The sequence below is a fragment of the Ruegeria sp. BHSA118 genome (assembly GCF_059613405.1).
Window position 1 is genome coordinate 1 of sequence record NZ_JBXWSM010000001.1, and the last position, 110,891, is coordinate 110,891.

Annotated in this window: 115 protein-coding genes, 1 tRNA gene and 1 pseudogene (1 of these 117 running past the window's edge); 64 read left to right on the forward strand and 53 right to left on the reverse strand. The window is 59.4% G+C overall.

The features are described 5' to 3' along the window. Positions 1–962 (forward strand): endolytic transglycosylase MltG (gene mltG, locus AC2FNN_RS00005; RefSeq protein ID WP_496755724.1); only part of this gene is annotated, 962 nt, incomplete at its 5' end. Between the two features lie 81 nt (positions 963–1,043). On the opposite strand, the gene AC2FNN_RS00010 is transcribed toward mltG, so the two are convergent. Together AC2FNN_RS00010 and AC2FNN_RS00015 are read right to left on the reverse strand one after the other, a co-directional pair. Next, positions 1,044–2,309: a DEAD/DEAH box helicase gene (locus AC2FNN_RS00010; protein WP_496755725.1), complete on the reverse strand. Its 1,266-nt coding sequence runs from the start codon at positions 2,307–2,309 to the stop codon at positions 1,044–1,046. A 327-nt stretch (positions 2,310–2,636) separates the two neighbouring features. After that, positions 2,637–3,074 carry a winged helix-turn-helix transcriptional regulator gene (locus AC2FNN_RS00015; RefSeq protein ID WP_496755726.1) on the reverse strand — a complete coding sequence of 146 codons (438 nt, stop codon included), beginning with the start codon at positions 3,072–3,074 and terminating at the stop codon, positions 2,637–2,639. Positions 3,075–3,212: 138 nt separating this feature from the next. Between AC2FNN_RS00015 and AC2FNN_RS00020 the strand changes: the two genes are divergently transcribed. The 19 genes from AC2FNN_RS00020 (at position 3,213) to AC2FNN_RS00110 (ending at position 19,162) form a co-directional block, all read left to right on the forward strand. Next, positions 3,213–3,590, forward strand: a complete 378-nt coding sequence (locus tag AC2FNN_RS00020; RefSeq protein ID WP_171204959.1) for a VOC family protein — start codon at positions 3,213–3,215, stop codon at positions 3,588–3,590. Between the two features lie 521 nt (positions 3,591–4,111). After that, the gene (locus AC2FNN_RS00025) at positions 4,112–5,413 is read left to right on the forward strand and encodes a DNA-packaging protein (protein ID WP_496755907.1); all 1,302 of its coding nucleotides are present in this window, start codon (positions 4,112–4,114) and stop codon (positions 5,411–5,413) included. 186 nt (positions 5,414–5,599) lie between these two features. After that, entirely contained in the window at positions 5,600–6,226 is a 627-nt protein-coding gene (locus tag AC2FNN_RS00030) for a C39 family peptidase (RefSeq protein WP_496755727.1), read from the forward strand. A gap of 261 nt (positions 6,227–6,487) precedes the next feature. Continuing rightward, entirely contained in the window at positions 6,488–7,648 is a 1,161-nt protein-coding gene (locus tag AC2FNN_RS00035) for a phage portal protein (RefSeq protein WP_496755728.1), read from the forward strand. Continuing rightward, positions 7,641–7,859: a GTA head formation protein, RCAP_rcc01685 family gene (locus tag AC2FNN_RS00040; protein ID WP_152458319.1), complete on the forward strand. Its 219-nt coding sequence runs from the start codon at positions 7,641–7,643 to the stop codon at positions 7,857–7,859. The genes AC2FNN_RS00035 and AC2FNN_RS00040 overlap by 8 nt, the downstream gene beginning before the upstream one ends. Positions 7,860–7,873: 14 nt before the next feature. Beyond that, entirely contained in the window at positions 7,874–8,431 is a 558-nt protein-coding gene (locus AC2FNN_RS00045; protein WP_496755909.1) for an HK97 family phage prohead protease, read from the forward strand. Positions 8,432–8,465: 34 nt separating this feature from the next. Next, positions 8,466–9,644 carry a phage major capsid protein gene (locus AC2FNN_RS00050; protein WP_496755729.1) on the forward strand — a complete coding sequence of 393 codons (1,179 nt, stop codon included), beginning with the start codon at positions 8,466–8,468 and terminating at the stop codon, positions 9,642–9,644. A 170-nt stretch (positions 9,645–9,814) separates the two neighbouring features. Next, complete coding sequence (locus AC2FNN_RS00055) at positions 9,815–10,414, forward strand: head-tail connector protein (protein ID WP_496755730.1); 600 nt, start codon at positions 9,815–9,817, stop codon at positions 10,412–10,414. After that, on the forward strand, positions 10,411–10,749 hold the full coding sequence (locus AC2FNN_RS00060; protein WP_496755731.1) for a phage head closure protein: 339 nt from the start codon (positions 10,411–10,413) through the stop codon (positions 10,747–10,749). Before AC2FNN_RS00055 ends, AC2FNN_RS00060 begins: the two co-directional genes overlap by 4 nt. Next, entirely contained in the window at positions 10,746–11,159 is a 414-nt protein-coding gene (locus AC2FNN_RS00065; RefSeq protein WP_496755732.1) for a DUF3168 domain-containing protein, read from the forward strand. Before AC2FNN_RS00060 ends, AC2FNN_RS00065 begins: the two co-directional genes overlap by 4 nt. Before the next feature lie 20 nt (positions 11,160–11,179). Beyond that, positions 11,180–11,593, forward strand: coding sequence for a phage major tail protein, TP901-1 family (locus AC2FNN_RS00070; protein ID WP_496755733.1), 414 nt, complete (start codon positions 11,180–11,182; stop codon positions 11,591–11,593). 4 nt (positions 11,594–11,597) lie between these two features. Further along, complete coding sequence (locus AC2FNN_RS00075; RefSeq protein WP_496755734.1) at positions 11,598–11,918, forward strand: gene transfer agent family protein; 321 nt, start codon at positions 11,598–11,600, stop codon at positions 11,916–11,918. Next, a complete protein-coding gene (locus tag AC2FNN_RS00080; RefSeq protein ID WP_496755735.1) occupies positions 11,915–12,124 on the forward strand; it encodes a rcc01693 family protein in 210 nt (69 codons plus the stop codon). The genes AC2FNN_RS00075 and AC2FNN_RS00080 overlap by 4 nt, the downstream gene beginning before the upstream one ends. Further along, on the forward strand, positions 12,111–12,773 hold the full coding sequence (locus AC2FNN_RS00085) for an RcGTA-type gene transfer agent tail tape measure protein (protein WP_171723063.1): 663 nt from the start codon (positions 12,111–12,113) through the stop codon (positions 12,771–12,773). Before AC2FNN_RS00080 ends, AC2FNN_RS00085 begins: the two co-directional genes overlap by 14 nt. 15 nt (positions 12,774–12,788) lie before the next feature. Then, positions 12,789–13,421 (forward strand): phage distal tail protein, Rcc01695 family, encoded by a 633-nt coding sequence (locus AC2FNN_RS00090; RefSeq protein ID WP_496755736.1) that lies wholly within the window; start codon positions 12,789–12,791, stop codon positions 13,419–13,421. Next, on the forward strand, positions 13,421–14,308 hold the full coding sequence (locus AC2FNN_RS00095) for a phage/gene transfer agent baseplate hub protein (protein ID WP_496755737.1): 888 nt from the start codon (positions 13,421–13,423) through the stop codon (positions 14,306–14,308). Before AC2FNN_RS00090 ends, AC2FNN_RS00095 begins: the two co-directional genes overlap by 1 nt. Further along, on the forward strand, positions 14,305–14,751 hold the full coding sequence (locus tag AC2FNN_RS00100) for an NlpC/P60 family protein (RefSeq protein WP_496755738.1): 447 nt from the start codon (positions 14,305–14,307) through the stop codon (positions 14,749–14,751). The genes AC2FNN_RS00095 and AC2FNN_RS00100 overlap by 4 nt, the downstream gene beginning before the upstream one ends. Further along, a complete protein-coding gene (locus AC2FNN_RS00105; RefSeq protein WP_496755739.1) occupies positions 14,751–18,866 on the forward strand; it encodes a baseplate multidomain protein megatron in 4,116 nt (1,371 codons plus the stop codon). Before AC2FNN_RS00100 ends, AC2FNN_RS00105 begins: the two co-directional genes overlap by 1 nt. Beyond that, positions 18,866–19,162 (forward strand): DUF7742 family protein, encoded by a 297-nt coding sequence (locus AC2FNN_RS00110; protein ID WP_496755740.1) that lies wholly within the window; start codon positions 18,866–18,868, stop codon positions 19,160–19,162. Before AC2FNN_RS00105 ends, AC2FNN_RS00110 begins: the two co-directional genes overlap by 1 nt. Here the strand turns inward: AC2FNN_RS00110 and AC2FNN_RS00115 are convergent. Further along, complete coding sequence (locus AC2FNN_RS00115; RefSeq protein ID WP_496755741.1) at positions 19,143–19,481, reverse strand: TraR/DksA family transcriptional regulator; 339 nt, start codon at positions 19,479–19,481, stop codon at positions 19,143–19,145. The two genes, AC2FNN_RS00110 and AC2FNN_RS00115, sit on opposite strands and share 20 nt — an antisense overlap. A gap of 83 nt (positions 19,482–19,564) precedes the next feature. Between AC2FNN_RS00115 and cysE the strand changes: the two genes are divergently transcribed. After that, positions 19,565–20,374, forward strand: a complete 810-nt coding sequence (cysE, locus tag AC2FNN_RS00120) for a serine O-acetyltransferase (protein WP_152458304.1) — start codon at positions 19,565–19,567, stop codon at positions 20,372–20,374. A gap of 4 nt (positions 20,375–20,378) precedes the next feature. On the opposite strand, the gene AC2FNN_RS00125 is transcribed toward cysE, so the two are convergent. The 6 genes from AC2FNN_RS00125 to AC2FNN_RS00150 form a co-directional block, all read right to left on the reverse strand. Next, on the reverse strand, positions 20,379–20,549 hold the full coding sequence (locus tag AC2FNN_RS00125; protein ID WP_496755742.1) for a hypothetical protein: 171 nt from the start codon (positions 20,547–20,549) through the stop codon (positions 20,379–20,381). Between the two features lie 227 nt (positions 20,550–20,776). Then, entirely contained in the window at positions 20,777–22,075 is a 1,299-nt protein-coding gene (locus tag AC2FNN_RS00130) for a pyruvate dehydrogenase complex dihydrolipoamide acetyltransferase (protein ID WP_496755743.1), read from the reverse strand. Between the two features lie 14 nt (positions 22,076–22,089). Next, complete coding sequence (locus AC2FNN_RS00135) at positions 22,090–23,463, reverse strand: pyruvate dehydrogenase complex E1 component subunit beta (RefSeq protein ID WP_496755744.1); 1,374 nt, start codon at positions 23,461–23,463, stop codon at positions 22,090–22,092. A 15-nt stretch (positions 23,464–23,478) separates the two neighbouring features. Beyond that, positions 23,479–24,468 (reverse strand): pyruvate dehydrogenase (acetyl-transferring) E1 component subunit alpha, encoded by a 990-nt coding sequence (pdhA, locus tag AC2FNN_RS00140; RefSeq protein WP_496755745.1) that lies wholly within the window; start codon positions 24,466–24,468, stop codon positions 23,479–23,481. A 170-nt stretch (positions 24,469–24,638) separates the two neighbouring features. Continuing rightward, positions 24,639–24,938, reverse strand: coding sequence for an FtsB family cell division protein (locus tag AC2FNN_RS00145; RefSeq protein ID WP_170343950.1), 300 nt, complete (start codon positions 24,936–24,938; stop codon positions 24,639–24,641). A gap of 140 nt (positions 24,939–25,078) precedes the next feature. Continuing rightward, positions 25,079–25,270, reverse strand: coding sequence for a lysozyme inhibitor LprI family protein (locus AC2FNN_RS00150; RefSeq protein ID WP_496755911.1), 192 nt, complete (start codon positions 25,268–25,270; stop codon positions 25,079–25,081). Here AC2FNN_RS00150 and AC2FNN_RS00155 point away from each other — a divergent pair. Then, positions 25,217–25,501, forward strand: coding sequence for a hypothetical protein (locus AC2FNN_RS00155; RefSeq protein ID WP_496755746.1), 285 nt, complete (start codon positions 25,217–25,219; stop codon positions 25,499–25,501). The genes AC2FNN_RS00150 and AC2FNN_RS00155 overlap by 54 nt on opposite strands. On the opposite strand, the gene AC2FNN_RS00160 is transcribed toward AC2FNN_RS00155, so the two are convergent. Next, positions 25,495–26,685 carry a phosphoglycerate kinase gene (locus AC2FNN_RS00160; protein ID WP_496755747.1) on the reverse strand — a complete coding sequence of 397 codons (1,191 nt, stop codon included), beginning with the start codon at positions 26,683–26,685 and terminating at the stop codon, positions 25,495–25,497. The genes AC2FNN_RS00155 and AC2FNN_RS00160 overlap by 7 nt on opposite strands. Positions 26,686–26,818: 133 nt before the next feature. Here AC2FNN_RS00160 and AC2FNN_RS00165 point away from each other — a divergent pair, with 133 nt between their 5' ends. Both AC2FNN_RS00165 and AC2FNN_RS00170 read left to right on the forward strand, forming a co-directional pair. After that, on the forward strand, positions 26,819–27,325 hold the full coding sequence (locus tag AC2FNN_RS00165; protein WP_209503601.1) for a peptidylprolyl isomerase: 507 nt from the start codon (positions 26,819–26,821) through the stop codon (positions 27,323–27,325). Then, on the forward strand, positions 27,318–27,875 hold the full coding sequence (locus AC2FNN_RS00170) for a peptidylprolyl isomerase (RefSeq protein ID WP_496755748.1): 558 nt from the start codon (positions 27,318–27,320) through the stop codon (positions 27,873–27,875). The genes AC2FNN_RS00165 and AC2FNN_RS00170 overlap by 8 nt, the downstream gene beginning before the upstream one ends. A 41-nt stretch (positions 27,876–27,916) precedes the next feature. On the opposite strand, the gene AC2FNN_RS00175 is transcribed toward AC2FNN_RS00170, so the two are convergent. The 7 genes from AC2FNN_RS00175 to AC2FNN_RS00205 form a co-directional block, all read right to left on the reverse strand. Beyond that, the gene (locus tag AC2FNN_RS00175; protein ID WP_496755749.1) at positions 27,917–28,759 is read right to left on the reverse strand and encodes an alpha/beta fold hydrolase; all 843 of its coding nucleotides are present in this window, start codon (positions 28,757–28,759) and stop codon (positions 27,917–27,919) included. A 98-nt stretch (positions 28,760–28,857) separates the two neighbouring features. Beyond that, positions 28,858–29,547, reverse strand: coding sequence for an aquaporin Z (gene aqpZ / locus AC2FNN_RS00180; protein WP_496755750.1), 690 nt, complete (start codon positions 29,545–29,547; stop codon positions 28,858–28,860). Positions 29,548–29,660: 113 nt separating this feature from the next. After that, on the reverse strand, positions 29,661–30,470 hold the full coding sequence (locus AC2FNN_RS00185) for a M90 family metallopeptidase (protein ID WP_496755751.1): 810 nt from the start codon (positions 30,468–30,470) through the stop codon (positions 29,661–29,663). 121 nt (positions 30,471–30,591) lie between these two features. Next, on the reverse strand, positions 30,592–31,092 hold the full coding sequence (locus AC2FNN_RS00190) for a bactofilin family protein (protein WP_224852932.1): 501 nt from the start codon (positions 31,090–31,092) through the stop codon (positions 30,592–30,594). Further along, positions 31,082–32,413, reverse strand: coding sequence for a DUF5930 domain-containing protein (locus AC2FNN_RS00195; RefSeq protein ID WP_496755752.1), 1,332 nt, complete (start codon positions 32,411–32,413; stop codon positions 31,082–31,084). The genes AC2FNN_RS00190 and AC2FNN_RS00195 overlap by 11 nt, the downstream gene beginning before the upstream one ends. Before the next feature lie 175 nt (positions 32,414–32,588). Continuing rightward, on the reverse strand, positions 32,589–33,407 hold the full coding sequence (locus AC2FNN_RS00200) for a ferritin-like domain-containing protein (RefSeq protein WP_496755913.1): 819 nt from the start codon (positions 33,405–33,407) through the stop codon (positions 32,589–32,591). 84 nt (positions 33,408–33,491) lie between these two features. Next, positions 33,492–33,953 (reverse strand): peroxiredoxin, encoded by a 462-nt coding sequence (locus AC2FNN_RS00205; RefSeq protein WP_496755753.1) that lies wholly within the window; start codon positions 33,951–33,953, stop codon positions 33,492–33,494. 80 nt (positions 33,954–34,033) lie between these two features. Here AC2FNN_RS00205 and AC2FNN_RS00210 point away from each other — a divergent pair, with 80 nt between their 5' ends. The 4 genes from AC2FNN_RS00210 to AC2FNN_RS00225 all read left to right on the forward strand — a co-directional run bounded on the left by AC2FNN_RS00210 (position 34,034) and on the right by AC2FNN_RS00225 (position 40,565). Beyond that, on the forward strand, positions 34,034–37,408 hold the full coding sequence (locus AC2FNN_RS00210; RefSeq protein WP_496755754.1) for a YhdP family protein: 3,375 nt from the start codon (positions 34,034–34,036) through the stop codon (positions 37,406–37,408). Between the two features lie 42 nt (positions 37,409–37,450). After that, on the forward strand, positions 37,451–38,497 hold the full coding sequence (queA, locus tag AC2FNN_RS00215) for a tRNA preQ1(34) S-adenosylmethionine ribosyltransferase-isomerase QueA (RefSeq protein ID WP_496755756.1): 1,047 nt from the start codon (positions 37,451–37,453) through the stop codon (positions 38,495–38,497). A gap of 111 nt (positions 38,498–38,608) precedes the next feature. Then, positions 38,609–39,880 carry an MFS transporter gene (locus AC2FNN_RS00220; protein ID WP_496755757.1) on the forward strand — a complete coding sequence of 424 codons (1,272 nt, stop codon included), beginning with the start codon at positions 38,609–38,611 and terminating at the stop codon, positions 39,878–39,880. Between the two features lie 109 nt (positions 39,881–39,989). After that, entirely contained in the window at positions 39,990–40,565 is a 576-nt protein-coding gene (locus AC2FNN_RS00225) for a DUF924 family protein (RefSeq protein WP_496755759.1), read from the forward strand. Between the two features lie 46 nt (positions 40,566–40,611). Here AC2FNN_RS00225 and AC2FNN_RS00230 read toward each other — a convergent pair whose 3' ends face one another. Further along, positions 40,612–41,046, reverse strand: coding sequence for a hypothetical protein (locus tag AC2FNN_RS00230; protein WP_496755760.1), 435 nt, complete (start codon positions 41,044–41,046; stop codon positions 40,612–40,614). A 213-nt stretch (positions 41,047–41,259) separates the two neighbouring features. On the opposite strand from AC2FNN_RS00230, the gene lpdA reads away from it, so the two are divergent. Continuing rightward, positions 41,260–42,654 carry a dihydrolipoyl dehydrogenase gene (gene lpdA / locus AC2FNN_RS00235; protein WP_496755761.1) on the forward strand — a complete coding sequence of 465 codons (1,395 nt, stop codon included), beginning with the start codon at positions 41,260–41,262 and terminating at the stop codon, positions 42,652–42,654. A 153-nt stretch (positions 42,655–42,807) separates the two neighbouring features. Here lpdA and AC2FNN_RS00240 read toward each other — a convergent pair whose 3' ends face one another. Continuing rightward, positions 42,808–44,193: a dipeptidase gene (locus tag AC2FNN_RS00240; RefSeq protein ID WP_496755763.1), complete on the reverse strand. Its 1,386-nt coding sequence runs from the start codon at positions 44,191–44,193 to the stop codon at positions 42,808–42,810. 325 nt (positions 44,194–44,518) lie between these two features. On the opposite strand from AC2FNN_RS00240, the gene hemA reads away from it, so the two are divergent. The 3 genes from hemA to ispG all read left to right on the forward strand — a co-directional run bounded on the left by hemA (position 44,519) and on the right by ispG (position 48,270). Next, positions 44,519–45,742, forward strand: coding sequence for a 5-aminolevulinate synthase (gene hemA / locus AC2FNN_RS00245; protein ID WP_496755764.1), 1,224 nt, complete (start codon positions 44,519–44,521; stop codon positions 45,740–45,742). A gap of 129 nt (positions 45,743–45,871) precedes the next feature. Further along, a complete protein-coding gene (locus AC2FNN_RS00250) occupies positions 45,872–47,077 on the forward strand; it encodes a helix-turn-helix domain-containing protein (protein ID WP_496755766.1) in 1,206 nt (401 codons plus the stop codon). Between the two features lie 71 nt (positions 47,078–47,148). Next, positions 47,149–48,270, forward strand: coding sequence for a flavodoxin-dependent (E)-4-hydroxy-3-methylbut-2-enyl-diphosphate synthase (gene ispG, locus AC2FNN_RS00255; RefSeq protein ID WP_496755767.1), 1,122 nt, complete (start codon positions 47,149–47,151; stop codon positions 48,268–48,270). An 18-nt stretch (positions 48,271–48,288) separates the two neighbouring features. Here the strand turns inward: ispG and AC2FNN_RS00260 are convergent, their stop codons facing one another. From AC2FNN_RS00260 to AC2FNN_RS00270, 3 genes are read right to left on the reverse strand one after another with little or no spacing between them, the layout of a single operon-like run. After that, entirely contained in the window at positions 48,289–49,359 is a 1,071-nt protein-coding gene (locus AC2FNN_RS00260) for an agmatine deiminase family protein (protein WP_496755769.1), read from the reverse strand. A 24-nt stretch (positions 49,360–49,383) separates the two neighbouring features. Continuing rightward, positions 49,384–50,142 carry a DsbA family protein gene (locus AC2FNN_RS00265; RefSeq protein WP_496755770.1) on the reverse strand — a complete coding sequence of 253 codons (759 nt, stop codon included), beginning with the start codon at positions 50,140–50,142 and terminating at the stop codon, positions 49,384–49,386. Next, positions 50,139–51,521, reverse strand: coding sequence for a M48 family metalloprotease (locus AC2FNN_RS00270; RefSeq protein WP_496755772.1), 1,383 nt, complete (start codon positions 51,519–51,521; stop codon positions 50,139–50,141). Before AC2FNN_RS00270 ends, AC2FNN_RS00265 begins: the two co-directional genes overlap by 4 nt. Between AC2FNN_RS00270 and AC2FNN_RS00275 the strand changes: the two genes are divergently transcribed. The 3 genes from AC2FNN_RS00275 to AC2FNN_RS00285 all read left to right on the forward strand — a co-directional run bounded on the left by AC2FNN_RS00275 (position 51,520) and on the right by AC2FNN_RS00285 (position 56,555). Beyond that, entirely contained in the window at positions 51,520–52,683 is a 1,164-nt protein-coding gene (locus AC2FNN_RS00275) for a pyridoxal phosphate-dependent aminotransferase (RefSeq protein WP_496755774.1), read from the forward strand. The genes AC2FNN_RS00270 and AC2FNN_RS00275 overlap by 2 nt on opposite strands. Before the next feature lie 66 nt (positions 52,684–52,749). Next, positions 52,750–53,970: an N-acetylmuramoyl-L-alanine amidase gene (locus AC2FNN_RS00280; protein WP_496755775.1), complete on the forward strand. Its 1,221-nt coding sequence runs from the start codon at positions 52,750–52,752 to the stop codon at positions 53,968–53,970. A 95-nt stretch (positions 53,971–54,065) separates the two neighbouring features. Beyond that, on the forward strand, positions 54,066–56,555 hold the full coding sequence (locus AC2FNN_RS00285; RefSeq protein ID WP_496755777.1) for a penicillin-binding protein 1A: 2,490 nt from the start codon (positions 54,066–54,068) through the stop codon (positions 56,553–56,555). Here AC2FNN_RS00285 and AC2FNN_RS00290 read toward each other — a convergent pair. Then, positions 56,549–57,379: an aminoglycoside phosphotransferase family protein gene (locus tag AC2FNN_RS00290; RefSeq protein WP_496755778.1), complete on the reverse strand. Its 831-nt coding sequence runs from the start codon at positions 57,377–57,379 to the stop codon at positions 56,549–56,551. The two genes, AC2FNN_RS00285 and AC2FNN_RS00290, sit on opposite strands and share 7 nt — an antisense overlap. Before the next feature lie 77 nt (positions 57,380–57,456). Here AC2FNN_RS00290 and prfB point away from each other — a divergent pair, with 77 nt between their 5' ends. The 4 genes from prfB (at position 57,457) to AC2FNN_RS00310 (ending at position 61,606) form a co-directional block, all read left to right on the forward strand. Then, the gene (prfB, locus tag AC2FNN_RS00295; RefSeq protein WP_496755780.1) at positions 57,457–58,584 is read left to right on the forward strand and encodes a peptide chain release factor 2; all 1,128 of its coding nucleotides are present in this window, start codon (positions 57,457–57,459) and stop codon (positions 58,582–58,584) included. A gap of 1 nt (position 58,585) precedes the next feature. Next, positions 58,586–59,290, forward strand: a complete 705-nt coding sequence (locus AC2FNN_RS00300; protein ID WP_496755781.1) for a M50 family metallopeptidase — start codon at positions 58,586–58,588, stop codon at positions 59,288–59,290. 103 nt (positions 59,291–59,393) lie between these two features. After that, positions 59,394–60,794, forward strand: a complete 1,401-nt coding sequence (locus AC2FNN_RS00305; RefSeq protein WP_496755782.1) for an amidase — start codon at positions 59,394–59,396, stop codon at positions 60,792–60,794. Between the two features lie 26 nt (positions 60,795–60,820). Continuing rightward, the gene (locus AC2FNN_RS00310) at positions 60,821–61,606 is read left to right on the forward strand and encodes a DUF2189 domain-containing protein (protein WP_496755784.1); all 786 of its coding nucleotides are present in this window, start codon (positions 60,821–60,823) and stop codon (positions 61,604–61,606) included. A gap of 9 nt (positions 61,607–61,615) precedes the next feature. Here AC2FNN_RS00310 and AC2FNN_RS00315 read toward each other — a convergent pair whose 3' ends face one another. From AC2FNN_RS00315 to AC2FNN_RS00325, 3 genes are all read right to left on the reverse strand, one after another. Beyond that, complete coding sequence (locus AC2FNN_RS00315; protein WP_496755785.1) at positions 61,616–62,335, reverse strand: helix-turn-helix domain-containing protein; 720 nt, start codon at positions 62,333–62,335, stop codon at positions 61,616–61,618. A gap of 314 nt (positions 62,336–62,649) precedes the next feature. After that, a complete protein-coding gene (gene ilvN / locus AC2FNN_RS00320; protein ID WP_496755786.1) occupies positions 62,650–63,210 on the reverse strand; it encodes an acetolactate synthase small subunit in 561 nt (186 codons plus the stop codon). Positions 63,211–63,279: 69 nt separating this feature from the next. Next, positions 63,280–65,031: an acetolactate synthase 3 large subunit gene (locus tag AC2FNN_RS00325; protein ID WP_496755788.1), complete on the reverse strand. Its 1,752-nt coding sequence runs from the start codon at positions 65,029–65,031 to the stop codon at positions 63,280–63,282. 422 nt (positions 65,032–65,453) lie between these two features. On the opposite strand from AC2FNN_RS00325, the gene AC2FNN_RS00330 reads away from it, so the two are divergent. Together AC2FNN_RS00330 and AC2FNN_RS00335 are read left to right on the forward strand one after the other, a co-directional pair. Continuing rightward, positions 65,454–66,299 carry a HalD/BesD family halogenase gene (locus AC2FNN_RS00330; protein ID WP_496755790.1) on the forward strand — a complete coding sequence of 282 codons (846 nt, stop codon included), beginning with the start codon at positions 65,454–65,456 and terminating at the stop codon, positions 66,297–66,299. A gap of 47 nt (positions 66,300–66,346) precedes the next feature. Further along, positions 66,347–66,730: a bleomycin resistance protein gene (locus tag AC2FNN_RS00335; RefSeq protein WP_496755792.1), complete on the forward strand. Its 384-nt coding sequence runs from the start codon at positions 66,347–66,349 to the stop codon at positions 66,728–66,730. 83 nt (positions 66,731–66,813) lie between these two features. Here the strand turns inward: AC2FNN_RS00335 and AC2FNN_RS00340 are convergent, their stop codons facing one another. Beyond that, on the reverse strand, positions 66,814–67,461 hold the full coding sequence (locus tag AC2FNN_RS00340) for a response regulator transcription factor (RefSeq protein WP_171631808.1): 648 nt from the start codon (positions 67,459–67,461) through the stop codon (positions 66,814–66,816). Then, complete coding sequence (locus AC2FNN_RS00345) at positions 67,458–68,891, reverse strand: cache domain-containing protein (protein ID WP_496755793.1); 1,434 nt, start codon at positions 68,889–68,891, stop codon at positions 67,458–67,460. Before AC2FNN_RS00345 ends, AC2FNN_RS00340 begins: the two co-directional genes overlap by 4 nt. On the opposite strand from AC2FNN_RS00345, the gene AC2FNN_RS00350 reads away from it, so the two are divergent. From AC2FNN_RS00350 to AC2FNN_RS00365, 4 genes are all read left to right on the forward strand, one after another. Beyond that, positions 68,890–69,114, forward strand: coding sequence for a hypothetical protein (locus AC2FNN_RS00350; protein WP_496755795.1), 225 nt, complete (start codon positions 68,890–68,892; stop codon positions 69,112–69,114). The two genes, AC2FNN_RS00345 and AC2FNN_RS00350, sit on opposite strands and share 2 nt — an antisense overlap. A gap of 23 nt (positions 69,115–69,137) precedes the next feature. Next, positions 69,138–70,220: a TRAP transporter substrate-binding protein gene (locus tag AC2FNN_RS00355; RefSeq protein WP_496755796.1), complete on the forward strand. Its 1,083-nt coding sequence runs from the start codon at positions 69,138–69,140 to the stop codon at positions 70,218–70,220. Positions 70,221–70,340: 120 nt separating this feature from the next. Beyond that, on the forward strand, positions 70,341–71,267 hold the full coding sequence (locus tag AC2FNN_RS00360; RefSeq protein WP_496755798.1) for a TRAP transporter small permease subunit: 927 nt from the start codon (positions 70,341–70,343) through the stop codon (positions 71,265–71,267). Positions 71,268–71,284: 17 nt separating this feature from the next. Beyond that, positions 71,285–73,639, forward strand: coding sequence for a TRAP transporter large permease (locus AC2FNN_RS00365; RefSeq protein WP_496755799.1), 2,355 nt, complete (start codon positions 71,285–71,287; stop codon positions 73,637–73,639). Positions 73,640–73,771: 132 nt separating this feature from the next. Here AC2FNN_RS00365 and AC2FNN_RS00370 read toward each other — a convergent pair. From AC2FNN_RS00370 to AC2FNN_RS00385, 4 genes and pseudogenes are all read right to left on the reverse strand, one after another. Further along, positions 73,772–74,160: pseudogene (locus AC2FNN_RS00370) on the reverse strand (VOC family protein). 7 nt (positions 74,161–74,167) lie between these two features. Continuing rightward, positions 74,168–74,992 carry an arginyltransferase gene (locus AC2FNN_RS00375; RefSeq protein WP_496755801.1) on the reverse strand — a complete coding sequence of 275 codons (825 nt, stop codon included), beginning with the start codon at positions 74,990–74,992 and terminating at the stop codon, positions 74,168–74,170. 75 nt (positions 74,993–75,067) lie between these two features. Continuing rightward, positions 75,068–75,499 (reverse strand): RDD family protein, encoded by a 432-nt coding sequence (locus AC2FNN_RS00380; protein ID WP_496755803.1) that lies wholly within the window; start codon positions 75,497–75,499, stop codon positions 75,068–75,070. A 65-nt stretch (positions 75,500–75,564) separates the two neighbouring features. Next, on the reverse strand, positions 75,565–75,987 hold the full coding sequence (locus AC2FNN_RS00385) for a DUF2852 domain-containing protein (protein WP_209832825.1): 423 nt from the start codon (positions 75,985–75,987) through the stop codon (positions 75,565–75,567). A gap of 148 nt (positions 75,988–76,135) precedes the next feature. On the opposite strand from AC2FNN_RS00385, the gene AC2FNN_RS00390 reads away from it, so the two are divergent. From AC2FNN_RS00390 to AC2FNN_RS00410, 5 genes are read left to right on the forward strand one after another with little or no spacing between them, the layout of a single operon-like run. Continuing rightward, positions 76,136–76,519: a DUF4440 domain-containing protein gene (locus AC2FNN_RS00390; protein WP_496755805.1), complete on the forward strand. Its 384-nt coding sequence runs from the start codon at positions 76,136–76,138 to the stop codon at positions 76,517–76,519. Positions 76,520–76,568: 49 nt separating this feature from the next. Further along, on the forward strand, positions 76,569–79,364 hold the full coding sequence (locus AC2FNN_RS00395; protein ID WP_496755807.1) for a bifunctional [glutamine synthetase] adenylyltransferase/[glutamine synthetase]-adenylyl-L-tyrosine phosphorylase: 2,796 nt from the start codon (positions 76,569–76,571) through the stop codon (positions 79,362–79,364). Continuing rightward, a complete protein-coding gene (locus AC2FNN_RS00400; protein ID WP_496755809.1) occupies positions 79,348–79,620 on the forward strand; it encodes a hypothetical protein in 273 nt (90 codons plus the stop codon). The genes AC2FNN_RS00395 and AC2FNN_RS00400 overlap by 17 nt, the downstream gene beginning before the upstream one ends. A gap of 38 nt (positions 79,621–79,658) precedes the next feature. Next, on the forward strand, positions 79,659–80,861 hold the full coding sequence (locus tag AC2FNN_RS00405) for an RSP_2647 family RNA methyltransferase (protein ID WP_496755811.1): 1,203 nt from the start codon (positions 79,659–79,661) through the stop codon (positions 80,859–80,861). Next, entirely contained in the window at positions 80,858–81,400 is a 543-nt protein-coding gene (locus AC2FNN_RS00410) for an RSP_2648 family PIN domain-containing protein (RefSeq protein ID WP_496755813.1), read from the forward strand. Before AC2FNN_RS00405 ends, AC2FNN_RS00410 begins: the two co-directional genes overlap by 4 nt. A 70-nt stretch (positions 81,401–81,470) precedes the next feature. Here the strand turns inward: AC2FNN_RS00410 and AC2FNN_RS00415 are convergent, their stop codons facing one another. Then, on the reverse strand, positions 81,471–82,157 hold the full coding sequence (locus AC2FNN_RS00415) for a M48 family metallopeptidase (RefSeq protein ID WP_152458255.1): 687 nt from the start codon (positions 82,155–82,157) through the stop codon (positions 81,471–81,473). A 210-nt stretch (positions 82,158–82,367) separates the two neighbouring features. Here AC2FNN_RS00415 and AC2FNN_RS00420 point away from each other — a divergent pair, with 210 nt between their 5' ends. Next, a complete protein-coding gene (locus AC2FNN_RS00420) occupies positions 82,368–83,852 on the forward strand; it encodes an inorganic phosphate transporter (RefSeq protein ID WP_496755815.1) in 1,485 nt (494 codons plus the stop codon). Positions 83,853–83,867: 15 nt separating this feature from the next. Here AC2FNN_RS00420 and AC2FNN_RS00425 read toward each other — a convergent pair whose 3' ends face one another. The 5 genes from AC2FNN_RS00425 to AC2FNN_RS00445 form a co-directional block, all read right to left on the reverse strand. Continuing rightward, a complete protein-coding gene (locus tag AC2FNN_RS00425; RefSeq protein ID WP_496755817.1) occupies positions 83,868–85,052 on the reverse strand; it encodes a vWA domain-containing protein in 1,185 nt (394 codons plus the stop codon). Positions 85,053–85,056: 4 nt separating this feature from the next. Next, positions 85,057–85,254 carry a hypothetical protein gene (locus tag AC2FNN_RS00430; protein ID WP_496755818.1) on the reverse strand — a complete coding sequence of 66 codons (198 nt, stop codon included), beginning with the start codon at positions 85,252–85,254 and terminating at the stop codon, positions 85,057–85,059. After that, positions 85,235–86,602, reverse strand: a complete 1,368-nt coding sequence (locus AC2FNN_RS00435; protein ID WP_496755819.1) for a DUF2927 domain-containing protein — start codon at positions 86,600–86,602, stop codon at positions 85,235–85,237. The genes AC2FNN_RS00430 and AC2FNN_RS00435 overlap by 20 nt, the downstream gene beginning before the upstream one ends. Beyond that, on the reverse strand, positions 86,599–87,057 hold the full coding sequence (locus AC2FNN_RS00440) for a GNAT family N-acetyltransferase (RefSeq protein WP_496755821.1): 459 nt from the start codon (positions 87,055–87,057) through the stop codon (positions 86,599–86,601). Before AC2FNN_RS00440 ends, AC2FNN_RS00435 begins: the two co-directional genes overlap by 4 nt. Before the next feature lie 101 nt (positions 87,058–87,158). Continuing rightward, positions 87,159–88,004: an AAA family ATPase gene (locus AC2FNN_RS00445; protein ID WP_152458249.1), complete on the reverse strand. Its 846-nt coding sequence runs from the start codon at positions 88,002–88,004 to the stop codon at positions 87,159–87,161. A gap of 382 nt (positions 88,005–88,386) precedes the next feature. Between AC2FNN_RS00445 and dksA the strand changes: the two genes are divergently transcribed. Both dksA and AC2FNN_RS00455 read left to right on the forward strand, forming a co-directional pair. Beyond that, the gene (dksA, locus tag AC2FNN_RS00450; RefSeq protein ID WP_171167736.1) at positions 88,387–88,809 is read left to right on the forward strand and encodes an RNA polymerase-binding protein DksA; all 423 of its coding nucleotides are present in this window, start codon (positions 88,387–88,389) and stop codon (positions 88,807–88,809) included. A gap of 72 nt (positions 88,810–88,881) precedes the next feature. Further along, positions 88,882–90,027, forward strand: a complete 1,146-nt coding sequence (locus AC2FNN_RS00455; protein ID WP_496755823.1) for an FAD-dependent monooxygenase — start codon at positions 88,882–88,884, stop codon at positions 90,025–90,027. Between the two features lie 4 nt (positions 90,028–90,031). Here the strand turns inward: AC2FNN_RS00455 and xth are convergent, their stop codons facing one another. Both xth and AC2FNN_RS00465 read right to left on the reverse strand, forming a co-directional pair. Then, positions 90,032–90,811 (reverse strand): exodeoxyribonuclease III, encoded by a 780-nt coding sequence (gene xth, locus AC2FNN_RS00460; protein ID WP_496755825.1) that lies wholly within the window; start codon positions 90,809–90,811, stop codon positions 90,032–90,034. 278 nt (positions 90,812–91,089) lie between these two features. After that, entirely contained in the window at positions 91,090–91,413 is a 324-nt protein-coding gene (locus tag AC2FNN_RS00465; RefSeq protein ID WP_496755827.1) for a HesB/IscA family protein, read from the reverse strand. Positions 91,414–91,489: 76 nt separating this feature from the next. Between AC2FNN_RS00465 and AC2FNN_RS00470 the strand changes: the two genes are divergently transcribed. Further along, complete coding sequence (locus AC2FNN_RS00470; RefSeq protein WP_496755829.1) at positions 91,490–92,629, forward strand: deoxyguanosinetriphosphate triphosphohydrolase; 1,140 nt, start codon at positions 91,490–91,492, stop codon at positions 92,627–92,629. On the opposite strand, the gene AC2FNN_RS00475 is transcribed toward AC2FNN_RS00470, so the two are convergent. After that, positions 92,630–93,181: a putative pterin-binding protein gene (locus tag AC2FNN_RS00475; RefSeq protein WP_496755831.1), complete on the reverse strand. Its 552-nt coding sequence runs from the start codon at positions 93,179–93,181 to the stop codon at positions 92,630–92,632. Between the two features lie 133 nt (positions 93,182–93,314). On the opposite strand from AC2FNN_RS00475, the gene argS reads away from it, so the two are divergent. The 6 genes from argS to AC2FNN_RS00505 all read left to right on the forward strand — a co-directional run bounded on the left by argS (position 93,315) and on the right by AC2FNN_RS00505 (position 98,925). Continuing rightward, positions 93,315–95,060 (forward strand): arginine--tRNA ligase, encoded by a 1,746-nt coding sequence (gene argS / locus AC2FNN_RS00480; protein ID WP_496755832.1) that lies wholly within the window; start codon positions 93,315–93,317, stop codon positions 95,058–95,060. 88 nt (positions 95,061–95,148) lie between these two features. Further along, the gene (locus AC2FNN_RS00485; RefSeq protein ID WP_496755833.1) at positions 95,149–96,213 is read left to right on the forward strand and encodes an SPOR domain-containing protein; all 1,065 of its coding nucleotides are present in this window, start codon (positions 95,149–95,151) and stop codon (positions 96,211–96,213) included. Beyond that, positions 96,210–97,217, forward strand: a complete 1,008-nt coding sequence (nagZ, locus tag AC2FNN_RS00490) for a beta-N-acetylhexosaminidase (RefSeq protein WP_496755835.1) — start codon at positions 96,210–96,212, stop codon at positions 97,215–97,217. Before AC2FNN_RS00485 ends, nagZ begins: the two co-directional genes overlap by 4 nt. Beyond that, a complete protein-coding gene (locus tag AC2FNN_RS00495) occupies positions 97,207–98,001 on the forward strand; it encodes a segregation and condensation protein A (protein WP_171204907.1) in 795 nt (264 codons plus the stop codon). The genes nagZ and AC2FNN_RS00495 overlap by 11 nt, the downstream gene beginning before the upstream one ends. Next, positions 97,994–98,644: an SMC-Scp complex subunit ScpB gene (scpB, locus tag AC2FNN_RS00500; RefSeq protein WP_152458238.1), complete on the forward strand. Its 651-nt coding sequence runs from the start codon at positions 97,994–97,996 to the stop codon at positions 98,642–98,644. The genes AC2FNN_RS00495 and scpB overlap by 8 nt, the downstream gene beginning before the upstream one ends. A 65-nt stretch (positions 98,645–98,709) precedes the next feature. Then, positions 98,710–98,925 (forward strand): hypothetical protein, encoded by a 216-nt coding sequence (locus AC2FNN_RS00505; RefSeq protein ID WP_496755838.1) that lies wholly within the window; start codon positions 98,710–98,712, stop codon positions 98,923–98,925. A 3-nt stretch (positions 98,926–98,928) separates the two neighbouring features. Here AC2FNN_RS00505 and AC2FNN_RS00510 read toward each other — a convergent pair whose 3' ends face one another. The 8 genes from AC2FNN_RS00510 to AC2FNN_RS00545 all read right to left on the reverse strand — a co-directional run bounded on the left by AC2FNN_RS00510 (position 98,929) and on the right by AC2FNN_RS00545 (position 104,285). Beyond that, on the reverse strand, positions 98,929–100,008 hold the full coding sequence (locus tag AC2FNN_RS00510; protein ID WP_496755839.1) for a 2'-deoxycytidine 5'-triphosphate deaminase: 1,080 nt from the start codon (positions 100,006–100,008) through the stop codon (positions 98,929–98,931). Positions 100,009–100,069: 61 nt separating this feature from the next. After that, positions 100,070–100,146: transfer RNA gene (locus AC2FNN_RS00515), tRNA-Pro, on the reverse strand. Between the two features lie 61 nt (positions 100,147–100,207). After that, positions 100,208–100,813 (reverse strand): MerR family transcriptional regulator, encoded by a 606-nt coding sequence (locus AC2FNN_RS00520; protein ID WP_496755841.1) that lies wholly within the window; start codon positions 100,811–100,813, stop codon positions 100,208–100,210. A gap of 18 nt (positions 100,814–100,831) precedes the next feature. Beyond that, positions 100,832–101,134 carry an integration host factor subunit alpha gene (ihfA, locus tag AC2FNN_RS00525; protein ID WP_152458234.1) on the reverse strand — a complete coding sequence of 101 codons (303 nt, stop codon included), beginning with the start codon at positions 101,132–101,134 and terminating at the stop codon, positions 100,832–100,834. A 96-nt stretch (positions 101,135–101,230) separates the two neighbouring features. After that, positions 101,231–102,202, reverse strand: a complete 972-nt coding sequence (locus AC2FNN_RS00530) for a beta-ketoacyl-ACP synthase III (RefSeq protein WP_496755843.1) — start codon at positions 102,200–102,202, stop codon at positions 101,231–101,233. Positions 102,203–102,223: 21 nt separating this feature from the next. Then, positions 102,224–103,312, reverse strand: a complete 1,089-nt coding sequence (plsX, locus tag AC2FNN_RS00535; protein WP_496755845.1) for a phosphate acyltransferase PlsX — start codon at positions 103,310–103,312, stop codon at positions 102,224–102,226. Between the two features lie 24 nt (positions 103,313–103,336). Next, positions 103,337–103,543: a 50S ribosomal protein L32 gene (rpmF, locus tag AC2FNN_RS00540; RefSeq protein WP_496755846.1), complete on the reverse strand. Its 207-nt coding sequence runs from the start codon at positions 103,541–103,543 to the stop codon at positions 103,337–103,339. Between the two features lie 205 nt (positions 103,544–103,748). Continuing rightward, the gene (locus tag AC2FNN_RS00545) at positions 103,749–104,285 is read right to left on the reverse strand and encodes a YceD family protein (protein WP_496755848.1); all 537 of its coding nucleotides are present in this window, start codon (positions 104,283–104,285) and stop codon (positions 103,749–103,751) included. An 85-nt stretch (positions 104,286–104,370) separates the two neighbouring features. On the opposite strand from AC2FNN_RS00545, the gene AC2FNN_RS00550 reads away from it, so the two are divergent. From AC2FNN_RS00550 to AC2FNN_RS00560, 3 genes are all read left to right on the forward strand, one after another. After that, positions 104,371–104,844, forward strand: a complete 474-nt coding sequence (locus AC2FNN_RS00550) for an outer membrane protein assembly factor BamE (RefSeq protein ID WP_171631898.1) — start codon at positions 104,371–104,373, stop codon at positions 104,842–104,844. Between the two features lie 99 nt (positions 104,845–104,943). After that, positions 104,944–105,684: a GNAT family N-acetyltransferase gene (locus tag AC2FNN_RS00555; RefSeq protein ID WP_496755850.1), complete on the forward strand. Its 741-nt coding sequence runs from the start codon at positions 104,944–104,946 to the stop codon at positions 105,682–105,684. Positions 105,685–105,752: 68 nt separating this feature from the next. After that, positions 105,753–107,561 carry an ABC-F family ATP-binding cassette domain-containing protein gene (locus tag AC2FNN_RS00560; RefSeq protein ID WP_496755851.1) on the forward strand — a complete coding sequence of 603 codons (1,809 nt, stop codon included), beginning with the start codon at positions 105,753–105,755 and terminating at the stop codon, positions 107,559–107,561. 151 nt (positions 107,562–107,712) lie between these two features. Here AC2FNN_RS00560 and AC2FNN_RS00565 read toward each other — a convergent pair whose 3' ends face one another. The 3 genes from AC2FNN_RS00565 to AC2FNN_RS00575 are packed head-to-tail and all read right to left on the reverse strand — an operon-like array spanning position 107,713 to position 109,319. Next, positions 107,713–108,036, reverse strand: a complete 324-nt coding sequence (locus AC2FNN_RS00565; RefSeq protein ID WP_496755853.1) for a hypothetical protein — start codon at positions 108,034–108,036, stop codon at positions 107,713–107,715. Next, complete coding sequence (locus AC2FNN_RS00570) at positions 107,999–108,553, reverse strand: sugar O-acetyltransferase (RefSeq protein WP_496755854.1); 555 nt, start codon at positions 108,551–108,553, stop codon at positions 107,999–108,001. The genes AC2FNN_RS00565 and AC2FNN_RS00570 overlap by 38 nt, the downstream gene beginning before the upstream one ends. A 10-nt stretch (positions 108,554–108,563) precedes the next feature. Then, complete coding sequence (locus AC2FNN_RS00575; protein WP_496755856.1) at positions 108,564–109,319, reverse strand: 3-hydroxyacyl-CoA dehydrogenase; 756 nt, start codon at positions 109,317–109,319, stop codon at positions 108,564–108,566. A 222-nt stretch (positions 109,320–109,541) separates the two neighbouring features. Here AC2FNN_RS00575 and AC2FNN_RS00580 point away from each other — a divergent pair, with 222 nt between their 5' ends. After that, entirely contained in the window at positions 109,542–110,378 is an 837-nt protein-coding gene (locus AC2FNN_RS00580; RefSeq protein WP_496755858.1) for a hypothetical protein, read from the forward strand. A 75-nt stretch (positions 110,379–110,453) separates the two neighbouring features. On the opposite strand, the gene tyrS is transcribed toward AC2FNN_RS00580, so the two are convergent. Beyond that, a protein-coding gene (tyrS, locus tag AC2FNN_RS00585; protein ID WP_496755860.1) for a tyrosine--tRNA ligase crosses the window boundary here: on the reverse strand, positions 110,454–110,891 show its final stretch. Its footprint extends 852 nt past the window's final position; only the last 438 of its 1,290 coding nucleotides appear in the window; the start codon falls outside the window, past its right edge — the gene reads right to left on this strand; its stop codon occupies positions 110,454–110,456.

Here is a 110,891-nt window from a genome sequence, read left to right on the forward strand (position 1 = left end):
GTGCCACGATCTTTCGGATGGCCGCCGATTACACGGATCGGGCGCAGCAGTTGAAAGCCGGCAGCTTCCTGGTGCGGGAAGGCGCGTCGATGGAGCAGATCATCGACGAGATTACCAGCAGCGGTGCCAGCACCTGTGGATCCGAGATTGAGTATCGTATCGGTGTGACGCGTGCTCAGACCCGTGTGCGCGAGTTGAACCCCGCGACCCTGGATTTCGTCGAAGTCGCGTCGTTTGATCCGTCGGAAGAAGAGGTGCCTGAGGCCTATACCGAGAAACGCAACGAGGCGGACACCCGTTACCGCGTGTCGCTGGCCGAAGGTGTGACCTCGTGGCAGGTGGTCCAGGCGTTGAAGGCGTTCGACGCATTGACAGGTGAGGTGACCGAGATCCCGGCCGAAGGGATGCTGGCGCCTGACAGCTACGATGTTGTGGCGGGTCAGGATCGTAACGACATTTTGCAGGCGATGCAGGACAAGCAACAATTGCGGATCAACGCCGTTTGGGAGAGCCGCCAGGACGGGTTGCCGCTGCAAAGCCCCGAAGAGATGCTGATCCTTGCGTCTATCATCGAAAAGGAAACCGGTGTTCCGGAAGAGCGCGGGCAAGTGGCCAGTGTTTTTGTGAACCGGCTGAAACAGGGGATGCGGTTGCAGACGGACCCGACCGTCATCTATGGCGTTACCAAAGGGCAAGGCACGTTGGGGCGCGGGCTGCGCCGCAGCGAGCTGAACCGACCAACGCCGTGGAACACCTATCAGATAGACGGTTTGCCGCCGACGCCGATCGCCAATCCGGGCTTGGCCAGCCTGAAAGCTGCTGTTGCGCCGGATGACACGGACTTCGTGTTCTTCGTTGCCGATGGTACGGGGGGCCATGCATTTGCCGAAACTTTGCAGGAGCACAATCGAAACGTCGCCAAATGGCGCGAGATTGAGGCTGAGCAGAACTCGGGAAATTGACCTGAACGAAAAGCGATCTGGTTCTTAGTGCAAAGCCAACGCCGGTCATTGAACCGGCGTTGGCTTTTTTATGTTCCGACCTTAGGCCGCCGGACGTTTGCTGCGTGGGCGACGCCGTTTGTTTGCTGCGGGTTTTCCTTCCCCGTTGGCGGGTTTGGGTTTGAACCCCCGGCGACGGTTGTTCGGTCGGCGCGCCGGTTTTTCAGGTTGTACAGCTTCGGGCATCGTGCCACTGGCAACTGGAATCTCGATCTTCATCAGCTTTTGAATCTGGCGCAGCAGATCAACTTCTTCCGGAGAACAGAAGGCGATGGCTTCGCCCTCGCGCCCTGCGCGGGCGGTGCGCCCGATACGGTGGACGTAGTTGTCAGGCACCTCGGGCAGGTCGAAGTTGATCACGTAGGCGACACCCGGGATGTCGATGCCCCGGGCGGCAACGTCGGTGGCCACCAGAATGTTGATTTCGCCCGCGCGAAACGCCTTGATGGCACGATCGCGCTGACCCTGGCTTTTGTTGCCGTGGATGGATGCGGCGTTGTAGCCATCGGCCACAAGCCCTTTCATCAGCCGTTCCGCGCCATGTTTGGTGCGGGTAAAGACCAGTGTCAGAGCGTCCACATCTTTCGACAGGATTTCACGCAGCTTGGCTGGTTTCCCGGGCTTGGAAACGAAGTGCAAAGACTGCGTAATCTTGTCGGCGGCTTTGCCCGGAGGCGAGACCTGCACCCGCTGCGGGTTGGTCAGGTAAGTGCGGCTGAGCTCCTCCATCTGCTTCGGCATGGTCGCCGAAAACAGCATGGTTTGGCGTGGGGTGCCCAGTGCCGGTGCGATTTTTCGCAGCGCATGGATAAAGCCCAGGTCAAGCATCTGGTCTGCTTCGTCCAGCACCAGATGACGTACCGCTCCGAGGTTTACCGCGCCACGCTCCATCAGATCTATCAGGCGGCCCGGTGTGGCGACCAGAATGTCGGTGCCACGGGAAAGGAACATTATCTGCTTGTTGATCGATTGGCCGCCGACGACGGTGGCCACGCGCAGCTTGGTGCCTTTCGTCAAGGTGCGGAGGCTGTCGGCGATTTGATTCACAAGTTCCCGGGTGGGTGCCAGGATCAGCGCCTTGGCGGTTTTCGGGTCGGGTTTGCCGGGTTGGGCCAGAAGGTGATCGATCAGAGGCAGGCCAAATGCCAAGGTCTTTCCGGTGCCGGTTTGCGCCAGTCCCAGAATGTCGTGACCATTCAGAGCAAGCGGAATCGCCTGGTTCTGGATTGGGGTGGGTTGAGTGAAATTGGCGCGTTTGAGTGCCTCGTTCAGTGCCGGGGCAAGGCCCAGCATATCAAAGTCGAACAAATAACTATCCTTTTGCAGCCCGGAGCGTTTGCCCGCGGACAGGTCATGAAGGGTCGCGCGTTGGCGACCGGCAGGGGTTGTGCGAGACCTCGGGACGAGCAGGCGTATCCTGCGCCATCCGGCCGTCGCGTCAAGAACCCTGCGTGATGGGGAACTGGAGTGATGAGTTGGCGCTGTGGGGCGGACGAGGTCCGCTTGGGCTCACGCATCAGCGCTGTGATGTGGGGCACATGAGGGTTCCGCCATGGAATGTCAAGCGCCGGTAAGCCTTCTGGTGGTCTTCTGAGTCGAATAAGGCACTGTTCGCGGCACCAGACTGCCATTGAATTACAGCGTTAAACCAACAGCCCTGTTGATCGCCATTCCAGTATTCACGGCCTGATAGGTTGGAAATGGCATCCTCTCAGCGGTGTGAATGTCGCGTCGGATCCAGTTTTGTGCTTCCAGCTGGTGAAGGGATGAGGACAGCGCCCGATCTGTAATGATCGTAAGACCTGATTTGATGGCCGAGAAACGATGAGGGGAACCTGTCAACGCCAGAACTGGCACAGTCCAGGATTTTCGCAGAAGTCTGATTTCATCCTCAGAGCGGACGGTGGTAATTATCTTGCTGGCGATCGTGGCAGCCTCGATTCCGAATGGCGTAAGTCGAAATTCTGGACGCAGAGGGTGCCCATGGCCGGGATTTCTTTCGATCATTCCAAGTTCAATAAGATGAGCAAGGCTGGCTGCAAAGGCGGTTCGGCTTGCGTCGGTCGCTGCCAAAAGCGGGGCTTGCCGGCCCGGAACTTTGGCGTGCAGCAGCGCAAGAATTTTCAGGGACCAAGCCCGCGACGTCAGCTTGACAAGTGTATTTATGTCCATAAAGTATAGTAAATATATTTTTGGAAAAGGAAAAGCCTTATGTCGCTCGTTTCATTGAAGAACACCATCACGCTTGCGATGTCCGTTCGGGATCGACATGCCAGTGCGGAATGGTATGCCGCCAAGCTGGGATTCGAGCTTATCCACCACATTGATGAAGCGGGATGGAGCGAATTGCGAACCAATGTCGACCGAGTCACTTTGGGACTGGGCGAACAGGCCGAAGCCTCTCCGGGGAATTGCGTGCCTGTCTTCGAAGTCGCGGATATCGCGGAAGCGCGCGGAAAGCTGGAGCTTGCAGGTGTGGAATTTGACGGTGAAACGGACACGATTGAGGGGATGGTCAGCACGGCAACGTTTTATGATCCGGATAGGAATGCGCTGATGCTGGCGCAGGATTTGACAGGCCAGAGTTGAGCGTAAAAGGTAAAGAAAAACTCAAAACAGCGACCGCTGCGTGTTGCGTCGGAGTTGCGTAACGCATTGACTTTGCGGACTTAATCCTATATATCTTGTGACATGCTAGAAGAAGTGGGCAGCGGCCCCGGGGCGACCCGGTGGCCGTTTTTTGCTTCTCTCGTGCGGAGAAAACTCACGCATGAGGTCACAGGCAAACATGACTTTGATTACCCCGGAAGAGCGGATTTCCCAAACGGCTGAATTGTTGCAGTCGCTTGAGAGGTCCATTCGCGATCTGCGGCAAGCGGCGGAAGACCTGCGCAAACAGATCGGAGCCGGGGAGGATGCAGATCTTGCTGGTTCAGCCAAGCAACTCGGTCAGCTGGAGGGGCTGATCCGAAGTTGCCAGAAAGTGGAGACAAGCTTTGTCGAACAACATCACAGACAAGCCGGAATTGCCCAAGGAGGGTACGCGCTCGATCTTGACCGAGCTCGGTTTGAAGTCGGGTGCAGGCTGGCTCGCCTCCGCGCCTGTTGCGGTGCAGAACAGATTTCTGAGTGAGATCGGGGAGGGAGGGCTGTGTGCCCTCCCTTTCCTGTTCGAATTCTGGGCGCTGCCACATCAACTGCCGCCCGAGGGCGACTGGCGGTCCTGGGTGATCATGGGCGGTCGCGGCGCGGGCAAAACGCGGGCAGGGGCCGAGTGGGTAAGGTCGATGGTCGAGGGGCCGAAACCGCTGGACATGGGCGAGGCGTGTCGAGTGGCTTTGGTGGGTGAGACCTTTGATCAGGTGCGTGATGTGATGATCTTTGGTGATAGCGGGATAATGCAGTGTTCTCCACCGGATCGCCGACCGACCTGGAAGGCATCCGAGCGCAAGCTGATCTGGCCCAACGGGGCCGAGGCGCAGGCGTTTTCAGCGCATGATCCCGAAGGGTTGAGGGGCCCTCAGTTCGATGCGGCCTGGGTGGATGAGCTGGCCAAGTGGAAGAAGGCGGGCGAGACCTGGGATATGCTGCAATTTGCGCTGCGCTTGGGCGAGAAGCCTCGGGTCTGCGTGACCACGACGCCGCGTAATGTGAAGGTTTTGAAGGAGTTGCTGGCGTCTTCGTCCACCGTGCAGACCCATGCGCCGACCGAGGCGAACCGGGCTAATCTGGCGGGTTCCTTCTTGGAAGAGGTGCGCGCGCGATACGCGGGTACGCGACTGGGGCGACAGGAGCTGGACGGGGTGCTGTTGTCGGATGCTGAGGGGGCGCTGTGGACAGCGTCGATGCTGGAGGCGGCGCGTTGTGCGCAGGCGCCTGAGGTGGACCGCATCGTGGTGGCGCTGGACCCGGCGGTGACGTCTGGGTCAGGCGCGGATGCCTGCGGGATCGTGGTGGTCGGCGCGCAGGTGCAAGGCCCGCCCGAGGAGTGGCGCGCCTATGTGCTGGCCGACCGGACTGTGCAGGGCGTTGGTCCGGCGGGCTGGGCGCAGGCGTCGATTGACGCGATGGACGAGTTTGGGGCCGAGCGGCTGGTGGCCGAGGTCAATCAAGGCGGACAGCTCGTGGAAGAGGTCGTGCGGCAGGTGGACCCTCTGGTCCCTTATCGCGCAGTACGGGCGTCACGCGGCAAGGCGGCGCGGGCCGAGCCTGTGGCAGCGCTGTACGAACAGGGGCGGGTGGCGCATGTTGCCGGGCTGGACGCGCTGGAGGAGCAGATGTGCCAGATGACCGCGCGCGAGTTTCAGGGGCAGGGCTCACCCGACCGGGTGGATGCGCTGGTCTGGGCGCTGCATGAGTTGATTGTGGGGCCTGCGGGGGCGTATCGGCGGCCTAGGGTGCGGGCGTTGTGAAGATCGTCTGGCCTGCGTCACAATAGCCAAACAACTGCATTGTTCTCTATACAAAAGCATCTAGATGGTATTCGGCTTTTTTTCTTCGCTACTTTGGCCTTGAAAAGAACCTCAGAAGCAGAATCCTTCGGCGCAGTTTGACTGCAACAGAATAGTTAGAATACGCTTCTGGAAAAGGAGGATGAAGTGTATTTAACGATAATTCTGTCATTTTTGTTTCTTATTTTCACTTCGCCATCGGTAAACGCTGAAGTCGGTTGGCGCGAGGGAGCTGTGTCTCACCGACAGTTGCCACCCCCGGCTATAACAAAGTCTTACGTAAGATTGGATGTTCCTCACATAAGGCAAGGCGATTATCTGTGTGTACCAACTTCGGCGGCAATGGTTGTTCAGTATTTGGGGGACAGAATTGATCCCGCCGAACTAAAAGCCATCGCTGAAGGTCACAAACCCAAAAGCCAAAGAAATTCAAAGTTCACGTATTGGAGAGATGCCAACTACGCACTTCGCAAGTTTGGGTATAAGTGGAAAATTCGCGATTACCAAAAAACATCGTCTGGCTTTAAATCTGGTCTTCGCGACATAAAGGCGAGTCTGAGAAAAGGCCGCCCGGTACTTATTGATGTCCATCAGGATGAGGGACACACATTTGTTGTAATGGGCTTTAATGATGAAGCACAGGTGGTCTATATTCGCGATCCAAACTTGCCAGGAAAACAGTCTCGCATATTGAGCTATGCCGTACTGAAGGAAAATTGGCACAACCATAGATTCGCGAATAACCGCAGCGCTTTTTTCGCGTATCCGAAATAGTCTGAGTTAAACTGCTGGTTTCGTGCCGCTCATCCAGAACAGAAGTTTTTTGCATCGGTGAAACTCAGAGATCGTCTGAAGACAGTGAACGGAGGCTTTGTCTGTGAAGCGGGAGGTTGAACTTTGACCGTGGCCGATCGCGACAACAGGCCGAGATTGCCGTTGCCCAACCCCCGTACGCCCCATTCCCGAGGCTTAAACTTCTTTCCGTCATAACTCCTTTCAACAAGCCGGGCAGAGCGGCGGCAGAAAGGAGCACAGATGGTATTCGATTTCTTGCGTCGTGGATCGGCTGAGGAAGCGCCCGAGGCGAAGGCGAGCGCAGCGGGGCCTGTGGTGGCGTGGCAGACGGGTGGGCGCGTGGCGTGGAGCCCCAGGGATGCGGTGTCGCTGACGCGGACGGGGTTTTCGGGGAACCCGGTGGGGTTCCGCTCGGTCAAGCTGATTGCCGAGGCGGCGGCGGCTTTGCCGTTGGTGTTGCAGGATCAGGCGCAGCGGTTTGATACCCATCCGATCCTGTCGCTGATGCGCCGTCCGAATGCGGCGCAGGGGCGGGCGGAGTTGTTGGAGGCTTTGTTCGGGCAGTTGCTGTTGTCGGGCAATGCCTATGTCGAGGCGGTGCAAGCCGACGAAGGTTTGCCGGTTGAGCTGCATGTGCTGCGATCCGACCGGATGAGCGTGGTGCCGGGGACAGATGGGTGGCCCAAGGCGTATGACTACGCGGTTGGTGGCAAGAAGCACCGGTTTGCAGCGGAAAACATTTGCCATATCAAATCGTTCCATCCGCAGGACGACCACTACGGGTTCTCGCCGATGCAGGCGGCGGCGATGGCGATTGATGTGCATAACAGCGCGTCGCGGTGGTCGAAATCGCTGTTGGATAACGCAGCGCGGCCTTCGGGGGCGCTGGTGTGGAAGGGCGATGGTCATGGGGTGATGGCCGAGGATCAGTTCCGGCGTCTGTCGGATGAGATCGAGCAGAACTATCGCGGGGCGCGCAATGCGGGTCGTCCGATGGTTCTGGAAGGGGGGCTGGATTGGAAGCCGATGGGGTTCTCGCCGTCCGATATGGAGTTTCAGAAGACCAAGGAAGCCGCCGCCCGCGAGATCGCGCTGGCCTTTGGGGTCCCGCCGATGCTGCTGGGGATACAAGGCGACGCGACCTATTCGAACTATCAGGAGGCCAACCGGGCGTTCTATCGCCTGACCGTTCTGCCCCTGGTGACGCGGGTGGCGGCGGCAGTGTCGGACTGGCTGGCGGATTTTACCGGTGAGGAACTGGCGTTGAAGCCTGACCTGGATCAGGTGCCTGCGCTGTCCCCAGAACGGGATGCGCAATGGGCGCGGGTCAATGGGGCCGACTTCCTGACCGATGCCGAGAAGCGTGCCTTGCTGGGCCTGCCGGAGCGTGCGGATGGGTGAGGGGTATCCCTCGTTCGAGTGCGCGCCAGGTCTGCGTCTGGCCGCGCATGAGCGGGTGGCCGAGATCCAGCATGCACATCTGTGCCGGCGTCTGGATCAGATCGAAGAGATGATGGAGCGGCTGGAGCGCCGGCTGTGGCTGACGGTCTATGGCGTGGCGGCGGTGATACTGGCACAGGCGTTTCAATCCCTCTTGGTGGTCGCGCCATGAGTTCAATGGGTTACATGGAGAAGTTCATGGATTTGGAACATAAATTCGCACGGTTCGGCGACGGTTTGTCGGTTATGGATGACACGGTAATCGCGGGCTATGCAAGCTTGTTTGGGCAGGTCGATCAGGGCAGTGACGTGGTGCAGCGCGGGGCCTATCGCGGCTCGCTTGACAGGCTGGCCAGAGCAGGGCAGCGCGTCAAGATGCTGTGGCAGCATGATCCGGCCCAGCCCATCGGCGTGTGGGACGAAGTACGCGAGGACGGCAAGGGCCTGTGGGTCAAGGGGCGTCTGCTGGAGAGCACGCAGAAGGGCCGCGAGGCGGCAGAATTGATCCGGGCGGGTGCGATGGATGGCCTTTCGATCGGCTACCGCACCAAACGGGCCATGAAGAATGACAAGGGCCAGCGGGTCCTGACCGAACTGGAGCTGTGGGAGGTGTCATTGGTGACTTTCCCGATGCTGCCCAGTGCGCGGGTGGCGGCCAAGGGAGTGGACCCCGAGACCGAGAACACCTGGCGCAGTATTGCCGAGGTGTTCAACGATGCCCGGCAGGAGCTGGCGCGGACCTAGCGCGCCTCAAAACCACTCAGAACAGGACATGCTTATGAGCAAGACCGAAACCCCGGCCTTGACCGGAGAGGGTGCGCCCCTGGTTCAGGAGGTGAAGCAGGCGATGGCTGGCTTCGTAAATGAATTCAAGGGCCTGAAGGCTGAAGTTAAAACAAAACTGCAACAGACAGAAGAGCGACTGACCATGCTGGATCGTAAATCAACCATCGCGGCACGCCCGCATCTTGCCGCTTCGATCGAAGACGGAGCCCCGCATCAGAAGGCATTTGATGCCTATGTGCGGTCCGGCGAAGATGACGGGCTGCGCGGCCTCGAGATGGAGGCCAAGTCCCTGTCCACAGCGGTCAACAGCGATGGTGGCTATCTGGTTGATCCGCAGACTGCCGAGACGATCAAGTCGGTTTTGAACTCGACCGCCTCGATCCGTTCGATTGCATCGGTCGTGAATGTCGAGGCAAATTCGTTCGACGTGCTGATCGATCACACCGATGTAGGTGCGGGCTGGGCTGACGAAAACTCGGCCACAGGGGAAACCGGAACACCATCGATCGATCGCATCTCGATCCCGCTGCACGAGCTGAGCGCGCTGCCCAAAGCGTCGCAGCGTCTGCTGGATGACAGCGCCTTCGATGTCGAGGGCTGGCTGGCCGGGCGCATTGCCGACAAGTTCGCACGCGCCGAGGCGGCGGCATTCATCAACGGCGATGGCGTCGACAAGCCCAAGGGTTTGATGATCCACCGAGCGGTACCGAATGATGGCTGGTCCTGGGGCAGCCTTGGCTATGTCGCGACCGGTATTGATGCGGGTATTGATGCGGATGCGATCGTCGATGTGGTTTATGCGCTGGGCGCGCAGTACCGGGTCAACGGGACTTTCGTGATGAATTCGAAGACCGCAGGTGTGATCCGCAAGTTGAAGGACAGCGATGGCCGCTTCCTGTGGTCCGATGGTCTGGCCGCAGGTGAGCCGGCGCGTCTGATGGGGTATCCGGTTCTGATCGCCGAGGATATGCCGGATGTAACAACGGACAGTTTCCCGATTGCCTTTGGTGACTTCCAGGCTGGTTACACCATTGCCGAACGTCCTGATCTGCGCGTGCTGCGCGACCCGTTTAGCGCCAAGCCACATGTCCTGTTCTACGCGACAAAGCGCGTCGGCGGCGATGTCAGCGACTTTGCAGCGATCAAGCTGGTGAAATTCGGCACCGCCTAAAGCGGGCTGAATCCGGGGGGCCCTGGCCCCTCGGACGGCGGGCGCGGGCCGGGGTGAGATCCTCTGCGTTGTCTAGCTGCTCCCCTCCGTCCGAGCAACGTGGGGCGGCGCGTGCCCGTCATTTTCCAAGGATGGGGCCCTGGAGGGGTCCGAGATTGCGGAGTGAGTGGATGATGTTGATCGAAGAGACCGCCATCGCGGATGCGGCGCTGCCGGTGGATCAGTTCAAGCGGCATCTGAGGTTGGGCACGGGCTTTGCCGAGGATGATGTGCAGAATGAAGTGTTGAAGGGGTTCCTGCGGGCCGCCATTGCGGCGATCGAGGCGCGCACTGGCACGGTTCTGATCACACGGGATTTCTCGTGGAGTTTGAACAGGTGGCGCGACCCGTCGGGCGAAGTGCTGCCTGTGGCCCCGGTGGTTTCAGTGCAGGCCGTGACGCTGACTGACAAGCAAGGAGCCGAAACAGTTGCGGGCGCCGCGACCTATCGGCTGGAGCATGATAGCCAGCGGCCCCGGATCCGCCCATTGGGATTTAGCCTGCCTGCCATCGAAACGGGTGGTTCCGTAAAGATATCGCTTGTCGCGGGGATGGCGCAGGATTGGGGCGAGTTGCCTGCTGATCTTGGGCAAGCCGTGCTGCTGCTGGCGGCGCATTACTATGAATACCGGGATGAAACCTCATTGGGCGCTGGATGTATGCCCTTTGGTGTCACCAGCCTGATCCAGCGCTATCGCATGGTGCGTTTCGGGGCGGGGGTATCGCAATGAATACGCCGCATCTGAACCGTAAATTGGTGCTGGAGGCGCCAATGCGAAGTGCTGATGGGGCGGGGGGCTATACCGAAACATGGGCTGCGATGGGGACGCTATGGGCCGAGGTGACGGCGCGCAGTGGGGCCGAACGGCAGATCGCCGGAGCGTCCGTGTCGCGTGTCGGGTTCCGCATCGTGGTACGCGGCGCGCCCATGGGATCTTCGATGCGCCCCGCGCCAGATCAGCGGTTTCGCGAGGGAAATCGCTGTTTCGTAATCCGGGCCGTGGCCGAGCATGATCCGCGCGGCAAGTTCCTGACCTGTTTCGCAGATGAAGAGGTGGCGGCATGAGCTATGGCGTTTCCGCCGCTTTGCAGGCGGCCGTGTACCAACAGCTTTCAGCGGACGCAGCAGTCAGCAGCCAATCGGGGGGGGCGATCTATGATGCCGTACCCGCAGGAACCGTGCCGCAGACCTATGTGACGCTGGGCCCCGAAGAGGTGCGTGACGCTTCGGACCGAACAGGCACGGGCGCAATACATCGCTTCACCGTTTCGGTGGTGTCCCAGGAGGCAGGGTTCGGTGCTGCCAAAACACTGGCCGGCGCGGTGTGTGACGCGCTGGAAAACGCGCCACTCAACCTGGTTCGCGGGCGTTTGGTGGGGCTGTGGTTCGAGCGGGCCTCGGCCCGACGCTCCGGGACCGGCGGCACCATCCGCCAGATCGACCTGAAGTTCCGCGCTCGCGTGGAAGATGACTAAGCAATCAACGGAGAGAGCACATGGCTGCCCAGAACGGAAAAGACCTGTTGGTCAAAATGGATATGAACGGTACCGGCCTGTTTCAGACCATCGCGGGGCTGCGGGCCACGCGCATAAGTTTCAATGCTGAAAGTGTGGATGTCACCAGTCTGGAGAGCCAGGGTGGTTGGCGCGAGCTTTTGTCCGGGGCGGGGGTCAAATCGGCTTCGATCTCTGGATCTGGTGTTTTCAGGGATGCTGGCACGGATGAGCGCGCACGGCAGTTGTTCTTTGATGGCGAAACTCCGGCCTTTCAGGTCATCATCCCTGATTTCGGGATTGTTGAAGGTCCGTTCCAGGTGACCAGCATCGAATATGCGGGTTCGCACAACGGTGAGGCGACCTATGAGATGAGCATGGCCAGTGCCGGTGCTCTGACCTTCACGGCGCTTTGATCCGATGGCCAATCCGTGGACAGGCGAGGTGGCGCTGACCATCGATGGAGAGCGGCGGGTGCTCAAACTGACGCTTGGTGCTTTGGCAGAGCTGGAGCAGGAGCTGAATGCTGGGTCGCTGGTTGAACTGGTGCAGCGGTTTGAGGGCGGTGCGTATTCCAGTGCGGATGTTCTGGCGCTGATCGTTGCCGGTTTGCGGGGCGGTGGCTGCAACATTGCCCGGGCCGACCTTATGCATGCCGAGATCGAAGGCGGCCCCATGGCGGCCGCCAGAACCGCGGCCGAATTGCTGGCGCGCGCCTTCATGGTGCCGGAGGGCGCATGAGCGGGTTCGACTGGCCTGCCCTGATGCGGGCCGGGTTTCTGGGGCTGCGACTGACGCCGGATCAATTCTGGCGTCTGACCCCGGCAGAGATGCGGCTGATGCTGGGGCAGGGTTCCGGAGCGCCCGCAATGAACCGGGCGGGGTTGGATGCTTTGCTGGCCGCCTATCCGGACAAGACACAAGGAGAGCGTGATGACAGATCGTGACGGGTTTGATGACCTGCAAGAACGAGGCGAAGCGCTGGGCGATTCCCTCGGCGATGCTGCGACTATGGCGGCGGCGTTTGACAGTCAGATGAAGCGCATCAGCGCCGCATTTGAAGAAACCGGCAAGGATGTCGCCACGCTGGAGCGCGGCATGTCCAGCGGATTGCGCAAGGCCTTCGATGGTGTCGTTCTGGATGGGATGAGCCTTTCCGGTGCGTTGGATATCCTGAAGAACTCTTTGATCCAAACGGCTTATGCCGCTGCGATCAAGCCGGTGACGGACCACTTTGGCGGCATGCTGGCCAACACGGTCGGCGGGTTGGTGAAGGGAATTCTGCCCTTTGCCGATGGCGGCAGCTTCAGCCAGGGCCGGGTGATGCCCTTCGCCAATGGCGGTGTGGTCAGCGGCCCGACCATGTTTCCCATGCGCGGCGGCACCGGGCTGATGGGAGAAGCCGGGCCAGAGGCGATCATGCCGCTTGCGCGCGGGGCCGATGGCAAGCTGGGCGTGCGGACGCAGGGTGCCGGGCGTGCCGTGAATGTGGTGATGAACATTTCGACACCTGACGTGCAGGGGTTCCGCCGCTCTCAGGGGCAGATTGCGGCCCAGATGAGTCGCGCGCTGGGGCGCGGCAATCGCAACAGATAAATCAGGGAGCAGCTGATGAATTTCCACGAGGTGAGATTTCCCGCCAGCCTGAGCTTTGGCTCGGTCGGGGGGCCGGAACGGCGCACGGACATCGTGACGCTGGCCAATGGATTTGAAGAGCGCAACACGCCCTGGGCCCATTCGCGCCGCCGATATGATGCGGGGTTGGGGATGCGTTCGCTGGACGATATCGAGACATTGATTTCGTTCTTCGAAGCACGGCAGGGCCAGATGTTCGGCTTTCGCTGGAAAGACTGGTCGGATTTCAAATCCGGCAAGGCCACGGCAGACATCAATTTCGGAGATCAGGTGATCGCCAAAGGCGACGGAACACGCACCGAATTCCAGTTGATCAAGACCTACCAATCGGGCGGAGTAAGCTATGCGCGCCCCATCGTAAAACCGGTACTGGGGACGGTGCGTCTGGGGCTGGATCAGGATGAGGTCCGTGAGGGCGTGGATTTTGACGTTGATCTGACAACGGGCAAGGTCACGTTTGCGGACCCGCCGCCGGAACAGGTCGATATCACCGCGGGTTTTGAATTTGACGTGCCGGTGCGTTTTGACACTGACAAAATCCAGACCAGTGTTGCCAGTTTTCAGGCCGGCGACGTACCGAACGTTCCCGTGGTCGAGGTGCGCATCTGATGGCTGAAGATATCAAGGGCCTGCACGCGCATCTGCAAAACGGGTTGACAACTGTCTGCCGCTGTTGGGCGATCAAACGCACGGACGGTCAGGAATACGGTTTCACCGACCACGACATGGAGCTGAGTTTTGACGGGTTGACCTTCAAGGCCAGTACCGGCCTGACGGCCGCCGCCATCGAGCAGGCCACGGGCCTGTCCATCGACAACACGGAAGCGATGGGCGCCCTGTCTGACGCGGCCATTCGCGACGAGGATATCGAAGCGGGGCGTTTTGACGGGGCCGAAGTGCGCGCCTGGTTGGTCAACTGGGCAGATCTGGATCAGCGCATCCTTCAGTTCCGTGGTTCAATCGGTGAGTTGCGCCGCTCTGGCGGCGCGTTCCATGCGGAATTACGTGGCCTGACCGACTTGCTGAACCGCCCTTTGGGGCGCGTTTACCAAAAGCCTTGCACGGCTGTGTTGGGGGATCGGGCCTGCCGGTTCAACACCGACACACCGGGGTATTGGTTCGACGGTGTGATCTCGGGTTTCGAAGGCGGCACTCTTCTGCATGTTGCAGGAGGTCAGACCATTGAAGAAGGCTGGTTCGAACGGGGGCGCGTGGATGTTCGGTCCGGTTCTGCCAAGGGGTTGTGGTCTTCGATCAAGAACGACAGGCAGACGGCAACCGGGCGCGAGATTACGCTTTGGTCCGGTTTCGGGGCCGGCCTGGCGATCGGTGACAGTGTGAAGCTGCGGGCCGGATGCGACAAGCGCATGGAAACCTGCCAGTTCAAGTTCAACAACTTTCTGAATTTTCAAGGGTTTCCAGATCTTCCGGGCGAAGACTGGGTCATGGCTGTTCCCAAGAAAAGCAAAGCCAATAGTGGAGGCAGCTTACGGTGACAATACGTAGAGAGGATATTGTGACAGAGGCGCGCAATTGGCTTGGAACGCCTTATGTGCATCAGGCCTCGGTCAAAGGTGCCGGTGCGGATTGTCTGGGCCTGTTGCGCGGGGTTTGGCGCGCCGTGATCGGGGGGGAACCTGAATCTGTTCCGGCCTACAGCATGGACTGGTCCGAACCGCAGGGTGAGGAACGGATGTGGGTAGCTGCCAGGCGGCATCTGGTCGAAAAACCAATAGGCAAGATGGCATCGGGGGATGTTCTGCTGTTTCGGATGCGCGACGCAAGCGTCGCCAAGCATCTGGGCATCGTCAGTACCACGCAACCCGAGCCCCGCTTTATTCACGCATATTCCGGCCACGGCGTGGTGGAAAACGCACTGAGCAGGCCTTGGTACCGCCGTATCGTTTCCTGTTTTGAATTCCCGATGGAGATGCATTGATGGCCACTATTCTTCTTTCTGCAGCCGGGGCCGCGCTGGGCGGTTCGATCGGGGGCACGGTCGCGGGCCTATCAACCGCAATTATCGGTCGGGCCGTTGGTGCGACGGTCGGGCGGATCCTTGATCAGAAGTTCTTTAACCAGTCCGTTATGGGCAGCGGCAGTGAAGTCGTCGAAACCGGTCGCATGGATCGGTTTCGGTTGACGGAAACCGGCGAAGGTGCCCCGGTGACCACCGTGTTTGGCCGTATGCGTGTGGGCGGTCAGGTCATTTGGGCTTCGGACTTTCTGGAGACCCAGACAACGACCACAGAAGGTGGCGGCGGCGGGGGCAAGGGGAAACCCAAGACCCCTGAGGTGACTACCGTCACGTACAGTTACTCGATTTCGCTGGCGATTGCGGTTGGCGCCGGTGAGATCGCCGATGTCGCGCGCATTTGGGCGGATGGAGAAGAACAAGATCGATCCGGCCTCAATATGCGGGTTTACCATGGCACGTGGGATCAGTTGCCGGACCCGCTGATCGAGGCGATTGAAGGCGCCGGAACGGTTCCGGCTTATCGCGGAACCGCCTATGTCGTGATCGAGGACTTCCCGCTCGGCGCTTTCGGCAACCGGGTACCGCAGTTTTCATTTGAAATTGTGCGCCCCACGCAGCGGGACATGCCCGATCACGCCAGTGCTTTGCCTCAGATCGTGCGCGGGGTCGCCATGATACCGGGGACCGGAGAATACGCTCTGGCCAGCTCTCAGGTGAATTATTCACAATCTGGCAAAAGCTGGCCTGCCAACGCACATTCCGCGTCCGGCACCTCGGATCTTGTCTCCTCGACCCGAGCGCTGGAAAGCGAGTTGCCCAATTGCGATGCCGCATCATTGGTGGTGTCGTGGTTCGGCGATGACCTGAGATGCGGACAATGCAAGATCCGGCCAAAGATCGAACAGCGTGAGAACGACAGCAGCGATATGCCCTGGATCGTATCTCATCATGCCCGAAGCGACGCCGGGCTTGTGGTGCGACAGAACGGCCGCCCGGTCTATGGGGGGACTCCGGCTGATGCGGCCGTGGTCGAGGCGATCCGGCATCTGAACCAATCCGGCAAACGGGTGATGTTTTACCCATTCATCCTGATGGAGCAATTGCCGGGGAACGGGCTGCCTGATCCCTGGTCGGATGCGTCAAGTCAGCCTCACCTGCCATGGCGTGGGCGGATCACCCTGGACGTTGCGCCGGGGCGTTCGGGTTCTGCGGATCAGACGGCATCGGCCGATGCACAGGTCGCCGCGTTCTTTGGAACAGCCCGAGCGCAGGATTTTGCGATCAACCAGGATACGAACGGATCGGGCGGCACCGGCGGTAGCTCGGGTGGTCTGGTCAGGCCCAGACCGGGTGGTCGGCCTGACGACAGAGGGGATACCGGTTTAACCTGGGTCTCCGGGGGCGGTACCTTTGGCGGGCTGCTGGGGGACAGCGGCGTCACGGCCAAAGAAATCATCAAATATTCCGGCCCTCAGGAATGGGGCCTGCGGCGTTTCATTCTGCACTATGCCATGCTGTGCAAGGCTGCCGGCGGCGTTTCGTCGTTCTGCATCTCGTCCGAGATGCGTGGCCTGACCCAGATCAGGGGGGGGGCGGGCTTTCCGGCTGTTGCGCAGCTTCGCGCCTTGGCGGCCGAGGTGCGTCAGATTCTGGGGCCGGACACGAAAATCGGCTATGCAGCGGATTGGAGCGAGTATTTCGGATACCAGCCAAAGGGCACCAGCGACAGGTATTTTCACCTCGACCCTCTTTGGGCGGACGACAACATCGATTTCATCGGCATCGACAACTACATGCCGTTGTCCGATTGGCGTGACGGTGAACACCATCTGGACGCCGAGGCCGGCGCGCCTTCGATCTACGACCTGGGGTACCTTCGCAGCAATATCGAAGGCGGTGAAGGGTATGACTGGTATTACGCCTCTCCGGAAGAGGCGGAAGCGCAGATCAGGACTCCGATCGAAGATCAGGGGCATGACGAGCCGTGGACCTGGCGATACAAGGACCTGCGCAACTGGTGGTCGAATCCGCATCACGAACGGATCGGAGGCGTGCGTCAACCCAACCCGACCGATTGGGTGCCCGGATCGAAACCGATCTGGTTCACCGAGTTGGGCTGTGCGGCAATCGACAAGGGCACGAACCAGCCGAACAAATTCCTGGACCCGAAGTCATCGGAATCGCTGTTGCCCGCGTATTCAAACGGGCTGCGCGACGACTTCATTCAGGTTCAGTATCTGACGGCTATGCTTGGCTATTGGAGCGATCCGAAGGTCAATCCGATCTCGGACATCTACGGCGCGCCGATGCTGGACATGGCAAACGCGTATGTCTGGGCATGGGATACCCGTCCGTTTCCGACCTTTCCGAACCTGAAAAGCCAGTGGGACGATGGCGAGAACTATCCCAGAGGCCACTGGCTGAACGGTCGGTCCGGGTCTCGTACGTTGGCCTCCGTGGTGACCGAAATCTGCCACGGCGCAGGCGTCACGGATATAGACGTCTCTGGTCTGTACGGTGTGGTCCGCGGGTATGTCATCGAAGACGTGACAAACGCCCGTTCCGCCTTGCAGCCGCTGATGCTGCGCTATGGGTTTGATGCGATCGAAAGGGATGGAGTGTTGAAGTTCCAGATGCGCGACGGGTATGGCGCAGTTGCCTTGAACCCCGACCATCTGGCGATCAGCAGCGATCTTGAGGGCACGGTCGAACACCGGCGCGAGGCCGAGGCCGAAATGACCGGGCGCGTTCGTCTGCGCTTTGTTCAGTCGGACGCGGATCATGATGTCGTCGCGGAAGAGGCGGTTTTGCCCGATGATCGCACCCATTCCGTATCGGTGAATGAGATGCCTCTGTCCATGACCCGCACCGAAGGGCGGCAAACGGCCGAACGCTGGTTGAGCGAAGCCAGAGTTTCCCGCGATACGGTTCGGTTTGCGCTTCCGCCGTCTCAAATGCACCTGGGGGCAGGGGATCTGGTTCGTTTGACAGACGCTGAAACCGGGCCGGTGTACCGGATCGACCGGTTGGAATCCGCTGATCTGCAACTAGTTGAAGCGGTCCGGATCGAACAGGGCGTGTACAAGGCATCCGAATTGAAGGACGACCCGGCAACGGTCAAACCATATGCGGCGCCGGTCCCCGTGCTGCCGGTTTTTCTGGATCTGCCCTTGATCACGGGGGCCGAGGCCCCTCATGCGCCCTATCTGGCCGTTACCGGAGATCCATGGCCCGGGGCGGCAACGGTCTATTCCTCGTCCAGTGACGATGGCTATCGCCTGAGCGACGTCATTGCCCAGCGGGCAGTGGTTGGCGTGACCGAAACACCGCTGAGGCGCGCCAGTGTCGGTGTCTGGGATGAGGGCCCTGCCTTGAAGGTCAAACTGCTTGCGGGCCAGTTGGAATCCCGCCCGCGCAGCTCGGTAATGAATGGCGTCAATCTGGCTGCAATCGGTGACGGAACACCCGGTAACTGGGAGGTTTTTCAGTTTTCTGACGCGGCGCTTGAAGCCCCGGAAGTATACGGATTGTCCGGGCGGCTCAGGGGTCAACTGGGAACAGACGCCTTGATGCCTGATGTCTGGCCGGATGGATCAGTATTCGTACTGCTGAATGACAGGGTACAACAGATCAGCCTGCTGCGAAACGAAAGGCGTCTTGCCAAACATTATCGCATTGGGCCTGCGACCCGCGGCTATGATGATCCGTCCTATCAACATCTGATTGCCTCGTTTGCAGGCAACGGATTGCGCCCCTACGCGCCTGTGCACATGCGGGTTCGGTCTGGTGCCGCCGGGGATGAGCTTACGTGGATCCGACGTGCCCGAACGGATGCGGATGACTGGTCGGGGCTGGAGATCCCCCTGGGCGAAGAAAGCGAATCCTATCTGGTCCGTATCATTGCGGGTGGAACCGTTCTGCGTGAAGAACTGACATCCGAACCAAGGTGGACCTATTCGACAGCCATGAAAGCGGCGGATGGTCTGTCCGGGGGCTATGAGGTCGAAGTGGCCCAGGTATCTGCTGTATTCGGACCGGGTGCTTGGTCGCGTCTTACGGTTGGGCAAGCTGCCTGATGCGGCCGGTTCTGCATGGTGATGTCAGTGCTGTGGCGCGCGCCTTGCTGGCCGTGCCGCAGCCGGACAGGGGGGCATTGTGTGTGCGGATGATCCACGAGGCGGAATTGGCCGACAGGCACTTGGAGCGCACGGGCAAGCTCCACCCGGTTTTCGGCAATGGTTCACTCATGGCCGTTGCGCGAAACAGGGCCCTGGCCGATGAACCCGGGTTTGACGATCTGCAATATTGTCAGTGTTTTGAAATGGTTCTGCACCAGCTTGCCAGATTTCAGGTTAACCGGACGCGCAGCTGACGCATTTGCTGGCGGCCAGATCCAGATTCAGCCGCCCATCCGGAATACGCTCGCCGCAGTCTTCGCAATATCCGAACTCGCCCCCTTCTAGCCGTTCCAACGCGGCCATAAGCCTGCGTGTTTCCACATCGCGATTGGCCTGCTGTGCCTTGGCCATGGCCTGATTTTGCAACGCATCCATGCGGCTCAGCCGTCCAACGGCCTGTTGATCCAGCTCGACAACGGCCTGAGCCTGCTGTCCCGACGCTGACATCTGCTGCAATTCCGCCAATCGCTCGCGAATTCGAGCTTCGAAATGGGTGCGCTCTGACTCATTCAATTTCGTTACATGACCGATCATGGGTTTGCGTTTGGTCTTTTTGCCACTAAATGGCATTCTAGGCGCAGCAAAGGATCAAAGCCATGTTCGAAAAGCGCAGCCATGTGACACCGGTTGATCCGGTCTGGACCCGTATCACATCCGAGGCCCATGCGGCCGTCGAGAAAGAGCCCCTCATGGGGGGGCTCGTGCACGCCTGTATCCTGCATCACCGCAGTCTTGAACGCGCGCTTTCATATCGGGTGGCGGCCAAGCTGTGCTCGAACGAAATGTCGATGATGGTCCTGCGTGAAATCGTGGATGAGGCATATGCCGACGATCCGGGTTTGCTCGAAGCCGCTCGGGCGGACCTTATGGCCGTTTACGAACGTGACCCGGCCTGTCATCGGCTGTTGCAGCCGATCCTGTATTTCAAAGGGTATCAGGCCATGCAGGCATATCGCGTGGCCCATTGGTTGTGGCGCAAGGGGCGTTATGATCTGGCCTATTTCTTCCAGATGCGCTCATCCGAGATTTTCGGGATCGACATTCATCCGGCTGCGAAAATCGGTAAGGGCATCATGATCGACCATGCCCATTCCATCGTGATTGGCGAGACGGCAGTGGTGGGCGACAACGTGTCGATGCTGCACTCGGTGACACTGGGCGGAACCGGCAAGGAAGAAGAAGACCGCCATCCAAAAATCGGAGACGGTGTTCTGATCGGCGCCGGGGCCAAGGTGCTGGGCAATATCACGATTGGCCATTGCAGCCGCATTGCTGCCGGTTCGGTGGTGTTGCAAGAGGTGCCGCCCTGCAAAACGGTCGCCGGTATCCCCGCCAAGATCGTGGGCGAGGCCGGGTGCGACCAGCCTTCGATCTCGATGGATCATATGCTGGGCAAGGATCAGTAAAAAATCAGTGGGAGCGGTTGGCGCGTTTGTCCAACCGCTTGCGCCGCCGTTCTTCCCGTTTTTGTTTGCGAAGCTCTTGCCGTCTGTCCTGCGCGGCTTTTTGTCGGGCAATCGCGGTCGGATCGTTTGGCTTGAACTTTGAATGCTCTCCCGGATAGCTGTTGGGCTTTGCCATGGCAAATTCAGGTGACATGGCTGCCGGAAACGCCAAAACAGTCAGGCTGAGAATGAGATTTCTTGAGAGCATCGCGCACCTGCCTTCCGTCTGCTTCTAAAGGAAGGAAGTGGGGCGTCTTGATACATCGGGCAATCGGTGCCCCGATCACGCAAGTTCAATTCAGTGCCAAGACTTGAGGCTGCCCGCGCCCCCGGCTGTCCGGGGCACGGGCATAATTCGGGTCGTCAGGCCAGCATGACCATCGGGTTTTCAAGATTATCGACAATGGCCTTGAGCAGCTCGGCCCCCAGCGCGCCGTCGATGACGCGGTGATCAACAGACATAGTGACTGACATTACGGTTGCCACCGTCAGTTCTCCATCATCCCCGACAACGGGCTTTTTCACGCCGGTACCCACCGCCAGAATACCGGCATGAGGCGGGTTCACGATGGCGTCGAAATTGTCGATGCCGAACATGCCCAGGTTCGAGATGGCAAAGGTGCCGCCCTGATATTCATGCGGTGCCAGCTTGCGCTCGCGGGCACGGGCGGCGAGATCCTTCATCTCGGTCGAAAGCGCCGACAGAGATTTCATGTCGGCGTCCTGAAGAACCGGGGTGAACAGGCCGCCCTCGATCGCAACCGCTACGGCCACGTCCGACGGCTTGAGTTGCAACACGCGGTCGCCCGCCCAGACGGCGTTGCATTCGGGCACCTGCTGAAGCGCGTTGGCGACGGCCTTGATGATGAAGTCGTTGACGCTGAGCTTGACGCCACGACCTTCCAACTGCTTGTTCAACTGGCTGCGGAACTTGAGCAGCGCATCCAGCTTGATGTCGCGGCGCAGGTAGAAATGCGGAATGGTCTGTTTGGCCTCGCCCAAACGCGCCGCGATGGTTTTGCGCATACCGTCGAGCTGAATTTCTTCATACTCGCGGCCCTCATACATCCGCGCCACCATATCCGCGGACGGTCCAGAGGCCGCCGCCGGTGCAGTCGCAGGTGCGGCGGCTGTCGGGGCAGGGGGCGTCGCAGTGGCCGTCGCTCCTTCGACATCGACCTTGACGATGCGGCCATGCGGGCCGGAACCGGAAATCTGTGTCAGGTCGAGACCTTTTTGCGCAGCAATCCGGCGGGCCAGAGGCGAGGCAAAAATCCGACCGCCATCTGCCTTGGCCGGAGCGGCCGGGGCAGGGGCGGGCGCCTCGGATGCCGCTGGCGCGGCAGCCTCGTTGCCCGCGGCGGCTGGTGCCGCCTCGGGAGCCTTGGCAGGTGCCGCCGCGATATCGTCGGCGCTTTCGCCGTCTTCCAGCAGAACCGCAATGGCGGTGTTGACCTTGACCCCTTCGGTGCCTTCGGGGATCAGGATCTTGCCGATGATGCCTTCATCGACGGCTTCGAACTCCATCGTGGCCTTGTCGGTTTCGATCTCGGCCAGCAGATCGCCGGAGGAGACGGTGTCGCCTTCCTTGACCAACCACTTGGCGAGCGTGCCTTCCTCCATGGTCGGGGACAGGGCGGGCATCAGAATTTCGGTGGGCATCTGTCTGTCGCTCCTTACCGGTAGGTCACTTGTTTGACGGCGGCGATCACCTCATCGGTGGTGATCAGGGCCAGCTTTTCGAGATTGGCGGCATAGGGCATCGGCACGTCCTTGCCAGTGCAGTTAATGACCGGTGCGTCGAGGTAATCAAACGCCTCTTGCATCACGACCGAGCTGATATAGCTGCCGACAGATCCCTGCGGCCAGCCTTCTTCCACTGTCACCAGCCGGTTGGTCTTCATCACCGAGTTGATGATCGCGCCAGTGTCCATCGGGCGGATGGTGCGCAGGTCGATCACTTCGGCGCTGATGCCGTCTTCGGCCAGCTTGTCAGCAGCTTCCAGCGCGTATTGCATGCCGATGCCAAAGCTGACGATGGTCACATCCGAGCCTTCACGCCAGATGCGGGCCTTGCCCAGCGGAATGGTCAGGTCATCCACCTGCGGTACCTCGAAAGAGCGACCGTAGAGGATTTCGTTTTCCAGGAACACAACCGGGTTGGGATCGCGGATGGCCGATTTCAGCAGACCTTTGGCATCAGCGGCTGAATAAGGCATGACGACCTTCAGGCCGGGGATCTGCATGTACCACGCGGCGTAGTCCTGGCTGTGCTGCGCGGCCACGCGCGCGGCGGCCCCGTTGGGCCCCCGGAACACGATGGGGCAACCCATCTGACCACCGGACATATAGAGCGTTTTGGCCGCAGAGTTGATGATCTGGTCAATCGCCTGCATGGCGAAGTTGAAGGTCATGAACTCGACAATCGGTTTCAGACCGCCAAAGGCCGAACCCACCGCGATACCGGCAAACCCATGTTCGGTGATCGGCGTATCGATCACGCGCTTGGAGCCGAATTCGTCCAGCAGACCCTGGGAAATCTTGTATGCCCCCTGATACTCCGCGACTTCCTCGCCCATCAGATAGACGTTTTCATCGCCGCGCATTTCTTCGGCCATCGCATCGCGCAGCGCTTCGCGGACGGTTTCGGATTTCATCTCGGCATCTGCCGGCCAGTCGGGCGACAGGTCGACCACCGGCGCTGCGGGGGCTGCAGCGGCAGGAGCAGGGACCTCGACCGCCGCAGGGGCGGCTTCGATCCCCGCTGCGGCTGCAGGTGCAGCCGCGGGCAGGGCCGAGGCGTCTTCGCCTTCCTCGACCAGCACCGCGATGGGGGTGTTCACCTTGACCCCTTCGGTGCCCTCGGCGATCAGGATCTTGCCAACGATGCCTTCATCGACGGCCTCGAATTCCATCGTTGCCTTGTCGGTTTCAATCTCGGCCAGGATATCGCCCGAGGATACGGTGTCGCCTTCCTTGACCAGCCATTTGGCCAGCGTGCCCTCTTCCATCGTGGGCGAAAGGGCGGGCATGAGAATTTCGGTTGCCATGTCTTATTCGTCCTCTCAGGCGTAAATGTCAGTCCAGAGCTCTTCGACGGAAGGCTCGGGGCTTTCTTTCGAGAATTCGGCGGCCTGATTGACGATCTCTTTGATTTCCTTGTCGATCGCCTTCAGGTCATCCTCGGTCGCGTGTTTGCCGGTCAGCAGCAGCTCGCGCACATGTTCGATCGGGTCGCTCTGTTCACGAACCTTCTGAACCTCTTCGCGGGTACGGTACTTGGCCGGGTCAGACATCGAGTGGCCGCGATAGCGGTAGGTCTTAATTTCCAGGATATAGGGGCCTTTGCCGGCGCGGCAGTGCGCGACGGCCTTTTCGCCCGCTTCCTTAACGGCCAGCACATCCATGCCGTTGACGATCTCGCCCGGAATGCCGAACGCCTCGCCGCGATGGAAAATGTCCTTGGTCGAGGTCGAACGCGCCTGCGCTGTGCCCATGGCGTATTGGTTGTTTTCAATCACGAAAACCACGGGAAGATCCCACAGGGCGGCCATGTTGAAAGTCTCATAGACCTGTCCCTGGTTTGCAGCACCGTCACCGAAATAGGTGAAGGTTACACGACCGTTCTCTTTGTACTTATCGGCGAAGGCCAGACCTGCACCCAGCGGCACCTGTGCGCCGACAATTCCGTGGCCGCCGTAGAAATGCTTTTCTTTCGAGAACATGTGCATCGAACCGCCCTTGCCTTTGGACAGGCCGCCTTCGCGCCCGGTCAGTTCGGCCATCACGCCGCCCGGGTCCATGCCACAGGCCAGCATATGACCGTGGTCACGGTACGAGGTGATCCGCTTGTCGCCGTCCTGTGCTGCCGCTTCGAGCCCGACAACAACCGCCTCTTGACCGATGTACAGGTGACAGAACCCGCCGATCAGACCCATGCCATAAAGCTGACCCGCCTTTTCTTCGAATCGACGGATCAGAAGCATTTCGCGGTAGTATGTCTTGAGTTCTTCCGCAGAAACATTTGGTTTCTTTGTGGTTTTTCGCGCAGCCATAGTGGCGATCTCCCCCTTTCGGCAAGATAGTTTAGCGTTAAACTATCTCATAAAGCATTTGGGGCTTTCTGGCGAGGGGAAATGTGACGCAGCGTCCGCACGGGCGCGGCGCAGCCGACGGGCAAAGCGGTGTGACCATGGTCCGACGATGTCCGGCGGCCCAAAAGGGATCAGCGGATCACGATCTCATCCGCCCGGATCATACCAAGAACCGAACGTGCCTGCTGATCGAGCAGGTCAAGATCCAGATAAGTGTCGGACAGGCGCCGGGTCAGGTTTTCCAATTCGGCGATTTGGGCATTCAGCTTTTCCAGGTCGTGTGACAGGGCGTCCCGTTCCGCAGCAATTTCGACCCGTCGAAACAGGCCATAGTCACCTTGCACGGCGGCAAAGGTGAAATACACACCAAGCATGAAAGCCACCGAGAAGAAGACGATTGAGCCCAAACCGGGCCGATGGGAACGGGACACTCTGTTTACCGCCGTATGAAAACTAGCCTCAAAAACGTGCCCTTTCCGAGCATCTGAACACAGTATGTCACAGGTGATTCGGGTTGTGAATCCCCTGATTCGATTTTTTCATCAGTAATTTATGCGCGTCCTGATCTGCGTCAGCGCCACGATTCCAGCGCCTGATTTCGCGCGACGGTCTGTTCTTTCATGCAGGTCCAGTAGAACATCGGCGCAGCGCTGCCGCCGCCCGACAATTCCTTGTCGCAGGTTGCGTCTCGGACCTTCAGCCAGGCGCGTTGTTCGGCCAGAAGAGCATCACCTTCGCCGCGCGCATCGGCTGCGGGTTTGATCTGTGCTCACAGTCGGTTGAGTTCGCGATCCGCGACTTCCCATTGTTCTTTGGCGCAGAAATTCGCGTCAAGCTGGGTCTGGCCGCCGCAACTGGATTGAGCGGCGGCAGAGCAGGGCAGGATCGTAAGGACAAGAAAGTAAATTGGCTTCACGGTAATATCCCCCGTTCAAAAGGGGATAATACCATGGACCATATCAGGCGATCAAAGGCGGCAAGCGGTGCTTACTGATCCAGCGCAGAGACACCGGGCAGGGTTTTGCCTTCCATCCATTCCAGAAACGCGCCACCCGCGGTCGAGATATAGGTGAAGTCCTTTGCGGCACCCGAGGCGTTCAGCGCCGCGACCGTGTCTCCACCCCCGGCGACTGAGATCAGCTGACCCGAACGGCTGAGCGCGGCCGCCTTCAAGGCAGCGGCATTCGTGGCCGCGTCGAACGGTTCCAGTTCGAATGCGCCCAGCGGACCGTTCCAGATCAGGGTTTTGCTTTTGTCGAATATCTCGATGATCGCGGCCACGCTTTCGGGGCCAGCGTCCAGGATCATGCCATCCTCGGGGCATTGATCTGCGGGCAAAACCTGATGAGGAGCATTGGCTTCAAACTTTTCGGCAACCACGACGTCACGTGGCAGAACGATCTGACAGCCGGTGCTTTCGGCCTTGGCCAGAATTTCGGCAGCGGTGTCCTTCATCGCAGTTTCGGCCAGCGATTTTCCGACACTGACACCTTGTGCGACGAGGAACGTATTGGCCATGCCGCCACCGATCACCAGATAATCGACCTTGTCGATCAGATTGCCCAACAGTTCCAGCTTGGTCGAAACTTTGGCGCCTCCGACAACCGCCGTTACAGGGCGCTTGGGCGCACCCAGCGCGCTTTCTAGTGCCTGCAACTCTGCCTGCATCAGACGGCCCGCACAGGCGGGCAGCAGGCGTGCGATGGCCTCGGTCGAGCTGTGGGCGCGGTGCGCGGCTGAAAACGCATCGTTGCAATAGACATCACCCAGCTTGGCCATGCCAGCGGCCAGATCGGTGTCGTTCTTGGTTTCGGCCGCATGGAAACGTGTGTTTTCCAGCAGCAGCACCTGACCGGGCTGCAACGCCTGTGCCGCCAGTTCCGCCTCGGCCCCGACGCAATCGGCGGCAAACAGAACCTTGGCACCAAAAGCGCTTTCCAATGTCGGAACCAGTTGTTTCAGTGACAGACTTTCACGCCGTTCGCCACCGGGACGGCCAAAATGGGCCAGAAGGATCGGTTTGCCGCCAGCGGCCAGAATATCGCGCACCGAGGGGACGATCCTTTGAATGCGAGTGGCGTCGGTCACAACACCGTCAACCACGGGCACGTTGATGTCCACACGCACCAGCACGCGTTTGCCGTTCAGGTCCATATCGTCCAGTGTTTTCCAGCCCATTGTGCGATCCTTGTCGTTGGCAACCGATTTAGGCGGTTCTTTTCCTGCATTTTGCCCTCAGGTCAATGCGTCACTTGGCATTCGCACGCGTGCGTCATAGGTATTTGCGCAAGATAAACGACAGGAGGGCCTCATGGCCGAGATCAAGGATCCCGAAAACACAATCATCATCGAGCTGAAAGGCGGCAACGTCGTCATCGAGCTGCTGCCGGATGTAGCGCCGTTGCACAGTGCGCGGATGAAGGAACTGGCCCGTGGCGGTGAATATGACAACGTGGCCTTTCACCGTGTGATCGACGGCTTCATGGCGCAAACCGGCGACGTGCAGCATGGCGATATGGAAGACGGGTTCAACCTGCGCATGGCGGGCACTGGCGGTTCGTCATTGCCGAATGTTCCGGCAGAGTTTTCCAAGCTGCCTCATGATCGCGGTACGCTGGGCGCGGCGCGTTCGCAGAACCCGGATTCGGCCAACTCGCAGTTCTTCATCAACTTCAAGGACAATCACTTCCTGAACGGTCAGTACACGGTCTATGGCCGGGTCATCGACGGGATGGAGCACGTCGATGCCATCGTACGCGGTGAGCCGCCTGCAAGCCCCGACCGCATGATCAGCGTCAAGGTGGCCGCAGATGCATAAACTGGCTGCGGCTTTTGCCCTGCTGGTAAGCCCGGCGCTGGCCAGCGGTTTGCAGATCGAGGTCGAAGGGGAAGGGGCCAATGGCACAATCTCGATCGACCTGTTCGAAGATGTCGCGCCAAAGCATGTGGAACAGATCACCGCTCTGGCCGCTGACGGTCAGTACGATGGCGTCGTGTTTCACCGCGTGATCGAAGGTTTCATGGCCCAGACCGGCGACGTGCAATACGGCAATTCCACCGCGAACGGCTTTGACATGCGGTATGCCGGGCGTGGCGGGTCAGACCGCCCGGATCTGCCGGCTGAGTTTTCTGACCTGACCTTTGATCGTGGCGTGGTCGGCATGGCAAGGTCGCAAAACCCGGATTCAGCCAATTCGCAGTTCTTTATCATGTTCGAACCCGGCCCGTTTCTGGACGGCCAGTATACCGTGGTCGGGCAGGTGACCGACGGTATGGACGTGGTGGATGCGATCAAACGGGGGCATTCCCAGACCGGAGCGGTTACGGGCCAGCCCGACGTGATGAAGAAAGTCACCGTTACCGAATAAGAAGATTTAGCCCGGCTCAAGCGCCGGGCTTTTTCTTTGGCCTATTGGTCGATGAAGTCGCGGATGGCACGGGTATAGGCACCGGGATCTTGAAACGACGCGAAGTGGCTGACATCTTCCAGAACAAGCAACTTGGCGCCCGGAATCGTGTCAGAAATTGCTTGTGAATGCGCCATCAGAATGGCCTCGTCATGTGCGCTTTGAACAACAAGTGTCGGGACGGTGATCGATGACAGCGCCTCAAGCCCACCGGGTTTTTCGGTACCCCACATGGCGGCAACCCCAGCAAGAAATGCCTCGAACCCGTCAGGAGTGGGGGACATGGCCGCATAATCTTGGGCCATCATGCCCACGTAAGTGCCAAAAACCTCGTTGGTTTCCACCGAAGGGTCGATCCCGTCCAGCGTGACATTGCCTGCATGGGCAAAGTGACTGGCCAGCCGATCCGGGTTGGTGGTCGAGATTGAATACCCGATATTTGCCCCATCGGACCAGCCGACCAGATGCACCTGATCGACTCCCAGATGATCCAGCAGCGCCAGATAATCCTGCGACAACAACGCGTAAGAATAGGGGCTGCCATCGTTGGTGGATCGTCCATGCCCGCGCGTATCCGCAACAATCACCCTGTGGTCCTGGGACAGGTCGGCAACCTGCGCGGCCCAGATATCGCCATGGGCAAGCCCGCCGTGGATCATCAGAACCGGCGTGCCGCCCGCGTCGCCATACGTGGCGTAATACATGTTGATGCCGTTGATCTCTGCCGTGCCCGCTTCGGTGGCGGCGGGCATCTGGGGGGCTTGCGGGATGCTCAGCCATTTGTCTTCGGCCCAGCCCGCCGTTGCAACGCAGCTTAGGATAAGTGTTGCAGTAAGTGTCTTCATTGTATCCTCCCGTTGAACCAAAGGCCGTAACCAAGCCAGGTTTGACGGAAGGATACCGTGTTTTTCAGCAAAGGGGATAATTACCTTTGCCGCGCGGATCAGTCATCCGAGGACATCGCCTTCCAGATGACCGCACCGATCGCGCCGCCGATCAGCGGGGCCACCCAGAACAGCCACAGCTGTGACAGGGCAGGTCCGTCGGCAAACAGGGCGACGCCTGTGGACCGGGCCGGGTTGACCGAAGTGTTGGTGACCGGAATTGATACCAGGTGGATCAGGGTCAAGGCCAGACCAATTGCGATGGGGGCGAAACCTGCCGGCGCCTCGTCCGAGGTTGCGCCCAGGATGATCAGGATGAAGAAAGCGGTCATCACGATCTCGATCACCAGAGCGGACATCAGAGAGTATCCGCCGGGTGAGGCCTCACCATATCCGTTGGACGCAAATCCCCCGACGCCGGCGAACTCGGGCGCACCGCTGACGATCAGATACAGAACAACTGCGGCGGCGATGGCGCCGATGACCTGAGCGATCCAGTACGGCAGCAGATCCTTGGCCGGAAACCGCCCGCCGATCATCAGGCCCAGGCTGACCGCCGGATTGAAGTGCCCGCCCGAGATATGGCCAACCGTGTAAGCCATTGTCAGAACCGTCAGGCCGAAGGCGAATGCCACGCCAAGCCACCCTATGCCGACATCTGCGACGCCCGCTGCCAATACGGCACTGCCGCAGCCTCCGAGAACCAGCCAGAAGGTGCCGAAGAACTCGGCCAGTAGTTTTGATGACATGAAAATTCCTCCACAATGCAATGCGCTTAAGTGTAATTCATAAATTAACTTTTGTTAAATTGAGCCGAACGGGGAATTTTCCCGACGCCCGCGCACCAGGGGTCGAAAAGCCTTTAGTGCCATTCAGAAGGGTCCAGGTGAAAAAGCTTGGACAGTTGCTTGTAAACCTCCGGGTCCGACCTGCGCAGGGCCTTTGGCCGCTCAAAGAACACTTCAACCGAAACGGCGAAAAACTCCTCGTGCCCTTCCGAGCCATAGGGGTCGATTACGGTTGGCTGACCGGATTCAACGGCGCGTACATGCGCGTCGTAGGCTGTCAGGAATGCGGATTCCCATTCTGAAAAGCTTTGGTCGTCGCTGAGTACGGGCACCCCGTTCGCCGACCCTGTCAGATCGTCGAGCTGATGGGCAAATTCGTGAAACACAACATTTTGGCCGTCATGATCGTTCATGGCCCCGCGCTGGCTATGCGCCCAGGACAGGATCACCGGACCGCGGTTCCAGCTTTCCCCTGTGCGCACGATTTCCTTTTCGGTGACGACATAGCCGCTGTGCCGGCTCTGCCTGGATTTGAAAGCGCTGGGATAGATCAGGATCGTGGTCAGGTTGTCATACCAGAGATCGCTATTCACAACCAGCAGACAGGCTTGCGCGGCGATGGACAGTTGCATGTCTTCGGTAACGTCCAGGCCGTCACACCCGATGAATTCAACCTGATCAAGGAACAGGTTGATCTTGCCTTCCAGCTTTGCGCGCAGGCCTTTCGGCAGTTTCCGCAAGATCGGGACCTGAGCGTCGACAAGCTGCCGTTGCGTGCCGGTCAACGGGGCCGCCAACAGGGCGTGGCGCGCCTGTCGTTTGGACCAGAAGTAAAAGGCAAGACCAGCGGCGATCACCGCAACAAGTGTCAGAAAAATCAACATGGCCCGACCCTAACGTGATCCCGACGGGATCAAAACAAGTTTCCCGGGCACAGGCCGCGGCGCAAAAAAGAAACGCCGCGGGTCTCCCTGCGGCGTCTCCGGTCTGACCTGATGGGTCGAATTACTGTTTGACGTCTGCCGCCGGGTTCGATCCGGCTTTGGCGCTGCGGCCCGGATTCAGCGGATCGTCCTGGCGCTGTACGGACCCTTCGAAATGCGCACCGCTTTCGATGGCGATGGTCTTGTGGATGATGTCGCCTTCGACACGTGCGGTCGAAGTTAGGCGCACCTTGAGGCCACGTACGCGACCCACGATACGTCCGTTGATCACGACGTCATCAGCGGTGACTTCACCCTTGATCGTTGCCGATTCACCAATGGTCAGCAGGTGGGCGCGGATGTCGCCTTCGACCGTGCCTTCCACCTGAATGTCACCGGTGGTCTTGATGTTGCCGGTGATGTGCAGATCCGAAGACAGAACCGACGCAGGCGGCTTGGGCTTGGGTGCGGTGGCAGGTTTCGACTCGGTCGGTGCAGGGGCCGCTGGGGTCGCCGGAGCGGCTGGTTTGGCCGCCTCGGGTGCCTTGGATGCGGGCTCGTTGATTTTGCTTTTAGAAAACATTTCTCGCAGCCTTGATGTAAGTCATTGGGTTTACAGGTTTTCCGTTCACGCGCACCTCATAGTGCAGATGCGTGCCGGTCGACCGTCCGGTGCTACCCATATCAGCAATATGATCCCCGCGCGAGACCCTTTGACCAACCTTCACGTTGATCTTGGTGTTATGAGCATAAAGTGTCTCAATTCCGAATGCGTGCTTGATTTTCACAAGCCGTCCGAAACCGGATTGCCAGCCTGCATGGGTAACGACGCCGTCTGCGGTCGCAAAGATATCCGTGCCTTGCGACCCTGCGAAATCGACCCCATTATGCATCCGGCGACCACCGGTTTTGGGGTCGCGCCGGCTGCCATAGCCGCTGGTGAAACGCACGGCCGAATGTACGGGATTGGCAAAGGGGGCCTTTTCCGCCGCAAGTCGGTAAAGGTTCAGCTGATCCATCTGTTTCAGCAATGTGTTCGCGCGGGCTTCCTCGGCGGACAACTCGTCCACCTCACCGCGCGTGCTAAGGGATAAAGGGGTCAGCGGACCGCCCATACCGCTGTATCCGCGCCGGACCTCTTCGATGATGCGGTCTGTTGGCATTCCCGCCTGACGGAACATCTTGTCCAACGGCTCGACCGAGATCACCATGGCCTCTTCCAGCTGGCGGAAAATCTCGTCGCTGCGTTCCTGCATCAGCCGGATTTCCAACTCAAGATCATCGCGCTGGTCCAGCGCATCTCGGGCGTCGGCGGCGATCTGATCGCGTTCCTCGGCCGTGCGCGCCAGAGCGTCCGTCATGAACGCCATCTGAACCGGCGCGCTGGAGGCCGTTACGTACATGTCAGCGTTGCTGTTTTCCTGCTTCAGCGCCGCCAGTTCCTTCCGCGCATCTTCCCGCTGTTTCATGGTGGTGCGCAGCGTGGTCTGGATGACTTCGATCCCCGTCTCAAGTTCGCGACGGCGATTTTCCGAAGCCAGCAGTTCGGACTGCATGGCGGAAATCTGTTCCAGTGCGGCGTTGAAACGATCCTGAGCGGCGAGCGCTTCCTGCGCACGGGCGTCGCGTTCTGCGGACAGGACATTCAATCGTTCCTGATAGGTGGCCTGGTCGCGTTTCGCCTGTTCCCGGAAATTGCCCGAACCGATGCTGTCCATCAGCAGAATGGCGGTTGCGACCGCGGTCCATCCGACCATGACGGCAACGCCAGCCACCGCAACCACCTGCGTTTCCGAGCTGAGGCGGATAAAACGTGTATCTTTGTCAGACTTCAGAAAAACCCGGCGTTCCGGAAAGTACCGTTCAAGTGCGGAGTGTATTTTTATTGCCAGACGTGTTCGCACGCGTCCTACCTCTCATCCCCAAGATCGGGCCCGGTCGTGAGTGCAATAGCCGTCCCTTGGGCCGATTGCATAAACGGCTCGTCGTGAACGGGCAAGTTTGTTGACCAATCTGCGTCAAACGGCGCAAAAATCCCCCCGAGATCGGCGGGAATTTGCCGAAAACAACGAAAAAGTGTCAGTTTGTGACTTCGCCGGGCGCGGGCAGGTCTTCGGTCAGGGGCCAGTAGAAATCGGGGGGCAGGCCAGCTTCGGCGCGCTTTTCCTCGTTAAAGGGTGGCTTCAGGACACCGTGAAAGTATCGCCGGACCAGCGCGTGGAACACATTCTTTGGGTCGGCATTTTCGCGACCGCACAGGAAATGAAACCACTTGGACCCATAGGCGACATGGCCGACTTCTTCGGCATAGATCACTTCGAGTGCCGCGATGGCTTGGTCCGCCTTCGCTTTGCGGAATATCTTGATCATGCCGGGGGTCACATCCAGACCACGCGCTTCAAGCACCATGGGAACAACGGCCAGCCGTCCCATCAGATCGTCTGCGGTGTCCTCGGCCGCGCGCCACATGCCTGCATGGGCGGGCAGGGCGCCATAGTGGCTGCCCATCTGATCCAGACAATCGCAGACCATCTCGAAATGGCGCGATTCCTCTTCGGCGCATTTTACCCAATCGTCATAAAACCCGATCGGCATCGGCACATGGCCAAAGCGGGCAATGATATCCCAATGCAGATCGACTGCGTTCAGTTCGATATGCGCCACGGCATGCAAAAGGGCGATGCGGCCCGCCTCGGTGCCCGGTTTGCGCTTTGGCACCTCGCGCGGAGACAGGAGTTCGGGCCGTTCCGGGCGCGCCGGTCGCAGCGGGGGTGACGCGGTGCCGATCTCGATCGGGGGCGCGTCGCCCTTGCGCGATGCAAACCACGCGGCGGCGTGCTGTTTGGACAGGGCGGTCTTTTCCCGACCTTCCGCCGTTGCAAGAACTTCGGTCGCCATCTGAGTCAGCGATTTGGACACCATTATTCTCCGCCTGGTTGTTCCTGTGGCTCTTAAACTGGATGGCGACCGTGGTCGAGAGCGTTACAGCGCGCGCACGGCCTCCAGCACCTCGTCCACGTGGCCGGGAACTTTGACCTTGCGCCAAACGCGGGCAATTTTGCCTTCGGGGTCGATGATGAAAGTCGAACGGTCAATCCCCATCGACTTGCGCCCGTACATGTTCTTTTCGACCCACACGCCGTAGTCTTCACAGACGCTCGCGTTCTCATCCGACAGAAGCGGTGTTGTCAGCCCATGCTTGGCGACGAATTTGTTATGTTTGGCGACGCTGTCACGCGAGATGCCGAAAACTTGAGCGCCCGCATCGGCAAAGGCCTGAAGTTGTTCCGAGAAACCGATGGATTCCTTGGTGCAGCCCGGCGTATCATCGCGGGGGTAGAAAAACAGAACCACGGTGCTACCGCGCAACGCCGAAAGCGTCACCTCGCCGCCGCCGTCGCGCGGCAAAGTGAAGTCAGGGGCGATGTCTGAAACGTCGGGCATTGGAAACTCCGCTAAAGGTTTTTAAAGGCTGCCTGACATCATAGGGCAACGGGTGCGGGTTGGAAGGCGTGGATAGCAATTTGAAGCAGCACGAAGACGATGACGGGGCACAGCCGGATAAGCCCGTGCGCCGTCGGTCTCGCCGTCGGGCCGCTGGTCTGTGGGCCATGCGCGGCACTTTCGTGCTGGTGCTGCTGGCGCTGTTCACCGGTTTCATGGTTGTCGGGCAAAGAATGCACGCACCCGTCTGGCTGCGGGACAGGGTCGAGGCGCGGCTTGAGCAGGCTTTGGGCGGGCTGCAAATCCGGTTTGGCGATGTCAGTTTCATCATTCACGAGGGGTGGCGACCCCGTCTGCGTCTGACCGATGTGGCCATCAACGACGCTGAGGGTCGGCAAATAGCGCAAGTGTCCGACATGCGCGCCAGTCTGGCCATGCGCCCCTTGTTGCGGGGGCACGTTCGCCCCAAAAGAATAATTCTGAGCGGTGCGCAGATTGCCGTGACCCGCGACAAGGACGGGGCGCTGAGTCTTACGGTCGGGTCCGGCAGCGCACCGGTGCAGGAGGCCCCGAACCTGGCGCAGCTTATCGAAGCTTCGGATCAGGTCTTCCTGTCTCCGGCCCTGTCTGCACTGACTTCAGTTGAACTTGACGCAATCACACTGGACTATCGCGATCTTCGGCAAGGGCGGTCCTGGATTCTGGACGGTGGGCATATTCAAGCCAACCGAAGCGGCAACGAAGTGCGCTTGGCAACCGGGTTTTCGGTTCTGGCGGGGCGTGACTATGTCAGTGCCATCGAGGCCAATTACACAAGCGTTCTGGGCACACCTGCCGCACAATTCGGAATCTCGGTCACCGATCTTCCGGCCGAGGACATCGCGGGCCAAACTCCTGCCCTTGCCTGGTTGCAGGTTCTGCGGGCCCCGATCTCGGGTGCCTTGCGCGGTGGTGTCGATGAAAACGGAGCGATCGGAACTGTGTACGCCACGCTGAACCTGGGGGCGGGGGCGGTGCAGCCAAACCCGGAAACACGCCCGGTTCCCTTCGAATCCGCGCGCACCTATTTCACCTATGATCCCGAAAGCCAGGTCCTGGATTTCAACGAAGTTTCGGTGGTCTCGGCCTGGGGTGAGGTTCAGGCGGATGGCAAGGCGTTTCTGGAAGGTGCAGAAGATGGCGTACTGGACAGCCTGTCTGCACAGTTGCGGCTGTCCGGTATCAACGTGAACCCGGCAAACCTGTTCCCGCAACCTATTCAGCTTTCGCGGGCCAGCCTGGATTTCAAGATGGCCCTCAACCCGTTCCAGCTGCATCTGGGTCAGATGACCATCGAAGACCCGGGTCACACGGTGCGTGCCTTTGGTGTCCTGACCGGCCGGCCGGATGGCTGGGCCGTCAAGCTGGATGCCCATTTAGATCAGATGACCTCAGACAAGGTGCTCAGTTACTGGCCCGAACGTCTGGCCCCGAAACCGCGAGAGTGGGTGACCGAAAACCTGTACGAAGGGGTTCTGTCGGATATGGACTTTGCCCTGCGCCTGCTTCCCGGATCGAAACCCGATCTCTATCTGGATTTCGGGTTTGAAAAGGCGAAGGTCCGATTTGTCAAAACCCTGCCGCCGATCGAAAACGCTCAGGGTCAGGCCAGCCTGCTCAATCAGCGCTTTACGGTCACTGCGCAGCAGGGCGTCGTGATTGCGGATGACGGCGGCGCTGTGGATGCGTCGGGGACGTCCTTCATCATACCCGACACGGACATCAAGAAATCCGCGCCAGCGATTGCACGCATCCAGGCCAAAGGCAGCGTGACGGCCGCGTTGTCGTTGCTGGACCGACCTCCGCTGGAATTGCTCAGCAAGGCAGGGTTGCCCGTTGATGTGGCGAAGGGAACGGTGTCGTTGGCAGGAACCCTTTCCCTGCCCTTGAAAAAGGGTCTGAAGTTTGACGAGACCGAGTTCCATTTCGACGGCAGGCTGGCCAACCTGTTCAGTGACCGTTTGGTGCCCGGTTTTGACGTCAGCGCTGATCTTCTGGACCTTTCTGGTGATCAGTCCGGCGTTCAGATTCAGGGGCAGGGGCAGTTCGGGGACGTGCCGCTGACGACGCTGTGGCGGCAGCCGATAGACGGCAAGTCGGAACAGCGAAGCACCCTGACCGGTCAGATCGAGCTGTCGCCGCGATTGATGGATGAGATCGGCGCCGGCCTGCCTCCGGGTATGCTGACCGGCAAGGGGATCGCGGATATCATGTTGGGGCTCGGTGCCGGGGTTGCCCCGAACCTGTCCGTCACGTCTGATTTGCAGGGTGTCGCGCTGGCCATACCTGAACTTGGTTGGCGAAAGGGGGCCAATTCGACCGGCACTCTGACGGCCGAAGCGACTTTGGGATCGCAGTTGAAGGTGGATAGCCTGCGCTTAAATGCGGCGGGTTTGCGAACATCTGCCTCAATTACGTTTCGTGAAAACGGCGAATTTGACCGGGTTCGTTTCACCTCTTTCGATCTGGGCGACTGGCTGGCGGTCCCGGCAGAGCTGATCGGGCGTGGGAACGCCATGCCGGATATCCGTGTGCTTGGCGGCGTCCTTGATATGGGCCGCGCGAATTTCGGCGAAAGCGGCGGATCGGGCGGCGGGGGCGGCGCCGGGCCGAAGCTGGATGTGGCTCTGGATCGCCTTCAGGTTACGGAAACCGTCGCGCTGACCGGGTTCCGGGGTGCCTTTCAGACGACCGGCGGAATACAAGGGAACTTCACCGCGCAGGTCAATGGTGGCGCGCCGGTCCGAGGGCAGGTCAGCCCCAGGGGCAACCGAAGTGCCGTTGACCTGACGTCGCAAGATGCGGGGTCCGTGCTGCGATCGGCCGGAGTACTGACACAGGCGCGGGGCGGAGAAATGACCCTCAAGCTCGAACCTGTGGCCGCAGCCGGCAGCTATGACGTGATACTGAGAATCACCAACACGCGGATCACCGACGCCCCGGCCATGGCGGCCTTGCTGAATGCCATCAGCCTTGTGGGCCTGTTGGATGAAATGGCGGGGCAGGGTGTCTTTTTTGCGGCAATCGATAGCCGGATGCGTGTCACCCCCACAGATATCAAAGTGCTCAGCGGCAGTGCCGTCGGCCCGTCGATGGGCCTGTCTTTTGATGGCACCATCGATACGGTGAACGGCTTGCTGAACCTGCGCGGTGCGATCTCGCCCATATACCTGCTCAACGCAGTTGGCAGCGTGTTTACGCGCAAGGGTGAAGGCGTTTTTGGCTTCAACTACACCCTGACCGGCCCGCTTGCATCGCCCAAAGTATCGGTAAATCCGTTGTCCGGTCTTGCACCTCTGTTCCTGCGTGACCTGATGCGTGCCCCGGCCCCCAAAGTTCAGGATGGTCCGAACGCAGTGCCCCAGAAACCGGATGAAACCAAACGCACATTCGGCTCATCCCCAAGTGACCGCTGACAGGATATGGCCGAATCTGATGCAGGGTTGTAAGGCGCGGGCATGAAACTCAGCGATTTTGATTTCCATCTGCCCGAAGACCTGATCGCCACGCGGCCGGCAAGCCCGCGTTCCTCTGCACGTCTGCTGGTGGCGCAGGGGGATGCAATCACGGACAGCCATGTTTTCGACCTGCCCGATTGCCTGCGGCCCGGCGACCGGCTGGTGTTGAATGACACACGGGTCATTCCGGCGCGACTGAACGGCCGGCGTCACCGAGACAGTGCGCAGGGGCCGGTTTCCGCAGGGATCGAGGCCACTTTGCTGGATCCACAGGCCGATGGCACGTGGTCTGCGTTGATCAAGCCGCTCAAGAAGGTGAAGCTTGGGGAACAGATTGTCTTCTCGGATGATCTCAGCGCCACGCTGGACAGGGTTGCGGATGGTCAGGCGTTTTTGCGCTTCAATCTCAGCGGCGAGGATTTCGACGCGGCGCTGGATCAGGCCGGAGCGATGCCTCTGCCGCCCTACATCGCAGCCAAACGTCCGGCTGATGAACGGGACAAGACGGACTATCAGACCATCTGGGCAAATCATTCAGGCGCCGTGGCCGCCCCGACCGCATCATTGCATTTCGATGAGGCGCTGATGCGGGCGCTGGCAAAACGGGGGGTAAGCTTCACGCATGTGACGCTTCATGTGGGGGCTGGCACTTTTCTTCCGGTCAAGGTTGAGGATGTCACAACACACAAGATGCATGCTGAATGGGGGCAGGTAAGCCCCGAGGCCGCCGCTGAGATACAGGCGACCAAGGCGGCTGGCGGGCGGGTGATCCCGGTGGGGACAACGGCTTTGCGACTGATCGAAAGCGCGGCAAGGTCAGGAAAGATCGAATCCTGGGAAGGCGACACGGATATCTTCATCTATCCCGGTTTTGAATTTCATGTCACTGACGCGTTGATGACCAATTTTCATCTGCCGAAATCCACTTTGCTCATGCTGGTTTCGGCTCTGATGGGGCAGGATCGGATGCGCGATGTCTACGCGCATGCCATCGCCCGGAAATTCCGGTTCTTTTCCTATGGCGACGCGTCGCTTTTGATCCCTTGAGAGGCGCGGAAACAGTATCGCGGATCGGGAATGTCGTAGACAAGCGCGACGCAGGCGGTCTTTGATCGCAGAACGACACTAAAAACAGGTTGGCATTAGTCGGAGGCCCCAATGATTCAGGTCCTTTCCAGCGCATGGGCGCTGCTGCTCGGCATGGGGTTGCTGATGGTCGGAAACGGCCTTCAGGGCACGATTCTGGGTGTGCGGGGTGAGATCGAAGGCTTTTCGACCTTCGAGATGTCTTTTGTCATGTCGGCCTATTTCCTGGGCTTTCTGGGCGGCTCACGCCTTGCGCCCGAGATGATCCGGCGTGTTGGCCACGTGCGGGTCTTTGCGGCCCTTGCGTCGTTCATTTCGGCCGTGATGATCATGTATCCCATGCTGACAAACCCGATCGCATGGATTCTGGGCCGTGTGGTGATCGGGTTCTGTTTTTCGGGCGTCTATGTCACCGCCGAAAGCTGGCTCAACAATGCGGCCAGCAATGAAAATCGCGGGCAGGCGCTGTCGCTCTATATGATCGTCCAGATGACGGGGATCATCAGTGCGCAGGCGCTTGTTCTTGTCGGCGACCCGGCCGGTTACGAGACCTTTGTAATCGCCTCGATCCTGGTTTCAGTGTCCTTCGCACCGATTTTGCTGTCAATCTCGCCCACACCGGCCTTTGATACCACCAAACCGATGACCCTGAAGAAACTACTGGAAACCTCGCCTCTGGGCTGCGTGGGCATGTTTCTTCTTGGGGGCGTGTTTTCGGCGCAGTTCGGCATGGCGGCGGTGTATGGCGCCCGGGCAGGGCTGTCGCTTGTCGAGATTTCAACCTTCGTTGCCACGTTTTATATCGGCGCAGTGGTTCTGCAATACCCTTTGGGCTGGTTTTCTGATCGCATGGATCGCCGCTTTCTGATCCTGCTTGTGGCGCTCGCCGGTGCCGGTGGTGCAACGATCGCGATGATAATGGGCGGATCGTTTCCAATTCTGCTTGCTTCGGCTTTCCTGATCGGTGGTATGTCCAACCCGCTTTATTCCTTGCTGATCGCACATGCGAATGACTTTCTGGATCACGAAGACATGGCGGCCGCATCCGGCGGGCTGGTATTCATCAATGGTTTGGGCGCGATTGCCGGGCCGGTGATCACCGGCTGGCTGATGGGGGATGCCATATTCGGGCCACCGGGCTTTTTTCTCTTTATTGCGGCACTGTTACTCGCAATGGCACTTTACGCCCTGTATCGGACGACGCAGCGGGCATCGATTCCTGTGGACGAAACCGGCACAATGTCGACGCTGTATCCAACAGCCTCGCCAGTTGCGTTTGAAGTGGCACAGGAAGTCGCCATCGAAGCCGCCGAGGCCGAACAGGCCGAGCAGGAAGATGCCTAGGACACAGGATTATGTCGCAAGTGTTGCAATATGTTACTGTAACAGTTCTGTAAAACGGCCTTAAATGACGTTACGTCCAGACTACGGGCACAAGACGGAGTTTAAGGCAATGGTAACGCCTGAAGAAGTATTGAGTTTTTGGTTAGATGAGGTGGGTCCAAAGGGCTGGTACAGTGAGGATGAAGCGCTGGATTCAGAAATCCGCGCACGTTTTCAATCAACGTGGGAGGCTGCGGCCGAGGGCAAGTTTTCGCTCTGGCTGACCTATCCCAGCGGGTCACTGGCTTACATAATTTTGACGGACCAATTTCCACGCAACATGTTCCGGGGGCAAGCGCGTGCTTTCGCGACGGACCGAGCGGCCCTGGCGGCGGCGAAATGCGCGGTAGACAGAGGCTGGGACAAGAAGATCGATGAACCGGCCCGGCAGTTCTTTTACCTGCCGATGATGCATTCGGAAAATCTGTGCGATCAGGAACGCTGCGTGCGTCTGATCTGTCAGAACCTGAGCAGCGATACAAGCAATCTGCTGCACGCCCGTGCGCATCGTGAAGTGATCCGCAAGTTCGGTCGTTTCCCCTACCGGAACAAAGCACTGTCGCGCAGCTCGACCCCCCATGAAGAGGCTTACGTCGACATGGGCGGCTATGGCAGCACCGTGCGACAACTGCAAGCGATGGCCTGAGATCGCAGATACATGTTGTGCGCCTCGGTTGTTCGCGCGGGGCGCTTCAGGATCCCGGCTCACATCCTTTGAACGCCAGGACGCGTTCGGATGCGATGTCTGCTCCGGTCTGGATGGCCTGGGCGATCAGAACCTCTGGTGTCTCGGCAAGTTCAGTGAACCGTTCCTGCGCAGATTGCAGCTTTTGGTCAACTGCGTTCAGGCGGCGCAATGTTGCCTGGATGTTTTGCGCGGCTTGACTGTCGGTGATCTGGTTTTCACTTCTCAGGGTCGCCAGATCATCGCGCAACGCGGAAAGTTCGCCCCGAATGCCCTTCGCCTCATCCCGAAAAGGGGCAAGAACCTGTACGGCCTCTGAGAATTCTGCCGAGACGCTTTCGACTTTCGATGCCAGCTTCCAGCCCAGAAACAGGCACAGCGCCACAAGTATCAAAGTTGCGTTAAGCAGAGCAAGTGCCAGATCTTTCAGTGTTTTGGCCATGGTAAACCCCTTGAATTCAATGTCTTCACAAATGTCCGAGCGGCGTCGGCAGTTCCGTTCTAGCCATAGCACGGACCGGGGTATAGGCTGAAATCCGCACATTCAGGCATGGTTTACCCTGCGTCTCATTTGTCGCGGGAAGGCGTGTTGATGCGTTTCTGGAAATAGTTTAATGGTAAACTAAATTTTCACCACCTGCGCCGAGAGGAACACATGGCTGCACAATCCTATGATCTGATCGTAATCGGGGCTGGCCCCGGTGGCTATGTCGCCGCCATCCGTGCGGCCCAGCTTGGTCTGAAAACCGTCGTGGTCGAGCGCGAGCACCTTGGTGGCATCTGCCTGAACTGGGGGTGCATCCCCACCAAGGCATTGCTGCGGTCCTCCGAAGTGTTCCATCTGTTGGAGCGCGCCAAGGATTTCGGACTGAAAGCCGACAAGATCGGTTACGATCTGGACGCGGTCGTCAAGAGATCCCGTGGCGTTGCCGGGCAGCTTTCGGGCGGCATCGGCCATCTGCTGAAGAAGAACAAGGTCGCCGTGGTGATGGGTGAAGCGACCATCCCCGCAAAAGGCAAGGTCAGCGTCAAGACCGATAAGGGCACCGAAGAACTGACGGCCAAGAATATCATTCTTGCAACCGGCGCACGGGCCCGCGAACTGCCCGGCCTCGAGGCTGACGGCGATCTGGTCTGGACGTACAAGCACGCGCTGCAACCGCCTCGGATGCCAAAGAAACTGCTGGTCATCGGCTCGGGCGCGATCGGCATCGAATTTGCCAGTTTCTACAACACGCTGGGGGCCGATACGACGGTGGTCGAGGTGATGGACCGCGTGTTGCCTGTGGAAGACGCGGAAATAAGTGCCTTGGCCAAGAAAGCCTTCACCAAGCAAGGCATGACCATCATGGAAAAAGCCATGGTCAAGCAACTGGATCGCGGCAAGGGCAAGGTGACCGCTCATATCGAGGTTAAGGGCAAGGTTGAAAAGCACGAGTTCGACACCGTTATTTCGGCTGTCGGGATAGTTGGGAATGTCGAAAACCTGGGTCTGGAGGCGCTGGGCGTAAAGATCGACCGCACGCATGTGGTGACGGATGAATATTGCCGTACCGGTGTCGAAGGCCTTTATGCGATTGGTGACATCGCGGGCGCGCCCTGGCTTGCACATAAAGCCAGCCACGAAGGTGTCATGGTTGCCGATCTGATCGCGGGCCAGCATGCGCATCCGGTCAAGCCCGAAAGCATCGCCGGATGTACCTATTGTCAGCCGCAAGTGGCCTCGGTGGGGTACACCGAAGCGAAAGCCAAAGAACTGGGGTATGACATCAAGGTTGGACGCTTCCCCTTCATCGGCAACGGCAAGGCGATTGCTCTGGGCGAACCGGAAGGTCTGATCAAGACCGTGTTCGACGCCAAGACAGGCGAACTGCTGGGGGCCCATATGATCGGCGCGGAAGTCACGGAACTGATTCAGGGCTATGTGGTTGGGCGGCAGCTGGAGACCACCGAAGAAGACCTGATGAACACGGTTTTCCCGCACCCGACTCTGTCAGAAATGATGCACGAAAGCGTGTTGGATGCGTATGGCCGCGTGATCCACATGTAACGTCATACGCGTGTTGCGACCGGGCAGGGGGCTCTGCCCCCGCCTTGCTGTGCGCGGCTCCCCCGGGATATTTTGGGCCAGATGAACAAGGGATTCTCTGTTCATCTGGCGTCAAATATCCCGGAGCGCGAGGCAGAGCCTCGCTGAAATCCGTTACTTGTTCAAAGCATCCAGAATGCGGGCCCACGAACGGATGCCCTTGTGGAAGCTTTTGACGTCGTATTTCTCATTCGGCGAATGGATGGCGTCGTCCTCGTTGGCATAGCCGACCAGCATCGAATCCAGCCCCAGAACGGTATTGAAATACCCGACGACGGGGATCGATCCGCCCATGCCGGTAAACACCGCTTCGCGATCCCATTCGTCCGACAGCGCTTTGCGCGCGGCTTCGAATTCCGGGCGATCGATATTCATGACCGAAGCGGGCGACCCTTCCAGATCGTTGTCCCAGACAACTTTTGCATCCGGGGACAGGCGATCCTCGACATGTTTGCGGATCTTGTTGCGCAGCGCGTCGGGGTCCATGTCGCCGACCAGTCGGCACGTGATTTTACAATGCGCTTCCGAAGGGATAACGGTTTTCGAGCCTGCGCCATTGTATCCGCCCCACAGCCCGTTCACCTCTAGTGTCGGGCGCGCCCATTGCTGTTCGAGCGTCGAATAGGCTTTTTCGCCGTGCGGCTGGGTATAGCCGACCGAATTCAGGTAATCCGCTTCGTCGAAGCCGCAATTCTGCCACTGGCGCAGCTGGTCCTGGGGTACTTCGTGAACGCCTTCATAGAAACCATCGACCGTGACACGCCCGGTTTCGTCATCATAGAATGAGGCAACGATTTTCGACAGCTCGCGCAGCGGGTTCAGCCCCGGGCCGCCGTAATGGCCGGAGTGCAGATCAATGCGGGGGCCGATGATGGTGAACTCGTCCTTCAGCATGCCGCGCAGCTGCGCAGCAATCGACGGCACACCTCGCGATACCATGGATGTATCGCAGACCAGCGCCAGATCCGCTTTGAGTTCGGCGGCATTTTCTTCGAGGAAGGGGACCAGAGAGGGTGAGCCGGATTCCTCTTCGCCTTCAAAGAAGAAAGTGATGCGGCAGGGCAGGGATCCGTGCACCGCTTTCCAGGCGCGGCAGGCTTCGACGAATGTCATCAATTGACCTTTGTCGTCCGATGCCCCGCGCCCGCGGATGACGGGGCCGTGCTCGGTATCTTCGATGGCGGGGTCAAACGGGTCGCGTGTCCAAAGGTTTAACGGATCGACGGGTTGCACATCATAATGGCCATAAAACAGGATATGAGGTGCATCCGAGTCCTCGCCCACATGGCCTACGACCATCGGGTGCCCCGGGGTTTCTTTTTTTTCTGCTGCGATTCCAATACTGTTGAGGTCGGCAACCAGCCAGTCGGCTGCACGGCTGACGTCGGCCTTGTACGCGGGATCGGTCGAGATCGAGGGGATGCGCAACAGCTCCATCAGGCGGTCGATCGAGGTTTGCAGATCTTCGTCAATCCGGTTCAGCACGGTGTCTAGCGACATGGGGATCTCCTGCTTGTCAGTGTTCGGGCGAACCCTAGCAGCGTTGACAGCGCCGTCCAGAGCGGTTGATCTGAATTGTTCATGCAATCACATGCCCGCGAATGACGCTGCGCGGGCTGCGTCGTTTCCACGCGTCCGATGGCCGGAACTATACTTGCCGTGAGCATTGCAAACTTATATTTGATGCAAATCAAAGTTGGGTTCACCTGTTCGGCTGTAACCAGCTGAACAAAGTAACACAAAGCTGCTGATACAGGTTAAGCTGTGGGATGTGGCAGACTAATTGCCCAAGGGAAACCGGAAACGGGCATTCAAGGAGGGTCCGTTGGACTATACTGCTCAGCTCGATTCAGCGATTGCCAGGCTGCATGACGAAGGACGTTACCGGACCTTCATCGATATCGAACGTCGCAACGGACAGTTCCCCCATGCGGTGCGTACGCGCCCCGACGGGTCGCAGCAGGATATCACCGTCTGGTGCGGCAATGACTATCTGGGCATGGGCCAGCACCCGGTCGTGTTGCGGGCGATGCACGAGGCGGTCGACGCAACCGGTGCCGGGTCGGGCGGGACGCGCAACATCTCGGGGACAACGGTCTATCACAAACGGCTCGAGGCCGAGCTGGCAGATCTGCATGGCAAGGAAGCCGCGCTGTTGTTCACCAGTGCTTATATCGCCAACGACGCCACGCTCAGCACGCTGCCCAAGCTGTTCCCGGGGCTGATCATCTATTCTGACGCGCTGAACCATGCTTCGATGATAGAAGGGGTACGCCGAAACGGCGGGGCCAAGCGCATCTTCCGTCATAACGACGTGGCGCATCTGCGCGAATTGCTTGCGGCGGACGATCCCGCCGCACCCAAGCTGATCGCGTTCGAGTCCGTCTACTCGATGGACGGTGATTTTGGTCCGATCGAAGAAATCTGCGATCTGGCAGATGAATTCGGCGCACTGACCTATATCGACGAAGTGCACGCGGTTGGCATGTATGGCCCGCGTGGTGGTGGCGTGACCGAGCGGGATCGCCTTGCACATCGGATCGACATCATCAACGGCACTCTGGCCAAGGCCTATGGCGTCATGGGGGGCTATATCGCCGCCAGTGCAAAGATGTGCGATGCCGTGCGGTCTTATGCGCCGGGCTTTATCTTTACGACATCCTTGCCGCCGGCGGTTGCCGCAGGGGCGGCTGCATCTGTTGCATACCTGAAAACCGCGTCTGAGCTGCGCGAGCAGCACCAGACTCAGGCAAAGATCCTCAAGCTGCGGCTGAAGGGAATGGGCCTTCCGCTGATAGACCACGGCAGCCATATCGTGCCTGTGATCGTCGGCAATCCGGTGCACACCAAAAAGCTCAGCGATATGCTGCTGGACGATTATGGCATTTACGTGCAACCGATCAATTTCCCGACCGTCCCGCGCGGAACCGAGCGCCTGCGTTTTACCCCGTCTCCGGTGCATGGACCCGACGAAATGAACCGTCTGGTGCAGGCGATGGACGAACTTTGGTCACATTGTGCGCTAAATCGCGCCGAACTTGCCGGATAACCTAACGCCAAAGTGTGCAACGAGTTTGCCGCGTGTTAAGCTTACGCTAACAAAACGAGTAGACGAATCATTCTGGGGATGATTCGCCACTTACGCGAAATACGCGACAGGCAGAATGGGGCAGCAGGGATGATTGGGCGCAGATCTCAGCGCGAATCCGAAGAGGACGTAGATGTCAGACCAAAAGGGTTTGACGACTACGAAGTTCGCCTGGGCGACAAGATGCGCGGTGAACGCGCAACGATGGGCAAATCTCTTCTGGATGTTCAGCGCGAGCTGCGGATCAAAGCCAACTATATCGCTGCAATTGAAAACGCCGACCCCGATGCGTTTGATACACCCGGCTTTATCGCCGGGTATGTGCGTTCCTATGCGCGCTATCTGGGTATGAACCCTGATGAGACCTTCGCGTCTTTCTGCAAGGAAAGCGGATTTGAGGTTGCGCATGGCATGTCCGCAGAGGCCTCGGTGGTGCGGAAGCCTTCGGGGGCTCTGCCTGCGCGCGGCCCGATGGGGCGGGATCCGTTCATTTCGCCCAATACGCCCTATATTCCGGGCAAGGAGTCCCTGGTCAGCCAGATTGAACCCCGCGCAATCGGCTCGTCGCTGGTTTTGCTGGCGGTGATCGGTGGCATTGGCTATGGTGGTTGGGCTGTTTTGAACAAGATTCAGCAAGTTCAGGTCAGCCCGGTTGAACAGGCACCGGTGGTTCTGTCTGATCTGGATCCGCTGGATGCGGCGCGCAGCAATGTGTCTGATGACGCTGCACAAGTGGCAAATGCCGAAGCATTGGACCGTCTCTATCGTCCGCAGGCACTGGATGTTCCGGTGCTGGTTGCGCGGGATGCTCCGATCTCAACGCTTGATCCGCGCGAGGTTGGAACCTTCCGCCCACCCGAATTGCCGCAGTTCGAAGTGGCTGAACTGCACACGGTCGAAAAACCGGCCCTGCCGCAAGTGGTCGAACAGATCGATACCACGCTCAAGATTGTGGCGGTTGATCCGGCATGGATGCGCGTGACGGCTGCGGATGGCAGCGTCATTTTCGAAGGTACGCTGGGAACCGTCGAGCAAGGCAGTGTGTTCGAAGTGCCCCTGACGGAAGAACCGCCGTCGTTGCGTGCGGGCGCATCGGGATCCGTTTATTTCGCGATGAACGGTAAGCATTACGGCCCGGCGGGTGCTCCGGGCACGGTCGCCAAGGGTGTCGTTCTGTCGAAAGACGCCGTGTCCGAGGCCTATGCCGTCGCCGATCTGGAGGCGGAACAGAACAGTGCGCTCAAGCAACTGGTGGCGGAACTGCAAACCGAGGCGACAGAAACGCCCGCCGAGTGATCTAGCCATTGCGATAACCCCGTTGCCGAACTATCTACAATCGCAACTCAGGCAGACGCGGATCCGTCCTTATGTCCCTCAATCACGTGCGCCCATGGCGCGACATCTATCGTCGTAAATCCCGTCAAATCATGGTCGGCAACGTCCCCGTTGGTGGCGATGCACCCATTGCCGTTCAAACCATGACCAATACGCTGACCACCGATGTGGCGGCGACTGTGGCGCAGGTGCAGGCGGCGGCTGAGGCGGGTGCGGATATCGTTCGCGTCTCGGTTCCTGATGAGGCGTCGTCCAAAGCGTTGAAACAGATCGTCAGGGAAAGCCCCGTGCCCATCGTGGCGGATATTCATTTCCACTATCGGCGCGGGATCGAGGCCGCCGAAGCGGGCGCTGCCTGTCTGCGCATCAATCCCGGCAATATCGGTGACGAAACCCGCGTGAAAGAGGTCATCCAGGCGGCGCGCGACCACAACTGCTCGATCCGCATTGGCGTGAACGCGGGCAGCCTGGAAAAGCACCTGCTTGAGAAATATGGCGAGCCGTGCCCCGAGGCGATGGTCGAAAGCGGGCTGGAACATATCCGCATCCTTCAGGACAATGATTTTCACGAGTTCAAGATCAGCGTAAAGGCCAGCGACGTCTTCTTGTCGGCTGCGGCCTATCAAGGCATTGCCGAGGCCACCGACGCGCCGATTCATCTGGGCATTACCGAGGCCGGAGGGCTGGTCAGCGGCACGATCAAATCGGCCATCGGGCTGGGCAACCTGCTGTGGATGGGAATCGGCGACACGATCCGCGTCAGCCTGTCTGCTGATCCGGTGGAAGAGGTCAAGGTCGGGTTTGAAATCCTCAAATCCCTTGGCCTGCGCCATCGGGGCGTCAATATCATCTCGTGCCCATCCTGCGCGCGGCAGGGTTTTAATGTCATCAAAACCGTCGAGGCGCTGGAACATCGCCTTGAACACATCAAAACGCCGATGAGCCTGTCGATCATCGGCTGCGTGGTAAACGGGCCGGGCGAAGCGCTGATGACCGATGTTGGTTTCACCGGCGGCGGGGCAGGGTCCGGCATGGTCTATCTGGCCGGCAAAGCCAGCCACAAGATGTCGAACGATCAGATGATCGATCACATCGTGGAAGAGGTCGAGAAAAAGGCGGCTGAACTGGATGCGGCGGCTGAAGCGGCTGAATAGCATGTTTCTTCACAACATCTAAAAACCCGGCATCTGTTGTGTGGCGCAATGGATGCCGCCGCCAAGCTCTCCCAGCACATCCACGTCAAGCGTCACGACTTCACGTCCGGGGTGGTGTTTTGCAAGCGTTTCCGACGCGATCCTGTCTGTATCCGAGTCTCCGAACCGGGCCGCAATTACACCGCCGTTGCAGACGTAGTAATTGGCGTAAGAGGCCACGAAGTCCGGGTTTTTGACACGGCGGAAATGCGGCTCGGGTATCACGTCCATGTCGATGCCCACGGCAATGAGACGATCATGGGTGTCCAGCGCGGCCATGTGAAAAGGGTCATATTTGTCCGGTTCATCCGGCAAGTTGATGATGCCGCGACCGGGGCCGGTAAAGCGGGCCAGACTGTCAATGTGATAGTCGGTGATATCTTCGCCCCGGACACCTTCGGACCAGATCATGCGTTTGGCCCCATAGGCCGACAACAACCGGGCTTCGATCACGTCCCGAGTGAGGCCGGGATTGCGGTTGTCATTCACCCACGAGCTTTCATGCGCCATAAGTGTCCCATGCCCATCCTGCTCGACGGCACCGGCTTCGCCGATCAGCCCGGTTGGCAACAGGGGCAGCCCCAGCCTTTCGGCTACTCTGCCGGCTATTTTCGCATCATGTGCGTGAACCTGTTTTCCTCCCCACCCATTGAACTGGATCTGCTGGACCACAAGCGCGCCATGGGTATTGAACGCAAAGACCGGGCCTGCGTCCCGGCACCACAGATCTTCGGTCGGGACATCCCAGAGCTCGACCGCCGCAGAAAGCCGTTTGCTGATATCTGCGTGATGTTCCGATCCGGCGAGCATTGTGACGGGTTCAAAAGCAGAGATCGTGTTTGCGATTCCCGCAATGGTCCCCTGTACCATTTCCAGAAATACGGGGTCGGGATAGACGGTGCGGCTGACCGGCCATTGCATGAAACTGCGATGATGCCGGGCGTCTTCGGCAGGGACGTGGAAGCCTGTCGCGGGCTGCGCAACAGATTGGCCAGAGAAACCCGTCATACCCAACGCTCCTCCGACCACCAGAAATTCTCGCCGGTTCATGGCAAGTTGCCGACAGATCCGGCCTCAGCCGCGTTCGGCGCGTATGCCGTCAACGATCTGCTGCATCTGATCGGCTGGCAAATAGCCACGCAGCATCTCTGTGCCCAACACAAACGAAGGCGTACCCGAAATCTGCATCCGCTGGGCCAGAGCACGGGTACGGGTGATTTCGTCCGTCACGCGGTCGCTGTCCATTGCGGCGATGATCTCATCGCTATCCAGCCCCAAACCGTCCGAGATGCGGCGCAGGGCAACTTCGCTTGGCTCGCCGGTGAATTCCAGCAGGGCGTCATGGACCTGCTTGTATGCGTCGTCGCCCGCCACGTGTTTGGTGGCCACGGCAAAACGTGAGGACAGCACAGATGCATCACCCAGGATGGGGAATTCCTTGATCACAAGGCGGATGTTTCCGTCGTCTGCCAGCAGGCTGGCCACTTCGGGAACGGCACGGCGGCAATAGCCACACCGGTAGTCCATGAACTCGACCAGCGTGATGTCGCCATCCGGGTTGCCGCCAACCCAGCTGAACCCGTCATCGAACAGTTCATCCGCATTGGCGGCGACCAGTTCTTTGTCCGCAGCGGCTTCGGCGACGGCATTGCGCTCTTCCAGAATGTTGATGGCTTCGAGGATCACTTCGGGGTTTTCCAGCAGGTATTCGCGCACCTGGGCACCAAATTCCGCTTTCTCGGCATCGTTCATCGCGTTCAAGTCCAGCGCCTGCGCCGAGGTCGCTGCCATGGAAAGCCCCAGAAGGGCGGGTGCAGCATGTCTGAGGATCATTTCCGTTTCCTTTTGTCTTTGTCGAGTCGTTCCGACGCAATCAACACGTCTTGTGCCCTTTGCCAACCCGGGGAACCTTCGGGCAATCGTGCCACGGCGCGTTTTGCGTGAATTCCGGCATCTTTCAACCGCCCTTGCAGCGCATACCGCTCTGCCGTCACGGTCGACGCCATACCATCATTGCCGACCTGAGCATAGGCAACACCAAGATCCTGCAACAGCCTGGCATTCCGGTAATCCCGGGCGCGGGCTTTTTCCAGCACGTTCAGGGCCTGTTTGGTTTGACCCTGCGCCAGCAACGCCCGCCCGTATCCAGCTAGGATCAGCGCATCGTTCGGAGCCATTTCAACAGCGTTCCCGTACGCTTCAACAGCCGCGCCTATTTGCCTGTTTTCCAGAAGAATTTGCCCTTTCAGGTCATAATAGTATGGGTCGTTCGGGCGCAGAGTCAGGGCCTTGTCGATGGCACCACGCGCGCGATCCAAATCACGGTTCTGATGATGGGCCGAAGCCTCGCGCATCAGGCGGATGTCCTGGGCGGTTTCTTCATTTGCGCGCCGTAATGTCCAGCTGGGTGAGCGTAAAAAGGCCGACAATTTGCCTTTGACGCGGGCGAACCAGTAATCGGCATTGGCATTCGGAACGGCCTTGTCGCCGAACTCATCCAGAAACGCTTCGGCGGCGCGCAACCGTTCACGACTGGTAGGGTGCGACCGCATATACGGGTCTTGGTTGGCGACGCTCAGCAATTCCTGACCCGCGAATTTCCTGTGCAGCTCCACCATGCCGCTGGGGGAAATCTGAGCCCATCGCAGATAGCTTGCGGCGCTTCGGTCGGCCGAGGCCTCTTCGGCGCGGGTATGGCCCAGAAAGCTGCGGAATGCCGCGCCCTGGGTGCCTGCGGCGATGCCAATGGCGGCTTCACCCCCTCCGGCGGCAGCCGCAAGCAAGGCCAAAGCGGTGCCAAGGCCCGCATTGCGCCGCGCCGCCTTCAGGTTTTCGGCGCGGCGGGCCAGATGGCCATTCGCGATATGCGCCGCCTCATGCGCAATCACCGCTTGCAGCATTTCGGGGCTTTCGACCGTAAGGATCAGCCCGTAATTCACATAGATGGCGTTGTAGTCGATGACGAATGCATTGAACGTGTTGTCATTGACCACAAGGATTTGAACGCGATTGGTGTTCAGGCCGGCGGCGCGCAGAACTGGAAAGGCCAGTTCACGCAGGCCACGCTCGATATCGGGATCGCGGATCAGGCTTTGCCCATGGGATTGCGTTGCCGCCGCCAGCCAGACACCAACCGACAGGATCAGAGCCGGGATTGACGTCAGCAGGGATACGCGTTCAAAAGCCATGACTGCAACATGGGAGATGGGCATGAGAAACTCAACCCGGTCCGGGGTCGATCCCTTCATCGTGATGGACGTGATGGAGGCCGCGCGCCATGCGGAAGAAGCGGGCCGCCATGTGATTCACATGGAAGTCGGCCAACCCGGAACCGGCGCACCCAAGGGCGCGACCGATGCGCTGGCGAAGGCGATGGATCAAAGCCCGTTGGGCTATACGGTGTCTCTGGGATTGCCTGCGCTGCGAAAGCGTGTCGCGCAGCTTTATGGTGAGTGGTACGATGTGGACCTGAACCCGGGGCGTGTGGTCATCACGCCCGGATCGTCCGGCGGATTTCTGCTGGCTTTCACGGCGTTGTTCGACAGCGGGGATCGGGTTGGAATCGGCGCGCCGGGATATCCGTCTTATCGCCAGATTCTCAGGGCACTTGGATTGGTGCCGGTCGATCTGCCAACCGCGCCTGAAAACCGTCTGCAACCCGTTGCAGCGGATATTCAGGGAATGGGCCTGAAAGGGCTGATGGTGGCGTCTCCGGCGAATCCTACCGGCACGATGCTGGATCACGCCGCCATGGGGTCGCTGATCGAAGCAGCACACGGGCAGGGGGCGTCCTTCATCAGCGACGAAATCTATCATGGCCTGGAATATGAGGCCAAGGCCGTGACCGCGCTGGAACTGACGGATGAGTGCTATGTGATCAACTCGTTTTCCAAGTATTTCTCGATGACCGGATGGCGCGTGGGCTGGATGGTCGTGCCCGAGGATCAGGTGCGCGTGGTCGAGCGGATAGCCCAGAACATGTTCATCTGCGCGCCGCATGCCAGTCAGGTTGCCGCACTGGCCGCGATGGATTGCGAGGACGAGCTGCAAGCCAATCTGGACGTGTACCGCCGAAACCGCGCCCTGATGCTGGACGGGCTGCCCAAGGCGGGCTTTACGAAAATCGCGCCTCCGGACGGGGCTTTCTATGTATATGCCGACGTGTCTGACCTGACCGATGACAGCCGCGCATTTGCGGCCGAGATTCTGGACAAGGCCGGTGTGGCGGTCACGCCGGGTCTGGATTTCGATCCGCAACGCGGCCACACGACGTTGCGTTTTTCCTATGCGCGTTCGACGGTCGACATTCAGGACGGGCTGGAACGGTTGCGCGTTTTCATGACCCAGCGGAAGGTGATCGGGGAACCTGCCTGAGCCGTTCACAAATCAGCCCTTGTGGTATAGGCTGCCCGGCAAACGATCTCGGGAAAACTTGAGGCCATGAGCAGGATCTTCATTTGCGTCGCCCTGATCTGGGCGCTGTGCGGCAGTGCCGTCGCGCAGGATTTCAGTGCGCTGGCACGCATTCAACCCGACCAAAGCCGCATCACGGATGTGGGGCGAACCGGCGTTCGCGTGGATATCGGCCTGAGCCAGGGGGTGCCGTACCGGATTTTCACCTTGCAGGATCCTTACCGGATGGTTCTGGACTTCAACGAAGTGGACTGGACCGGGCTGAACCGAACGGATTTCCTGCAATCTGAACGCGTCAGCGGCGTGCAATTCGGTGCCTACGTTCCGGGGTGGTCGCGGCTGGTGTTGGAACTGGGTGCACCGATGGCCGTAGACACTGCCGAATTGTCAGTTGCCGAGGATTCGGGGGCCGCACTGCTGTCTCTCAACCTCAAGGGCACGGATTTTGATACTTTCAACGCAACCGCAGGTGCGCCGCGCAACTCGGGATGGGATCTGCCGGAACCGGCTGATGTGCCGCAGGTTTCGGCGCGCTCGGCAGACCGGCCGTTGCGCGTGATGCTTGATCCGGGGCATGGCGGGATTGATCCGGGTGCCGAAATCGATGGCGTTGATGAAAAAAACCTGATGCTGACCTTTGCCCGCGAACTGCGCGAAGTTCTCTTGCGATCAGGTGGTTATGAGGTGGTCCTGACCCGCGTTGATGACCAGTTCGTCTCGTTGGAGCGTCGGATTGCCCTGGCGCACCGGGCTGGCGCGGATCTGTTCATTTCGCTGCATGCGGATTCCCTGTCGGAAGGGAGGGCCCATGGGGCCGCCGTCTATACCTTGTCTGCCGATGCTTCGGATGTGGCCAGTTCAAAACTGGCTGAACGACATGATCGGGGTGATTTGATCTCGGGTATCGATCTGAATGGCGACGATGATCAGGTGGCCGATGTTCTTCTTGATCTGGCGCGCCAGGAAACGATGCCGCGGACCAGGTCATTGGCTAGCGCGATCGCCAATGGGATGGCGCAGCAAGGCGGGCCGATGAACCGCAAACCGCTGCGGACCGCTTCGTTCTCGGTTCTCAAGGCGGCTGATATTCCATCTGTCTTGATCGAACTTGGATTTCTGTCCAGCCCCAGAGATCGGGAAAACCTGAAAAATTCGGAATGGCGAGCGAAAATGGCGTTGGGGATCTTCCAGGGGATCGAAGACTGGCGTCAGCAGGATGTGATCCGCAAATCCCTGATTGGCCAGTGACCTTGCGGCGCAAACCGGCTAATATTGGCCATCGTGTTTTGACCCTACGCCGGGTCATCCCTATATAGGCGGCAGCGCGAGTAAAAGGCAGCAACGTGATCCGTTTCATTCTTTCGATTTTCGGGGCCATCTTCAGCCTCGTTACCTTGGGTATTTTCATGGTCGCACTGGTGATTGGTGCGGTGTTCTGGATGTATGGCCGGGACCTACCCAGCCATGAATCGCTGGCGCAGTACAAGCCGCCGACGATCAGCCGGATCTATTCGGGCGAAGGCCAGCTGATCGACGAGTTCGCGCAGGAACGCCGCTTGTTCACACCCTCTGAGGAAATTCCCGATCTGGTAAAACAGGCGTTTATTTCGGCAGAGGACAAGAATTTCTATACCCATCAGGGCTATGACCCACGCGGCATTGTCGCGGCAGGTGTCGAAGCGGTGCGAACCAAAGGCGGAACCGTGCGGGGTGCGTCCACCATTACGCAGCAGGTGATGAAGAACTTCCTGTTGTCGGGCGACCGCCGGGCAGAACGCAAGATCAAGGAAATCATCCTCGCCACCCGGCTCGAGGATACCTTGGACAAGGAGCAGATTCTTGAGCTTTACCTGAACGAGATCTTTCTGGGTCAGAACTCGTACGGTGTGACGGCCGCGGCGCAGACCTATTTCAACAAGACCTTGCAGGAACTGGCCCCGCACGAGGCCGCGATGCTGGCCGCGATGCCCAAGGCGCCGTCGGATTACCACCCGGTTCGGGAAAAGGAACGCCTGCTGGACCGCAGAAATTATGTGCTGCGCGAGATGCGGCAGAACGGTTACATCGATCAGGCGACCTATGAGGCTGAGGTCGAGATGCCGCTGCGCTCGGTCCAGAACGGCGATTTCGAAAGCTTCCGCACCGCCTTGCCGCCGCGCGACTACTTCACCGATGAAATCCGTCGTCAGCTGAGCGAGGACTTTGGTGAAGGTGAATTCTTTACCGGTGGCTTCACGGTTCGTGCGTCGGTGGACGAGGAAATGCAGGTCGAGGCCGCAAAGGCCCTGCGCACGGCGTTGCAAAAATATGACCGGTCGCGCGGAAGATGGCGCGGTACGGGTGAGGTGATCGCAGAAGAAAAGCTGGCGGATGAGGCCCAATGGCGACAGGCGCTGGCGCTGATGGAAATTCCGCGCGATGTGGTGCTGCCGACCCGCTGGTATCCCGCCGTGGTTCTGAATGTCTCGGATCAGCGACTTACCGTCGGGATTGAAGATGGCCCTGCTGATGGCACCATTCCCCGGTCCGATATCAAGTGGATGCAGGGTGATTTTGCGGCGAACTTCAAACGCGGTGATGTCATTCTGGTGATGGAAGGTGAAGAGGGGCAGTGGTCTGCCCGTCAGGTGCCCGAAGTTCAGGGCGCCTTTGTCGCGATGGACGTAAACTCGGGTCGTGTTCTGGCGATGCAGGGCGGGTTCTCGTATCAGGACACGGTGTTCAACCGCGCCACGCAGGCACAGCGCCAGCCGGGGTCCAGCTTCAAACCCTTTGTCTATGCCGCCGCGCTGGACAGCGGATACAGCCCCGCAACCATCGTTGTCGATGCGCCGATCGAAGTGAACACGCCGCAGGGTCTGTGGCGCCCCAAGAACTCCTCCAACAAGTTCTACGGCCCTACACCTTTGCGCACAGGGATCGAACAGTCGCGGAACCTGATGACCATCCGTCTGGCGCAGGAAGTTACAATGCCCGTCGTGGCCGGCTATGCGGAACGGTTCGGTGTCTATGACCGGATGGGCGCGTTTTTGGCCAACTCACTGGGGGCCGAGGAAACCACGCTTTACAAGATGGTCGCGGCCTATGCGATGTTCGCCAACGGCGGCCAGCGTGTGGAACCGACTCTGGTCGACCGCATTCAGGACCGGTTCGGCAAGACCATCTATCGCCACGATGACCGTCAGTGTCTGGACTGTAACTCGACCTGGCTGGAACCAGATGAATCGCCGACCCTTGTCACGGATCGCGCACAGGTCATGGATGCGATCACCGCCTATCAGCTGACATCGATGATGAAGGGTGTGGTCGACCGCGGGACGGCATCCAGAGTTGTGAATCTGCCCGTGCCAACAGCAGGCAAGACCGGAACCACCAACGAATCCAAGGATGCGTGGTTCATCGGCTTTACGTCGAACATCGTGGCCGGTTGCTACATCGGTTATGATCGACCGCGCCCGATGGGGCGGGGGGCTTATGGTGGTACCTTGTGCGGCCCTGTGTTCCAGAGCTTCATGGAAAAAGCCGTCGAAAAGTATGGCGGCGGGCCGTTCGAGGTGCCGGAAGGTGGTCACTTCATCAAAATTGACCGTTTCAGCGGCGCCCGCCTGCCGGATGACGCCACCGGTGACTATGTCGTGGCCGAATTCTTCCGCGATGGTGTCGATGGGTTCATCGACCGTGTTTATGACGGTGGATTTGCGATTGGTTCCGACCTGCCTTTGTTCGAGGAAGCTCAGCGCGCAGGTGTGCAGGTTCAGACCTCCACCGGTCAAACCATCACGGTCGGGCCCAAGGCCACGCAAGGCGATCTGAGTACCGGCGGCCTTTACTGACCGGCCGCGTCCAGAAAAAGGCGCAAAAGGTCGGCTTCCGGGTCGTTTTCGATGGCACCGCCGGATCGCCAGCAGATGGACAAGGCGCATTTGGCGGCTGCCCATTGGGCCAGCCGTTTCTCTGAAACCTTCATGGCTTCGGAATAGAGCGACAGGCAGGTTTCGATCTGCCGGGGATTGCGCACCAAATCGGTCATGCCTTTTGGGTGCCGCAATGCATTTGCCAGCTCAAAGGCCGGATCACCTGCATATCCTTTGGCATCGAAAACCCGCGGGCCATTGTGGGTCAGAACAATGTTGTCCGGGTGAAGATCCCCGTGCAGGGGCACCGGCGTGGGCTGGCTGATCAACAGGTGCTGACCCAGATTCATGGCGCACAGCATGTCCTTGCGCAGAAGGATTGGGCAGGCCGGAGCAAAGGCGCAGCCGAACAAAGGGGCGAACACCTGGTCCAGCGGTTTCAAGCCGTGGACAAAAGCGGTGGCCTTCCCATGCAGGCACGTTGCCATTTCTGCAAGGATCGCAACAGCGTCCTCAGGGCGTCCTGCCCGCGCGATGTCCCCCAAAGACGGACCTTCCAGCCATTCCATCAGAACGGCATTCCGTTCCTCGTCGAGAACCCGAACCGCACCCCGGTCATGCCAGGCCTCCAACAGCGCGGTCCCGGGTTCTTCGTTGCCGCGATCCGGTCCGCGATAGAGTTTCAGGGCGGCGGGCCCGTGTTCCGACTGTACCTTCCACACCCGCGCCTGGGCTGTCTCGGCAACCAGTTCCGGCTGATGCAATTCCCATCGATCCAGAAACTCTTTAAATGTGCCTTGCATTCACGTTCAGCCCGTCTTGTGGTGTCTCGCACCTCTTGCTATCACGCAGGCCTGATTGAGCAAGTTGGGACAAGACCATGCGCGCCGAAACCCAGAACACTGTGGCGGAAATCGAAAAGTCGCTGGAGCTGCTGGCGCAGCGCATGGACTATGAGACCGCGCCGCATCGCCTTGAGGAATTCAATGCGCGTGTCGAAGATCCCAACCTGTGGGACAATCCCGAAAAGGCGCAGAAACTGATGCGCGAGCGGCAGATGCTGGTCGACGCGATCGAGACCTACGAGTCCATCAAAACCGATCTCAGCGACAATATCGAACTGATTGAGCTGGGCGAGATGGAGGAAGACCAAGAAGTCGTTCAGGATGCCGAAGCCGCGATCAAGACGCTGAAAACCAAGGCCGCAAAAAAAGAGCTTGAGGCGCTGCTGGACGGTGAGGCCGACAGCAATGATACCTTCCTCGAAATCAACTCGGGCGCGGGCGGAACCGAAAGCTGCGACTGGGCGTCGATGCTGGCGCGCATGTATGTGCGCTGGGCCGAGAAAAAGGGTTACACGGTCGAGCTGCAATCCGAGACACCGGGCGAAGAAGCGGGGATCAAATCCGCAGCCTACAAGATTTCCGGCCACAACGCCTATGGCTGGCTGAAATCGGAAAGCGGTGTACACCGGCTGGTGCGGATCTCGCCCTATGACTCGGCGGCAAAACGCCATACGTCTTTCAGCTCGGTCTGGGTCTATCCGGTGGTCGACGACAATATCGAGATCGAGGTGAACCCGGCCGATATCCGCATCGACACCTACCGGTCATCGGGTGCAGGTGGTCAGCACGTGAACACTACGGACTCGGCTGTTCGGATCACGCACATCCCGACCGGGATTGTTGTAACCAGCTCGGAAAAGTCCCAGCACCAGAACCGCGATATTGCCATGAAGGCCCTGAAGTCGCGCCTGTACCAGCAGGAACTTGACCGCCGGAACGCCGACATCAACGCGGCGCATGAGGCCAAGGGCGATGCGGGCTGGGGCAACCAGATCCGGTCATATGTTTTGCAGCCTTACCAGATGGTCAAAGACCTGCGGACCAATTATGAGACCTCGGATACCAAGGGTGTTCTGGACGGCGATCTGGACGGTTTCATGGCGGCCACACTGGCCCTGAACGTGTCAGGCAAAAGCCGATCCGAGGCCCAGGGCGACAGCTAAGGTGAAGCGTAATAGCCCTTTTCTGAGCGTTCTGAAAGGGCACTGGCAGCTAATCCTGATCACCGGTCTGGTCTTTGCGCTCTGGAACACACCGGTTGCGGTTCCACTGAAGATACTGGTCGTCTTTCTGCATGAGTTGTCTCATGCGGTGACGATCCTGATGACGGGCGGCTCTGTCGAAGGCTTTTCGATCTCATCACAACAGGGCGGCGTTGTCGTTGGCCGGGACGGCAATCGCTTTCTCAGCCTGTCTGCCGGATATCTTGGTTCACTGGCGCTTGGCATGGCTCTTTTGATCCTTGCCCTGCGAACACGGGCCGACCGCGCCGTTCTGGCGGGTTTTGGCGGCGTCATGTGTCTGGTGGCGGTGATGTATATCCGCGACCAGTTCGCCCTTGTTTTCAGCATCGGAACCGGGGCTGCGATGATTGCTGCGGCGTGGTTTCTGCGCCCGGATGTAAGCGATCTGGTGCTGCGCGTGATCGGATTGACCAGCATGATCTATGTCCCTTTCGATATCTTCGATGATACGATCCGACGGTCCGGCGCACGGTCGGATGCTTTCATGCTGGCCGAGGAATTCGGTGGCTCTGCCATGTTGTGGGGCGGGATCTGGCTGGTGCTCAGCTGCATCGCGATAGCTCTTTGCCTGCGCTACTGGCTTGGGGCCGACAGCAACCTGCATTTTCGCAGATCAGCGCGCTGACCTTGCCGTCCGGGACAACGTTGAAAAGATACATGTAAACAGTGGGTTTAAATGATCTGAACTGCCCGCTAGGCTGCTGGAAACAACAGCAGAATGGCGCGCCATGGACCTGACCCGGATATCGGCAACAGACCTTTTGAAACAGTTGGCCAACCGGCAGGTTTCAGCCTCGGACGTGATGCGGGCCACGCTGGATCGCATCGCCAAGGTCAACGGTGAGGTGAATGCCATCGTCGCGCTAAGGGATTCAGATGGTTTGATGGCCGAGGCGAAAGCCCGTGACGACGGCCCGATCATCGGCCCGCTGCACGGCCTTCCAATCGCTGTCAAGGATCTTGTGAATGTGGCGGGCGTCGTCTCGTCGCAAGGATCACCAGTTTTTCAAGACCACGTGCCAGCCAGCGACGATCTGATCGCCGCCCGGATGCGGCAAGCCGGTGCCATCCTGATCGGCAAGACCAATACGCCGGAATTTGGGTTGGGATCGCACACGTTCAATCCGGTCTATGGCGCAACACGCAACCCTTATGACGCCAACCGTACCTGCGGTGGCTCATCCGGCGGCGCGGCGGTTGCTTTGGCGACCGGCATGGTTGCGCTGGCCGATGGCTCGGACATGATGGGCAGCTTGCGCAACCCGGCGGCCTGGAACAACGTTTATGGTTTTCGGCCAAGCTGGGGCAGGGTGCCTTCCGATCCCGTGGGGGACAGCTTTTTGCACCAGTTGTCGACACTGGGCCCCATGGCGCGCCGCCCCGAAGATCTGGCTGTTCTGCTTGACGTCATCTCGGGTCCGGACCCGCGCTTGCCGCTGGCCGTTGAAAGTGCGCCGGTGTCGCCGGTGACCGCCGCGGATCTGCAAGGGCTGCGGATCGGGTGGCTTGGCGACTGGGGGGGCGCCTTTCCGACCGAGCCCGGTATTCTTGACATCTGCAAAGACGCGATGGGCGTGTTCGAAACGCGTGGCGCGCGGGTCGAGGACGTCGCCCCGCCTTTCGATGCCGAAAAACTCTGGACCAGCTGGATCACCTTGCGGTCGTTCAGCGTAGCTGCCGGGCTGGAACCCTTGGCATCGCAAAAGGAAGATTTGAAAGACACGGCACAATGGGAACTGGATCGAGGTCTGGCAATGAGTGCGATGGAGGTGCACCACGCCAGTGTCATCCGCTCGGAATGGTTCCGTTGCGCGGCGAACCTGTTCGAACAGTTTGACGCGTTGGTTCTGCCCTCTGCTCAGGTCTGGCCGTTTTCGGTTGATTTGCCTTACCCGACAGAAATCGCGGGCCGGGCCATGGATACCTATCACCGATGGATGCATGTCACGATACCGGTCAGCCTGATCGGCCTGCCATGTCTGGCCATGCCAGCAGGGTTTGGCGCGCAGGGCCTGCCGATGGGGTTTCAATTGTTCGGGCCCAAAGGATCGGACCGGAAACTGTTGTCAGTCGGAGCGGCTTACCACGCCGAAACCAATTGGCCAAACAAGAGGCCGGCGATGCCATAACGCCGGTCAGGGAGGAGGAAGACAATATGGAAAAACCCTTTGGTGTTCCGGATATGCGACCGGTCGATACCACCATGCTGCGTACTGCATTGCAGCGCGCCTGGGCCGACTTTCGCCGCGCGCCGCTGTTCGGCCTGATTTTTGCGGGGTTTTACGTACTGTCCGGGTGGGCGATGGCATGGGTTACAGTTCAGACCGGAACAACTTTCTGGCTGGTTCTGGCGGCCATCGGGTTTCCGCTGATCGGCCCGTTTGCCGCTGTTGGTCTGTACGAGGTATCGCACAGGCTGGAACAAGGCGAGCCGCTCGATTTTGGCGCGATCTTCGGGGTCGTGATGCAGCAAAGCCGCAGACAGTTGCCCTCGATCTGCGCGATCATAGTCGTCGTGTTTCTTTTCTGGTTTTTTCTGGGGCACATGATCTTTGCCCTGTTCATGGGGTTGGCGACGATGACCAACGTGTCGACCTCGCTTGAGGTGTTTCTGACATTGAATGGCCTGACAATGCTGGCAGTCGGCACGGCAGTCGGGGCGGTTTTTGCAACCGTACTGTACATGATCACCGTTCTGTCGATCCCTTTGCTGCTGGACCGCGAGCTGGATTTTGTAACGGCAATGATCACCAGCTTTACCTACGTGTCAGAGAACTTTCCGGTGATGATGGCCTGGGGTGCTTTCATTGCGGTGCTGACATTTCTGGCGATGGTGCCCTGGTTTCTGGGGCTGCTGGTGGTTTTGCCGTTGCTGGGACATGCCAGTTGGCATCTGTACCGGCAGATCACGCGGAACGATGAAGGGAAAACACCAACCTGAGACGGTAGGTTACAAGTGCTGAGCCACGTTGTTTGTCGACAATCGCGCAGCAGCAAAAATGGCCGTCGAGTCGTGCCCAAGGTATTTCAGCACAACGGGTTCGGGCGTTGTCGCATTTGTCGGGCTGATGACCGACCCACGCCAATGAACTGCCGTTCCCGTAGGGTCCGGAGAGATCAGATAGACCCGGCTGTTCTGACCTTCCCGCTGGGAGGTCAGCATATAGACAGTGTCACCGCTTGAGGCCGCTATCCCCTGTATTTCCCGCGCTTTCGGTGTTGCCTCGGGCATTGCCGCACGTGACACGTAGCCACGGATCAACGTACATTGGGCCAAGGGTCGGGCGTGCAGCAGGGTCATCCGGTGTTCAGCCGAAAGGCTTTCGATCACCGCGTAGAACCCGGGTGAAAACGGGGATTTCTCGATCGCATCCGCACCAGAACCTAGAAACTCTGTCAGGGCCGGAGTTGCGGGGTGTTCTTCGATCCTTTCGATCTCGTCCAGCGGTTTCAGAAGAACACGGGCATCCACATCGAAGAACCGGCATATACGGTCCAGCACATCCGGTCTGGGAACGCTTTCACCGGAAAGGTATCTGTTGAACTGGGTGCGGTTTACGCCAAGTTGGCGGCACAGCGCCGAGACCGAGCGGTATCGCTTTGCCAATTGCCGAAGGTTCGCACCAAACATTGCGCGAATCTCGGCCGGACTACGAATATCGTCAGTCATGGGTGCCCACGTCTTGCTAAGTTTCCGGAAGAAACCGTCAACGCACCGACGCCGAAGCCCGGTGCATATTCAAAAATCGTACAGAATGACCCCAAGCAACGTATCCCCACGTCGCGTTGCGGCGACAAGGCTAACGTTCCCATGTGTAAAGGCAATAGGCTTTATCTGAAAATGCCTGATCTTTTTCGGGAAAAGCCGACCCTATGGCAATTTTAGCGCAATCAGATCGCCAGAGTTGAATTGCAAATCGCCGGCCACCTTAAAAAGTGTTCCCGCCTTGGCTGCAAGACAAGTGCCAAGGCGGGACAGGTCGGTCAATTGCCGCGCAGCAGGGCCGCCACGCCGGTACGCGCGATTTCCATCAGGCCCAGCGGGCGCATCAGGTCGGCAAACGCGTCGATCTTGTCGGGCGCACCGGTGATTTCGAAGATGAAAGAGTTCAGGGTGCTGTCGACAACATTGGCGCGGAAGATGTCGGCCAGGCGCAGGGCTTCGACCCGCTTGTCGCCTTCACCCACGACTTTGATAATGGCCAGTTCGCGTTCAACCGAAGGACCTTCGACAGTCAGGTCATGCACGTCATGGACGGTCACGATCCGGCCCAGCTGCGCCTTGATCTGCTCGATCACCTGCGGTGTGCCTGTGGTGACAATGGTGATGCGGCTCAGGTGTCCTGTGTGATCCACCTCGGCCACGGTCAGGCTTTCGATGTTATAGCCGCGGCCTGAGAACAGACCGATCACACGAGCCAGGACACCGGGTTCGTTCTCGACCAGAACGGCAATGGTATGGCGTTCCTGCACGTCCGAGAAGGTAGGTCGTAGGTTATAGGCCGAATGGCGGGTGGCGCCTTTTTTGATATGTAGGGCAGACATTTATGTCCCTTTCATCATCCTTGACAGGTTGAGCACAGCGCGGCGCTCAACCAAATCCGTCGAATTTTGTTAAACCAGAACCGAGCCTTTGCTGTCGATCACGCCCTGCGTTTCCGCCTCGCCCAACAGCATCTCGTTATGGGCTTTGCCCGACGGGATCATGGGGAAGCAGTTCTCGTGCTTTTCAACCAGACAGTCGAAGATCACCGGGCCGTCATAATTGATCATCTCCATGATCGCATCGTCCAGATCGGCGGGATCCTTGCAGATGATCCCCTTGGCCCCGAAGGCCTCGGCGAGCTTGACGAAATCGGGCAGGGCTTCGGACCAGGAATGTGAATAGCGCTCGCCATGCAGCAGTTCCTGCCACTGGCGGACCATGCCGAGGCGCTCGTTGTTCAGGATGAACTGCTTGACGGGCAGGCGGTACTGAACGGCCGTGCCCATTTCCTGCATGTTCATCAGCCAGCTGGCCTCGCCGGCGACGTTGATCACCAGAGCATCCGGATGCGCCATCTGCACGCCAATCGAGGCGGGGAAGCCATAACCCATGGTGCCCAGACCGCCCGATGTCATCCAGCGGTTGGGGTCTTCGAACCCAAGGTACTGCGCCGCCCACATCTGGTGCTGGCCGACTTCGGTGGTGATATAGCGATCATGCTTTTTCGTCAGTTCTTCAAGCCGTTGCAGAGCGTATTGCGGTTTGATCGACTTTTCGCTGTTGGTGAAGGCTAGGCAGTTGATCTTGCGCCATTCGGCGATCTGCGCCTGCCATTTCTTGACGGCTGCCGCATCGGTCTTGCGCCCGCGTGACTTCCACACCTTTAGAATGTCTTCCAGAACATGCGCCACGTCGCCGACAATCGGGATGTCCACGCGGATGACCTTGTTGATCGAAGACGGATCAATGTCGATATGGGCTTTCTTCGACTTTGGAGAGAACGCGTCAATGCGCCCTGTAATCCGGTCGTCGAACCGTGCACCGATGTTGATCATCAGGTCACAGCCATGCATTGCAAGGTTCGCCTCGTAAAGGCCGTGCATCCCCAGCATACCCAACCAGTTTTCACCCGACGCGGGATAGGCACCCAGACCCATCAGGGTTGAGGTGATCGGGAAGCCGGTGGAATCCACCAGTTCGCGCAGCAACTGGCTGGCTGCGGGGCCAGAGTTGATGACACCACCACCCGTATAGAAAACCGGCTTCTTGGCTTTTTCAATGGCTGCAATAAGCTCGTTGATTTCCTCCAGATCGCCTTTCAGCACAGGCTGGTAGTGCGAGGTTGAAGGTTTCGGACTGTTGTATTCACCCGTGGCAAACTGCACATCCTTAGGAATGTCGATCAGAACCGGGCCGGGACGGCCCGACTTGGCCACATGGAACGCCTCGTGCAGCGTTTCGGCCAGTGAATTCGTGTCCTTTACCAGCCAGTTATGTTTGGTGCAGGGGCGTGTGATGCCAACGGTGTCGGCCTCCTGAAAGGCATCCGATCCGATCATGAAGGTCGGGACCTGTCCGGTCAGAACCACAATCGGGATCGAATCCAGCAACGCATCGGTCAGGCCGGTAACGGCGTTTGTGGCACCGGGACCAGAGGTTACAAGCGCAACACCAGGCTTGCCGGTCGACCGCGCATAGCCTTCGGCGGCGTGGATTGCACCCTGTTCGTGTCGCACCAGAATGTGGCGAATGTCGTTTTGCAGAAAGATCTCGTCATAGATCGGTAGGACGGCGCCACCGGGGTATCCGAATACCGTGTCCACGCCCTGATCCTTGAGGGCCTGAACCACCATCTTTGCGCCGGTCATCTCACGTGTCATCTGCTTTGCTCCGTTCGCGACATGTGTCTTGCGTTTGACAAAAAAAAGCCCCCGAATTTTCGGAGGCGCATGGGTTCGATTATGGTTTACCGTTACCGGCCCATGCGCGTGGTTCCTACGATTACGACTAGCGTTCTCATCGCCAGAGGCTCCTTTTTGCTTGGAGGCGACATTATGGTCGGGGGGAAGGGGCGTCAACAGGCAATTGCACCAATTTTCTATCTCAGGGGCGGTATTTTGCGACATTTTATTGCGCAGATTGCCGCATGTCGGGAATTTCCGGGAATTCCGCGGGTAAATTGGCCGTTTTGTGTGCGGATAAGGCGGTCTGAAAGCGTCAGGCCGATGTCCGAAACGGGCATGATCATTAGTTTTTTCTGCGCCACGCTGAACGTGCAGGGGGCAAAACCCGGAGGCTTGAAATGTTGCAGGACCTGGTTGATCTTGGCCGCTATCCAATCGATCGTCCGGATTCACCGGCTTATGATCGGCTGATCGAGGATTTGAGACGCGAGTTGGAGCAGGATGGATGTGCTGTTCTGCCGGGTTTCGTGCACGAAGCAGGGGTCAAGCTTCTGGTGCAAGAAGCCGAGGGGGTGGCGCCCAAGGCGCACCGGTCCTTCAACAGAACCAACGCCTATTTCACGAAGGACGATCCAAGGCTTGGCACCGCCCATCCGATCCGCCGGTTCTATGATCGTTCGAACGCCTTTGTCCCGGCGGACAATCTTTCGAACTCCGGCCCGTTACGGAGAATCTACGAGTTCGACGGCTTTCTTCCCTTTGTCCGCGATGCCCTGAATGAACCCGAAGACCGCTTTTTCCGCTACGATGATCCATTGGCGGACGTGATCATCAATGTCGTGGAAGAAGGGCAGGGCTTTCCCTGGCATTTCGACACCAACAACTACACCGTGACGCTGGCCATCCAGAACGGAGAGACGGGCGGCGCGTTCGAGTACGCGCCCAACCTGCGGACGGCGGAACGTGAAAACTTTGATCTTGTGGCCTCGGTTCTCGATGGGAACATGGGGCGCGTTCGCCGGCTGGAGCTGCGGCCGGGGGATTTGCAGATTTTCAAGGGCCGGTATTCACTGCACCGGGTTGCTCCGGTCAGAGGCAAGCGCCGCCGTTATGTCGGCATCTTTTCCTTTGTCGAGGCTGAAGGCATGTGCGGTGGGGTCGAGCGGACGCAGCAGTTGTATGGCCGCGTTTTGCCGCATCACCACAAGCGCGCGGGGCTGCGAAAGGATCAATTGCTGGATTGAAGGTTCAACCTCGGTAGAATGCATCTGTTTCCTGTCCGGAGAGTCAGATGCCTAGGATATTGCAGCTTACACCATTTGTGTTGTGCTCGTCCCTGAAGGACCAGATCGACTTCTATTGTGATCGCCTTGGGTTCACCTGTGGGTTCACGCAGGACAATTATGCCTTTTTGAAACGTGGTCCTGTTGCGATCCGCCTTTTGGAGTGCCCACCCCGGGATGACGGCAAGCCATTGGGTGATGAACACTCCTTCTATATCGATGTTGAAGATATTGATGGGCTTTATGACAGCCTGCGCGACCGATTGGCCGATCTGCCCGAAGGCCGTGTCAGGCCGCCGTTCAATCAGCCCTATAATCAGCGTGAATTCCACGTTCTGGACGAAGACGGGACATTGGTTTTTTTCGGAGAAGGTCTTGGACCCGGCGGGTAGCGCTCCCGCCCATCGTCAACACGCCTGTGGCGCGTATCCTCTGGTTGGGCCGGGCAGCGCTGCGCGCTGCGGGCGCGTGCAGATCAGAAACCGACGCCAGTCCCTTGCAGCACGCCATGTTCCAAAGCGTAGCGTGTCAGCCCGGCGGTCGAGGATATGCCGAGTTTGCGTTTGATATTCTTGCGGTGCGTTTCGACCGTGCGCACGGAAATATCCAGCGTTTGCGCAACTTCCTTGTTGGATTTGCCCTGCGCCAGTTCCAGCAGAATGGTCTGTTCACGTCCGGTCAGCGCTTCGCGCACGTTGTCGCCCTTGGGCTTGAGCGATCCGCTGGCGCCGGTGCACAGATACCGTTCACCCCGCATCACCGCATCAATGGCCTGCTTGATCTCTTCCGTGGGCACATCCTTGAGCACGTATCCTTTGGCACCATGACTGAGCGCGGTCGAGATGTATTCCGGGCTGTCATGCATCGACAGGATCAGGATGCGCGTTTCCGGCAATCGTTCCAGGATGATTTCCGTGGCGCTGAGACCGCCGAGGCCGGGCATGTTCAGATCCATCAGGATCACATCCGGGGCAAGGTCAACAGCCTGATCCACTGCCGCCTGTCCGCTGCCAAGCGTACCGACCACTTGGATCTCATCATAGCTTTCGAGGATGGACTGGATGCCCTCGGCCACCATAGGATGGTCGTCGACGATAAGAACTCGGATGCTTTCGGCGCTCATGTGCCGGCCTTTCGGTTCGGTGTTGCGTCTTCCTGCGGCGGCAGAAGGTGGCTCAGCGGCAGGCTGACTTCGATGACGGTGCCGCCACGCGGTCCGCGTGATGACAGAATGCGCAGGGACCCGTCAAGCTGTTCGATGCGTTCTTGCATGTTGCGCAACCCGATCCCGGTGCTGGGGGTGCCGGGATCGGTCCGGATGCCCCGGCCATTGTCGGTGATCCGCATGGTTGCCCCTTTCTTGTGCCCGCGCAGGTCGATGGTAACATGCGTGGCGCCAGAGTGGCGCTCGATATTGGTCAGCGCCTCTTGCGCAATGCGATACAGGGCAATCTTGCTGTCCTGATCCAGCCGGTTGCGGAACACCACGGTCGAGAATTCGGTCTCGATCCCGGTGCGGTCCCGGAAATCGTCGGTCAGGGCTTTCAGCGCTGGTCCAAGACCCAGATCATCCAACACGCCGGGGCGCAGGTCGCGACTGATGCGGCGGACCTCGGTGATGGCGGTGCCAAGATGGTCAATCCCTTTGTCCAGCGGATCGCGTGCGCCCGCGTCATCGCCGCGGGACAGGCGGCGCCGCGCGTTGTCCAGCGCATAGCGTACACCCACCAGAATCTGGCTGATGCCGTCATGCAGTTCGCGGGCAACCCGGCCTCGTTCTTCTTCCTGGGCATCGAAGACGCGCTGGGTCAGTTCCTTCAGCTTGGCATCCGCAAGTCTGCGCTCGCGGATGTTCAGCAACATGCCGGATGCAAAAACGATGAGCACCGCCGCCACAACGATCGCGCCGATATACATGAAGGTGCGCTGAACGCGGGCCTCGACCTCGGCCCTGGCGTTGGCGACCGTTGCAACGATGTCGTCGATGAAGACACCGGTCCCCACGACCCAGCGCCAGTCCTGAAGCCCGACGACATAGGCAATCATCTGCGCTTCCTCTCCGGTCGAAGGCTTTTGCCACATGAAGCTGTGCCAACCAGCCCCCTGGCGGGCGAGGCGGATGAACTCGTCAACGATCGGAGTGCCATCGCTGTCCGTCAGCCCTTCCCAGTTTCGGTTGATGAACTGCGTCTGGCGGGGGCTTACCAGATTGTTGCCGTCATAATCGTAAACAAAGAAGAACCCATCCTGACCATAGATCATTGCCGACAGGATTTGGGACACGAGGTTTTTCGCGACCTCATCATCAGGCTCGGCCCGGCCATAGATGTACGCGAACCCGTTGCGGGCCTGTGTCACGTAGTTGCGCAGCTCTTCCTTCTTGGCTTCGACCAGGCTGCGTTCCAACGCTTCGATCTCACGCTCGGCGGTCGCGCGCGCCTCGTATGCCACAAGCACGGCTATTGCCGCCACGGCCACGACCAGCGGGATTGCGGCAACCAGTGACAATTTCTGCGCATAGGTCAGCGAGACCAGATGTCGGAGTCTTTGCATGGACGAATCGATACGCAAGCAGCGGCGAAAATGCAAAAAGATTGGGCTTTGTCCGGCAAATACAACGATGATCACTATAACCGCCGGGCTTCACCGCCCGATTTCTGGCAGAAAAAAAGCAAAGAAATCGATTCTCTACGCAGTAGTAGGTATTCCCTTTCACTTCGGTGCGATTAGGCTGACGCGCACTGAATGCGATAGGTCCGGTTCTGCCGGACCGTGACTATGAAGGGGAGGAATACTCATATGGATCGTCGTTCATTTCTGAAAAAATCCGCGCTGGGCGGTTCGGCTGCTGCCGCGACCGCACTGGCGGCACCGGCCTATGCGCAGGGCCAGCGTACGCTGACCATGGTGACCTCGTGGGGTCGTGGTCTGGCGGGCGTGTTTGACAGCGCGCAGCGTTGTGCCGACAGCATCAATGCCATGTCCGATGGCAGCCTGAATGTTGAAATCAAGGCAGCGGGCGAGCTAGTTGGCGCCTTCGAAGTATTTGACGCGGTGTCGTCGGGTCAGGCCGACATGTACCATGCCGCTGACTATTACTTTGTGGGTCAGCACCCGGGTTATGCGTTCTTCACGGCCGTTCCTTTCGGCATGACGGCGCAGGAACTGGTGAACTGGTATTATCATGACGGCGGTATGGAGCTGCATGACGAGCTGGGCGAAATCTTTGGCCTGAAGTCTTTCCTGGCCGGCAACACCGGTGCGCAGGCAGGTGGCTGGTACTCGAAAGAGATCAACAGCCCCGAAGACTTCAATGGTCTGAAGTTCCGTATGCCGGGTCTGGGCGGCAAGGCGCTGGGTAAACTGGGCGCATCCGTACAGAACATTCCGGGGTCGGAAGTGTATCAGGCGCTGTCGTCCGGCGCGATCGACGGTACCGAGTGGATCGGTCCATGGGCCGACGAAAAGGCCGGCTTCCAGGAAATCACCAAGACCTACTACACTGCGGGCTTCCACGAGCCGGGCGCAGGTCTGTCGCTGGCAACCAACCGCGACGTGTTCAATGAACTGACCCCGGCACAGCAGAAGATCATCGAGATCGCTGCCGCCGAAGCGCACCAGTGGAACCTGGCGCAGTTCCTGGCAAACAACGGCGCAGCGCTGCAGCGTCTTCAGGCGGGTGGCGTCAAGGTTCTGGAATTCCCGGACAGTGTCTGGGACGCGTTCGGCAAGGCCAGCCAGGAAGTGCTGGACGAGAACATGGGCGATGAACTGTTCAAGAAGATCCACGACAGCGCAATGACGTCGATGGCAGCATCGTCTGCTTGGAACAACCTGTCGTCGGGTGTTTACACCGCTCAGCGCGACCGTGTTCGCGGCTAAGCCATTCTGATCCAAGGAAAACCGGTTCCCCCGCTTGGCGGGGGAGCCTTTCCCGTTGCGCTAAGGGGATTGGGCAAGCAACAATAATCCCATGCACAACTGAGACGACCTGGGGACAACATGCAGGACGAAAACGGTATCTCGTTCTTCGGCGCCCTGTGGAATGGACTGGTCTGGTTCATTCAGAACATTGCCGAAGCCTTCTATAATTTCGGATACGCCATCACGCATCCGCAACTCTGGCTGGACTGGTCCGACAAGGCGTCAATCATGCGCTTTGTCTATTACGGCGGTTCGGTCGAGTTCTTCTTTGTGGTGTTCACGATCTTTCTGGTTCTGACGGCCATCGGGCTGTACTATCGGAACTTCATGTGGGCCATCGTGCGGGGCCTTGAGGGGTTTGCCAATACGACCGGGCGTTTCTTTGCCTGGGCGGGCCTTTTGATGGTGATCCAGCAGATCGTGATCGTTTTCATGCAGCGGGTCTTTACCCGACCCGATATGTCATTTGGGTTGGGTATTCCGGTCCAGATGGATATCAGCTGGTACGCTGAGGAACTGAAGCTGTATAACGCGATGGTTGTGTGCCTGTGCTGTACCTATACATTCGTGCAGGGTGGTCACGTGCGTGTTGACCTCATCTATGCCGGCATCAGCCACCGTGCCAAACGGGTGATCGACATGCTGGGCTCTCTGCTTTTCATGATGCCTGTGGCCGTGCTGACGTGGATGTATGGCTGGTACTTCATGTGGCGGCATCTGATCGTGCCGAAACCTTCGGCCAGTGACACGCTGGACCGTTTGGTGGCCAAGTCCCGTGCGCTGCGCTGGAACGTGGAAACCATCGGGTTCAGCCCCAATGGCTTCAATGCCTACTTCCTGTTCAAGATCTTGCTGGTGGCTTTTGCCGCGATGGTGTTCCTGCACGCAATCGCATTCCTGTATCGCTCGTATCTGGAGTTCGTGGAAGGGCCGGAAAGCACCGGAAAATACCTCGACAAGGACAGCCTTGGTGAGGGCGAAGAAGCCTATGAAGGCGCGCATTAAGGACGGAGAACCAGACAATGCTATTCGGACTTGATGGCGTCGAGATAGGCCTCATTATCGTATTTTTCTGCCTCTTCGGGGGCATCCTTTCCGGCTTCCCGGTGGCCTTTGCCATCGGTGGCGCCGGGGTGATTTCCTTCGGGATCATTGCCGCACTGGACAGCGCCGGGCTGTTGGTCCACCAGGCAATCGACACGGGCTCGCAAGCCTATCGAGATCTGGTGAACTCCGGGGTCAAGGCGGATGTCATTTCCGTGTTCCGATACCCGGACTTGCCAAGGATCGCCGAGCCGGTTTTTGTGCAAGGTTGGGAAACCGCGCTGGACCGCAACGTGTCGTTCATCGTGAACCGTATGAACGAACGTGTTCTGGCCGGGCAATCCATCGAAACATTGCTGGCCGTGCTGATGTTCGTTCTGATGGGCATCACGCTGGAACGTTCAAAAATCGCGAACGACCTGCTGACGACGATGGCGCGCGTCTTTGGGCCGCTGCCGGGCGGTCTGGCGGTGTCGATCGTGGTTGTGGGGGCGTTTTTGGCGGCCTCTACCGGCATTGTCGGCGCGACCGTGGTGACAATGGGCCTGCTGGCGCTGCCAACCATGTTGCGGAACAATTACTCGCCAGAACTTGCAACCGGTGTGATCGCAGCTTCGGGGACGCTGGGGCAGATCATTCCGCCGTCGATCGTGATCGTTCTGCTTGGCACGCTGGCGGGTGATCTCTACTCGACAGCACAAGAGACGCGGGCCGTTGAGGCAGGATGTACCGATGCGCTGACCTATTTGGGGGAACCTGCGGTTGTCTCGGTCGGAACCTTGTTCCAGGCAGCGCTTTTGCCGGGGATTCTTCTGGCCCTGCTTTATGCGTTGTATGCGTTTGGCTATGCGTTGCTGAATCCCCATAAGGCACCTGCCGTGGCGCTGTCAGGCGGGTCAGGCGAGCCGATCACCCGATCCGAAGGTCTGACCTGGCTGCTGGGCGCACCGGTTGCGCTGATCGTCGGCGCGGTGTTGCTGGACAATGTCGGCGTGATCGGCAGCCAAAGCATCTCGGTCTCGGCTTTCTCGGATATCGGGCAGGGTGCATCGTTGCGTACCAACGTGTCGGAAGAATGCAAGGCATCGATGATCGATCTGCATGGTCAGGCCGCCTGGGATCAGGCGGTGGCCGAGCAGGAAGCCATTGACGCCGCTGGCGGTGCAGCGGAGTCTCAGCGCCTGACCGAAGAAGAACTGGCCGCTGTACAACAGGAAATGATTGCATCAGCCGCACCAATTGGCACAGGTGTCGCGATCACCGTCGTGCTGTTGGGCCTCACTCTGGTTCTGGGTCGTGGCATTGCCCCCTCGCGTGCGCCACAGCCGCTTATCGTTGGTGCGATTGGTCTGCTGCTTATGGTGTTGGTCGATATCTTGCTGATTTCGCCCACAACATCTTCGGGTGCGACGTTCCTGTTGCTCGCGTTGCCATTTGCGCTGGCCATGTATGGTTGCAGGGAAGCCGCGGCGCGATGTGCGACCAATGACCTGATCCGCGTGGTCTTCCCGCCGCTGGTTCTGATCATCGCGGTTCTGGGATCGATCCTGGGGGGGGTGACCAACCCGACGCCGGCGGCGGCGCTGGGGGCGGGTGGCGCCATCATGCTGGCGGCCTATCGCAAGCTTCAGGATCAGGGGCGATCGGGCAAGGTGATCATCTGGTCGACCTTTGCCGTGATCATCGCCTTGCTGATGGGGGTGAACTTTGACCTGCGGGTCAATCAGGGCAACGTGACGCTGGAGACCTGGATCGCCTTCATCATCGCATATGCGGCCTATCTGTATGCCTTGTTCGGGCTGCTGTTCGGGTGCTGGGTGCTGTACTCCAGCGGAGTTCTGACCCCGGTGGTGCGTGAGACGGCCAAGGTGACCTCGATGGTGTTTACCATCCTGATTGGATCGCAATTGCTGAACCTGGTGGTGATCTCGTTCGGAGGGGAGCACTATATCCAGCAATTCCTGAAGAGTTTTGACAACGAGTTCACGGTCTTCCTGATCGTGATGCTGGTGTTGTTCATACTGGGCTTCGTGCTGGATTTCCTCGAGATCATCTACATCGTGATCCCCATTGTGGGTCCGGTGATCTATGGCGGGTCGTTCGATCCGAAATGGGTAACGATCATGGTGGCGGTGAACCTGCAAACATCCTTCCTGACACCACCGTTCGGGTTCGCATTGTTCTACTTGCGAGGGGTTGCGCCGAAGGAAGTGACGACGGGCCATATCTATCGCGGGATCATTCCGTTTGTTCTGATCCAGGTGGTAGGGATCGCAATTCTGTGGTTCTTCCCGGCGATTGTCACGATCGTACCGGACCTGATCCCGAACTGATCCGGATCATCAAAATGCAAAAGGGGGCCCGTGGGCCCCCTTTTTCTTGTTTGTTGCAGGGAAGGGGCCAGCCCCTTCTTGTCCTGCGGCCAATTCATCCCCGGGATATTTTCGGCCAGATGAAGAAGCGGATCAGGTGAATTGGATCAGATCCCAGCGGTTGCCGTAAGGATCGCGCCAGACGGCGACTGTGCCATAGGATTCAAAGCGGGGAGTTCTTCGAAATGGACCCCGTTGGCACGCATCTGTGTGTAGTCGCGTTGGAAATCATCGGTTTGAAGGAAAAAGCCCACACGGCCGCCGGTCTGGTTGCCGATGGCGGCGCGTTGTTCAGGCCCGTCGGCTTTGGCCAGAAGAAGGGCGCCGCCGTCTGAACCCGGCGGTGTGATCAGGACCCAGCGTTTTCCGCCCCCGAGATCGATGTCCTTCAAGAGTTGGAAGCCAAGTCTTTCCGTGTAAAACGCAAGTGCATCATCGTAATCCGGCACCACGAGGGTGACGGCGTGCAGGTTCTGTTTCATGGGATGGTCAGCCCTTGGTGGGGTGGCGGTCGGGAAGCTGGATATTGGCCACTTGCTCGGCAATCGGAGCGGTGGACAGGGGGTGCCGTGCGGAAGAGCAGAAGGTATCCGGATCTGTGATCTTTTGCCATTCGCCCTGAACATAGGCCTCAAGCCCGGAGAATTTTGCCTTGTAGCCCATCTTGGGGCTGCCGGGGACCCAATAGCCCAGGTAGATAAAGGGCAGGCCGGCTTCGCGCGCGATCTCGATGTGGTCCAGGATCATATAGGTGCCCAGAGAATTCTGAGGCTGGTTCGGATCGTAGAAAGAGTAGACCATGCTCAGCCCATCATCGAGCACATCGGTCAGGCTGACAGCGATCAGGTCGCCGGTCTCAGGATCTGCATATTCCACCACGCGGCTTCGAATCGGGGTTTCCTCGATCATTGCCGCAAACTCGAACACGTCCATGTCGGCCATGCCGCCATCGGCGTGCCGGGTGTCAAGATAGCGGCGGAACAGCTCATACTGCTCGTCCGTGGCCCAGGGCGATGTGGCGCGGCGTTGCAGATATCCGTTGCGTTTCACAGCGCGTTTCTGGCTTTTTGTCGGGCGGAACGCCGAGACGTCGATCCGGGCGGACAGGCAGGCTGCGCAATCTGTGCAGGAAGGGCGGTAGAGTACATTCTGCGACCGGCGAAACCCTTGCTGCGACAGGGAATTGTTCAACTGTTCCGCACCTTCGCCCTGAAGCGCGGTGAACAGCTTACGCTCCATCCTGCCATCGAGGTAGGGGCAGGGTTGCGGGGCCGTGACATAGAATTGTGGCGCAATTGGCAGCGTGTGTCGCATGAAATTCCCAGGTAGCCTCGGGTGGGATGATAGCAACCGTTCCCGAGGCCGCCAAGTGTTTCGCGCAACCGCGTGTCAGGCCCGTCGATTGATCATGACCGTGCCCAGAAAACTGTCGGTCAGACCCTGGCCGCGGGCGCTGGTCAGCATCATGATCACCGAGATGATCTGGATCACCGCGACCGCCATGCTGACGAAATAGCCGGCTGTGTGGGCGATGGCCTTGCCCATATCCATCCGCTCTCCGAATGCGTCGCGCAATTCGATTCCCATGAACCGCATGCCCAATGTGGCCGAGCCGTTGGTGATGGTTACAACGCGATAGACAAAGCTGATCACGGCATAGATCGCCGCCAGAAAAAACAGGCCGAGGCCTGCGCTCAACAGGATCGCCACCGTGCAGAGCAGCGAGATGAAGGCGACATCAAACAACCAAGCGACAAAGCGTTTGCTTGTCACCGAGTTGTAGAATTCTGGTTGGGTATCCGGGTCAGGCAAGTGGTTCATTCGTCAGGTCCGAAAAAATGTGTCAGGGTACCCTGTCCCGGAGTGCCGGGACAGGGCAAGGTCAATCAGGCAGGCTTGGCATTTCCGTCGTCTTCATGGTTCTCGCGGGCGCGTTCGTCCATGAACTCGTCGAATTCGGCCTTGTCCTTGGCATCGCGCAGGCGGCGCAGGAACGCCTCAAAGTCCTGTTGTTCGCGTTCCAGGCGGGCCAGGGTATCTGCTTTGTAGGCGTCAAAGGCGCTGTTGCCCGAGGGCTTCATTGCACTCATGTGGCTGTGCCAGGATTTGCGGCGGCTGCAGGATTTGCTGAACATGCGTTTGCTCCAGATCATGTAAGCCAGAAGGGCCAGGCCAACCGGCCAGAAGAAGATGAAACCAAGGACCATGGCAGCGATCCAGGCCCCTTTGCCTTTGTCATCCAGCCAGGCCTCGATTCGGTAAAGCCATCCCGGATTCGCGGGGACGGCGGGGTCGGACAATGCGGTCATTTGAGCTCTCCAGGGTTGATGTAAACTCTTTTCACATTGCTTAGATGGGGTCGTGGGCGGGGGTTGCAAGGGCTCAATGTAAAAAAGATTTACATTCAGCAAGCCAGTTGACGGTGAGCGTCATCAGCCGCAGGTTGCGGAAATGGATATGACAGAACACAAAACGGCACCTGCGCTGAGTGAGATTCTGAATTTGGAAAAGCAGGTCTGGATGGCGCTGGTTGAGGGCAACGCAAGCGCAGACCGGGCGTTGCTGAGCGCGGATTTTCTTGGGGTCTATCCGACGGGATTTGCCAATCGTGACGATCATGTCGGTCAATTTGCAGACGCACCGACGATGGCCGAGTTTGAATTGAGCGACGCGAGATTGCGCGTTCTGACACCGGATATCGTCCTGTTGTCCTACAAAGCCGATTACCTGCGCCCGGGTGCGATAACGCGCGAGGTGATGCTGATTTCTTCTTTGTGGGAACGCAGAGACGACGTTTGGGTCAACAGTTTCAGTCAGGACACGCCGGTTCAGAATACCTGATCAGAATGCCCCATTGACGATCGCGCGCCGCGATGCGCAGTTTGCGCCTATGACTGACGTTCTTGCCATTTCACGACTTCCGCGCGCTTTCGATCCATCCCTGGGGGACGAAGCGCGGGCCCTGATGCCTGATCTGCGGACCGAGATGGCGGAATTGGTGGCGGGCACCGCCGGTTCGAGCCCCTATCTGAAACGTCTGGTCGAACAAGAGAAGGGCTGGCTGCCCGAGGCCCTGATGCACCCGGATCAGGCATTGGCTGACGTCATGGCTGCTGCGCGTGATCTGCCGCCGGATCAGTTGAAACCCGGATTGCGGCAGGCAAAGCGACGAATGGCTCTGCTCACGGCGTTGGCCGATATTGCAGGTGCGTGGCCATTGGAGAAGGTCACGGCGGCCCTGACCGATTTCGGTGCGCTGGCCGCAGATGTTGCCGCCAAGGCCGAGATCGCAACATTGATCCGGCGCAAGAAGCTGCCGGGCATGACCGAGGATGACATCGAAACCGCAGCCGGCCTGGTCATACTGGCGATGGGAAAGATGGGCGCGCATGAGCTGAACTACAGCTCGGATATTGATCTGATCGTCCTGTTTGATGAAACGCGCTTTGACCCCGATGACTTTTACGAGGCCCGGCAAGGCATGGTTCGGGCAACGCGCAATTTCTGCGCGACGTTGAGCGAGAAGACGGCGGATGGCTATGTGTTTCGAACGGATCTGAGGCTGCGCCCCGATCCGGCCGTGACACCGGTTTGCATGGCGATGGAGGCCGCCGAGCGGTATTACGAAAGCCTCGGTCGTACCTGGGAGCGCGCGGCTTACATCAAGGCGCGGCCCTGCGCCGGGGATCTGGATGCGGGGCAGCGTTTCCTTGACGGCTTGCGCCCCTTTGTCTGGCGCCGTCATCTGGACTTTGCCGCCATTCAGGACGCTCATGACATGCGCCTGCGCATCCGTGAAAACAAGGGGACGGGCGGGTCTTTGTCGATCCCCGGTCACGACATGAAACTGGGGCAGGGCGGTATTCGCGAGATCGAGTTTTTCACGCAAACCCGCCAGTTGATCGCGGGCGGGCGGGACGCTGACCTGCGGGTGCGTGGCACGGTTCCCGGGCTGGCGGCGCTGGCGGCAAAAGGCTGGGTGCCACAGGATGTGGCGGACAAGCTGACCGATCATTACCGGGCGCACCGCGAAGTCGAACATCGCATCCAGATGATTCACGATGCGCAGACCCACAAGGTGCCAAACTCTCCCGACGGGATCGAACGGGTCGCCTGCCTGATGGGGATCAGCAGCGCCGAGTTGACGCAGGACCTGAAAACCCGCCTGACCGAAGTGCATGAGCTGACCGAAGGGTTCTTTGCCCCCGGACCTGGTGCAGCGCCCGCCCACGTACAGGAGGCGGAGTTCGACAAGAACGTTCTGGCCCGATGGACGACATATCCGGCCCTCAGGTCCCAGCGCGGCGCGCGGATTTTCGAACGTCTGCGCCCCGAGTTGCTGTCACGTCTGGCCAAAACCGCCAAGCCCGACGAAGCACTGATGGCTTTGGACGGGTTCCTGGCTGGCCTGCCAGCCGGGGTGCAGCTGTTTTCGCTGTTCGAGGCGAATCCGCAACTGATCGACTTGTTGATCGATATCGTCGGAACCTCGCATGCTCTGGCTTCGCACCTGTCCCGCAACGCGTCGGTATTTGATGCGGTGATCGGGGGCAGTTTCTTTGCGGATTGGCCCGGGCAAGAGGCCTTGCAGACGGAATTGACGCAGGCTTTGTCAGAAGAAACGGATTATGAAACCCAGCTTGATCTTGCCCGGCGCTGGTGCAAGGAATGGCATTTCCGGGTCGGCGTGCATCACCTGCGCGGCCTGATCGACGGAAAAAAGGCAGGTCGGCAATATGCCGAGCTTGCGCAGTCGGTCATCGCGGCCATCCTGCCGCATGTCACCGAGAATTTCGCCCGCAAACACGGCCCTGCACCGGGGCGCGGCGCTGCCGTGCTTGGGATGGGGTCGCTGGGGGCAGGCCGGATCAACTCGCAATCCGACCTGGACATGATCGTGATCTACGATCCTTTGGATCAGGACATGTCTGACGGTCCGCGCCCTTTGGCCACGCGCACGTATTATGCGCGGTTCACGCAGGCCCTGATCACGGCATTGTCCGCGCCGATGTCGCAAGGACGCTTGTACGAGGTCGATATGCGGTTGCGTCCCTCGGGCAACCAGGGGCCGGTTGCGACCAGTTGGGCCAGCTTTGTCAATTACCAGCGGAACGAAGCCTGGGTGTGGGAGCATCTGGCCCTGACCCGCGCGCATGTTGTTGCCGGGGATGCCGGGCTGGCCGAGGAAATCGAAACCTTCCGCACTGAGTTTCTGTCGCACCCGCGAGAGCAGGGGAAGGTGCTGCGCGAAGTGGCCGAGATGCGGTCGCGCCTGGCCGCGGCCAAGGCACCCGCCGGTATCTGGGATGCCAAGAACGGCCCCGGCCGGCTGATGGATATCGAGTTGATGGCGGAAACCGGTGCTTTGCTGGCGGGGTCTGCGCAGCGCGATGTCGCGTCGGGTCTGGATGGCGCCGTCGCAGCCGGTTTGCTGGATGTCGCGCAGGCGCAATCTCTGAAAGACTGCTATGACTTATGCTGGTCGGTGCAATGCGCCGCGCGGTTGCTGTCGGGCAAGACGATCGATGCCGACAAGATCGGAGAAGGCGGTGCTGCATTTTTGTGCCGCGCTACCGGGTTCGAACAGGTCGAGGCGTTGCAGGCGGCATTGCAGGAATGTTACACGACCGCGGCCGATCTGATCGGCGGCGTGATCAAGGGGGAAGAAGATGGCGCGCAGCAGTGATCCCAACGACCACAAGGGTCTGATCCGCGAAGCCTATCGAATCGACGGCATCACCCTGCCAGAGTGTCGCAGCATCTTTTTGGACTGGGCGCTGAGCCTTCCCGCGGATCGCGACCAGAACACGGCGCTGGCCGAACTGCACGCGGGCTATGCCGAGCAGGACCCCGATCATCCGATGACACAGGTTCTGACCGAAGGTCTTCAGACGGCAAAGGCCCCAAAACGCCGCGGCGGTTGGCGATCCCGTAACCGCTAGGGCTTTCGCACCGGCGCGTTCAGGACTATGAGGGCGCCATGACCCAATCTACCGACCGTCCCCGTATCCGCCTGAAACCCAAAGCCAATGCGCGCGGCCTGCGCCATGGCTTCCCTTGGGTCTATGCCAATGACATCGTCTCGGACCGCCGTACCCGAAAAATCCCGGCGGGCGCTCTGGCGGTGCTCGAAGATGACAAGCGGGCGCCCATCGCGCTGGTTGCGGTCAACCCCGCGTCCAAGATCATGTGCCGGGTGCTGGACCATGACATCGACGCGCAGCTTGACGCGACGTGGTTCGAGAACCGTTTGCAGCGCGCCCTTGATCTGCGGGAAAGCCTGTTCGACGCCCCGTATTATCGTTTGATCCATGCCGAAGCGGACGGCTTCCCCGGCGTCATCATCGACCGCTTTGGCGAGGCTTGCGTCATTCAGCCGAACGCGGCCTGGGCCGAGGCGCATCTGGATGTGCTGACCCAAGCATTGGTCAAAGTCACAGGCGTGACCACGGTGCTGAAGAACGCCTCGGGCCGTACACGCGGGCTGGAGGGGTTGGACGACGTCAACCAAGTATTGCGCGGAACCGCGCCCGATGCGCCCCTGCCGGTGCCGATGAATGGCGCCACCTACATGGCGGATCTGACAGGCGGTCAGAAGACCGGGCTGTTTTACGACCAGCGCCCCAATCACGCCTTTGCCGCGCGCCTGGTTCATCCCGATGCGCAGGTTCTGGACGTGTTCAGCCATGTGGGCGGTTTCGGTCTGGCGATGCTTGCAGGCGGTGCGGGGCAGGCATTGTCCGTCGATGGCTCAGCCGCCGCGCTCGACCTGGCGAAAAAAGGGGCCGAGGCGTCGGGCCTTGCTGAAAAGTTCCAGACCCGGCAGGGCGACGCGTTCGAGGTTCTGACTCAACTGAGCGAAGAAGGCGCGCGATTTGACGTGGTGATCTGTGATCCGCCCGCGTTTGCGCCGTCCAGACAAGCGCTGGATGCGGGTCTGCGCGCCTATGAACGTATCGCACGACTGGCGGCGCCGCTGGTCAGACCAGGTGGTTATCTGGGGCTGTGTTCGTGTTCACACGCTGCTGACCTGAGCCGGTTCCGCGATGCGTCCTCTCGTGGGATCGGGCGCGCCGGGCGTCAGGCGCAACTGATCCACACCGGGTTTGCGGGTCCGGATCACCCGCAACTGCCGCAACTGGCGGAAAGCGGCTACCTCAAAGCAGTGTTCTACCGCCTGTGAAGGCCGTTCTCGACACCTGCGTCATCTATCCCACGGTGATGCGCGAGATGCTGTTGGGCGCGGCCCGCCTTGGCCATTTCACTCCGATCTGGTCCGCCCGCATCCTCGAGGAATGGGCCCGCGCCGCGCGCAAGCTGGGCCCGACGGGCGAGGCGCAAGCCCGCGCCGAAATTGCCTTGGCGCAGGCGCAGTGGCCGCAGGCCGAACGCGCCGCGGGCGCAGCGCTGGAGCAGCGCCTCTGGCTACCCGACTCAGCCGATATCCACGTTCTGGCGACGGCCATCGCCGCCTCGGCTGACGTCATCGTCACCGTCAACGCCAAGGATTTCCCCAGAAATATCCTGGCAGAGGAGGGGCTCGATCGCCGAGATCCCGACAGCTTGCTGCATAGTCTCTGGCTATCGGACCCTGACGGCCTGGCAACCATCGCCGATCGCGTTCTGAGTGAAGCCATCCGCCTCTCCGGTCATCAATGGACCTTACGGGCGCTGATGAAAAAGGCCCGCCTTCCACGCCTTGGCAAGGCGCTCACCCAATAGACCGGATTCCCCTTCATCTGGCCCAAAATATCCCGGAGAGCGCGAGAGGCTGGCCTCTCGCTGCGCACCCTCAGCCTCGCGCCCAACGCTGCTCAAGGGCCTCCAGTGCCGCAATGCGCTCACCCGTTTTCGGGTGGCTCATCAACCAAGCCGGGGCAACGCCCGCCCGTTGCTGCGTCAGGTCTTCCAGCTTGTGAAACAAGGATTTCTGCGGCCCGATCCCGATTCCGGCCTTGGTCAGCAAGGCGGCGGCATATTCGTCCGCCTCATACTCATCCTGACGCGACAGGCGCGAGGCCAGCAATGACGTCAAGGCATTCGCGATCATCGCCCCGATAAACGGAATAAAGCGGTTCAGCACCATGATCAGCGCCGTCCGCATCGCGTTTTGACCTGAAAAATCAATCATCCGTCGTTTTGCATGACCCAAAGCAACATGCCCCAACTCATGTGCGATCACGCTGGCCATTTCCTCGGCCGACACCTCTCCGTTGCGGAATTTTCGGTAAAATCCGCGCGTGATGAAAATCCGACCATCCGGAGCAGCCAGCCCGTTCACCGGGTCGATCTCATAGATATAGACGGGTACCCGATCGATTTCCAAAGCTGCGGCCAGCCGGTCCGTCATCCGTTTCAGCACCGGGTCGGCCAGTTCGGTCGATTTTGCATCCAACTCACGATGGGTGCGCCAGACCGAAATACGGTACATCACGATGGCGTAGCCAATTGCCAGCAGGATCGGGGTCAATCGAAGCATGTCAAAGATATGGTCCGAACATGGGCTTTGCGCAAGTCACACCTGCGGGATGTTCGTCAGGACCCGCATGTTCATGCGCCAAAACCGGCATAACCTTTTTCGTGCGCCGAAATCGGCACAACCTTCGATAAGTTGTGATCTTGCGATATGAGCTGTTGATTATTTCAACGATCCCACTTAACCGACAGGGCGCTATCGATTGGGGGACCCATGACCGACAAGAACTATGAAGCGCGTCACCTGGAAACGCTCGACCGGGATTTGCGTCGCTTTTCACGCCTCGAAATGGCGACTGCACAGGCTGGACGGCCCTTTGTGGGTTCAGGGATCGCCCTGGCATTCATTGTCGTCGCAGGCCTCGTGGCCGCTTTCCTGTTCGGGCAGGGCAACAATTCGCTTGTCGTCGTGATCGCGGCGATGTTCGGGGCCTATATGGCGCTGAATATCGGGGCCAATGACGTCGCCAACAACATGGGTCCCGCAGTGGGGGCGAATGCGCTGACGATGGGCGGTGCCATCGCGATTGCCGTTGTTTTTGAAAGTGCCGGGGCGCTCATTGCCGGGGGCGATGTCGTGTCGACCATCGCCAAGGGAATTATCGCGCCGGAAAGCATGGGAACGGCCGACGTTTTCATATGGGCGATGATGGCGGCGCTGCTGTCCTCGGCGCTTTGGGTCAATCTGGCGACATGGATCGGCGCGCCGGTTTCCACCACGCATTCGGTCGTCGGCGGTGTCATGGGGGCAGGGATCGCCGCTGCCGGGTTCGGCGCCGTAAGCTGGGGTACCATGAGCAAGATCGCCGCCAGCTGGGTGATCTCGCCGGTTCTGGGGGGCTTGGTCGCAGCCGGTTTCCTGTGGTTTATCAAGGCCAGGATCATCTATCAGGAAGACAAGATCGCTGCGGCCCGCAAATGGGTGCCGATGCTGGTCGGGATCATGGCGGGCGCCTTTGCATCTTATCTGGCGCTCAAGGGTCTCAAGAAAATCATCAAGATTGATCTGGGGACAGCGTTGCTGATCGGGGCGGCGTGTGGAGGGCTGATCTGGGCAGTGATGATCCCGGTGATCCGCCGCCAGTCCGAGGGGCTTGAGAACCGCAACAAATCGCTGAAAATTCTGTTCGGAATTCCGCTGATCGTGTCTGCGGCGCTGCTGAGTTTTGCGCATGGTGCAAATGACGTTGCCAACGCGGTGGGGCCGTTGGCCGCGATTGTGCAGGCTTCTGCCTCGGGCGACTTCACTCATGCCGTCAGCATTCCCTATTGGGTCATGGTCATCGGTGCGTTCGGGATATCGTTCGGCCTGTTCCTGTTTGGTCCGAAACTGATCCGCATGGTTGGCAGCCAGATCACCAAGCTCAACCCGATGCGGGCCTATTGCGTCGCCCTGTCGGCCGCAATCACGGTGATCGTTGCAAGCTGGCTGGGCCTGCCTGTCAGTTCCACCCATATCGCGGTTGGCGCTGTATTCGGAGTCGGGTTCTTCCGGGAATGGGATGCCGAGCGAAGGCTGAGACGCGCCAGCCGGGCTTTCACCGAACGCCCCCGCGTCGCGCCGGAAGAACGCCGCCGCCGCAAGCTGGTTCGCCGGTCGCATTTCCTGACCATCGTTGCTGCGTGGGTAATCACGGTTCCCGCCGCAGCAATGCTGGCAGCGATCCTGTTTCTTGGGATTCAGGTAATTGCCGGGTAAACTCTGGCGCTGACCTCAACGGGTCAGTGCTTTCATGCCCTGTTCCAGCCCGGCCAGGGTCATCGGCACCATGTGGCCTTCGAAGATCTCCTGAATCATGCTGATGGAATGGGTGTATTCCCAATACTTCTCGGGCACGGGATTGATCCACAGGTTCGATGCCCATTGATCCCGCGCGCGTTGCAGCCAGACCTGCCCGGCCTCTGCGTTCCAATGCTCGTTGGCGCCGCCGGGATAGGCGATCTCATACGGGCTCATCGAGGCGTCGCCGACGAAGATGCATTTGTAGTCGGGCCCATAGGTGCGCAATACTTCATGCGTGGGCGTCTGCTGGTCCCAGCGGCGGCGATTGTCGCGCCAGACGCCTTCGTAAAGGCAATTGTGGAAATAGTAATATTCCAGATGCTTGAACTCGGACCGTGCGGCCGAAAACAGCTCTTCCACCACTTTGATATGCGGGTCCATTGATCCGCCAACGTCCAGAAACAGCAGAACCTTGACCGCGTTGTGACGTTCGGGTCGGGTTTTGACGTCCAGATAGCCGTGCTCGGCAGTGGCGCGAATGGTGCCGTCCAGATCCAGTTCTTCCGCAGCACCTTCGCGCGCCCAGCGGCGCAGGCGTTTCAGGGCGACCTTGATGTTGCGCGTGCCCAGTTCAACCGTGTCGTCCAGGTTTCTGAATTCGCGCTTGTCCCAAACCTTGACCGCGCGCTGGTGGCGGCTTTCCTTTTGGCCGATGCGCACGCCTTCGGGATTATAGCCATAGGCCCCGAAAGGAGAGGTCCCGGCCGTGCCGATCCACTTGTTGCCGCCCTGATGGCGGCCTTGTTGTTCCTTGAGACGCTCGCGCAGCGTTTCCATCAGTTTGTCGAAACCGCCAAGCGCTTCGATCTCGGCTTTTTCCTCGTCCGACAGGTGTTTTTCGGCCATTTTGGCCAGCCAGTCGCCGGGGATGTCAACGGCTTCCAGAACCTGATCGAAGCTGATCTCGTTCAGTCCTTCGAAACTGGCGGCAAAAGCGCGGTCAAACTTGTCGATGTTGCGTTCGTCCTTCACCATCGATACCCGGGCGAGATAGTAGAACGCCTCGACATCATAGGTGGCCAGACCCTTTTTCATGCCTTCCAGAAAAGTCAGATATTCCCGAAGCGATACCGGGATGTCAGCTTTGCGAAGGTTTTCGAAAAAGGGCAGGAACATCGTGTCAGGCCACCAAACGCACCAGAATCAACGAGATCACCAGACCCACCAGCGCAAAGGCAATGCCGTATCCGGCGGCATATTGCGCCATGTCGGCGCGATCGCCGCTGCGCTTTTTCGCGGTCAGGGCGCCCAAGGTTGCACCTAGTGCCGCCATTCCCAGAACTACCAACATATGTGCGTCATCCGTCTTTCGTGCCATCCGTATTTCTTCGGCCATTGTCCCGCGACAATGACTGGGCCACCAGATCCGAACCAAACCCGTACCGCGCCCATCCCAGGCTGTCCAGCCTGACGGTACGTGCCTGCTGTATCTGCCCCGCCTGTTTCAGCGCCTCTGATTTCAGCAACAACAACGTGGCCAGCAATGACGCATTTTCAGCCCGTGTCATGACATCGATAGCCCCGTTCAGCTCGGGCAGAACACTGGGTCCTTTTTCCTGTGCCAGCGCAAATGCCGCGGTTTGCGTTGTGACATAGGCCTGATGCACCTCTGTGCCGGGCGTGGCCTTCAGAAACTGCTGCGCAATCTGAAACTGGCGTTGGGCTTCGATGGGGTCCCGGAATTGTTCCATCCGGCCTATCAGGTAATGGGGATAGGCGCGGCGGTGGTCCGTCCATCCCTGTTGCTGACCGATCCGTGCCGCCTTTCGGGCAGCGCGCAGCTGTCTGGGCGACCCCGATCCCGGTCCCAGTGATTTCTGGATCGCGTCAATCCATTCGCGCGGCGTATCCGTAAAGGGTTGAACGGGCACCCTGTCCCCGCGCGGGTTCATCCGGCTCAGAACCCCCGGGATGACCGCGGCGACCTGATCGCGGGTCATGCCGGTGCGCAGTTCCGGCGCATAGGCCGCCCGCAGGATCAACATGTCGAACCCGGTCAGAACCGTATGGATATTGTCGTCGTTGAACACCGAATCCGGCAGGTGATACAGATCGTTCAGCGGACCAAGCGCTTGCGCCAGTTCTTCATGCAGGCAATCACGTATTTCCTGCGGACTGACGTCGTATGGGATGAAAATTCCAAGCCGTTCGCGTTTGTGCAGTTCTGTCCAGCTGCTTTTGATCTTTCGGCGGTCTCGGCGATATTCTTCAAGGCTGGATGAGTTGGGGACGACGAAACAGGCCGCATTGGGCAAAATGCGCAGAATGTCTTTCTGGCTGACGGCTTCGATGGTGATATTCGCCTGACCTTCGGTGATCTGTCGGATGTTGATCCCGGCTTCGCGCCTCAGGCGGTTGAGCAGCCGGGTCAGATCCTGCTGCATGCTTGGTGTCGGCGATCCTGTCAGGCGGACAGTGACCGGGGTCTCGAAACGCGTGAAAACGGGCAGGGCGGCGCCGCTTTCCAGTTCAAAATGCAACGACAAGAAATCCGAGGCGATGTTCTTGTTGGATCGAGCAGGCGGCGAAGGTCGCGCTGTTGAAAAAGACTTGGCAGGTGGCAGGCTTGCTTCGATAACCGTGACCTGATCGGGCAGCTCGATCGTTTCAACCGTCGCGCAGCCAGCAACAACCAGTGCCAGAAAAAGGGCACTCAATCGCTTCATGAGCGGGCGTACTTGATGAACGGTGTCAATGTGCCGATGCGATCATACAGTTTACGCGCGGTGTGGTTAAAATCCTGGGTCAACCAATAGACCGACGGCGCGCCCTGACGATCGGCCTCGTCATAGACCGCCTGGATCAAGGCCCGGCCAACGCCTGCCCCCCGTGCTTCGGGTCGCGCGAACAGGTCTTGCAGGTAGCAGACCTTTTCCAACTTCCAGGCGTGGCGATGAAAAAGATAGTGTGTCAATCCGACAAGGGCGCCATTCTGCTCGGCAACGAAACAGGAAAAATCCTGTGGGTCGTCACCCAGCAGTCTGGAAAAGGATGTTTCGTATACATCATCGGGCAGGGCGGTTTCATAAAATGCCAGATAGTCCCGCCACATTTCGGCCCATTGGCTTTTGTCCTCGGCACGCAGGGTGCGGATTGTCAGTGCGTTCGCCACGCGATTCATCCAATTCTGTGGGCGGCGAAGCTCTGTTTCGCCAGATGGGCCGATGCTGGCATCCGGGCCGCCCCAAGGCAAGCAATGATCACCGTCCAGTCACCCTCCGGCTATCGTTTGCCGCGTGCCATAAAGGCCAGACGTTCGAACAAATGCACATCCTGTTCATTCTTCAGCAACGCGCCATGCAGTTTCGGAAGCGCATCTGCGCCGCCACGTTTGAGGTCTTCGGCACTCAGGTCCTCGGCCAGCAGCAGCTTCAGCCAATCCAGCACTTCCGATGTTGACGGCTTTTTCTTGAGCCCCTGCGTCTCGCGGATTTCATAGAACTGGGTCAGGGCGGTGGTCAGAAGCGCATCCTTGATGCCGGGGTGATGAACCTCGACGATGCGGCGCATCGTGGCCTCGTCCGGGAAGCGGATGTAGTGAAAGAAACAGCGGCGCAGAAACGCGTCCGGCAATTCCTTTTCATTGTTCGAGGTGATGATAACGATCGGGCGGTTTTTGGCCCGGATCGTTTCTCCTGTCTCGTAGACGTGGAACTCCATCTTGTCGAGTTCCTGCAAAAGGTCGTTTGGAAACTCGATATCGGCCTTGTCGATCTCATCGATCAGCAGAACGACCTTTTCGTCGGCCTCGAAGGCCTGCCACAGCTTGCCCTTGCGGATATAGTTCGACACGTCATGCACGCGTTCCTCACCCAACTGGCTGTCCCGCAGGCGGCTGACCGCGTCATATTCATAAAGGCCCTGCTGCGCGCGGGTGGTGGATTTCACGTTCCATTCAATCATCCTCAGCCCCAGCGCGCCGGCCACCTGTTTGGCAAGCTCTGTCTTGCCGGTGCCGGGCTCGCCCTTGACCAGCAATGGGCGTTCAAGTGTGACGGCGGCGTTCACGGCAATCGTCAGATCGTCGGTGGCGACATATTCGGCTGTACCTTGAAAGCGTGCGGTCATGGGCCTCTCGTGTGGTTTTTCGTAATCCGTGGGCAGGTTGTGTTGTCCGGGTTACAGACGGTCAACGTTTTTGACAACCCGCGTCCCTGCGTCCGTTGAGGCGATTTTTGCAGGAACTCCAAGCCCTTTTGGTTGATTCGTGCGCGCGAATGTGCCCTGCCAATTGACGCCTGCCTCAAAAAGGCCCGCTAAATTTCATAGAAAAACAGGGTTTTGTTGTTGTTTGTCTCATATTTAGACAAAACAGCGCGAGGGCGTGCTGAAGCAACGTTTGTGTAGTGACAATCCCACGCCCGTCGGCTAAACGCTGCGCAGAAGGGGGTGCCAAATGTCAGGTGAAACATCAGCGACCGACGTTTCTGGCCATACCGAGGGAGCAAATATGAAACAGGAAGTTTTTCTGCCGGAGGATTACCGCCCGGCCGAAGATGAACCTTTCATGAATGAACGTCAGCTTGAATATTTCCGCCGCAAGCTGTTGGATTGGAAGAATGAGCTTTTGGCGGGCAGCCGCGATACGATCGAAGGGCTGCAGGACAACACACGAAACATCCCGGATGTCGCAGACCGCGCGAGCGAGGAGACCGATCGCGCTCTGGAACTGCGGACACGCGATCGCCAGCGCAAGCTGGTTGCCAAGATCGACGCAGCCCTGCGCCGGATTGAAGAAGGTGAATACGGTTACTGCGAAAAGACGGGCGATCCGATTTCGCTGAAACGCCTGGATGCACGTCCGATTGCAACCATGACGCTGGAGGCGCAAGAGCGCCACGAGCGCCGCGAAAAGGTCCACCGCGACGATTGATCGCCGGGTGAAATTGGAAAATTTCGAACGCCGGGGCCTGTGGCTCCGGCGTTTTTGCGTTATGCGGGGGTCATGAAGATCAATCGGTTGAATTTCTGTGTAATTGGCGGCGGTATCGGCGGTCTGGCAGCTGCGTTGGCGCTGCGGCAACACGGGGCGCAGGTCACCCTGCTGGAGCAAGCCCCGGCATTGACCGAGGTTGGCGCCGGTCTGCAGATCAGTGAAAACGGGATGTGCGTGTTGCGTGCGCTTGGGGTGGCGGATCTGTCTGCGGGCCAGAAGTCGCATGGTACGATCTTGCGCGATTACCGCAAAGGGCGCGTTGTCAGCCGGCTGCCCGGACCCTCGGCTGGCCCGACCTATTATTTTCACCGTGCCGATTTGTTGAGTCTGCTGCATTCTGAGGCCCGCAAGGCCGGCGTGGATGTTCGTCTGGGAGCCGAGGTTTCCAACGTGCAGAAACACCCCAACGAAGCCGAAATTCTGTTGGCGAGCGGCAAGCGGCTGCGCGCCGAATGCGTCATCGCCGCCGACGGTGGCCGAAGCACGATTCGCCCGGCTCTGAACGGGCCCGAGACACCCGAGTTCACGCACCAGGTCGCCTGGCGCGCCACCATTCCCTGGCGACCGGATTCAGGCGTGGTGACGGCATCCCTGACCATGGGGCCGGGTCGGCATGTCGTGACCTATCCTTTGCGCGATCAAAGCATGATGAACATCGTTGCGGTCGAGGAACGCTCGGACTGGCGGGAAGAGGGATGGAAGCTGAAGGGTGACCCGGATGAATTGCGCGCACGTTTTTCAGGATTCGGCGGTCCTGTACGTGAGATTCTGTCAAAGGTCTCAGGCGTGAATCTGTGGGCCCTGTTCCTGCGCCCGGTCGCCAAAAAATGGCAAAACGGTCGTCTGGCATTGCTGGGGGACGCGGCGCATCCGACCTTGCCGTTCATGGCACAAGGCGCCTGCCTGGCGCTGGAAGATGCCTGGGTGCTTGCACGATCATTCGACGAACACTCGGGCGTCACCAGCGCGCTTGCCGCCTACGAGCAAATGCGCAGACCAAGGGCAGAAAGCGTGGTTGCCGCTGCCGGGTCGAACGCACGCAATTTCCACCTGTCAGGCCCCGCCCGTTTGGCGGCCCAATGTGCGCTTATGGCCATCGGAGGGAAATTGTCACGCCGCTACGAATGGATATACAGCTACGACGTCACGGCCTGAACCGCTAAATATCCAGATCGACCCAGACAGGCACATGATCCGAGGGTTTTTCATGCCCGCGCACGGCGGCATCAATCTGGCAATCCCGCAGTAGATCCGCCGCTTGCGGGGTCAGCAGAAAGTGATCGATCCGAATTCCGTCGTTCCGGTTCCAGGCCCCGGCCTGGTAGTCCCAGAAAGAATAGTGCCCCGCGCTTTGGGTGGTGGCCCGGAACGCTTCGGTGAAGCCCAGATTCAGAATCTTGCGAAATGCGGCGCGGCTTTCGGGGCGGAACAATGCATCGTCGCGCCATGCTTCGGGGCGTTTGGCGTCCTCCGCCTGCGGGATGATGTTGTAATCCCCCGCCATCAACGCGGGTTCTTCGGTCGCCAGCAAATCCCGGGCACGGTCATAAAGCCGTTCCATCCATGCCAGTTTGTAATCATATTTCGGGCCGGGTGCGGGATTGCCATTGGGCAGATACAATCCACAGATCCGAAGAGCCTTTTTGCCAACGACGGTGGCTTCTATCCAGCGGGCCTGTTCATCCGCGTCATCGCCGGGAAGGCCGCGGGATACATCCTCGAGGGGAAGCTTCGACAAGATTGCAACGCCGTTGAAGCTTTTTTGTCCATGGGTTTCCACGTTGAACCCACGCTCTTCGAATATCTCGCGCGGAAAGTTTTCGTCGACCGACTTGATCTCTTGCAGCAGCACAACGTCTGGCTGCGCTTCGTCCAGCCAACGGGGCAGGGCTTCGGCCCGCGCTTTGATGCCGTTGATGTTGAACGTGGCGATTTTCATGCGCGATCCTCCGAAGATTTGGTGCAACCTATCGCGCAGAACGGGCCCAACGGCAAGGCGGAGATCGGATTTGCGAGGCTCTGCCTCGCGCTCCGGGATATTTTTGGCCAGATGAAGAAACGGATTATTAACCGAATTTCTTCAAGCTGAAGTGGCGGTACAGGCGGGGACGCCGATGACCGCGCCAGGTGAAGCCCTCTGGTCTGTCGGTCAGAGGGTGAATCCTTGCTTCATCTGGCTGAAAATATCCTGGGGGTGTGGGGGCAAAGCCCCCACGGTTACATCGAAAATGATGTGCCACAACCGCAGGAAGAGGTGGCGTTGGGGTTGTCGATCACAAATCGCGCGCCGATCAGTTCCTGGGTGAAGTCGATAACTGCGTTTTCCAGGAAGGGCAGCGAAATGGCGTCAACAATGACTTTTTGCCCCTTACCTTCAAGGACCAGATCATCTTCATTTGGCGTATCCAAAGCGATTTCGTATTGAAACCCCGAGCAACCGCCGCCTTCCACTGCGACGCGCAGTGCCTGACCCTGATCCGCAGCGCCGATTTCTGCGAGGCGTTCAAAGGCGCGATCCGTGACTGTTGGGGGCAGATTCATGCCGGTCTCCAAAGGTTTCCTTCCGTTACGCCATACAATATAGAAAGTGCAAGGACAGGCGACAAGGACGGGCCATTTGGACAGAGCTAGTTTTGCCTCGGATCCGGACCGCACCAAGGGTCGGCTCGTACCCGAGGAGGAAAGCAGTTTCCGATCATGCTTTCAGCGCGACCGGGACAGGATCATTCACGCCAGCGCCTTTCGGCGCCTCAAGCACAAGACGCAAGTTTTCGTTGAACATGAGGGCGATAGCTACCGCACCCGCCTGACCCATTCCATCGAGGTGGCGCAGGTGGCCCGGACCATTGCCGGTGCCCTGGGCCTTAACCCAGAGCTGACCGAAGCCGTGGCCCTGGCGCACGATCTGGGGCATACGCCCTTTGGACATACCGGCGAAGACGCGTTGCACGCGTTGATGAAACCCTATGGTGGTTTTGATCACAACGCGCAGGCCATTCGGATCGTCACAAAGCTGGAGCGCCACTATGCAGAATTCGATGGGTGCAACTTGACCTGGGAATCTCTGGAAGGGATAGCCAAGCACAATGGGCCCGTTGAGGGCGATCTGCCTTGGGCATTGGCCGAGTGCAATCAGGATTTCGATCTTGAACTGCACACCCATGCCAGCGCCGAAGCGCAGGTTGCGGCTCTTTCTGATGACATTGCATACAACAATCACGATCTTCTGGACGGGTTGCGCGCAAGCCTGTTCACGGATGACGATTTGCAGGACCTGCCGATTGTCGGGGCCTGCTACACCGAGGTGGATGCCAGATATCCAGGGCTGGATTCCTATCGCCGGCGTCACGAAGCGCTCAGGCGGGTTTTCGGGGTCATGGTGGCCGATGTCATCAACACCTCGCGCGATCTCATTGCCGTGTCTGGCGCGCAGTCCGTCGAAGAAATCCGTCATCTTGGGTATCCCGTCATCCAGTTCTCGGATGAGGTTTGGGCGCAACTGCGTGAAATCAGGGCGTTTCTGTTCACACGGATGTATCGTGCACCCACGGTGATGTCAGTACGGGCCGAGGTGGCAAAGATCGTGGAAGAACTGTTTCCGATCTACATGAACGATCCCAGGCAAATGCCTGTGCGCTGGCACGATGACATTGAAGCTGCCAGGGACGACACAGCCTTGGCCCGCATCGTTTCCGATTACATTGCGGGCATGACCGACCGATTTGCCTTGCAGGACTATGCGCGGCTGACGGGCTGATCACTCCACAGCGATATAGGCGATGGCCCAGACTTGCTGAGCCGCTTGTTTCGCGGACTGATCTGCGTTCTCTGTCGGTGGGAACACGATCATCGTCGGGCCATAACCTCCGATCCCCATCGGTGCGCCATCAGCATGCGTGGCAACGATCGGTTTGTGCGTGGCGATGCTGTCCCATTCGATTTCGGCGTGATACCCGTCCAGCGCCATGGGAAGAGCGGTTTTTCCTTCGGCCCCTGCCAATGTCATGACGTCTGCCAAAAGCGGGCCTGAAAATCTGTAATCCCGCTCATTGCCCGGAGGGCCATAGGGGATTGTGACCTCGAACTGCGCCAGCCCGTCCAGCATAGCCGCGTCAAAACCAGCCGCGCCGTCATGCGTGACTTCCAGATAGCCCAGCAGACCGCCGTCATTCTCACCCCGCGCGGGCAGGTTTGTTTCGCTGACTGCGCCGCCCAGCGTCAGCAGCACATGGCCTTTGGGCTGTGGCAGGTCGGCCAGCACAGGCAGGGCGGTGGACAAAAGCAGGGCAAAAGACAAGGCGCGGTGCATCAATGGTCTCCGGTAGCGGCGTACAGGCCCGAGATTAGCGAGATGTTTCGCCAAACCAAGCTTAAACATTAGGCGTCCATTGACCTTGCTGGTTTGCATGATAAACCCCGCGACAAGCAAAAGGACATCCAAAATGAACCTGTTTTCCGAGATCCGCGGCCTTGTACTGGACGCGCTGGCGCAGATGCAGTCCGAAGGTGCATTGCCCGAAGGGCTGAGCTTTGACAACGTGGCGGTCGAGCCTCCGCGCGATGCGGCGCATGGGGACATGGCGACCAACGCCGCGATGGTGCTGGCGAAACCGGCGAAGATGAAGCCGCGCGACATTGCGGATGTTCTGGCCGGGAAACTGGCGGCGAATGACCGGATCACAAGCGCTGAAGTGGCAGGGCCCGGTTTCCTGAACCTGCGTCTTGCGCCGTCCGTCTGGCAAGGCGTGTTGGCGGCTGTGCTGGAAAAAGGCACTGATTACGGGCGCTCGGCCATGGGGCAGGGGCAGAAGGTCAATGTTGAATATGTCTCGGCCAACCCGACCGGTCCGCTGCATGTCGGGCACACACGCGGCGCGGTGTTCGGGGATGCTTTGGCGAGCCTGCTGGCCTATTCGGGCCATGACGTGACCCGCGAATACTATATCAACGACGGCGGCGCGCAGGTGGATGTGCTGGCGCGGTCAGCGTACGAACGGTACCGCGAAGCCAACGGCCTCAGCCCCGAGATTGCCGAAGGGTTGTATCCCGGTGATTATCTGATCCCGATCGGCGAGGCGCTGAAAGAGAAATATGGCGACAGCCTGATCGACAAGCCGGAAAGCGAATGGCTGGAAGAGCTGCGCGAGTTTTCGACTGATGCGATGATGGACCTGATCCGCGCCGACCTGAAGGCGCTGGGCGTCGAGATGGATGTGTTCTTCTCGGAAAAATCGCTCTATGGCACGGGCCGGATCGAGGCTGCGCTGCAATCGCTGACAGACAAGGGCCTGATCTACGAAGGTGTGTTGGAACCGCCCAAGGGCAAAAAGCCCGAAGATTGGGAGCCGCGCGAGCAGACCTTGTTCAAATCCACCGAACATGGCGATGACGTCGATCGCCCGGTCAAGAAGTCGGACGGCAGCTGGACCTATTTCGCCCCCGATATCGCCTATCACTATGACAAAGTGAGCCGTGGATTTGACGCGTTGATCGACGTGTTCGGGGCGGATCATGGCGGCTATGTCAAACGGATGAAGGCGGCCGTGTCGGCCCTGTCCGATGGCAAGGTGCCGCTGGATATCAAGCTGACGCAGCTGGTGAAGCTGTGGAAAAACGGCGAGCCGTTCAAGATGTCGAAACGGGCTGGGAACTTTGTCACCCTGCGCGATGTGGTCGATCAGGTTGGCCCCGACGTGACCCGTTTCGTGATGCTGACCCGCAAGAACGATGCGCCGCTGGATTTCGATTTCGACAAAGTGCTGGAACAGAGCCGCGAGAACCCCGTGTTCTACGTGCAATACGCCCATGCCCGGGTGATGAGCGTGCTGCGCCGTGCCGCCGAGGCGGGGATCGACGCCAGCGACGACACCCTGCGCGGGGCCGATCTGGCGTCGCTGGACCACCTGGCCGAACTGACGGTCGCCAAGAAGCTGGCGGAATGGCCACGCTTGGTCGAGATCGCTGCGCGGACCAACGAACCGCACCGCGTCGCCTTCTATCTGTATGAACTTGCAGGGGATTTTCACGCTCTGTGGAATAAGGGCAATGACGAAACCCAGTTGCGTTTCATTCAGGATGGCGATGTTGCCACAAGCCAGTCGAAAATTGCGCTGGCCCGGGCCGTTTCTGTTGTGATTTCAGCGGGCTTGGGTATTCTTGGCGTCACCCCGGCGCAGGAGATGCGGTAACAAATATCGCCCGAACCGCCGGTACGAGGTAGGCAAGAAATGACCCGCGCGCCTTATTTTCGGGCGCGAAACGGGCAGTGAGGCGGACATGGCGAGTTACGATTACTCGGGGCACCAAAGCCCCGGGCAGGATCATTACCCGAATCAAGCGCATTTCGAGGATGCGTATGACTATCCAGACGAGATGCGGGATTACGACGCGCCGCGCGGCACGTTCGGACTTGGGCGTGCCGTCAATTTCCTGGGGGCTGTCGCATCGTTGGCACTGGTCGCCGGCGTCGGTATCTGGGGATACAAGCTTGTCATGCGGGATGTCAGCGGCGTGCCGGTCGTGCGCGCAGCCGAAGGGCCGATGCGGGTGCAGCCCGAAAACCCGGGTGGAACACCCGCCGATCATCAGGGCTTGGCCGTCAATGCCGTGGCCGCCAAAGGCAGTGCTGCCGCTCCGGCGGATCGTCTGATCCTTGCGCCGCGGCCTGTCTCGTTGACGGATGAAGACGTCCCCGCCGCTGATCTGAAGCCGACACCGGCGCTGCATGTGGTGGAAAAGCCGATTTCAACCCAGGAAGCCGCCCGTTTGCGCCAGAACGCAGTGGATGCTCTGGTTGCGGAACTGGCTGGTGAGGCCGCCAAAACACAGCAAAACTCTGAGGACGGCGTGCAGCTGGCATCGCTGACCACCCCCGAGGAAGAACCCGCAATCGACCCGGCCGATTTCGCAGCCGCCCTGCCGGACCCGACGATTGCCGCGCTGCCGGGCGTGCGCCGGTCTTTGCGCCCGTTGACCCGCCCGGCGCGCGCCACACACAGCCGGGTGTCGCCAAGCGAGAATTCCGAGGACGCTATCAATGCCGCGGTGAAGGCTGCGGTTGGGTTGGATGTTGATCCTGATACGCTGGCGAAAGGCACGCGTCTGGCGCAGCTTGGGGCCTATGACAGCGTCCAGGTGGCGCAAACGGAATGGGATCGCCTGAACGGTAGGTTCGGCGAATATATGGCCGGAAAACAGCGCGTTATTCAGAAAACTTCAAGCGGCGGGCGCACCTTTTATCGCTTGCGCGTGCTGGGATTTGAAGGCCTGAGTGACTCGCGCCAGTTTTGTGCCGCGCTTGTTGCGCAAGGGGCTGATTGTATTCCGGTGGCCGTCAGGTGAAGTACGGTGCCACGATCACCGATGCAGAGGGCCTGCGCCTGACGCAACAGGAAAAAGACTTGTTTCGGCAGATGAACCCGTTCGGGTTCATTCTTTTTGCCCGCAACATCGAACACGCGGATCAGGTGCGTGCCTTGTGTGATGATTTCCGCGAGGCAGTCGGGCGCAATTGCCCGATCACCATCGATCAGGAAGGTGGGCGCGTGCAGCGCCTGCGGGCGCCGCTGGCCCGCGAGTGGCTGCCTCCGTTGGATCACGTGGCCAATGCCGCTGAGCAGGCCGAGCGCGCCATGTATCTGAGGTACCGCCTGATTGCCGATGAATTGTTTGGTCTGGGCGTCGACAGCAACTGTGCGCCCATGGTGGATGTCGCGCGCGCCGAGACGCACAAGTTTCTGAAGAACCGCTGCTATGACGCTGATCCTGAACGCGTTTCCAGAATTGGCAAAGCCGTGGCGCAGGGTCATCTGGATGGCGGTGTGTTGCCGGTGCTCAAACATATTCCGGGCCATGGACGTGCCACGTTGGACAGCCACCATGACTTGCCGCATGTGGATCTGCCCCTGGATGAGCTTGAGCGCAGCGATTTTGTGCCGTTCCGGGTCCTGAGCGACCTGCCGATGGGGATGACCGCGCATTTGGTCTATGACCAGATTGACCCGCAGCCTGCCACCATCTCGGCAACCATGATGGATGTGATCCGCGACAGGATTGGCTTCGGCGGGCTGATCATGACCGATGACATCGGGATGAAGGCGCTCAGCGGAACGCCCGCTGATGTGTCGCGGCAAGCCATAAGCGCGGGCTGCGACGTTGTTCTGCACTGCAACGGAAGCTTTGCCGAGCGCGCCGAGGTGCTGGAAGCTGCCGGGGAAATGTCCGATGTGGCACAGGCCCGCGCAGAACGGGCGCTGGCGATGCGCAAAGCTCCGCAGGAACTTGACATCCCTGCCGCCGAAGCGGAACTATCTGCCCTAATGGGCGGGCAGGTATATGAACGATAATCTTTTCAGCGAAGACCCCGTCTCGGTCGCGGATCGTCTTGCGGCCGAAGCGCTGATCGTTGATGTCGACGGGTTCGAAGGCCCGCTGGACGTTCTCCTGACCCTGTCGCGCACGCAGAAAGTTGATCTGAGGAAAATTTCCGTACTCGCGCTGGCACAGCAATACCTGGCTTTTGTCGAAAAGGCGCGGGCGCTGCGGATCGAACTGGCCGCCGACTATCTGGTGATGGCCGCATGGCTTGCCTTTCTGAAATCGCGCCTGCTGTTGCCGCCCGACCCGGATGACGAAGGACCATCGGGCGAAGAACTGGCTGCACATCTGGCGTTTCAATTGGAACGTTTGCAGGCGATGCGCGATGCGGCTGCGCGGTTGATGGCGCGCGATCAGTTGGGACGAGATTTCTTCAAACGCGGGCAGGGCGAAGATATCACCCGGATCCGCACCGTGACTTATTCCGCCACCCTGCTGGATCTGATGCAGGGCTATGCCCGCATCCGCACCCGTGATGAATTCCGCCCGTTTGTGATGGACCGCGATTCGGTATTCACCATGGAACAGGCACTGGAACGGATGCGACCGCTGATCGGGTTTGCCGGGACATGGACCGACATGGAAACTTACCTGCCCGATGGCTGGGATTCTGACCCGGTGCGGCGCAGGTCGGCAACGGCGGCGACCTTTGCGGCCTCGCTGGAACTGGTGAAAGAAGGACATATGGAAATCAAGCAGAGCGAGACATTTGCTCCGATCCAATTGCGCAAGAGGACCGAAACACGTGACTGATGCCCCAGAAGAGACCGGTACGCTGTTCGAGGCGCCTCCGCTGGCAGAGCAGGAGCGTATGGTCGAAGCCGTTCTGTTCGCCAGCGCCGAGCCGGTGACGATTGCGGATCTTGAGGCGCGGATGCCTCATGGCAGCGACGCGGCGCAAGCGGTTGAATTGCTTCAGAAACGTTATGAGGGGCGTGGCGTGCGCGTTGTGCGCGTTGGGGATGCCTGGGCCATCCGTACGGCCCCTGATCTGGGCTTTCTGATGCAGAAGGAAACGGTCGAGACGCGCAAGCTCAGCCGCGCCGCGATCGAAACGCTGGCCATCGTGGCCTATCACCAACCCTGCACACGGGCCGAGATCGAGGAAATCCGGGGTGTGTCGGTCTCGCGCGGGACCATCGATCAGTTGCTTGAGATGGAGTGGATCAAGCTGGGCCGCCGCCGCATGACGCCGGGTCGTCCGGTGACGTTTGTGGTGACGCCTGAGTTTCTGGATCATTTTGGTCTGGAAAACGCCCGCGACCTGCCAGGCCTGAAGGAACTGCGCGCCGCGGGATTGTTGGAGAATCGACCTCCTCCGGGTGCGATCCCCTTGGGAGAAGGGCGCGAGGACGAAGTTGACGAAGACCAGAGCGAGTTGTTCGAGGAAGAGTGATCGAACAGCCCTTTTGTTGCCGCATAAAGCGCCTATCTTTGTGCGTGAGGACACGGAGTTGAGCGATGAATGCAAACCGGATCATCGACATGATTGTGCGTCAGGTCATGCGCCGTCTGGTCAACAAGGGCATCGACAAGGGTATCGATCTGGCCAGCCGAAAGGGCAGCGGACCCGGCACATCGAATGGGCCCGGAAAAACCAGCGCACCGCGACATGCGCAGAACCTGCGGCAGGCGCAGCGCGTGACCCGTCAAATGCGCCGGTTTATGAAATTCTAGGGATCAGCTTACGGCTTTGAAATGCTTTGACAGTTTCAGGCCCTGACCCTGATAGTTCGAGGCTATGCCTGCACCATAAAGCTGCGTCGGCATTTCAGCCATTTTCTCATAGACCAGACGTCCGACGACCTGTCCGTGCTCCAGCACGAATGGCGCTTCGTGGCAGCGCACCTCAAGCACGCCACGGGAACCGGCCCCCCCGGCAGCGGCATGGCCGAAACCGGGATCAAAAAAGCCTGCATAGTGCACTCTGAACTCACCAACCATCGCCAGATAGGGTGCCATTTCAGCCGCGTACATCGGTGGAATATGCACCGCCTCGCGGCTGACAAGGATATAGAACGCGCCGGGGTCCAGGATGATGCAACCATCCTTGGTGCGCACTTCTTCCCAATAATCCTGCGGGTCGTATTCACCGATCCGATCCAGATCGATCACCCCGGTATGAGGTTTGGCGCGATAGCCCACCAGATCGGTGTCGGGCAGTTGCAGGTCGACCGAAAAGCCCAGACCGTCCTGAATGACGGCAGGTCCGTCCACAAGCGGAGATTCGGCATGCAATGCCCTCAGTTCCGCATCGGACAACACGGCCTGACCCTGGCGGAAACGAATCTGGTTCAGACGCATCCCGGGGCGCACCAGAACCGAGAAGGAGCGCGGGCAGATTTCGGCATAAAGCGGGCCTGTGTAACCTGCGGGCACCCGGTCGAACTCGGTGCCGCCATCGGTGATCGTCCGCGTCAGAAGATCCAGCCGGCCGGTCGAGCTTTTGGCATTGGCCACGGCGCTCATGCTGTCGGGCAGGGCGAGCGATTCCATCAGGGGCACCAGATAGACGCAGCCCTTTTCCAGAACCGCGCCATCCGAGATGTCGATGCGGTGCATCTCAAATTCAGTCAAGCGATCCGTGACAGTCCAGCCTTCGCCCGCAAGAAACGAGGCGCGTACACGGTAAGCCACTGTTCCCAGTCGCAAATCAAGGCTGGCAGGTTGAATCTGGGCAGGCAGAACCTCTGGGTCGGCGGTGATCTCACCGCACGCGATCATCGCCTCTAGCTGTTGGTTCGGGCAAACACCTGTCATCTCGATCCCCTCTGGTGCCAGAGCGGGATCTGGCCTGTATGCCATAAACGTCGGTGTGATTTGGTCGGGCTAGCAGGACTCGAACCTGCGACCTTCCGTCCCCCAGACGGACGCGCTACCAGGCTGCGCCATAGCCCGACGTTGGGGTGTTCATAAAGATTTTCCCGGCGGGGGCAAGAGGAAATCAATGCCTTTTGTCCTAACCCGTCGCCTGTGTTTCGACCCGGTCCAGCCAGCGGCGCAGATCTTCTGCAATCGGAGCGATGCGCCGCAGCAGGTCGTCATCAAAATCTGTCTGATTCCACGCAAGCGACGCGATTCCACCCATCAGGGGCGCGGCATCCAGTTCGGGTTCTGGCTCCGGCTGTGACGCGTCAGAGGCGCGTGCGTTTGTCTGCGCATCGTCCTTACCGGTTGGCTGGATCGGTTCGCGCAGATCCATGCGAATCTGTTCCGTGGCGGGGGCAGGCTTCGGTTCGAACGGCACCACGGTGTCCTGAACGGGCGCAATCGGGGCTGGGCCGGGGTCGTCCAGGGAAGGGGACAGCGCCGCAACATGTGCGACGCCTTGTTCGCGCAGGATACGCTGGACACCTTTGATCGTGATTCCGTCTTCGTGGAGCAGTTTCTTGATCCCGCCCAACAGACGCATGTCATTCGGGCGATAATACCTGCGTCCACCTGCACGTTTGACGGGCTTTACCTGTGTGAACCGGCTTTCCCAGAATCGCAGCACATGAGCCTGAACACCGAGCCAGTCCGCAACTTCGCTTATGGTGCGAAAGGCATCGGGGGACTTACTCATAATCTGGACGTCCTGAACTTACTTGCGGTTCCCGGCTGCGACGCGATCTTTCATCAGATGCGACGGGCGGAAAGTCAGCACACGGCGCGGCTGAATCGGAACTTCTTCGCCGGTTTTGGGGTTGCGACCAACACGGGCGGTCTTGTCGCGAACACTGAATGTACCGAAAGACGAGATCTTCACCTGCTCGCCACGCACCAAGGCGTCGGACATGTGGTTCAGAACGCTTTCAACCAGCTGCGCACTTTCGTTTCGTGACAGACCTACCTCACGAAAGACGGCTTCGCTCAGGTCCATTCGAGTCAGTGTTTTGTCGCCCATGCTATTTCCCCTATTGCTGTTGAAGCATATGGGTATGGCAAATTCGCTGTCAATATCAATGAATTGCGGGCGGCTGTGTAAGCCGGTTTGCGCCGGTTACCAGCGCAGAACCACTGCGCCCCAGGCCAGACCGCCACCAATGGCTTCGGTCACGATCAGATCACCCGGCTTGATCTGTCCGCGCTGCTTTCCCACGGACAGTGCCAATGGGATAGATGCGGCCGACGTGTTTCCGTGATCCTGAACGGTCACAACCACGTTTTCCATCGGCAGGTTCATTTTCTTGGCCGTGCCCTGAATGATGCGGATGTTGGCCTGATGCGGCACGATCCAATCCACGTCCGAGCTGCTCAGCCCCGCTCGTTCCAACGCTGTTTCCGCTGTTTTCGTAAGCTTTTCAACGGCATGACGGAAAACCTGATTGCCCTGCATGCGCAGATGCCCGGTGGATTGGGTCGAAACGCCGCCATCGACATAGAGCAGGTCTTTGTAGCGCCCGTCCGAATTCAGGTCGGTTGCCAGAATACCGCGGTCCTCGGCGGTGCCTGTGCCCTCTCGGGCCTCCAGCACAACTGCACCGGCGCCATCGCCGAAAAGAACGCAGGTGGATCGATCGGTCCAGTCCATGATCCGCGAGAAAGTCTCGGCCCCGATCACCAGCACCCGTTTGGCCTGAGCGGAAACAATCAGCGCATTTGCGTTGCAAAGTGCAAAAACGAATCCGGCGCAAACAGCCTGCACGTCAAAGGCAAAACCCTTGGTCATGCCCAGCCGTGCCTGAACCATGGTGGCGGCCGAAGGAAAGGTCAGATCCGCCGTTGAAGTTGCCAGTACGATTGCGTCAATATCATCCGCCGTCAGGCCTGCGTCGGCCAGCGCGGCCTGGGCGGCATTGGTGGCCAGATCGGATGTCGTCTCGTCCTCGGCGGCAAAATGGCGGCGTTCGATCCCCGAGCGGGTCTTTATCCATTCGTCGGTCGTGTCCAGGGTTTTTTCAAACTCGGAATTGGGAACAACGCGTTCAGGCAAATAATGCCCGACACCTACTACAACTGAACGGCCTGCCATTTTCCGGTACTGCCTTTTTTGTTATTTATCTGTTTGCGGCGCTGATTGCGCGGCATCTTGTGCAAGCTGGGCAGTGGATGCAACCCGCGCAGCCAATTTTTCGGAAAAGCCGGACTGCGCCAGGGTGAAGGCCAGTTTGATCGCGGCTGACACGCCTGTTGCGTCAGCGCCGCCATGGGATTTCACCACGGTGCCGTTCAGCCCCAGAAACACGCCACCATTCACGCGTCGCGGGTCGATCCGTTTCTTCAAACGGTTTAGCGATGTGATAGCCAGAATCGAGGCCAGTCGGGATAGCGGGGAGTATTTGAACGCCTGCCGCAGCAGGTCACCGATCAGGCTTGCCGTGCCTTCGCCGGTCTTGATCGCGACGTTGCCGGTAAAGCCATCGGTTACAATGACATCCGCCTTGTCACCCGGGATGTCGCTGCCTTCGACGAAACCCACGAAATTAAAATTCGCCTGTTCTGCGAATTCCGCAATCATCGCGTGCGCCTCTTTCAGTTCGGCGCGCCCCTTGTGTTCTTCGGTGCCGACATTCAGAAGCCCGATTCGAGGGTGGCTCAGGGCCAAACCGTTGCGCGCGTAAGAGGCGCCCATCAGGGCGTATTGCAGCAAATCCTTGGCGTCGGCGCGCACATCCGCGCCGACATCCAGCATCACGTTGAACCCTTGAGGGTTGCGCGAGGGCCACAGTATCGCGATGGCCGGCCGGTTTACGCCCGGCAGTTTGCGCAGGCGCATCATCGACAGGGCCATCAGCGCACCGGTATTGCCGCAGGACACCGCGCCATGGGCTTCGCCCTGGCGTACCGCTTCCAGCGTGGACCACATCGAGGTCTCTTTGCCGTTGCGCACAACCTGACTGGGCTTGTCTTTCATCGTGACCACGCCCGAGCAATCACGAAAAACGACGCGCCCCTCAAGGACACGCCGTTTGGCGACAAGTTTGCGCAATACCTGTTCGGGCCCGTGCAGCAAGAACCTGATGTTCGGGTTCTTGTCGGCCGATTTCGCAAGACCGGCAACAACGACAGAGGGACCTGCGTCCCCACCCATAGCGTCGACCGAGATGGTTATCCGTCCGGCGTGCGTGGGCTGTTCAATCATGCCTTGGTCTGCGCTCGATCAGGCTTAGGCTGCGTCTTCGTCCAGATCGATTTCATCGGCCTGAACGACGACTTCGCGATCATCATAGTGGCCGCAGGATGCGCAAACGTGGTGCGGGCGCTTCAGCTCGCCGCAGTTCGGGCATTCGTTCGGGTTTGCAGCAACCAGAGCGTCGTGTGCGCGGCGGTTGTTGCGACGCGACTTGGAAACTTTGTTCTGTTGGACGGCCATGGTCTCAACCTTTGTCTGACTGGGGGTCGCAGATTCGCTGCCGACCCGGGTTTCGTAGTTCGTTTATCGTGGTTTGGCGCGCGTTTAGGCGACAGGCCCCGCAATGTCCAACCCAAAATCCAATGAGCGCGCGAAAATACTGCGATTCTCGGTATGTTCAAGCGATTTTTCTGACCGCCTGCTATGACAGGAAATCTGCGCTCTGTCACTCGTCTTTTTTTAGCACATCGCGCAATCCTGCCAATCCGGCGAAAGGTTTGGCGTCTTCGTCGGTCATCGCCTGTTTTCCGGGTTCGGTATAGTCTGCCTGACCCAGTTCCGCCCCCTCCTTGCGGGGATATTGCGGCAGGGCAAGCGACAGCGCCTCGATCATCACCAATGCGGGGTCGATTTCCGGGCCCAAAGGCTCGGATTCGTCATCCTGGGGAATTTCGAACTCGGGTTCATCCGGGTCGGTCCAATCGGCCAGAAAGGTGCGATGCACGGGAATGTCGATCCGGGACGTGACCGGCTCGAGCGTCACGACACAGGGTTGGATCACGGTTGCACCGAGTTTGCCGTTGAGAACCCAGTCACGTTTGCCTTGTGCGCGAAGCTCGCCGGAAAAGCTGAGTTTGCGCAGCCCCAGCAGCCCCAGATCCTGCCTGATATCATCCAATTCGGCGCTTGCGGGGCGCAGTTCAAAGGGTGTCGGGGCGTTCTGGGGCAGGTCAGCCACCCGAAATGATGTAACGTTGCCCATTCGTGAGCCTTTCTATGTGTTGAACCGTGGCAGCGGTTTCTGTAATCGGATAGAAGCCGCAAGAGGCCAAGGCAAGAGGGTGTGCATGTTGAAGGTAGTGAACCGGTTGAAACCAGCGACGAAATCGCTTGTGTTTGTTGCCTGTCTGGCTGCGGCCGGGGCCTGTACGCCGATCTACAAGAATCACGGCTATGTGCCCCCGGCCGAGGAACTGGCCGAAATCAAAGTGGGCGTGGATACGCGTGACAGCGTTGAAGAAGCCATCGGCGCACCGGGTGCGTCCGGGGTTGTACGGGATACGGGCTATTACTATGTCCGCTCGCGGGTCCGCCATTACGGCCCGAAACGGCCCGAAGTGGTGGCGCGCGAACTGGTTGCCATCAGCTTTGATCAGCGTGGAGTGGTCAGAAACATCGAGCGTTTTGGCCTGGAAGACGGCATCGTGATACCGCTGGAACGCCGTGTGACCGACTCCAACGTTCAGGACAAAGGCTTCCTGCGGCAGCTGTTGGGCAATATCGGCAACTTCAACCCGGCCAATATTCCTGGCGCCAACTGATCGCGCCGGAACCTTGCGATGGTCACAAGGCAGTCACATGTCTTGTGCTAACCGTGTCGTGCCGACACCCGGGGGTCGGCACCGGTGGAGGACGCGACCATGGCGGCGGCAGTTATGTTGAGCAAGGGGCGCTATCACGCCCGTAAGGCGGAATCGGCCGAGGATATCAGGGCCGCACAACGCCTGCGGACTTTGGCATTCGGCACCGGGCAACCGGACGTTGACGTTTTTGACGCGCAATGCAGCCATGTCCTGGTTGAAGATTTGCGATCCGCCGGGCGGCTGGTCTGCTGCTTTCGGATGCTGACAATGGATCATGGCGGTGAAATCGGACGCAGTTATTCTGCGCAGTTCTACGACCTGAGCTCGTTGGCAGGGTTCAGTGGCCGCATGGTCGAGATGGGCAGGTTTTGCGTTCATCCGGGTCTGACCGATCCCGACATTCTGCGTGTCGCCTGGGGGGCAATGACGTCCTATGTCGATCAACACAATGTCGAGATGCTGTTTGGATGTTCGTCCTTTGCCGGGACCGAAACCGGGCAATACCTTGATGCCTTTGCAATGCTCAAACATCGCCACCTGGCCCCGAAACGGTGGTTGCCACGGGTCAAGGCTCCGGACGTGTTCCGCTTTGCCGCACGTCTGCGGCGCCGGCCGGATGCGAAAAAGGCAATGTCGCGCATGCCTCCCCTGTTGCGAACCTATCTGTTGATGGGGGGGTGGGTGAGTGATCACGCGGTAGTGGATCGCCACATGAATACGTTGCATGTCTTTACCGGGCTTGAAATCGGGGCGATTCCTCCGGCCCGAAGACGCCTGTTGCGGGCATTGGCCGTTTAAGGTGAGTATTTCCGAAAAGGTGAAGACAGGGCGTTGACGCAGTGTGGCCGGCGGTTTAGCTGGCGGGCATGGCGAGAATTCCTTTGTTGCAGATGTCCGGCATATCCCTGACTTTCGGGGGCGACCCGGTGTTTTCCGAACTGGATCTGGTGGTACAGCCCGGTGACCGCGTGGCGCTGGTTGGGCGCAACGGATCGGGCAAATCCACGCTGATGAAAGTGATGGCCGGTCTGGTCGAGGCTGACCGCGGTGAAATTGTCGTGCCGCCCGGAAAATCCGTGGGCTATATGGAGCAGGACCCGACAATGGAGGGCTTTGCCACCCTGGGCGACTATGCGTCGAGCGGGTTGGAGCCGGGGGAGCTTTACAAGGTTGAACGGGCGGGTGCGGGGCTGAAATTCGATCCTGCGCGCCCGGTTGAGACTGCTTCGGGTGGTGAGCGGCGGCGGGCGGCATTGGCCAAGCTGATGGCCGAGGCACCGGACCTGATGCTGCTGGACGAACCCACCAACCATCTGGATATCGAAGCCATCGCGTGGCTGGAGCGCGAGCTTGGGTCGACACGAGCGGCGTTTGTGCTGATCTCGCACGACCGGGCCTTTTTGCGGGCACTGACGCGGGCGACTTTGTGGATTGATCGGGGCACTGTCCGACGGCAGGAGCAAGGATTTGACGCGTTCGAAGCCTGGCGGGACAAGATCTGGGAAGAAGAAGACCAGCAGCGCCACAAGCTGAACCGTCTGATCAAGTCCGAGGCCAAATGGGCGGTTGAAGGTATCAGCGCGCGGCGTAAACGCAATCAGGGCCGGGTGCGGGCCCTACAGGCGCTGCGCGCCGAAAAGGCGGCACAGATCAAGCGTCAGGGTTCCGCTGCGATGACGCTGGAGGCCGGACCAAAATCGGGCCGCAAGGTGATCGAGGCCAAAGGGCTGGCCAAAGGGTTCGGCGACAAGCAGATCGTTCGGAATTTTGATCTGCTGGTGCAGCGCGGTGATCGTGTGGCCTTTGTCGGGCCGAACGGGGTCGGCAAGACGACTTTGCTGAAGATGCTATTGGGGCAGGTGGAGCCGGACGAAGGCTCGGTGTCTCTGGGTACCAATCTTGAGGTCGCGGTGTTCGATCAGACCCGCGCGCAACTGGACCCTGAGATGAGCTTGTGGGACAGCCTGACCGGCGACCCGGATATGCGGGTTTCCGGCAAGGCCGATCAGGTGATGGTTGGTGGGCAGCCCAAACATGTCGTGGGCTATCTCAAGGAATTCCTGTTTGACGAGCGGCAGGCAAGGGCGGCTGTCAAATCCTTGTCGGGTGGGGAAAAGGCACGGTTGCTGCTGGCCAAATTGATGGCGAAATCTTCCAATCTTCTGGTGCTGGACGAACCGACAAACGATCTGGATGTCGAAACGCTGGATCTGTTGCAGGAGCTGCTGGACGACTACGATGGAACGGTTCTGCTGGTCAGCCACGACCGCGATTTTCTGGACCGCGTTGCAACGACAACCATCGCGATGGAAGGCAACGGGCGGGCGACGGTCTATGCCGGCGGCTGGTCCGACTATATTGCGCAGCGGGGCAAGGTTTCCGAGAAAAAAGACAGCAAAACAAAGTCTTCCAAGCCGAAGGTGAAGCAGGAAGCAAAAGCCAGGTCGGGATTGTCCTTTTCCGAGAAGCACCGGTTGGAAAAGCTGCCGGCAGAGATTGAACGGCTGGAGGCCGAGATTGCAAAGCTCGAAGAACTGATGTCCGACCCCGAGCTGTTTACCCGCGAGCCGGTCAAGTTCCAGAAAGCGACCCAGGCGCTTGTCGAACGGCAAGACAAGTTGTCGGCGGCCGAAGAAGAATGGCTGACACTGGAAGAGAAGGCCCAGGCTGAGTAGACGCAAACTGCGCGCGCCTTATCAGGCGGCGTTTAAAAGTTGCTGAAAACCGAGTTTCGCCTGCTGCTTCGGTTTTGCCGGGGACCGGGCCAGCCGATCCGCGCCATTTCGTTCAGCTTGATTCGGTTGCGACTCCGTCGATTGTTTTTGTTCAAATGGCGAGACGAAGCGCGTTCAAATGCGTCTGCGAGGGTTCGCGGCTGTTCCAAATTGCATGGAAGGCAAAAACACCGGGATGTGTCGCGACCAAATGCGCGTTTTTTGGGATGCATTCTTCTTCGGTGTAGGCGATGACTCCTTTGACCTCGGTGCGGTCAAAATCCACCTTGCCCGGGTGCCCCCCTCTTAGGGGCGCGATGACCCCGCGCTGCCTGACCAAAAAAACCAGGCGCTGCGCCCCGTGATCAAAGCCCAGGCGGATAGGCGGAAGATCAGGGTTATCGATGGGCGCGTATAGGCCGGGCAGGGTTTCCAACCACGGTCTCGCCGGCGGGAACGTCTTTTGTCACCACGCTGCCCGCTCCGATGATGGCATGGTCGCCGATTGTAACCCCCGGCATGATGATCGCGGCCCCGCCGATCCAGACGTTGTCTCCGATCCTGACAGGGTGGGCGACTTCGAGGCCCCGAGCGCGCAAGGCAGGATCTTTCGCGTGTTCGGCACAATAGATCTGCACCGCAGGTCCAAGCATCGTGTCGTTTCCAATCGTCACCGGCGCGGTGTCGAGCACGACACAGCCTGCGTTGAAAAACACGCGGTCTCCCAACGACAGGTTTATTCCGTAGGCACAGTGAAACGGAGCCTCGAGAAAGCAATCCCGTCCAACTCCCGCAAAAAGCGCAGCCAGTTCCGGCGCGATGGCCCCACGGGCATCCGGCGGGCATGTGTTATGGGCATGAACGGCCCGACGCGCTTCGGCGCGAAGCGCATCCAGTTCCGGGTCAAGGCAGCAATACCACTCACCCGCTTCCATTTTCTGCCGCTCGGTCATGAGCCCCGGTTTAGCGCATACGCAGGGCTCCGTCGATGCGGATGACCTCACCGTTCAGATAGCCCATCTCGACGATGAAGCCGGCCAGTCGTCCGTATTCATGCGGATCGCCAAGGCGGGCAGGGTTCGGGACATCGGCGGCAAGCTGTTGTTGCACCTCTTCGGGCAGGCCCGCCAGCATCGGGGTCATGAAAATGCCCGGCGCTATGGTCATGACACGAATGCCGGTCGAGGCCAGGTCGCGGGCCATCGGCAGCGTCATGCCCACGACGCCGCCCTTCGAGGCCGCATAGGCCGCCTGACCCTTTTGCCCGTCAAACGCAGCGATCGAGGCGGTGTTTATGATCACCCCGCGGACGCCATCCGGTTCGGGTTCATTCTTTGCCATTTCGGCAGCGGCCAGCCGGGACACGTTGAAGGTGCCAACCAGATTGATGTCGATCGTACGCTGGAAAGCATCCAGAGGGTGAGGGCCATCCTTGCCGACAGTCTTGATACCATAGGCGATACCTGCGCAATTCACCGTGGCAGTGATCTTGCCCATCTTATCCATGCCGTGGCGCACGGCCGCGGCCACCGACTCTTCGTCGGTTACATCCGTTTGCGCGAAATGCCCGCCAATCTCGTCGGCGACCTGTGCGCCACGATCTGCGTCACGATCCAGAATGGTGACCTGCGCGCCTTCCGAGGCGAAGTGGCGTGCCGTGGCTTCGCCCAGACCGGATGCGCCTCCGGTGATGAGGGCGGCAGTGGTGGACAGGTGCATGGTGAACTCCTCCCAAGGATATGAACACTTGTTCAATAACTGCATTGTGGGGCCAGTGTCCACATATTTGAGAAAGCAGGTTTCTGGTTGGCGGGCCATGTCCCTGGCCCCAATGTTCTGGCCGTTCCTCAACATTACTTAATGCCAACTTCACGAAAACGCGCCTGTTCGTGAGCGAAGAACTCAGAGCCTTTGTGTGTTTTTCCGCCAGGAGGATCTGTTATGGTAAAAAGTACGAAACACATACTGGGTGCAGTTATCGCTGTACCTGTTATTGGATTGGTGATGGTTGGCGATGCTGCTGCTGCACCGGAAACCTGCAACTGGAAGACGGCTCGGACTCTTGCCAACGCGGGGGACTATGCCGGGTTGTGCGATTGTGTGCAGATAACCCCGAGTTTTCTGGACAGGCTTCAAAAGCGGGCCGACTTTGAAACAACTTTGACTGTAACCGGGGCGCAATGCCCGGGGCTGGCGGCGTTGCTGACGGATTTGCCGACGGCAAGCCTGTCTGGTTCGGCGGAAAATCGGGGTGAAAGCCGCGGCTCTGAACCCGGTGGGTCTGGATTCGCCGATGCTGGTGGAGCTGTCGGAGGCGGTGAAAGTGGCCCCAGCGGCGCGTCTGAAGAAAGCGAAAACAATGGTGGCGGCCAGTCCGGCGGTGGCGGAAGCGAATCCGGCGGTGGAGGAGAATCCGGTGGTGGCGAGTCCGGCGGCGGCGAGTCCGGTGGCGGTGGTGAAACCGGTGGCGGTAGTGAAACTGGCGGTGGAGGTGAAACCGGTGGCGGCGGTGAAACTGGCGGCGGTGAAACTGGCGGTGGTGGTGAGTCCGGCGGTGGTGAGTCCGGTGGCGATGGTGAATCCGGCGGCGGCGGTGAACCCGGCGGCGGCGGTGAAGGCAAAGGCGAAGGTAAAGGCGGCAAGGGTAAAGGTGGTGGCAAGGGCAACAACGGCCATGGCAATGGCGGTGAAGGCAGCAGCCCGGGCCGCGGTCATAACGCCAACAATGACGAAAGTGGCGACCGGCCCGGTCGTGGCGGCGGAAAAGAACGCAGATAAGCACGGCTTACCGAATGAAAAGCGGCCACCCGTTTGGGTGGCCGTTTCGATTTCGTGTCTTTCAGCCTTGCCAGGTCAGCTCAGTTGAACCAGCGCGTGGCGCTTTTTGCCTGCGCTCAGTTTTGTAGGTTTCTTCAACTCTGACACGGAGACAAACGGGAAGTCTGTGTTTACTGCAACATCATTTACCAGAGCGCCCTTTTCTGAGATCAAGCGTTTAGCGTCCTTTCCGGACTTAGCGAGCTTGGCTTCAACAAATAGGGTGGCGGCAGAGCAGTACATTTCTTCGTTACCTTTGCCCAATGCGACTCCGGGCATAAGTTTCAATGAACTCGTTTCGAGTATAAACGATGGCAAATCGTCCCCAACTCCGCCCTTTTCAAAGACCTCGCGTGCAGTGGCCTCGGCATTTGCCGCCGCTTCGGCCCCGTGCAGCAGGGTGGTTACCTCATTGGCAAGACGGATCTTAGCCTCGTTGATCTCTGAACCCTCAAGCGCTGCAAGACGGTCGCA

Bases quoted from the DNA above. Each gene is read 5' to 3' on its own strand.
- AC2FNN_RS00495 (WP_171204907.1), top strand. From the start codon at position 97,207: ATGAACGATAATCTTTTCAGCGAAGACCCCGTCTCGGTCGCGGATCGT.
- AC2FNN_RS00420 (WP_496755815.1), top strand. From the start codon at position 82,368: ATGACCGACAAGAACTATGAAGCGCGTCACCTGGAAACGCTCGACCGG.
- AC2FNN_RS00260 (WP_496755769.1), bottom strand. From the start codon at position 49,359: ATGAACCGGCGAGAATTTCTGGTGGTCGGAGGAGCGTTGGGTATGACG.
- AC2FNN_RS00570 (WP_496755854.1), bottom strand. From the start codon at position 108,553: ATGACCGAGCGGCAGAAAATGGAAGCGGGTGAGTGGTATTGCTGCCTT.
- AC2FNN_RS00350 (WP_496755795.1), top strand. From the start codon at position 68,890: ATGGACGAATCGATACGCAAGCAGCGGCGAAAATGCAAAAAGATTGGG.
- AC2FNN_RS00160 (WP_496755747.1), bottom strand. From the start codon at position 26,685: ATGGGCTGGAAAACACTGGACGATATGGACCTGAACGGCAAACGCGTG.
- AC2FNN_RS00205 (WP_496755753.1), bottom strand. From the start codon at position 33,953: ATGCCCGACGTTTCAGACATCGCCCCTGACTTCACTTTGCCGCGCGAC.
- AC2FNN_RS00505 (WP_496755838.1), top strand. From the start codon at position 98,710: ATGAATGCAAACCGGATCATCGACATGATTGTGCGTCAGGTCATGCGC.
- AC2FNN_RS00405 (WP_496755811.1), top strand. From the start codon at position 79,659: ATGACCCAATCTACCGACCGTCCCCGTATCCGCCTGAAACCCAAAGCC.
- AC2FNN_RS00040 (WP_152458319.1), top strand. From the start codon at position 7,641: ATGGGTGAGGGGTATCCCTCGTTCGAGTGCGCGCCAGGTCTGCGTCTG.
- AC2FNN_RS00510 (WP_496755839.1), bottom strand. From the start codon at position 100,008: ATGACAGGTGTTTGCCCGAACCAACAGCTAGAGGCGATGATCGCGTGC.
- AC2FNN_RS00075 (WP_496755734.1), top strand. From the start codon at position 11,598: ATGGCCAATCCGTGGACAGGCGAGGTGGCGCTGACCATCGATGGAGAG.
- AC2FNN_RS00390 (WP_496755805.1), top strand. From the start codon at position 76,136: ATGACAGAACACAAAACGGCACCTGCGCTGAGTGAGATTCTGAATTTG.
- AC2FNN_RS00345 (WP_496755793.1), bottom strand. From the start codon at position 68,891: ATGCAAAGACTCCGACATCTGGTCTCGCTGACCTATGCGCAGAAATTG.
- AC2FNN_RS00445 (WP_152458249.1), bottom strand. From the start codon at position 88,004: ATGACCGCACGCTTTCAAGGTACAGCCGAATATGTCGCCACCGACGAT.
- AC2FNN_RS00130 (WP_496755743.1), bottom strand. From the start codon at position 22,075: ATGCCCACCGAAATTCTGATGCCCGCCCTGTCCCCGACCATGGAGGAA.
- AC2FNN_RS00220 (WP_496755757.1), top strand. From the start codon at position 38,609: ATGATTCAGGTCCTTTCCAGCGCATGGGCGCTGCTGCTCGGCATGGGG.
- AC2FNN_RS00070 (WP_496755733.1), top strand. From the start codon at position 11,180: ATGGCTGCCCAGAACGGAAAAGACCTGTTGGTCAAAATGGATATGAAC.
- AC2FNN_RS00330 (WP_496755790.1), top strand. From the start codon at position 65,454: ATGTTGCAGGACCTGGTTGATCTTGGCCGCTATCCAATCGATCGTCCG.
- prfB (WP_496755780.1), top strand. From the start codon at position 57,457: ATGCGCGCCGAAACCCAGAACACTGTGGCGGAAATCGAAAAGTCGCTG.
- AC2FNN_RS00095 (WP_496755737.1), top strand. From the start codon at position 13,421: ATGGCTGAAGATATCAAGGGCCTGCACGCGCATCTGCAAAACGGGTTG.
- AC2FNN_RS00065 (WP_496755732.1), top strand. From the start codon at position 10,746: ATGAGCTATGGCGTTTCCGCCGCTTTGCAGGCGGCCGTGTACCAACAG.
- pdhA (WP_496755745.1), bottom strand. From the start codon at position 24,468: ATGGCTGCGCGAAAAACCACAAAGAAACCAAATGTTTCTGCGGAAGAA.
- AC2FNN_RS00105 (WP_496755739.1), top strand. From the start codon at position 14,751: ATGGCCACTATTCTTCTTTCTGCAGCCGGGGCCGCGCTGGGCGGTTCG.
- AC2FNN_RS00280 (WP_496755775.1), top strand. From the start codon at position 52,750: ATGAGCAGGATCTTCATTTGCGTCGCCCTGATCTGGGCGCTGTGCGGC.
- AC2FNN_RS00485 (WP_496755833.1), top strand. From the start codon at position 95,149: ATGGCGAGTTACGATTACTCGGGGCACCAAAGCCCCGGGCAGGATCAT.
- AC2FNN_RS00060 (WP_496755731.1), top strand. From the start codon at position 10,411: ATGAATACGCCGCATCTGAACCGTAAATTGGTGCTGGAGGCGCCAATG.
- AC2FNN_RS00305 (WP_496755782.1), top strand. From the start codon at position 59,394: ATGGACCTGACCCGGATATCGGCAACAGACCTTTTGAAACAGTTGGCC.
- ihfA (WP_152458234.1), bottom strand. From the start codon at position 101,134: ATGGGCGACAAAACACTGACTCGAATGGACCTGAGCGAAGCCGTCTTT.
- AC2FNN_RS00080 (WP_496755735.1), top strand. From the start codon at position 11,915: ATGAGCGGGTTCGACTGGCCTGCCCTGATGCGGGCCGGGTTTCTGGGG.
- AC2FNN_RS00265 (WP_496755770.1), bottom strand. From the start codon at position 50,142: ATGATCCTCAGACATGCTGCACCCGCCCTTCTGGGGCTTTCCATGGCA.
- AC2FNN_RS00170 (WP_496755748.1), top strand. From the start codon at position 27,318: ATGCATAAACTGGCTGCGGCTTTTGCCCTGCTGGTAAGCCCGGCGCTG.
- AC2FNN_RS00190 (WP_224852932.1), bottom strand. From the start codon at position 31,092: ATGTTTTCTAAAAGCAAAATCAACGAGCCCGCATCCAAGGCACCCGAG.
- AC2FNN_RS00225 (WP_496755759.1), top strand. From the start codon at position 39,990: ATGGTAACGCCTGAAGAAGTATTGAGTTTTTGGTTAGATGAGGTGGGT.
- AC2FNN_RS00050 (WP_496755729.1), top strand. From the start codon at position 8,466: ATGAGCAAGACCGAAACCCCGGCCTTGACCGGAGAGGGTGCGCCCCTG.
- AC2FNN_RS00455 (WP_496755823.1), top strand. From the start codon at position 88,882: ATGAAGATCAATCGGTTGAATTTCTGTGTAATTGGCGGCGGTATCGGC.
- AC2FNN_RS00520 (WP_496755841.1), bottom strand. From the start codon at position 100,813: ATGAGTAAGTCCCCCGATGCCTTTCGCACCATAAGCGAAGTTGCGGAC.
- AC2FNN_RS00135 (WP_496755744.1), bottom strand. From the start codon at position 23,463: ATGGCAACCGAAATTCTCATGCCCGCCCTTTCGCCCACGATGGAAGAG.
- AC2FNN_RS00530 (WP_496755843.1), bottom strand. From the start codon at position 102,202: ATGGCAGGCCGTTCAGTTGTAGTAGGTGTCGGGCATTATTTGCCTGAA.
- aqpZ (WP_496755750.1), bottom strand. From the start codon at position 29,547: ATGTCATCAAAACTACTGGCCGAGTTCTTCGGCACCTTCTGGCTGGTT.
- AC2FNN_RS00020 (WP_171204959.1), top strand. From the start codon at position 3,213: ATGTCGCTCGTTTCATTGAAGAACACCATCACGCTTGCGATGTCCGTT.
- rpmF (WP_496755846.1), bottom strand. From the start codon at position 103,543: ATGGCCGTCCAACAGAACAAAGTTTCCAAGTCGCGTCGCAACAACCGC.
- AC2FNN_RS00045 (WP_496755909.1), top strand. From the start codon at position 7,874: ATGGAGAAGTTCATGGATTTGGAACATAAATTCGCACGGTTCGGCGAC.
- AC2FNN_RS00380 (WP_496755803.1), bottom strand. From the start codon at position 75,499: ATGAACCACTTGCCTGACCCGGATACCCAACCAGAATTCTACAACTCG.
- AC2FNN_RS00425 (WP_496755817.1), bottom strand. From the start codon at position 85,052: ATGTTCCTGCCCTTTTTCGAAAACCTTCGCAAAGCTGACATCCCGGTA.
- AC2FNN_RS00355 (WP_496755796.1), top strand. From the start codon at position 69,138: ATGGATCGTCGTTCATTTCTGAAAAAATCCGCGCTGGGCGGTTCGGCT.
- AC2FNN_RS00560 (WP_496755851.1), top strand. From the start codon at position 105,753: ATGGCGAGAATTCCTTTGTTGCAGATGTCCGGCATATCCCTGACTTTC.
- plsX (WP_496755845.1), bottom strand. From the start codon at position 103,312: ATGATTGAACAGCCCACGCACGCCGGACGGATAACCATCTCGGTCGAC.
- queA (WP_496755756.1), top strand. From the start codon at position 37,451: ATGAAACTCAGCGATTTTGATTTCCATCTGCCCGAAGACCTGATCGCC.
- AC2FNN_RS00550 (WP_171631898.1), top strand. From the start codon at position 104,371: ATGTTGAAGGTAGTGAACCGGTTGAAACCAGCGACGAAATCGCTTGTG.
- AC2FNN_RS00415 (WP_152458255.1), bottom strand. From the start codon at position 82,157: ATGCTTCGATTGACCCCGATCCTGCTGGCAATTGGCTACGCCATCGTG.
- ispG (WP_496755767.1), top strand. From the start codon at position 47,149: ATGTCCCTCAATCACGTGCGCCCATGGCGCGACATCTATCGTCGTAAA.
- AC2FNN_RS00335 (WP_496755792.1), top strand. From the start codon at position 66,347: ATGCCTAGGATATTGCAGCTTACACCATTTGTGTTGTGCTCGTCCCTG.
- AC2FNN_RS00085 (WP_171723063.1), top strand. From the start codon at position 12,111: ATGACAGATCGTGACGGGTTTGATGACCTGCAAGAACGAGGCGAAGCG.
- AC2FNN_RS00230 (WP_496755760.1), bottom strand. From the start codon at position 41,046: ATGGCCAAAACACTGAAAGATCTGGCACTTGCTCTGCTTAACGCAACT.
- argS (WP_496755832.1), top strand. From the start codon at position 93,315: ATGAACCTGTTTTCCGAGATCCGCGGCCTTGTACTGGACGCGCTGGCG.
- AC2FNN_RS00475 (WP_496755831.1), bottom strand. From the start codon at position 93,181: ATGCACCGCGCCTTGTCTTTTGCCCTGCTTTTGTCCACCGCCCTGCCT.
- lpdA (WP_496755761.1), top strand. From the start codon at position 41,260: ATGGCTGCACAATCCTATGATCTGATCGTAATCGGGGCTGGCCCCGGT.
- AC2FNN_RS00375 (WP_496755801.1), bottom strand. From the start codon at position 74,992: ATGCGACACACGCTGCCAATTGCGCCACAATTCTATGTCACGGCCCCG.
- AC2FNN_RS00435 (WP_496755819.1), bottom strand. From the start codon at position 86,602: ATGAAGCGATTGAGTGCCCTTTTTCTGGCACTGGTTGTTGCTGGCTGC.
- AC2FNN_RS00200 (WP_496755913.1), bottom strand. From the start codon at position 33,407: ATGGCGACCGAAGTTCTTGCAACGGCGGAAGGTCGGGAAAAGACCGCC.
- AC2FNN_RS00365 (WP_496755799.1), top strand. From the start codon at position 71,285: ATGCTATTCGGACTTGATGGCGTCGAGATAGGCCTCATTATCGTATTT.
- AC2FNN_RS00545 (WP_496755848.1), bottom strand. From the start codon at position 104,285: ATGGGCAACGTTACATCATTTCGGGTGGCTGACCTGCCCCAGAACGCC.
- AC2FNN_RS00580 (WP_496755858.1), top strand. From the start codon at position 109,542: ATGGTAAAAAGTACGAAACACATACTGGGTGCAGTTATCGCTGTACCT.
- AC2FNN_RS00575 (WP_496755856.1), bottom strand. From the start codon at position 109,319: ATGCACCTGTCCACCACTGCCGCCCTCATCACCGGAGGCGCATCCGGT.
- AC2FNN_RS00110 (WP_496755740.1), top strand. From the start codon at position 18,866: ATGCGGCCGGTTCTGCATGGTGATGTCAGTGCTGTGGCGCGCGCCTTG.
- AC2FNN_RS00165 (WP_209503601.1), top strand. From the start codon at position 26,819: ATGGCCGAGATCAAGGATCCCGAAAACACAATCATCATCGAGCTGAAA.
- AC2FNN_RS00440 (WP_496755821.1), bottom strand. From the start codon at position 87,057: ATGAATCGCGTGGCGAACGCACTGACAATCCGCACCCTGCGTGCCGAG.
- ilvN (WP_496755786.1), bottom strand. From the start codon at position 63,210: ATGTCTGCCCTACATATCAAAAAAGGCGCCACCCGCCATTCGGCCTAT.
- xth (WP_496755825.1), bottom strand. From the start codon at position 90,811: ATGAAAATCGCCACGTTCAACATCAACGGCATCAAAGCGCGGGCCGAA.
- AC2FNN_RS00055 (WP_496755730.1), top strand. From the start codon at position 9,815: ATGATGTTGATCGAAGAGACCGCCATCGCGGATGCGGCGCTGCCGGTG.
- AC2FNN_RS00090 (WP_496755736.1), top strand. From the start codon at position 12,789: ATGAATTTCCACGAGGTGAGATTTCCCGCCAGCCTGAGCTTTGGCTCG.
- cysE (WP_152458304.1), top strand. From the start codon at position 19,565: ATGTTCGAAAAGCGCAGCCATGTGACACCGGTTGATCCGGTCTGGACC.
- AC2FNN_RS00360 (WP_496755798.1), top strand. From the start codon at position 70,341: ATGCAGGACGAAAACGGTATCTCGTTCTTCGGCGCCCTGTGGAATGGA.
- AC2FNN_RS00465 (WP_496755827.1), bottom strand. From the start codon at position 91,413: ATGAATCTGCCCCCAACAGTCACGGATCGCGCCTTTGAACGCCTCGCA.
- AC2FNN_RS00270 (WP_496755772.1), bottom strand. From the start codon at position 51,521: ATGCCCATCTCCCATGTTGCAGTCATGGCTTTTGAACGCGTATCCCTG.
- AC2FNN_RS00275 (WP_496755774.1), top strand. From the start codon at position 51,520: ATGAGAAACTCAACCCGGTCCGGGGTCGATCCCTTCATCGTGATGGAC.
- AC2FNN_RS00310 (WP_496755784.1), top strand. From the start codon at position 60,821: ATGGAAAAACCCTTTGGTGTTCCGGATATGCGACCGGTCGATACCACC.
- dksA (WP_171167736.1), top strand. From the start codon at position 88,387: ATGAAACAGGAAGTTTTTCTGCCGGAGGATTACCGCCCGGCCGAAGAT.
- AC2FNN_RS00315 (WP_496755785.1), bottom strand. From the start codon at position 62,335: ATGACTGACGATATTCGTAGTCCGGCCGAGATTCGCGCAATGTTTGGT.
- AC2FNN_RS00175 (WP_496755749.1), bottom strand. From the start codon at position 28,759: ATGAAGACACTTACTGCAACACTTATCCTAAGCTGCGTTGCAACGGCG.
- AC2FNN_RS00290 (WP_496755778.1), bottom strand. From the start codon at position 57,379: ATGCAAGGCACATTTAAAGAGTTTCTGGATCGATGGGAATTGCATCAG.
- AC2FNN_RS00035 (WP_496755728.1), top strand. From the start codon at position 6,488: ATGGTATTCGATTTCTTGCGTCGTGGATCGGCTGAGGAAGCGCCCGAG.
- AC2FNN_RS00325 (WP_496755788.1), bottom strand. From the start codon at position 65,031: ATGACACGTGAGATGACCGGCGCAAAGATGGTGGTTCAGGCCCTCAAG.
- AC2FNN_RS00250 (WP_496755766.1), top strand. From the start codon at position 45,872: ATGATTGGGCGCAGATCTCAGCGCGAATCCGAAGAGGACGTAGATGTC.
- AC2FNN_RS00400 (WP_496755809.1), top strand. From the start codon at position 79,348: ATGGCGCGCAGCAGTGATCCCAACGACCACAAGGGTCTGATCCGCGAA.
- AC2FNN_RS00430 (WP_496755818.1), bottom strand. From the start codon at position 85,254: ATGGCACGAAAGACGGATGACGCACATATGTTGGTAGTTCTGGGAATG.
- AC2FNN_RS00385 (WP_209832825.1), bottom strand. From the start codon at position 75,987: ATGACCGCATTGTCCGACCCCGCCGTCCCCGCGAATCCGGGATGGCTT.
- AC2FNN_RS00185 (WP_496755751.1), bottom strand. From the start codon at position 30,470: ATGTTGATTTTTCTGACACTTGTTGCGGTGATCGCCGCTGGTCTTGCC.
- AC2FNN_RS00125 (WP_496755742.1), bottom strand. From the start codon at position 20,549: ATGGCAAAGCCCAACAGCTATCCGGGAGAGCATTCAAAGTTCAAGCCA.
- AC2FNN_RS00340 (WP_171631808.1), bottom strand. From the start codon at position 67,461: ATGAGCGCCGAAAGCATCCGAGTTCTTATCGTCGACGACCATCCTATG.
- AC2FNN_RS00240 (WP_496755763.1), bottom strand. From the start codon at position 44,193: ATGTCGCTAGACACCGTGCTGAACCGGATTGACGAAGATCTGCAAACC.
- AC2FNN_RS00395 (WP_496755807.1), top strand. From the start codon at position 76,569: ATGACTGACGTTCTTGCCATTTCACGACTTCCGCGCGCTTTCGATCCA.
- AC2FNN_RS00555 (WP_496755850.1), top strand. From the start codon at position 104,944: ATGGCGGCGGCAGTTATGTTGAGCAAGGGGCGCTATCACGCCCGTAAG.